Raw genomic sequence first — 104,935 nt, 5'->3', positions numbered from 1 at the left:
TCACCCGATGCCGTGCCGAGATCTCCGAGGAGTGACCATGCAGCGAAGAATCACCGTCGTCCTGCCGACCCACCCCGCGCGGGTCCGCAACGGCATGACCAAGCGGGCCGTCGGCAGCGTGCTCGGGCAGACCCTGCCTGCGGCAGCCGTTGTCGTCGAGCAGGACCTCGACCGGGCCGGCGCCGCCGCGACCCGCCATCGCGGTCTGATGAAGGTCACGACGGAGTGGGTGGCGTTCCTCGACTCCGACGACCAGATGAAGCCCAACCACCTGGCGGAGCTGATGGCCTGTGCCGAGCGCACGGGCGCGGACTACTGCTTCAGCTGGTACGAGGCCATCGGCTTCGGCCACGACCCGCTGCCGCACTTCGGGAAGGTTTTCGACCCCGAGCACCCGACCCAGACCACCATCACCACCCTGGTCCGCACGGGGCTCGCGCAGGCCGTTGGTTTCCGCGAGCCCCCGCCCGGCGCGCGCATCCACGGCGAGCGCTACGGCGAGGACTTCCAGTTCACCGTGGAGTGCATCGCCCAGGGCGGCCGCATCGTCCACCACCCGCGCAGGACCTGGATCTGGAACGCGCACGGCCAGAACACCAGCGGCCAGCCCGACCGCGGCGACGCCGCCACCTGAACCCCGCACAAGGAAGGCAGCACCATGGCAACCATCGACCCGAACAAGGCGCTCCCCGTCTACCAGGCCCGCGCCGGCAACATGCTCAACGACATCATCCTCAGGGACATTGCCATCGTCGACCTGGAAGAACGCAACCAGCAGTTGGAGGAAGAGAACGCGACCCTGCGGGGGCAGATCGCCGACCTGACGTCTCCCCCCGCGCAGCCCGCAGAGTACTGATCAGGCGACGCGGTCGGCCCTCATCCAGCTTCCGGTCAGCATCGTCAGCGCGTCGGGGTCCGACGCGTTCTGCGCCCACTGGAGTTGCAGGTTCCCCGCGTTCGCGCCGGTGATGAGAAGGCCCTTGAGGAGGACGCCGATGGCGATGCCGGACATGCCGTAGGGAATGGTGGTGGAGCCGGAGGTGGCACCGTTACGGGCAATCCACTCGCCGTTCGAGTTGCTCGACGTAGCGCCGCTCAAGTCAGCATTGTTCGGACCCGTGCCGGTGAAGTGAAGCGTTGCGGCGGACGGGAACGTGAACCCAACCTTGATGTCCCCGGCAACGTCGCTGTTCGCGGTCTGCGCCATGAGCATCAGCTCGAACTCATAGACGGCGTTGGCCGCGACGGCAACGGTCAGGTGATTGTCGTCCTGCAGGGTCGTGCTGCTCGTCACGGATTCGTCGGCGGTCTTCCTCGCGAACAGCACCTGGCCGACGCCATTGACCGTGAGGTTCCCATTGACGGTCAAGGTGTAGGTGGTAGGTGAAGCGGCGTTGCCGAAGAAGCTCGCCGGGCCGCTGTCCGCCTGGAGCAGCAGGATTGACGCCGCCCCGTTATTGACGGCCTGGATCTCGTTGTTGTCCATGCGCACGTTGAGCCCGGAGCTGGGCCCGATCTGGAACGCGTGGCCGGTCGAGCTGAGACTGACGTCGGTTGTCGAAGGCAGCCGGAACGCCCCGTCGCTGGTGATTTCGCCGGCTGCGGACCGGTACCAGCTGGTGTCGCGGGCACCCGAGCCGGGGCCGAGGTCGATGCGCCCGTCCGCGCGGATCTGGATCCGGTCCTGGCTGTCGCCGGAGACGCGGGCGCCGTAGGCGACGCCGGCGGCCGCGGCGTGCTCGGTGAGGACGGAGGCCGCGGTGTTGCCCCCGCCGAAGGTGTTGGCCACGCGCAGGGTGGTGGCGTTCGTGGCGCGGCTGGCCCACACCTGCCCGCCGTACGTCCCGCTGTTGTTCGGGTACTCGACCCAGCCGCCGGACGCCGGGGCCGTCCCGTTGTGGAAGTAGGACCGGTAGGAGGTGTCGGACTCCAGGATGTGCTTGCCCGAGAACGGGCTGGACGGCCTGGTCGAGGAGGTGACGACCTGCGAGCCCGCAGCGAGGTCGAGCGCGTCCAGGTTGTTGAGGAGGTCGGTGACGACGTTGACGAGCTCGGAGCCGTCCGAGGCGGTCTTGTACAGGCCGAGGCGCGTGGTGGTGGTCGACATCAGGCAGTCCAGTGCGGGTCGTTGTGGCGGCGGGTAGCGGAGTCGTCGATGGGCGGTTCGGTCGGCCGGATGCCGCGAAGCCGGTGCTGGATGTCCCGGACGCGGTCCGGGTGGACGACGTGCCGGCGGATGACGTCGAGCGGATCAGCCGGGCCATCGGGGCGGGTGGTGATGGTGACGCGGCGCTTTGCCTCGGCGATCCGCGCGAGGTGCGGCTCACGGGCGGGCGCTTGGGAGCCTTCGCCGACGGGTGGATCACTGGTGACAAAAGGCTCGTGGAGGACGATGTCGAGCAGCGTCTCGGTGTCAGCGGGGTCGATACCGAGCTCCGCAGACCGCCAGGCGAGGGTGTCGGCCGGGAAGAGAAGTCCGTGCAGGAGACCGTCGTCCCTGCGGAAGACCACGCGGAAGGCGTCCATGTCGCCGAGCCGGACGGCCTGGACATCCGCGATCGTGTACGTGGTCTGCATGGAGGCTCCTTAGACCCGGAAGACCCAGAAGGCGATGAAGCTGCCGGCCGATGAGGTCGCGCTGAGAGAGACGGTGAAGCCGGTGCTGTTGCTGGCGGTGACCTGCGAGGACTTGACGCTTCCGGTGTCAGTGAGTGTGACCAGTGGTGCCATGGTCGATGCCATGGTCGGGCCGTACAGGTAGCTGAAGATCGCGAAGCCGCCGACGTCCTGGTACCCGGTGAAGATGGCGTCGGTGGAGCTGGCCGCGACGTAGTTGCCCCACTTGCCGCCCATGGTGATGCGGTTGTCGCTGCCGACGGCGACGAAGGCGTCGGTGGTGCCGTCTGTGTTGCCGATGCTGGCGTTGCTTCGGTTGAGGGCGACGTAGCCGCCGAACCGGCTCTGGTCGGTCTTCACCACCGCGAGTTGGATGCTGTTCTCGGTCATGTAGAGGCGCTCAAAGAGGGTGTCCGCGCCGACGGTGAAGGTGCCGGAGTTGAGGCCGACGCTGGCGTCTGACCCGAAGCTCACGGCGTTGAGGTAACCGTAGTTGGAGCCGCTGTTGGCGTACATGCGGATCTCGGGCAGGAGCGTGGCGGTCGGGTTGATCTCGATGCGGTGGCCGGACGTGCCGGACTTCAGCTGGCCGATGATGCTGACCGAGCCATCGGCGGCCGCGACGTTGACGGTCTGGTCGCCGTTGGCGTTGTACGCCTGCAGGCCACTGGAGTTGAGTTCGACGCGGGTACCGGTGTCGGCGGTCTTGATGCGGGCGCCGACGATCCAGTCCGCCGAGATGGTGCCGGCGGTGACCTTGGTGACGGTCAGGTCAGAGATGTGCGCATCGTCGATCAGCAGCGCGGTCGCGGACGCGGCGACGGATGGGGCGGACTTGTTGCCCGCGATGTCGACGGCGACGACCCGCACGTACCGGGTGGACGTCTCTTCGACCTGCACGGTGGTGACGACGGGGATCTGCGCCTGGATCATGCCCGCCGTCGCGGAGACCTTGCCCTTCAGGGTGGTCGGCGACGGCGTGAACGTCGGCTCGTACTCGACATGGATCTCCAGATGGTGGAGGTCCGACTCCAGGTTGTAGGTGCCGCCCGTCGCCTTGCCGAGCGTATGCGTGATCTGCAGGGCGATCCGCGAGCCGGCCACGGACGGGGCCGCGGGCGTGCTGGGCGGGATGTTGTCGGCCGTCGCGATGAAGGTGGTGGTCCCGGACCACGCCCCGGCGTTGCCGGCCTTGTCGACGGCACGGATCTGCACGTCGTAGCCGACACCGGGCGCAAGGTCCTGCAGCTGCACGGTGGTGGTGCCCCAGGCGACGTACGCGATGTCCCAGTGCCCGGTCGGCGCGGCGAACGGCTGCCGCCACTCCTGCAGGTCTTCCCACCGGACTTGGGAGAGCTGCGCCCACGTCGCGGGGTAGATGAGGTCGGTGTCGACGGCGTAGCGGACCTCGTAGTGGTCGCCGTCGAGGATCGTGGAGCCGTCGGTGTTGTTGGGGGCGTTCCAGGAGACGATGACCTTGCTTCGGGTGAAGCCCCTGTTGTCGAGGTACGCGGCCCCGGAGAACGGGGTGATGAACGTCGGGACGCCTGGGATCGAGGTGTCGGCGGTCGGCCGGGACCCAACCGGCTCTGCCGAGGAGTTGGCCAGCTGCCGCTCAAAGTCCCCGACGACGACCTGAGTCGTGCCCTGCTGCTCGAACTGGACGTAGTCCGTGAGATCCGTCCACACACCGGCGGCGGACCGGTACGCCACCGTGTGCCCGTCCGTCACAGGCCACGTCGTCTCCGTGACCTGGAGCTTGATCGGGTTGAGACGGAGGCCCCGGAACACGATCTCGTTCGCCGTGTCGACGAGGCCCTTGTCCGGGTCGTACGCCCACACGTAGTCACCCGGCGCGAAGCTGCCGTCGACGTCGTAGTCCGCGGTGGTCAACGTCAGCGCGTTGTGCGCGGCGACGAACTGGGAGAGGGCGAGCTGCGCCCGGATCGTGGCGTTGACCTGGCTGGTGCCGGACTCCGACACCATGCGCGTCAGCGCGACCGTGTTGCCGTGGATGTCCTTGTACGGGTTCAGCCCGGGGCTGATGTTCGCCGAGCCGGTCGCCGTGGACGCGCCCTCGCCCTGCGCCAGCAGCACGACACGCGTCGTGAAATCCTCCACGTCCGTCGCGAGGTTCAGCTGGCCGGGCAGGGCGAGGAGGCTCATGTCCTGGCCGGCGCCGCGGCTGACGATCGCGCACGAGGGTGTGGTGACGAACAGGTTCGACTCGGGTCCGGCGTCGAGGGTGCCGTTGCCGTTCACCCGCCACGACACCGGCACCGACGTGCTGGACATGGTGTCGCAGACGTACTGGATCGCCTTGCGGGGGGACTGCCACTGGTGCGTCCCGGAGTACGTGCCCGTGACCGAGTACAGGGTGCCCTCGGTGACCGCGCCTGAGGCGGGCAGCAGCCCGCGGACTGCGGTTGCGAAGGAGGCGGACGCGAACGTGGTGGCGTTCTCGATCACCGCGCCCTTGTCGTCCTCATCGCCCAGCCAGAACGCCATGCTGGCGCCGCCGATCTGGACCTTGTCACCCGGGGTGCGGGTGCGGCCGTCGTCGGCGAGGACCTTCGTCCGGACGACCCCGACGTAGCGGGCCGCGGCGAGCAGGTTGTCGCCGTGGGTCCGTGGGTCGACGCGGCCGGCCACGATGGCGACGTGCCCGAGCTGTGCGACGGCGTCGAGGACTTCGCGGGGGGTTGTCGGCAGGAGTTCGATCTGCCAGCGGCCGAGTGCGGTGAGGACGTCGGTTACGGGCACGTCAGCGCCTCACTGTGTAGGTCTGCTCCGCCAGGGCCCCGATGTACATGTTGCGTAGGTCTGTGGCGGCGTCGCCGGACACGGCGGAGCTGCCGCCGGCGACGACGCCGAGCCAGAAGTCGAGGGTGGCGGTCGAGGTCTTGGAGACGCCGCCGTTGGCGTGCGCGGTGAACGACCTGGCGGACCCGGCGGCGAACTTGTTGCCGTCGGCGTCGTTGTTGGTGGCGACGACGTACCCGGACGCGGCCACCGAGGTGTTCGTCTCGGTGGTGCGCAGGTACACAGCGAGGGTCGCGGCCGCGCCGGACTGCAGGTAGCCCTCGACGGTGCGCGAGCCCCGCCGCAGGGTGAGGTCGAGGGTGACGCGGCCGGGCGAGCGCGGGGCGGTGAGCCGCAGCACGCACTGCTCCGGGTCGTTGCGCAGGATTGCGGCGCTGTCCCATGCCGCGACGTTGGCGCCGCCCACTGTGACGTTCCACAGCTTGGAGTGCCAGGCGCCGCCCGTGTAGGCCTGCACGTCCAGGACCCCAGCGCTGGCGCTGGGCACGATGTTGACGAGGGCGTTTCCGAGCGTCCAGGCGGCGACGGGCAGCGGCTGCTCGGTGCCCTCGATCTCGAAGCCAGTGCCGGTCGCCGCCAGCGTGTCGTTGATCCGGACCCGGCCGGCAAGGTACGCAGCCGGGTCGCAGCCCCAGCGGGGGGAGGCGTTGGTGGGGATGCTGCGGTACACGGTCATCGCACCGTCAGCACCCGTGCGGGTCATGGTGGAGGGGCTGGTCGCGCCGGTGTAGTAGGTGGTGTGGCCGATCGGCGGGGCGTGCCACGTCTCCCCGGTCAGGGAGAAGTCGTTGAGGCGGACGACGCCGGTGAGCCTGCTCTGCAGGTCGACCTCGGAGGCTGCGCCGAGGCGCTCCAGTGCGATCTTCCAGCTGGACGTCACCGTGTCGTTGACGTACTCCCGCAGCGCGGCGCCAGCGGTCTTGACGCTGTAGTAGCCGTTGCGCTCCGGCTTGTCCGTCCACGTCACAGGCAGCGGCACGCCCTGCTCCATGGCGAGGATGTTGTCGTGACGGGCCACCAGCACGCTGCGGGTGAGCGGCGGGTTGGACTCCTGCCCGTCCAGGTCCAGGGTGCGTGCGTCGCTGGACCCTTCGGCGACGGTGAACGTCTCGCGCAGGGTCGTGCGGGAGAGCTGGACGGTACCCCATGTGCCGGTCATCAGCGGCTCCTCCCGCGGTCGAAGTCACGCAGCGATTCCTTGATCTCCACCACGAGGGCGTCCGCGACCCGTCGGCGTTCGGCCGCCGACGACAGGTCGAAGCTGCCGGTGATGTTGATCGCCTGGATCGTCACACCCGCCGCTGCAGGGGCTGCAACAGGACCGGCAGCCAGACCCGCAGTACCGCCCAGCGACTGACCGGGGCCGGCGACGACCGCACCCGGCGCCAGCAGGCCAGGGACTTGCGGACCCAGTCGGGTCAGGCCGATCTGGGCAGTGACGCCCTGCAGCTGCGCGGTCAGATCAGGAATCCGGTTAGCGATGCCGGCCATGAGGCCGTCCATGAGCAGCTGGCCGGCGGGGGTGAGGAGGATGGCGTCCTTCTCGGGCGGCCCCTTGTGCTCCTTGATCCAGTCGGTGATGCCGCCGAGGGTGTTCGTCAGGGCGCTGATCTTGCTCTTGATTCCGTTGATGAGCCCGGACATCACCTGGGTCCCGGCGTCCCACAGCAGGCCGCCAAGGTCGCCCAGGGCTTCTAGAATCCGGTACGGCAGGAGCACGAACTCCCTCACGACCATGCGGAGAATTCCGCTGACGACGTCACCGAAGCTGTTGAACGCGCCCCGCATGTCGCCGTTGAGAAGCTGGCTGACCATCCGCAGCGCGGGCACCACGATCTGGGTGATCTGCCTGGCGAGCTCGCCTGCGAACACGGCGGCCAGCTTGCCGACCAGGCCGATGATCGGAACGAGGAGCTGCATCAGCGGCGGCAGCAGCGTGGCGATCATCTGGCCGATCTGCTGGAGGACGGGCGCCAGCGCGATCATGATCTGCACGAAGGACTGGCCGAGCTGCATCAGCGACGGCGCGAGGGCGGTCAGGAGCTGACCGAAGACCGGCAGAAGCGCCGTGTTCAGCTGCAGCCAGATGTTCATCAGCGGCACCATCAGCGTCGGCAGTTGAGCGAGGATGGGCGTGAGGACAGCCGATAGGACGTTCGCCAGCTGCTGGATGACGGGCGCTGCCTGCGCGAAGAGCTGGGTGAACGTTTGAAAGACCGGGGTGATCGCGGGGCCGAGCATGGCGATCAGCTGACCGGCGACCGGCAGGAGGGGGGCGATGGCGTTCAGCAGGCCACCGACCGCCTGGGCAGCGGCCAGCAGTACCGGCGCGAGCGCCGCGATGATCGGCTGGAGTGCGGCGCCGAGCTGCTGGATCAGGTTCTGCACTGGCAGGCCGAGCGCCATGAGCACCGGACCGAGCGCCATGAGGGCCTGCCCGACCAGCGGCGCCACCGTGCCCGCCAGGGTGTTCAGCGTCCTGAACAAGGCCTGCAGCGCGCCCTGGACCTCCGGGCTGGCCGTGACCCGCTTCAGCTCGGCGAAGACGCTGCCGAGGACACCGAGCGCGTCCCCGCCCGCTGCCGCGGCGGCCTTCATGATGTTCCCGACGATGCCGAGCGCGTCGCCCAGCAGCTTGGCGAACTGGACGGCCAGGTTCAGGGCGTTGTTGATCGTGTTGGTGAGGCTGCCGTTGGAGAACGCCGCGGACAGTCGCTGCGTGAAGCTCCCCATCGCTTCGCCGATGGCGCTGGTGATCCGCAGGAAGGCGGGCCCGGCCGCAGCCGTCAGCGTCCCGAACATCGTCAGAAGGTTGGCGGGCACCTGCTGCAGGGGCTTCAGCCCCTCGTTGATGCTGGCGAACGCCGCCTTCAGCGTGCCCGTCTTCGACAGCTGGTCGACCGCGTCCATCGCGGCCATGGCCATCTTGTTGAGCACCCCGGCCGTGCCGACCAGGCCGGTCTGCAGGTCCGGCAGCACCTGCCGTGCCACGCTCGTGAGCTTGCTACCCAGCCCCTCGAACAGGGCCTGCTGCACGTCCAGCTTCAGCGCGTCCCAAGCGGGCTTCAGCGCGATGACCGCATCCACGAACTCCCGTGCGCTGGGGGCGAGCTTGGCCATGGCGTTCGCGAACTTGGCCGCGCCGGCCCCTGACTGTGCCATCGCATCCGCGATCGCCTGCTGCGCCTGCGCTACCCGGATCGCGCCGTCCTCCGCCGCCCGGTCGGCAGAGATCCGGGCCTCCGCCAGGGTCTGCGTCTTGTCGAGGACGTCCTGCTGCGCGTCGGCAACATCCTGCGTCGCTTGCGCTACCTGCTCGTTGCCGTCGACACCGGCCTTCGTCGCCTCGGCGGCCTTCGCCTTGAGCCGCTCCTGCGCGAGCTCCTGCTCCTTGAGCTGCTGCACGGCCTGGTCGTAGGCGAGCTGCGCCTCCTGCTTCTGCTCCTCGGTCGCGTTCGGGTCGGCGAGCGTCTTGTCGAGCTCCTCCTTGGCCTTCTGGACATCGAGGATCGCCTGCCGGTGATCGAGCTCCCCGTCCACCAACTGGTTCTGAAGGTCTTCGAGCTGCTCCTTGGCTTCCTTGCGGGCCTTGATGAGGTCGAGCTGCGCCTGGCGTTCCTGCCGCTGGGCCGCGGTGAGGTCGCGTTCGGCGGCGGCGACCTGCTGGATCGCGTGCCGGTTCGCGTCGCCCGCATCGCGGATCGCGATCTTCAGGGCCTGCTGGGCGTCAGCGAGAGCGTGCGTGGCGGTCGTTGCGCCACCCGCACCACCGACCGCTGGGGCGAAAGCCTGCTTGAACGCGCCGCCGATCCCGCTCATGCCGAGCTTCAGGGCGCCGAACATGGCGATCAGCGAACCCAGCGCCGGAGCAGCAACGGCCGCCGCCGGGCCCATCGAGATGATGGCCTGCCCCAGCGAGGCGATGGCCGGCAGGGCGCTCAGTGCGGCGGTGACGAGCGCGCCCATGCGGCCGCCGAGCATGCCGATGCTCCCGGCCGCGCTGGCGCCGCTGGACCCGACTCGGCCGAGCATGCCGGCCAGGCCGGACAGGCCCTGCGCGTCAACGTCCACGCGGACACGGCGGTTGCGGGTCAGGGCGTCGAGGCGGGCCCGCGTGTCGCCCGTGATGAGGTTCGCGCGTACGTCGATCTGCTGGTCGCGGGTGATCCGGGTCAGCTGCGTGAGGTAGGCGTTGGCGTTGAGGTCGGCACGGATGTTGACGACCTGGTCGCGGGTGATCCTGGCGAGCTGAGTCAGGTACGTGTTCGCGTCGAGGACCGCGACGACCCGCAGGATCTGATCCCGGGTGATGCGGGTCAGCTGCGTCAGGTAGGTGCTGGTCTGCAGCTCCGGCGTGACCTTGACCTTCAGCCGGTTCCCCGCCGCTTCGAGCTGCGCCCGCAGCTGGGCGTCATCGAGCTTCGCCTTGAACGCGATCTCGACGCTGCGGCCGAGCGCCGCGAGCTGAGCCCGCGCCGTGGAGTCGTCGAGCTTGACGAGCGCCTGAATGTCGAGCTTCTGGCCCTTGAGTCGGGCCAGGTCAGCCTCATACCGCGACTTGTCCATCGTGACTTCGACGAAGCCCTCGGCGACACGGAACGACACCTACTCCACCTTCTCCTGCGGGCTCACCTTCGAGACGCTGACCAGTCCGGGGAATGCGAGCCGGAACGCCGCCAACTCCACGTGCTGCCGATCCGATTGCTGCTGTACTGCCGGCCGGGCGACCGGTGCGGCCGGCTGCTGCTCCTCGCGGGCCTCCTCGATCCGGGCCGCAATCACCCCGCCGTACACGGCGACCCGCTGCGCGTAGCTGAAGAACCGCGGGCCGCTCAGCTCCGGCTCGGCATCGAGGTCGATGCCGTAGAACACCCGGAAGTCGGCGTGCAAGTCGTCGAGGTGATCCAGGACCCAGCCGACCTGCGCCACCCGCTCACCCAGAGGCCTGGTCCACGTCAGGCTCGGCCTTTTCCCGACTCGTCCACCGGGCCCGCGACGTGCGAGATGACGGCCTGCAGGATGCTCTCCATGTCGTCCTCGTCGACCTCGTTGGACTGCTCCAGCGCCAGGTAGGCGTCAAGGCCGAGGAGCCGTTCGAGCATCCGCTGGGCCGCCGCGTTCTCGCCCATCGTCCGCGCGAGACGCAGGTACTCCAGGGAGAGGCTGGTGGGCACCTTCGACGGGATGCGGTACTCGATCTCCTCGCCGTCGTCGCCGGTGAGGTAGAAGAGCGGCACGCCCTCGTCTGCCGGCTTCTTCTTGCGGCCGACGCGGATCGGCTCGAACGATGCCGCTGGCTTGGGGGCGTCTGCGGGCTTGGGAAGGGTGCGCTTGGCGGGGCTGGTGCGGGTGTTGGCGGCCATGGGGGTGCTCCTGGAAGGTGGTGGAGGGCCGGGCCCGGCGGTCGGGTGCCGCCGGGCCGCAGGGTCAGGACGTCGCTTCGACGACGTGGAACGGTGCGATGGACGAAGTGACGTAGTGGCCGCTGAACTTGGTCTTGAAGAGGGTCTGCTTGTCCTTCGTGTAGGCCATGGCGACGGCGTCGGTGCTGAGCGTCCGGCGGAGGATGACGCGGCGCCGGAAGCTGTTCGCGCCCCAGCCGTCGAAGAGGAGGGCCGTGTAGTTCGGCTGTGTCGCGGAGCTGGCGAACAGCGGCTCGTACGACTTGTATCCGGCGCCGGTCGCGGCCGTGCCGCCGTTCAGCACCACGCTCAGGTTCTCCAGCGTGCTCTCCGCGAGGCTCGTCTCCAGAGTCAGCTCGCGCTTGGTCAGCCGGGATCCGACGCGGTCCACCACCTGGTCGACCTCCAGGGCGGTGTACGTCTGGTCCACGGAGAGGGTGACGCCGTCCTGGGTGCCGCCCATGTCTGTCCACGCGGACGCCTGCGGGGTGGAGTTGACGGCGGTGTCGGCGGGCTCGGTTGCCCCGAACGTCCCCTGGTAGAGGGTCGCCGGGCCGAGGATCAGGTTGGTGGTGGTGACGCTCACTGGTCAGTCCTCCTTGGCCGCGCTCGCGGCGGGGTTCGCCCGGGTGGGCTCGGGGGTGATGCCAGCCGAGGCGGAGGGGTCCTCGACGAGCAGGCCCTGACGCTGGAGGTCGAGGTGCTCGGCGGGCGAGACCTCCACCTCCAGGTCGGGGCGGATGGTGGTGCGGACGGCGGTCATCGGTAGTCCTCGCGTCGCAGGGGCCAGGTGTGGTGGGCGAACTGCGGGTGCGCACGCAGGGGCAGGGTCTGCTCGGGCGGGATGGAGCGAGGGCACTCGATGACGCGCGCGCCGGCGGTGAGGAACTCCAACTCCGCCCGGCTGTTGTGGACGATGACCCGCCCGTTCCACGTGAGGAGGTCACGGCTGACCTCCCCCTGGAGCGCCCACCGCTGGCTGCTCACGACGCCACCTCGACCCAGTTGACGGACAGGCCGAGGTTGATCCGGGCGTAGGAGGCGGCATCGTCGGGGACACGGCGCGCCTCGTACGTGGAGTACGCGGAGAGGACACGGGCCTGCGGGTAGTTGGCCGGCAGCGTGAGGAGGCGCGGTGTCGCGGCGTGGTCCCAGCAGGCGGCCTGCACCCGCTCGGCGAGAGAGGTCGCCTTGTTCCACGGCGGACGGTTGCTCCCTGGGTGCACCGCCCAGCAGTCCACGGACACGACCGGGGACCGCAGCGGGACATACGGGTTCGCGGAGCCGCCGACCGTGGCGACGGTCACGAACCCGGACGCCATCCACGAGGCGTTGTCCCGGGGCAGGGTGGTCGCCACGATGTCGCCCAGGACACCGCGCAGCCAGGCCTGGGCGACGAGCTCGGTGGTGGCGCGCAGCAGGGTGGTCACCGCAGCTCCCGGTGCTGGAGCAGCGCGGGCCGCAGGTAGGGGTGCGGGGCGGTGCCGGGGTGGCGGACGCGGCCGACGGGGTGGGCTGCGCCTTCCCAGAAGAGGGCCTTCTTGTGGCGGGGCCGGATGTCGTGGGCGGCGGAGCCGTATTCGACGGGGCGCCAGTAGGGGCAGTCCGTGCCGACGATGCCGGTGAGGCCGTCGGTCTGGTGGAAGATCGAGGCCTTCAGTTCGCCGGTCTTCTCGGGGGCGAACGCGCGGGCGTCGTCGGCGATGTCGGACAGGCAGCGGTCGAGGACGCGCGTGAGGATGGCGTCGAGGTGTGCGTCCGCGCTCGGGTCGAGCCTGATCGTCATCGCCGCCGTCCTCTCCGGATCTGTGGCGTCAAGGTGGGCCGCCCGGTCTTCCCGGGCTTGCGGCCGCGTTCAGTTGATGAGGGTGAGATCCAGGCGCAGTTCGGCTGTGATGCCGATGGCTGCGGGCTGGTTGATCTGGTCGATGCTGTAGATGCGTCCGGTCCGCTCGTCACGGATCTGGTCGTCGGCCTGGACGGCGGTGCCGGCCCGGATCCGGGCGGTGGTGGCGCGTACGACGCGGGGTGTTCCGGAGACGGGTGTCTGGGATGTGCGGGTCGTCTCGATGAGGCTGGCGGGGATGCGGGTCAGGGCGTCGATGCCGGTCTCGGTGAACGTGTCGATCTCATCGGTGAATGTGGTCTCTTGAGTGCCGCGCAGGACGGTGATCCAGGTCGTTGCGATCACGGCGCACCCGGCATCGGGGTCCAGGTCTGGAGGTCGTCGGTGGACTCCAGCAGCGGGTTGACGCCGATGCCGCGGCCGTCGACGAACGGGCTTCGGACGTGGATGGTGCGGGACTTGCGCCAGGAGCAGCGGTTGATGGCGCGGGCGGCCATCGGCGCGAGGATGATGGCGTCGGCGGTGAGGCTGGCGCTGACGCCATCCTGGGTCTGCGAGGTGAGGTCCATGCGGGTTTCGAGGCCGGGCTGGCCTGCTGCCCATGCGGCCTGGTAGGCGACTGCGCGGCCGAGCCAGTACAGGTCCCGGCGGCGTAGCCGTTCGGTGTCGTCCCAGATCCGGCCGGAGCACACTTCGATGGCGGCCTGCGCCTGGGCGACCTGCTGTTCCGTGGCCTCGACGCCGGTGATGTCGAGGACGGTTGCGGTGGTTGCCCAGGCGCTGACCATCAGCTGTCGCCCTTGCTCTGCTGGGTGAGGATGCTGCGGGGGGTGGTGGTGTCGGCCGAGTTGTGGTCGGTGGACGACGGGACGACCGGGACGCGGTAGGTGAGCGTCACGGAGCGGCCGTCTTGCTGGTCGGTGGCGCCGGTGAACTCGACCTCGCCGTGCGGGTGGAGGCCGCGCTGGATCGCTTCGTGGGCGGCGGCCGCCCGGTTCGCGGTGTGGGTGCTCTCGGAGATCGGGTCGTCCGCGCGGCCGAGGAGGACGAACTCCTTGACGTGCACGGGGCCTTCGGCGCCGTCGGGTGAGCGCTTGTCGACCTCGGTGTCGGGGTGCCCGGCCTTCGCTGGGAACTCCGCGGCGCGGGCCTTGTCGTCGGTGACGGTGGGCGGCGCCGGGGCCTCAGCCCCGGCCTGTGCCGTAGCCTTGGCGGCCGCCATCAGGACCCGCTGTTGTTCTCAAGGATCGCCGCGCCGGCCGGGTGGCCGTAGGCGAACGCGCGGCGGGCGCGCATCTTGAGGATCGACTCGTCGGTGAGTGCGGCGGTGCCGTCCTTCCCGTCGATGAAGATGCTCTCGGGGCCGGAGCGGACGCCGAGGAGCATCAGCGACGGGTGGACCCACAGGATCAGCGGGTTGCCGGTCGGCGAGGACTTGGCAGTGGCCGAAGTCCGCGCGCCGAGGCTCCACTTGATCTGGTGACCGAAGATCGTGTCGGGGGTTCCGGCGAGACCCTGGATGAAGATCGGTTCGCCCTGGAGGTCCTTGACGCCACGCAGCTTGGCCCGGAAGGACGGGTGCGCGACGGCGATGAGCTCGGCCGGATCGAAGTAGTCGCCGCCTTCGACCTTGCCCAGGCTCAGCGAGATGTTGTCGTAGGTGACGCCGCCGGAACCGGTCTGCGTGATGTTCGTGTTGGCGGTGTAGCCCAGGCCTGCGTCGGTCTGCGAGAGCAGGTAGTAGATGCTCTTGAACGGGATGCCGGTGCCCGGAGCTGCGGTGACCGCGAAGGACGCGTTGTCGAGCGTCTTGGCGTAGGAGGTGCTCCAGTCGCCCATCTTCACCTTGAGGATGTCGGCGAGCGAGTCGTCCATGTCCTCCTCGGCGATGCGGATGGCCTTGCCGAACTTACGCGCCGTCAGGACGACGTCGTCGTTGGTGTTGGAGTCCTCGCCGTACGCGCCGCCCTTGTCGACGACATCGACGTCCATGCCCGCCGAGCGCGGCGTGGAGCGGGAGTTGGTGGCCATCGGAATGCGGGAGCCGACAGCCTCGACCACGGAGTTCTGGACGATCCGAGTGATGACATCGGACCCGAACTCCTCCGGGATCCACGGTTCGAAAGTGTTGCGTGCCACGGGGTGCCCTCCAGGGCGGGTGATGGGGTGAGCGGAGGTGGTGGCTCGGGCCCCATCACGGGCGCCTCGGGCGGACGTTCAGCCGGTCCCGATCACCGGGTGGCTGGGTCAGACGGTACGGCGGGTGATCAGCTCTGCCTCAACGCGGAAGCGGCGTGACGCTCCCAGCTCGGCTTCGGCTTCTCGGGTGCCGGGTTCTTCGGCGCGGCAGTCGGCCGCGGCTTGAGCTTCTGGGGCTCCGGGGCAGGCTTCGCGAACAGCTCGGGATAGTCGGCCTGCATGGCCTCGATCTGGTCCTCCAGGCCGAGGACCTCCCCGGTGTCGGAGTCCACCGAGACGTCGTCCATGTCGACGAGCTTGAGGAGTCGGCGGATACGGGCCTCGCCCTTCTCCTTGTCGGAGGGGTCGATGGCTGCGAGTGCGCCGGCCTGGATGAGCGCGGCCCGGGCGGCGGTGCGCACGAGCGGTGCCTTGAACTTCTTCTCGCCCTGCTCGGCGGCTTCGCGGATGGCCTTCTCCGACTCGGTCTCGGCCTCGGCGGTCCTGGCGCGCAGTTCGTTCAGCTGCCGTTGCAGGTCGAGCTTCTCGGCCTTGCGGGCGGCCAGGGTGCGGCGCATCCGCTCGTGCTCGTCGCGGGACGGCGGGGTCCACTCCTCACCGGCGGCCGCCGCGGCGGCGGGTTGGGGTGTGGTGGTCTTGCGCGGGCCGGGCTTCGGCTTGGCGGCGGCCGGCCCGGGCTCGGTGTCGTCCGTGTCGTCCGGGTCGGTGTCCTCGTCCGGGTCGGCGTCGGGCTCCGGGTCGGGGTCGGTGTCCTCGTCGAGATCGACGTCCGTGTCGTCATCGTCGGGTGCGCCGCCCGCGATCGGGCGGATCGGGCGGCCGTCCGCGCGGTGTCCGAGGACGGCCCACGGGGGCTGGCTGATGCTGGGTCGTGCGGGTGCGGGTGCACCGATCACCGGGGCGTCCACGGCGGCCTCCATCACGGGGGTAGCGGTCATGGCCGGGACGGTAGCTGCGCTGCGCGGTACGACTGTGATCAGATCGCGGCGGCCGTGCGGTAGGGGAAGCGGCCCTCGCGCAGCGCGCGGCGGGCGGCCGACGCCACCCCGGGCGGCAGCTGCTCGCCGGAGGTGAGCAGTGCGCGGGCGGCGCGCAGGCGGGCTGCGCCTGACTCTGAGGGTAGGGACCAGCCCCTGCCGACCGCCTCGCGGGCCTGACGTGTCAGCAGGTCGGGAAGGGACTCGCCGCGTACCGGCCACCGCTCGGACCAGAGGGCGGTCCGGCAGCGGCAGCGGATGTGCAGCGGCGGCGCGTCGACCGGCGCCGCCGGGGCGTGGCGCTGGGCGGGGTCCCAGGACTGGCCGCCCTTGAATGTGCCGCGCAGGGTGACGCTCTCTCCGGCGTAGGCCTGGCACCGGACGCAGGCGTTGAACTCGGCGACCCAGACACGGCGAAGGCGCAGCGCGCGGGCGACGTACCCGATGCCGGTGTTCAGGGCGTCGTGGACGGCCCAGGCGACGGTGCCGCGGACGCGGGAGATCGCGGACCGTGCGGCGCCCATGCCAGCGGCGACAGCGGCGAACGTGCGGCCGTCGACGACCTCCGGGGTGAGGAGACGCAGGGCCCGGTCGAGCTGCTCGCGGACCATGCGCGGCAGGCCGCGGGCCGCGTCCAGGGTCCGCTCCAGTGGGCCTGCGCCGCTGCCGGTGGCGGCGTGGACGCGGTGGCCGGAGGCGCGGCGGGCGAAGTCCTGTGCCTGGCGGACGCCGAGGGCCAATGCCTCGGGGATCGCCGCGGCCAGGATGCGGCGCGAGCGGCGCCCCAGGCCCGAGAGCGCTCGCTGCACCCGCTCGGCGACCGCGCGCAGGAGATCGGCCAGGGCACTGCCCGAGCCGCGGGCGTCGAGGTCCCCGAACGTCGTCACCCACAGGGCGGCCGCAGAGGCGAGCGCCTCGGCCATGCGCTCATCGGCGCGGCCCGCCGCCTCGTCCGCGATGCGTGACTCGAACGCCGCCGCTTCGTCAGAGTGGGCGCCCTGCGCCAGCGCCGCGAGCTGCGCCGCGGTGACGCTCATGCCGCGGCGGCCGTCTCGGGCTGCCCGAGGAGGGCGACCATCAGCGGGTTGAGGAGATCCTGGGCCTGTGCCGCGTCGAGGGCGCCGAGGCTGATGGCGGTGCCGATGCGCTGGGCGATCTCGGAGAAGACGCTGATGTCCATGAGGTGGCGGCTCAGCTCGGCGGCATCATCGGTGGGGGTCTCCAGCCATGCGGTGACCTGCTCCTCGGTGTAGCCCGCCTCCAGGAGCAGCTGCCGCTGAGGCACTCCGAGCTTGCTCTTGAGACCGGCGGTGGTCCAGCCGGCCTCGTCGTCGACGGATGCGGCAGCTGCCCAGCGGACATCCACGGGCGCGGTGATCCCGAACAGGCGCAGGCAGTACCCGAAGAGGTCCTTCCATGTCGCGCCGTACGACAGCTGCCTGTTGCGGATCTTCTTCACGAACGGTGCCTCGTCGCGGCGCAGGGACTCACCGGAGGGGTTGTGAGTGCCGCCCCCGGTGGTGTCGAAGCGGCGCAGCGGGGTGTCGGTGAGGGTCGCCATCGCCCGGGTGTAGAACGCGGCGGGGTCGAAGAAGACGCCGGGGTTGGCGGCCTGGAACTGGCCGACCTCCTTGTAGCCGCGGAGCAGCCACATCTCGCCGGGCCCGGACTTAAGGTCGGAGTCGTCGCCGGAGTCGGTGGGGCCGGACGCCGGGTCGGCGGGGAAGTCGTCGTCGTCGAAGTCGGAGGCGTCCAGGTCGCCGGTGTCGGTGGTCATCGCTTCGGTGAGGCCGTAGCGCTGAGGGAAGGCCTGGTAGTCGACGGTCGAGAGGTGCGTGATGATCAGCTTGTTGATGGCGTCCTGGCAGCCGTACGCGCCCTCGTGCTCGGGGATGCCGTAGGGCTGGTCGCTCCTGAAGTGGAACACCGGGATCTCGCCGGACTTGTTCGGGATCTCCCACGAGGCGTCGTCGGCTGGCGGCGGTTCCTGCCCCTCGGCCGGGGCCACGGGGTCGGCGAGCCAGTGCATCCAGTCAGCCTCGTTGTGGCCGCTCGACCCGGGGCCGGTGGTCCAGCGCTGCGTCCGGTCGTCGTAGTACACCTCGGCGCGGACGACCTCGCCGAGGCTGGACCGCTCGCACCAGCGCTTGACCGCGAACGCCTTCTCGCGGGGGTTCTCCTCCGAGTAGAAGACCCGCACCGTCATCGGCGAGTTGTAGTGCATCTCGACGCCGGTGACCTTGCCGCTCTCGTCCTCGATGGGCACGGCGATGATGTAGGCGTCGCCGAGTTCCCCGGCGCGGCGGTGGACGTTAGGGGCCTCCAGGTCGAGGCTGTTGAACTCCCAGAGGGCGTCGAGGACTTTGGCGGCCAGCGGGTCGGTGCTGGTGACCGCTGCGAGTTCGAGGCGGTCGGTGACCGCGTTGACGGGGATCTTGCAGTAGTTCAGGTGGTGGCCCATGTGGGTCCGCTCCAGGGCGCGGCGCACCCGGGCGGAGCTGAAGACCTCGCTGACGCGGCCGGTGTAGTAGGCATGCGCCGTGTCGTACTCGGGCCGGGTGTAGTTGAGTTCGGTGATGCCCGCCCACAGGTCTGTACTCGCGGTCACCGCATCCTCCTTGATCGCCCGGCCCCGGATTCGCGATCACGGTACGGACGCCGCCTCACGCGGCTGCAACGCGCGATCAGGCGTAGCCGCGGCTTGCCGCCTTCGGGCCGGCCTTCTTCGCGCGGGTCGGCATGAACCGGTCGATCGCGGATCCGACGCAGTCCACGAGGTCGTCATTGGGGGCCTTCGGGAACGCGACCATCTGCTCCTCCAGGTCGCGCAGTGGCCCGGCGTGTTGGACTCGGCCGCGCTGGTAGTGGACGAGGACGTTGGCGGCTCGGACCTCTCTGGGGATGTCCTGGGTCACGGTCTTCACCCTGACCGGCATGTCGTGGAGGATCGCCAGCCAGGTGTCCCCGCCCTGGTTCGTCTCGATGATGATCAGCCCGATCTCCGGGAACTCGTCCAGAACGTCGAGGACCCTGGCACGCAGCTTCTCACCGGGCGGGATCTTCACGGGGATCGCGGCGCGGACGGTGCAGCGCTGTGCCTTGGCGCTCCACGAGACGACTCCGAGGCCGGTGAAGTCGGAGGTGCTCTTCGCGGTGGTCGCGGGGTCGATGCTGAGGACCGTGTGCGTGGGCGGGTCCTCCCCGTACCGGAAGTCCTCCGCCGACCAGTAGTCGCCGTCCATGCCCATCGGGTCGTTCGCCATGTTCTTCGCGAACGACCGGGTGTGCTCGATGCTCTTGAGGTAGCCCAGCGGCCACTTCGCCGGCCACATCGACCGCTCGGTGCCGTCGTCGCCACGGATGATCGGCGCCGAGTAGTGCGCCCGGAAACTCTCGTCGCGAATCCAGTCGGCTGTCTCCACACCGCGGGCGTGCTTGACCAGCTGGTGAACGATCGAGCCGGGCATGGTGACGGTCCCCACCAACACCACGCGCGCGTAGATGTTGAGAGGGAGGATCGCGTCCTTCAACGTGGTCAGGCGCTTGCCGGCCTGGTCCGCGGAGTACGAGGACTCGTCCGGCTCCACGTCGTCGAGGAGCAGCAGGTCCGGCCGGTGCGCGCCGACCTTCATGCCGAGCGAGCTGGAGTCCATGCCGCGCGCCGCGAACGCGAACCCGGACGCGGCCACGTACATGCGCTGCGTGTCCGCGACGGACGCGCCGGAGGGGCGCTTCGCGGGGGCGCACAGGTCCGGGTAGTCCTCCTGGATCCGCTCGTTGGTGGCGAGTTCCTGCTTGAACGTGGACAGGTGCGTCTCGGCCTGCGCAGCGGAGGCGGAGAACGCGGCGATGAAGCGGATGAAGCCGTGCGCGGCCGCCCACATCGGCAGGATCAGGAACCACATCGTCGACTTGCCGGTGTTGCGCGGCGCGACGTAGGCGTCCCGCTGCTCCGCCGGGGTGCGCGGCGGGCGCACCCATGCGCGTGCGGCGCGGCACCAGTCGAGGTGTGCGTCACCGAAGCTGACGTTGCCCTCGTTGTCCCGCAGGTGGTGGCGCAGGTAGACGAGGCCGAACAGCAGCGGGTCGAGGCGCGTCAGGGTGCGGCGCCCCTCTGCGGTCGCCAGCATGCGGACGTCGGGCACCCGCTCGGCGAGGTACCTGGCGAGGTCGAAGGTGTCGCCGTCGAGACCGGCCAGGTAGGTGTCGAGCGGCCGGGTGAGGGCGTCGATCACGGCTACTCCGGGGACGCGCCGTGGTCGGGCTCGGTCAACTCGCGGCCGTCGAGGGAATGGTGGATGACGACCCAGCCCGTGCTCCCGTCTCGGCACTCCTCGGGCCTGGATCGGGGCCCGCACGGGCAGTCGTCGGTCAGGTCGTGGGACACGGCGTCGTCGAGCGGAACGCAGTGCACGGTGCGCTCATCGGTCTGCTCGGCCAGCCACTGCCCCACGGGCTCCTCATCGCCCATGTCGAGGTCGAACTCCTCCACCAGGACCTCGACTCGCAGCAGCACCGTCCCGGGCGGTGGGTCGATGTCGCACGGCGCGACGCTCACGGCGGGCTCGGACACCGGCTCGTACTCCTGCAGCGCCATCAGGCCCAGCAGGTGCTGGCCCAGCGCGGCCCGGTAGCCCGGATCGGCCCCCAGCCAGGACGGCACCAGGGAGTCGAAGAAGTACCGGCTCGTGCTCACGCCCCACCTCGCAGTGCGGCTTCCTCGGCGGCGACCCGCGCCTTCGCCTCGTTGACCATCTCACGGAGCTCCACGTCCACCGGGCTGACCGTCGTGACGGTCGCCTCGATGCGCTCGGGCTCGTAGGCGCCCGTGACCTTCGCGCGCTGCGTCTCGACCTGCAGGGCGACCTCGATGGCCCGCGGCTCACCGGCATCGATCCGGTCGGAGAGCGCGGCGAGATAGTGGTCGAGGCGCTCCAGCATCAGCTGCCGGTAGGTGTCGGCGGCTTCCTTCTCCTCGGCGGCGGTCTCGCGCATGGCGCGCGTGAAGTCCTTCTTCGCGTTGCCGACGCTTCCCTTGTAGTCGAACGCCGGGTCGTCGGCGATCTCCTTGAACGGGATGCCGGCGATCCTCATGCGGATGAGGCGGGTACGGCGGTCGCGGATGTCGGCTGTCTTGGCGCGGCTGATGGGCATGGCGGGGCTCCCCTCGGATCAGGGCAGATGATCGCCTGGGGGGAGCGGGAGGCTGCGAACGTCAGCGGCGGCGGACGCCCTTGCGGCCCGGGAGCCGCCGGTACCGGACAACGGGGCCGCCGGGAGTCGCGACGGCCTTGTCGTGCGCATATCGTCGGAGCTTCTTGGAGGCCCAGAAGAGCCGCCACTGCGCGCGACTGACGAATCCGGTGTGCTGCTTCCTGGCCATCCTGGCTCCTCAGCTGATGTCGTATGGCGGAGTGGACAGCACCGGGTGCTCGGGTGGGGCGTCGATCGACACCCACGCCCGGTAGCGGCCGGGCGTGGGTGCCAGCGCCCCGCCGTCGGGGCCAACGAGAAGCTTGGCGACTGTGAGTCCAGCCGTATCGGTGTCCCACTGCGCGGTGTGCCAGTCGGTGTCGGCCGGGTCGTGGCCGAGCGGCACGACGGCCATCTGCACGGCGGAGGTGGAGGGGTCGCCACGGCTCCAGGTGACGCCCACTTCGAGGTATTCGGTGGAGAGGCTGTCCACGGCGGCGGTCCTTCCGGTGCAGGCCCAGGCGGCGGTGGCGGCGCTGGCGGTCCAGGCGGTTGCGGGGCGGTCGGTGAGGGCGAGGCCGTGGGTGAGGCCGGGGACGGGAGCGGCCAGGACGCGGGCGCTCTCCGTCTCGGCGGCGCGGCCCAGCGATCGGGTCTTGGCTGTGAGGAGGGTCTGGCTGGTGGCGGTCTGCCGGGCGGCGCCGAGCTGGGCCTGTTTGGCGCCGGCGGGGTGCTGGGCTTGCGCGGTTGCTGTGGCGGGGGAGAGGGCGCGTGTCTTGGTGGCGACGAGCCCGGCGGCGGAGGCTTGTTCCTGGGCGGGGTTGAGCTGCCGGGTCTTGGCGGCGGCCGGGTGCTGGGTGGCGGCGGTGGCGTATGCGATGCCGAGGACCGCAGTCTTGGTTCCGGCGACGTGCCGAGCGGTCTCCACGGCGGCGGCCAGGGTGGCGGTGCGCTGCTTCACCCCGGTGAGGCGCTGCGCCGTCTCGATGCCAGCGGCGATCCCGGCGGTGCGCTGCTTGGCGGCTGCCAGGTGCTGAGCAGTCTCGGTGCTGCCCGCGGCGCTGAGCGCGATGGTGGTGTTAGCGACGACGTTGACGCTGTCGATCTCGGCGAAGTCGTTGGTGCCGGACGTCCGGACGGATTCGAAGTAGAGGATTTGGTTGCCGACGCGCATCCATTGGGTGAGGGTGCTGATGGTGCGCCTAGTGGTCCAGGTGACGCCGTCGGGGCTGGTGTCCATGGTGATGGACCCGGCGGCTTCGTGGAAGCGCCACCAGGCGTGTGCGGTGGAGTCGTAGGTGATGTTGGTGGGGGAGGCGTCGGATCCGCCGACGTTGTTGCGGAACTGCAAGTTGCCCGTGTTCGGCGAGTAGACGATCTCCAAGTTGGTCGTGGACACCGTCGGCCCGGCCGACAAGTACGCGGCGACGCTGACCCCAGAGCCGCCCCCAGCCACGGGGACCGACGGGACCTGGAAGGCGGCGCTGGTGCCCTGAATCTCGTACGCCGTCGCGGTGTACAGCGACTCCAGTGTGGTCGTGGTCGGGATCCGGGCACGGCCGCCGGTCGCCGTGACGCCAGCGCTCTTCGTCCACTTGGAATCGATCGAGGAGGTGAACGCGTCGGTGAGGGTGCCGAATCCGGCGGTGAACAGTCCGTCGGTGCCGCTGAACTCCACCCAGCCCGGCTCGGTGGTGACCGCTGTGTCGCTGGCCGCAAGGTCCGTGCCACCCGTGTTGCCGTAGTTGACGGTCGCGTTGTACGTCGTTGCGAGGGCGTTCGCCCTGTATCCGATCTCTACGACGATCCGGTCGCCGACCTGGATCGCGACCGGGGTGACGGTCTGGGCGCCCGGGTCAATGCCGGTCGCGGTGGTCGTGAACTCCGTGCTGCCGATGTAGTCAGTCAGCAGGGTGCCGCGCGGGGTGTCCGTGTCGCCGCTGGTGACGTAGACGTGCAGGTGCCAGAAGCCGTTGAGGTCGACATTGGATTCCTTGACGCCGATTGTCCACTCGACCGTGCCGGAGATCGTGCCCGCCTTGACCGCGCCGGCGCTGATCGAGCGGTGGAGAAGGACGTCCCGGTCGGCGGACGTCGAGCCGACGTTGATGGACGACGTGCCGGCCGAGCCCTGCGGCTTGCGGCCGAGCAGCTGCACGTCCTCGCCGCTGGCGACGTCCCAGGCGCCGCGCCGTGTCGCGGGTGTGTAGGGGGCTGCCGCGTTGGTCAGCCAGAACCGGGTCGCCATCAGCCACCCCCTTCGGTCTGGAGGGCGGTCAGGCGGCGGAGGTGATGCGGCAGAAGTCCGAGATCGTCAGTGAGAGGTTGGTGCCGTCGGGCGTCATCGTGACGTCGTGCTTCGTGAGGGGGACGAGGTCGGCGTCGACGCCGCCGGTGCTGTCGGGGTCATAGCAGATGACCACCGCGGCGATTGCGGCTCCGGCCGTGGCGGTCCAGGAGAGGTCAGCGGCGTCGAGCTCAACGCGGTCGTTCGTGTTGTTGACGGTGACGGTGACACTGCTGAGGGTCTTGCGGCCGAGGGTGGTCTGCTCGGTGGCGCCTGCGGATGCGATCGCAGCGACGGTTGCGCAGTCCCGCAGGGTCGCGTCCGAGGGGAGGCCGGAGGCGGCATACGGGATGGCGATGAGGGCGTCGTTCGCGGCGGGAAGGGATGCATAGTAGGCGAGGCGGCCGAGGGCCACGTTGAAGCAGAGGTCGGCCATGAGTTCCTCCGGTGGGCACGGTGATGCGGTGCCGGGTGGAGGGGTACCCGGCCCAAGTAGGCAGCCCCATGGGAGCACGAGGGATCCTCGGGGCTGGAAACTGCGCTCGGACTCGACGCGTGCCACACTGCGCGGGTGGATCCACAGATAGTTGGCGCGATCATCGGTCTGGGCGGCGCGGTTGTCGGCGGCTACGCAGCGCGCTCCGGCGCAGCCACACAGGCTCGCGGTCAAGTCGAGGCAATGCGAATGCAGGTGGCGAGCGCCCGCGACGACGCGATGTGGGCTCGACGCCAGGCAGCACTGGTGACCTATGCCGGGGTTCTCGATCGCCTGAGCAAACAGGTGATGCGAGAAGGTGTCGCTCTCGCGGTAGTCGCGGCACTGCGTCCCGAGGAGAGGGCGGCAGGCCTGCGAAGCATCGAAAACCCCAGGACCGATGAGCTGTTGATGGAGGGCATGGAGGCCTGGGCAGCGGTGAGACTTGCCCTACCGGGGAACGAGAGCGAGCGAGCACGGACTGCGCTCCTGAAGGTCGTCGACGCGAGCCGCCAGTGCACAGAGTGGCGGAACTCTCTCCGGAGGATCACGCCGGGCATCGACCCTGCTCTGCACCGCGCAGCTTTCGAAGCGTCAAGCGCTGCGAGCAACACGGCGCTGAGCGCCTATCTGGATTCGGCGAGGCAGTACCTCGATTCGCGAGGTGCGGAAGTCGTCGCCACGCCAACTGTCCCCTGGTGGCAGGTGTGGAGGTGGCACCGCCCCTGGCGATAGGAGCCAAGAATGAGGCGCCTCTGGAGGCGATTCCAGAGGCGCCCCAGGGTTGGTCAGCAGATCACCGACCAGACACCCACGGCCAGGTCGCGTTGCGGCCGGCGTCGAGCAGCGGGATCAGGGCGAACGCGACGTCGCTGAGCCCGCCCAGGGTGTGCCGGTTCGCGATGCCGGACGGCATGGCGCCCGGCTTGTAGCCCGCCATGTTCCACATGTAGACCGGGACGTGCTTGGGGATCAGGTCGTCGATCGCAGTCTCGCGCATCCCGCCGTACGAGAGCATGTTGGACGGCAGGTAGCCGGGCCGGGTCTGCTCGTCGGTGACGATGACAACCCGGTCGTGGCCCGCGTAGTGCTGCTTCACGGCCTTCGGGATGTCCGTGCCGCCGTCCTGGCCGAAAGCCTCAACGAGGCGCAGCACGCTGCCGCCCTTCGGCACCGTGATCTCGCGGCTCTTGCCGCCGAACTCGACCAGCGTCGGGGCGGCGGCGCGCAGCGCGAGGGCGGACCCGAACACGGCGGCCTGCTCGGCGAGGGGGATCTCCGACTGGTTCGGCGTGGAGTAGCCGTAGCCGGGGAACATCGACGGGGACCGGTCGACGAGGATCAGGGTGCGGCCGGGCAGAGCGGGCACGTTGGCCAGGGACGCGGTGAGGGCCTTCTCTAGGGCGTGGCCCCAGCGCAGCGACGGGACGTGCTTGTACCCGGCCCAGAAGCGGAACGGGAACATGCGGGACCGGGCGACCTCTGCCGGGTCCGCGATCCGGGAGGCGACCTGCTCGGCGACCTCGTCGGAGACCCCGGCCTGGTCGAAGTTGCGGAGGTTGCGGACGAGAGCCATCAGGCCCATTGACGGGATGACGGCCTCCCACGCGACTGCGTCCATCGGGCCCTGCAGCCAGCCGGCCACGGCTTCCCAGGTCATGCCCGCGTCCTTCAGCACCGTGGGCGCGTTGGGCAGGGCGAGGAACGAGCGGCGCTCGCCGACGGGCATGGTCATCAGGAACGCGCGGGTCTGGAGGACCTGCAGGGACTCGGGGATGTCGTCGCCGCGGCCGTGCCGCCGGTCGATGGCGTGCTTGAACAGGTCGCCCTGCCAGACGGCGGAGGGCGAGGGATGGGTCAGCTCGATGACGTCGCCGAACCGGTAGCCCTTGCTGTCGGTGTCGTACTTCAGCAGGGCGCGCTCGGTGTAGAGACGGCCGAGGGCGTCCTCGATGCCGCGCTTGACGGGCTGCGGGATGTTGCGGCCGTAGTGGCTGGTCCAGTAGGCGAGGAACTCGCCGGGCTCGTCAGGGCGCTGGAGCACGGAGGCGATGACCTGGCGGGAGTAGCCGTCGAGCTTGCGCAGGCGGCGCTCGGCGGTGAACTCGGCGGCGCCGACGAGGGCGGCGGTCCGCATGTTTCCCGCGGTGCGCAGCCAGCTGAGGAAGGCGGAGGTCCATGCCGGGTCCTCGGCGGCGAGCTTGCGGACGAGCCGCTGGTACCGGTCGTCGCGGTCGCTGGCGTTCTCGTAGAAGGTGTCGGTCGTGACCTTGTGGGACACGGCGAGGAGGAAGAGCTCCGACTTGTCGTCGCGGAGGTGTCCGGTCGCGCCCTCGTGGGTGCGGGTGGTCTGCCCGGTGGTGGTCACGGGCGAGGTGCCGGATGCGCGGGCGGTGCGGGTATTGAAGCGGGACAAAGGAAAACCCCTCGCGAAGGAGGGGAGGCTCAGCAGTGGGACGCCCGAGATCGGAGTCGGCGGCGGTGTTTCGTACTGATGCTCTACCAGGCTGAGCTACCGGCCAGACGTTGCTGGCCGGACGGGATTCGAACCCGTGACCGTCAGTTTCCCATGAAGTATCCGCTGCCTGCGCACCGGGCGCCCCGATGCTGTGGCCTCCCGAGATCAGAAGCGGACTGCGGCGTGAACTTTTCCAAAGAAGTAGCCGTGGCCCTGCGCACCGGGAGGTGCAACGCATGAAGTTGTGAGTCCAGAGATCGAGGTCGGCTGAGGCAACGTACGCGCTCTGGGCCGCTGAGCTACCGCCGGACGAACCGGCGGCCGGGATTCGAACCCGGGTCACGCCTTTACAAGAGGAAGTAACCCCGGCCTGCGCACCTGGACAACTCCGAAGGTAGCGGCTGACGGTGGCGCGGTTCTACTTGATATCGCGGGAATACCACAGGTGTGGCATCCCGTCAGGTCAGCTGACTGCCTTCGTTCGGGTCACGGGGAAGCCAACCCGTCGGCTGATCTCTCGCGCGCCGGGTTATCACGCTGACTGATCAGGTGGAATGGAAGCACTGGGTACCGGCGGTTGTGTTGCGCGACCGGTGCGGCAATCTCTCTGTCCGTGAGCCGGGTCACAGAAGGCCAGCGGACTGCGGCGGGTGCGGGCCAGAGCATCGGCCATGTGGCGTGCGGCAGGACCGGTGGGGTTGGCTCCCGGCGGTCAACTGTCCATGCAAGGAGTGTCAGGTGCTCGACAGTGAAGCTCGTCATCGTGCCAGAGATCTCTTCCGTCGCTTCCGCGGACGTCACGATGTGCAGCCTGGCCGCAGCGATGTGCAGGTGAAGGTCGCCCGTGTGATGGCCGTGCCCGGCCCATACGAGGCTGAGCGGGGGTGGCGTCTGATGTTCCATGACATAGCGCCGCATCTCCGGAGTGGATGCGGGACGCGGCGTCGGGTCGTCGCCCGGTCGGCCGGCGAACTCGTTGACGAAGCTCTTCATCACCGTCCAGGTCGCAAGGTCGGTTGCTTGAAGAGGATCAAGAAGGCAAGGCTCGCTGCGCATCATGCCCAGGATGATCGGCTTCACGTGCGCGTCGAGGCGGCTCATCCACCCCGTGTTGCAGGACCTGCAGACCTCTCGAACACGCAGGTTGAGCAGTGGCTGCTTGCTGTGGCGGGTGGTCGCCGGGTCGACCGTGACCGTGCCCGGGGCTCGATGTGTGAACCCGTGCTCCTGGGTAGTTCGCAGCGGTGATCGGGCGGTCGTGTGGCCGGCTATCCATTCTGACCAGAGGTGCTCCTGGGATATGGGGCTGGCCTGGCCGCAGAAGATGCACAGCTTCTTGGGTTTGGACACGCTTGTTCCTCTGGCCTGTCGATATGCACGGTCGCTCAGTCGCTCGGGTCGGCCTTGCGATAGCTGCGGCGAGCTGCAATGGCGGTTTCGACGGTAGCGCCGGACCAGGTGTTGGCGCGGCTGCTTTTGCCCTCCGGGGGTGGCCAGGTGCCCTTGGACAGGGCGGCACGGATGTTCGCGGAGGTGAAGCCGGTGGCGGCCTCGATCTCGATGGCGGTGTACTGCCGACCGGGGAGCAGCCCGGCGGGTGGTCTGGTGTTGCGGGTGTCGTGCCAGGTGTCGACGGCGGCGGGGTCGTAGACGAGCCAGCGGCCGCGTTTGCCTGTGGGCTGGGGCCAGTCGGGGTGGCGGGTCCAGTTCTTCTGCACGGTGGTTCGGTGGACGTCGTAGCGGGCGGCGATCTCTTCGACGGTCTCGCCCTCGGCCGGTTGTTCTACCATGGTGTTCCTGCCCTTCTGGGCGGGTTGTGACCGGCGGGGTTTCGCGACACCCCTTGGGTGAGAGCTTCGGCTCGGCCCCGCCGGTCTGTTGTGTTTCTGGGGGATGGGGGAGGCCCCGGCTGGGTGCCGGGGCCTCGTTGGGTGCTACTCGGTCTCGGCGAGCCAGAACGCGAGGTCGAGGAGCGCGGTCTCCGCGTGGTGGAGGTTGATCCGCGAGGCGAGGAGCCGGATGTCACCCTCCATGTGCGCGCCGAGGGCCGCGAGGTCGACGGCGGCGATCCAGTGGAGGGCGCCGGTGCAGAGCTGCGCCTGGCGGAGCTCCGGCATCGGCTGCTCGTCGGAGATCTCGATGACCCGGGTGACGGCCATGAGGGTGGCCGTGACGTCGGTGTCGAGGTCGTCCGCGAGGGCGATGGGCACCGGGAGGTGGGCGCAGGCGGTGCGCAGGGCCTCGAAGACGACCGCGATGTGGATCATCAGGTCGTGGAGGAAGCGCTCGTTCTCGTCGGACATGGTCTCCGCCTTTCTGGAGTGGGTTGTGAGGAGTCGGGGTTCGCGGCCCCTTGTCCTCTGTGTCTCCAGCTTAGCAGTGGTGCAGTGCAAAGGCAACACTTAATGTGGATGAAAGAGCCCGAACCCACCTACGGGTCCGGGCTCCTGACGTCACGCCAGCCGCCACCCGGAGAGCCGGTCGTCCCGGCCGACCTCGGCCAGCAGCCGCCGACCCGGCAGATCGGCCACTGAGACGCCGACCGCCTCGGCGATCACCGCCGCCGGATACCGCTCGGGCGCGGCCGGGTCCTCCACGTCGGCAACGATCTCCGCCTGGTCACCGACCACCAGCAGGACACGGACACGCACGATCTCTTCGGCCATCGCCGAACCTCCTCCTCGCGGGGCGGGCATCAGGGTGGTGCGGACATGGGCGAGCAGCGCCCGGGTGGCGGCCGGCTCCTGGACAGCCGGCGCCGGTGCGGACCGCAGCTGCGACAGCCGCATCGGCTGGACGGTCGTGGTGGGAACGGTGAGCCTGGTCATGCGGATCATCCTCTCGTGGTGATGCGCCCCGCGCCGGGAAGTCGGGGCGACGGGCGTTGCCGGGCGGGTAGCTCAGTGAGGTAGTTGGAAGGTAGTCGGGAGGTGGTTTTCGCAGGTCAGAATCAGAACTACCCGGCGCGACGGGTCTCCTGGGGCTCCTCGGGGGAGAGCGCCTGCAGGTCAGTCAGGCGGATGCCGACTGACACATCTCCGCCCACCTTCTGGGAGGCCCGGATGGGGATCCTGTGGGACTCGCAGAGGGCCCGGATGTCGGCGATCGTGCAGCGCTCCAGCGGGGGCCGGGTGACGAGCTCGCGGAGGTGGATTCCGGGGCGGTCCCCGATGGCCTGGCGGAGGTGCTGGAGGAACGCTGCGTGGGGGTCCGACGGGACAGCCTCGGCGGGGGCTTCCTCCGTGGCCGGCTCCGCCTCGGCGCGGGCCGGCGTCGGTCGGCTGTGCATCAGCGCGAGCACCACCCACCCGGCCGCCAGAGCGCCCCCGATGGCCCACATGTACCGGTGCAGCACCAGCCAGCCGCCGGCACCCAGCGCCAGAGCGCAGCACACCCCGGGCACGGTGGCGATCCCCGCGGACCGCGCGAGGCGGACGGCCTTGGCGATGACCTCCTTGCGGGAGAGGCGGCGTGCGAGGGCGGCGGAGCCGGACGCGACCGCACTGAGCAGGCCGCGCGGGTGCACATACGGCTTGAGGTCGGGCCGGTCGAAGGCACGCCCGCTGCTGCCCTGCTGCTGCTCGGCCTTGTCGATGAGGCCCTCAACCTTGTCGAGGAAGGCCATCAGTGCACCCCCATCAGGTTCCCGGAGATGCTGGCCACGATGACCGCCGGTGTCGCCCAGATCCCGCCGGCCTGCTGGAAGACGGTGAACGCTGCGACGCCGAGGACTGCGGCCAGACCGGGCTTGAGCTTGGCGCCGTACGCGATGACGGCGAGGAGCAGGGCGACGCCGCCCATGCCGCCGTTGCCGAACGCGCCGCCCGGGCCGGTGAGAGCAGCCGTGACGCCGCCGGTGATGGCGGCAGCGCCGCTCCAGAACGTCGCCGCGATGGAGTAGAAGTACCCGGCGACGTAGCCGGTGATCGCGGCTCCTTCCTGATGGAACCTGATGTTGCCCTTGCCTCGGCACCCGAGGATCAGCACCGTGGTGGCGATCAGGGCGGCGAGCCCGGAGCCGATGACTCCGAAGATCTGTCCGGTCTGCATGCTGAGGTCCTCAGAGGGTGCCGGGGGCATAGAGAGCCAGGGCGAGGAGGGCAGTGCCCAGAGGGACCCGGGCCACGGTGATGTAGGCGAGGCCGAGGACGGTGGCGTCTCCGACGCTCACGCCCTGGCGGAGGTTGTCGTCGATGACCAGGCCCCCGAAAACCATCACCAGGCCGAAACCGACAGCCCACTTGGGACTGGCCTGCCCGATGGTGTGGATGATCCCCGTGTAGGCCGGCCCGAGGTAGCACTGCCAGCCGATGCCGGCCCCGAGGCTCAGGGTGGCCAGGTTCTTGAGGCGGTCGCTCCGTCGTTGCCGCCTGGTCCGGTGGTCGGGTGCGCTGAGCCGGCGGCGCCGGGGGTACAGGCTGAACCGGCGCTCTCGACCTTGGGGCTCGGAAGGCTCCTCCACTGGCGGCTCTGCGATTTCCTCGGGGCAGGCGGGCGCCTCGGGCGTGCTCTCAGCGACGCGTGCGACTCGGATGCGGCGCTGCCGACGGGCGCGCCGGGTCTTGTCGTGCGCTGCGGGCTCGGGCTTCGGCCCCTGCGGCCGGGGCTCGGGCGGAGGCTCGTCATCAGTCAGCGCCCACCGCGGCCAGCTGCGCTCGCGAACGCGCCGGTTCCTGTCGCGCTGCTCCCACTCCGGTTCTGGGGCGACGGTCAGATCGGGGACCTGGGTCAGGTCGTCGACGGTCCGAGCCGAGACCAGCAGGACCGGCTCGGCGATGGACTTGTGCGGGACGGCGGGTGGTCCGGGGATGACGGCTGACGGCTCGATCGGTTGGGCGTCAGGGACAGCGGGCAGCAGGTCGGTCACGGCGGTGCGCCTTCGGGGAGGAGGGTCGGATCAGGGCGAGTACGGGCGGCGGGCGCGTGGCACGTGGCGCAGCGCATACGCCGCACCGGCGGCGGAGACCGGGTAGAGCAGCTGGCAGAGCACCTCGACGATCCGCATCACAGGTAGCCGTTCCGGCCCTTGCCGATCAGCGGGTCCTGCACCGGCAGGGGCTCCTTCGTGGCCTGCTTCGCCGCGGCCTTGCGGTCACGGGCCTGCACCGTGCGGACGTACGAGGCGTCGGCGGCGATGCCGTGCTGTGCCATGACGGCCTCAGCGATGATGCGCGCCGTCGCCCCGTGGCCGAGCAGCGCGGCGGTCTGGCGCACCAGCTCGGCCTTGGCGAGGCCCTGGCCTGCCGCTGCGCCCTGCGGCGCGGGTGCGGCGGGTACCGGGGCGGGTGGCGCGAGAGGCATGGGCGGTGTCGCCGCAGGCGGAGGCGGGAGCTGCGGCGCGGGCGGCACAACGGAGGGCTGTACCGCTGCGGCCGGTGCCGGCCGCGGGGCAGGCACGGCGACGCGCTGCACGGTGATGCGCTCCCCGCCGAGGATGAGCGCCACATCCGTTGCGGTCATCTGCTTGCCATACTGCTGCGCGAGCTCGGCCAGCTCTGCGGGATCCAGGTGCGGGTTCGCGCCAGCCAGCAGCTGGACGGCGTCGACTGGGTCAAGGGAGGCGAACTTCTCGACCAGTACCTCGCGGGCGGTGCGGCGCGGTGCAACGGCGGGAGCCATGGATGACGCGCCGGTGACACGCTCCTCGGCGCTCTTCTTCAGCGCCTTCCCGGCGTGCTCGTGAGCGAGGAGCCAGGTCAGCACGCCGTAGGCCGGCAACCGAAGCGGGGTGTCGCCGCGGGCGGCCCTCGCCCGGTTGCGGGTGCCGGACCAGGCGAGGTGCGACAGGACCAGGAGGCCGAACGTCGGGGTCGCGAAGAAAAGCGCGGCGGGCGTGCCGCCGTGGATCAGCTGGGCGTGGAACACGTTGAGGTAGACGGAGATCCCGGCCATGACGAAAGTCGCGGCCAGCGGGCCGGCCGCGGACAGCGCGGCCCTGACCGCCTCGCTCGCAAGGTAGAGGCAGCCCAGGGCGACGCCGTCGTAGACCAGGGCGGTGGTCACGGCCAGCCACTGGGGCACGCCGAAGAACATGGCGACGTAGTACAGGGACCAGGCGGTGATGCCTGCGGCGGCGGGCGCGATGATGGCCATGGCCAGCCACCAGACGATGCGCTTCACGAGATGAGCCTTCCGAGGGCGTGGTGGGGGCGTGCGGGCACACCGGTGGAGGCCGGGGCGGTGAGGGGATGGCCGCCCCGGCCGGTCTGAGGGGGAGCGTCAGGCGGCGTACGCCAGCTGCTGGGTGAGCCGATGGTCGGCCTTCTGGTCGTCCGCTTCGGCGCAGTCGCCGCACAGCAGGCGCTCGGCGCATTCGCGCAGCTCGCTGAACGGGAAGTCGAAGTGGCAGCCGCGGCACCAGGCCCGGTCCTCTGTGGGCTCGGGCGCGGGCGGTGGGGGCGGCGGGCCCTTGCGCTGGCCTGGGAGCTTCGGCAGCCACCGCTCGTTGTCCCAGTCGCTCACTGGTCATCTCCGTCCGTGGGGTTGGACGCGATGATGTCGATGCCGAGGTCCGGCGCTCCGAACGGCCGCGTCGGCCGGGAGAGCTGGGGGCGGCGGGTGGTCGCAGCCGGGCGGCGGCACGTGGAGTTGCCCGGGTAGAGCGCGCCGGGGGCGCGCGCCGGGAGGGGGCTGGGTCCGGCCGGGATGCTGCCCCGGTCAGGGTCCTGCTGGATACGATCGGGCATGGTCTGCCCTCTCTTGCTTGCTGGCTGGAGGGTGGGCTGGCCCCGGTCGGTGTGTCAGAGCCCGACCGGGGCCGTTCTGTTGTTGAGCGCACGGGGGTCCGTTCGCGTCCGCCGTACAGCGGACGATAGACACCGTACAGCGATCGCTGTACGGTGTCTATCGGAACGCGCTCCCCTGAACGAAGGGAGCAGCCGTGACCGAAGAAGCACACGAGGAAGAGGAGGTGAAGCGCGTGGTTGAGACGGTCGACTCCCTCGAAGCCGTGGAGGACCCGACCGAGCGAGCGCGCCGGGCGGGAGCACTCCTCGCCCAGTGGCCCCTGCAGCACTCGCGCCTGCGGGAAATCAGGCAGGCGGCAGTCGTTGATCTGCGCAATCAGCAGGTCAGCTATCGGACTATCGCGAAGACCCTCGGAATCTCCGTTGCCCGAGTTCAGCAGATTGAGGCCGGTACCCGGGGCAAGGCCAAGGACAAGCCAGCCGACGAATAGTGCCGCACGCGCCCGCATCCAGGCGGGCATCAAGAAGGGCCCGGTGCGCTAACACCGAGCCCTCGAACACCAACCGCGCCCAACCCGGTCTCGACAACCAGGGCGCAGAACTGGAGCACCGCCATCATGGCACCTAACTTCGCCATGCCCAAGAGCGCCCCGGAGCCGGCCGCGCTCACGCCTGCCCTCCCCGACGATGCCGACCTGCCGCTCAAGGCTGTCCGAACCGTCGACGGTATCGTCGCCGCCTACTCGCCGGCCCAGCTCGACCGGCCCGCCGCATGGGGACTGCTGACCGAGCTCGCCGGCACTGCGCTCCGTGACATCACCCCGGCCTGGATGGTGGCGGCGTGAGCCGAATCGCACACTTCGACGGCCCCGGCGCGTCCGACCGTGTCATCCGCTGCGCCGAGAAGGCCGAGGCCGCGGGCTTCGAGCACGTTGAGACGCACTATCACCCCGATTCGAAGCAGTACAGCGTGACCGGCACCATGCCCGCAGTCACCGCGCGTCGCACGCTCGACGAGCTCCTCGGCCGCTGAGCCCCCCGGCCGCCCGGGCCCGTACCCGGGCGGCGTCTGCCACTCCCGTCTCCGCTGCTCGCGCAGCGACGAACGCTGGGGACCACCGCACGTGACCGTGAATACGTCCGCAGCCGGATCCGCCATGCCAGATCCGGCCGAGCTGGATGAACAGATCGAAGTGCAAATCGGCCGACGTGCCCCGTACTCCCAGATCGGTGACTGGGTGCTCATCTCCTGTGTCTCTGACCGGGCCGTGGCCCTGTACTGCCGCCTGGCGATGCACATCAACGTCCAGCGGGGCGACACCGAGGTCTGGCCGGCACTTGATGTGCTGGCTGAGTGGGCTGGGTTCTCCAAGTCGGAGTCGATTACCCCGTACCTCGACGAGCTGGTCGTCATTGGGGCCGTCACCGTTGAGCAGTCGCGTTACTCCAACGGCCTGCGCGCCCGCAACCGTTACGTCATCCATCAGACCCCCGAACCGTCATATGTCGGGCCGCTGGCCGCTTCGGAGTACTACGCGCTGCGTCGCGCCCGGCCGGACGACCTTGCCGCGTGGCAGGGGCAGCGGCGGGCCTGGATTGCCGAGCAGGCGAAGGAGATGGCCCGGTTGCGGAAGGAGGCAGCCAAGCGGCGCCCGCCGAGGAAGAACGGCCAGGCGGCACCCCCGGCTAGCGGGGTACGTACCCCGCTGCAGCGGGGTACGGCGCGACCTGGGCAAACGCCGGACGGAGGCTTGTTTCCGGTACCCCGTTCCAGCGGGGTACGTACCCCGCCCCGGCGGGGGCCGGTACCCCGCCCCACCGGGGTGGAACAAGACGTAGTTCAACAAGACGAAACTCCTCTCTCTCCCCGTCCGTCCCGGGCGGCTCGGAAACCCGCCGCTGTGGACCCGGACGAGAGAGAGAACACGGCACCGGGCAACGACAACAGCAGCGGCCAGGCGCAGCAGGCGGCCGATGCCTGGCAGGCCGCGCGGGGCGGTCGCAAGAACCCTGCGGCGCACCGCACGGTCGCGGCCTCGGCCGGCGAACTCCTCGCTGCGGACTGGGATCTCGCGGACGTCATCGCGCTGGCCGAAGACATGGCCCGGACGCAGCCCGCCTGGCGGGACCTTGGACGGCATGCCGATCACCGGCAACCGCCCGTGCCCGCGCGGCCAGTGGTGGTCCTGCCGGAGTGGTGCGGCGAGTGCGACGGGCCGGAGCCAGCGCGCCGCTGGACGACGCGGGCTGACGGGAGGGTGGGGCGTTGTCCGCGTTGTCACCCGCACGCGGTCCGGGCGGCGTGAGGGAAGTGCCGTGAAACCTCTACCTGGTGGCGCCCTTGCCTGGGACAATTACTGTCATAACGTCAAAAATGGATAACTTGTGACTGCTGGCGAACCCTCCCGGACGACCCCGAGCTGCTGGGTCTCCTCCACCGGCACTTCATCAGGCCCGACGACACCTGGGCCGGAGCGGTCTGCCTCACCGAGGTCACAGCCCCGAACAGCAACCGCCGCGCCGACCTCGTCCACATCGGACTCTGGAACTCCCGCGGCGCGGCGACATCGACGTCTGCGAGCTGAAGACCTCCCGCTCCGACGTCCGCCGCGAGATCGACAATCCCGCCAAGGCAGAGGTGTTTTCGACAGGTAGAGCGAGAGCCACTTGGGCAACGAGATCGAGAGCCATTTGCGAACTCGTGAATTGCTCCTGAGTTGGCGATGCACGGGATCGGCCGCCCCTGCCGCTCGTACCTCGTTCGAGCGACGCAGCGCCAGGCAGGTTCACCGGAGCGGGGACACGGGCGGGCAGTCTGCACATGAGGACAGAAACTGACCTATATGCGGTGCAGACTGGCCCACATGACGACATTCCGCGGCCTCGCAACCATCCGTTACCACGCCGACGACCTGGCCGCCGCGCGTGACTGGTACACCGAAGTCCTGGGCGTGGAGCCGTACTTCGAACGGCCCGAGTACATCGAGTTCCGGCTCGGTGACTACCTGCAGGAGTTCGGCATCTCGCGCACTCCCTCCGCCCCGGCCGGCGTGGTCGCGTACTGGCACGTTGACGACGTCGACGCGGTGATGGCGCGGCTGCTGGAACTCGGCGCGAAGGAGCACGAGCCGCTGCGGAACTACGGCGACTTCCGGGCCGGAGCCGCGCTCGACCCGTTCGGCAACATCCTCGGCGTCATGCACAACCCTCACTACCTGGAGCTGCACACCGAACGCGAATGAGCCGCCCCTGCAGGTTGAGGATGTCCTCGTACCGGTTCCGGCACCTGACGCTCGGCCGACTGGAGTAGTCGGTCTTCGATCACGCCACCCTGCTCAGCGCACGGCCACATCCGGTAGTGCGCTGAGCGGAGTGGCTCCCGATTCACCTGCCCAAGACAGCCTGCCCGCGACGACTGTGGAGGGCTGACCCCATGAGGCCGGAGGCGGCGTCGTAGCCCTTCCGGCACAGCCCTGACTGCCAAGCTGGGGCCCGTCACGGCCAGCGGACCAGATGCGACTGGAGACCCCCATCGCCGATTCACCCGAAAGGGTGAATCGGCGATGGGGGTCTCGGCGATCGGCGCGCCGGCGGAGTGATCACCGAGGGATAGCGCCCGTCAGTAGGTGATGATCATTCGGGCCCCGGGCTTGTCGATGACGTACCCGCCGCCGATCTTGTCGTCCGGCGTCCCGGCCGGGTGGAGCGTGATGGTGGGCCGGACATCCCGCGCCCGGTCCCAGTGGCGGATCTGCTCGCACAGGCGGAAGGCGAGGTGCTGGCCGGCCGGGCCGTGGCCGGTCGCGCCGAGCTCGAAGCGGACGGAGCCTTCGATCTCACGGCGGGTCAGGGTGAGGTAGGCGAGGGAGTCACCCTCGGCCAGGGCGGGGCTGCGGCCGGGGATGGCGGGCTTGCACATGCCGCTGTCGGCGGCGGCCCGGTCGGCGGCGATGCGGCAGGTGGCCGGGTCGGTGGCGCTCAGCCGCAGCCAGACCCCGTCGAAGGACTCGTCGCCTGGGACCGTGACCCCGGAGGCGACGGCGGTCTTCGGCTGGTCGAGGACGCCTCGCAGGACGGCGGGGTCGATCGGCTGGTCGGCGTCGAAGTGCAGCGCGACCAGGCCGTCGGTGTCGATGGTGGCGGTGCGTTCGCCGTCCTGGCCGAGCATGGGGACGAAGCCGCACAGCTCGACCACGTCGGACACCATCCGGTCGCCCTGGCGGTCGAGGCCGAGGCAGCGGGCCTGGCCGCGCCAGCTGAGCGGGACGACGAGGCGGGCGCCGGGTTCCAGCTGGTCCCACCAGGCGGCGGGGACGTCCCAGGCGCCGACGGTGACGATCATCCGGGCGGGGTGTCCGTGCTCGGGGGCGCCGAGGGCGCCGTCGCGGGTGAGCACGGTGATGGCGGTGTTGCCGGTGGCCTCCAGCGCCTTGCGGGCGTGCGCGGTCACGTCCTCGTCGATGTCGAGGGTGACGACCCTGCCGGTGGGGCCGACCAGATGGGCCAGCAGGGCGGCGTTGTAGCCGGTGCCGGCGCCGATCTCCACGACGGTGTCGCCCTTCTCGGGCCGCAGCCACACCAGCATGTCGGCGACCAGCGACGGCACCGAGGCACAGCTGAGCGGCAGGCCGCCGGCCGGATTGGGCTTGATAGTCACGCTCTGGTCGGCGTACGCCTGCTCGGCGGTGGCATCGGGCACGAACTCGTGCCGGGGAACCGCCCGCAGGGCGTCCTCGACCTCTGCGGTGAGCGGGTGGGTGGCCGCGATGCTGTCGACCATCTGGTCCCGCAGCGTGTTCGGCGAGGCGGGGGTGGCGGTGCTCATCAGGGTGGGTGTCCTTCCGTAGCAGGGCGGGCCGCGGTCAGCCGGCCAGAAGCAGGCAGGCGTCCCAACGAGAGGCGGGCGGGGTGGTCACTGTGGTGGTGTGCTGGGCGAGCCGGAGCCCGGCTGTGCCTTCGAGCAGTCCGGCGGCCTCCGGCTGGCCGCCGCCGTGCAGGTAACGGTCCATCAGGGCCCGCAGCCTCGGCAGCTGGCGGGCGAGCCGGTCATCGCGGGCATCCGCGGCAGCCCGCCAGGTGGTCAGCAGGAGCCCGGCCCAGCCGTGGCAGAGGGTGGCGTCGGTGAGGTCGAACAGCTGGGCCGGGTCGCTGACGCACCCGGCGAGGGCATCTTCCGCGAGCTGCTGCCGGTCGGTGTCGTCGAGGGCGAGGCCGGCGAGTTGCTGGGCTCGGGCCTGGCCGGGGGTGCCGTAGCACCAGGACGGCCGCTGCGGGCCGCGCTGGCTGACCGCCCCGGCCTGCCACTCGGCCCGGGAGAGCATGCCCGGCCACCAGGCCCGTGCCCCGGCGCCCTGCCGGTGCCGGTCCAGCCAGGTGCAGATCCAAGCGATCGTGTCGGCCTGGCCGGGCATTCTGATGCCGTGTCTCATCACGGTCGACAGTAGCGCCAAGGGACCGGAAATGCCGTGGGCCAGACCGAGGTTGGCGTGCCCGCCGGGCCAGTGCCGGGACGGCAGGTCGACCGGGCCGTTCGCGCACCACCAGCCGGGCAGCACCTCGCCGTCGACGGTGACCGGGTCGGTGAGGCGAACCAGGTAGGCCAGGACATCCCGCAGCAGGTCGGTGTCGCCGTGACGGGCCAGCTGGTAGGCGCCGAGGCCGGTCAGTCCGCTGACCAGATCCCACTCCCGCAGCTCGGGCAACAGCCCGGCGTCGATGCGGGCGTGGGCGCCTTCCAGGCGGGTGCGGGTGACCTGGTCGACGTGCGGGTCCAGGGCCGCCAGCGCCCGCGCGTAGGAGGGGTTCTGGGCCGTGTTGAGGACGAACGCGACCGCCGGGGCACCGCGGAACAGGCCGTCGTCGGGCAGCGCGGTGACCGGCCGGCGGGTCATCGCCGCCGCCCACCGGTGAGCGTCCGCCCAGGGGATGGTGCCGGAGCGGGCGTACTCGATGTGCTCCAGCGCGGTCCCGGGGGCGCCGTCGGCCAGGGCCTGGCTCCAGCCCGGCTCCGGGTCGACTGCAGGCGGCTGCTGTGCCGCCTTCACCGCTCGCCTCCGATCGCGGCCTGGCGGGCGCGGGCGGCCTGCCGGGCCAGGTGGCGGCAGACCTTCTCACCGCCCGGGTCGAGGCCGACGGCCCGGTTGTGGTGCATGTGCAGCAGGGACTCCAGGACGGCGTCCGCGTCAGCGTCGTCGGGCAGGCTCTGCCGGTAGGCGGCCAGGGCCTTCGCGCGTTCCTCAAAGGCGGCGGCGATCTCAGCCGTCCAGCCCGGCGAGTCCGTGTGCGAGCCGAACCGGACCAGCGGGACGACCTGATCGGTGACGGCCCGGTCCGCTACCGCCGGTGCGACGGGCCGGGCGGCCAGCCAGCCCGTGGCGATGCCAGGTCCGAGGAAGCCTTCGGCGATGTGCACCATGTTCAGCGCGACCAGCGCGCTCGGGTGGACGGTGGCCGGCGGCAGGTGCCGAAGCTGGGCGATCACCAGGCGGGAGTCCGCGGTGAACACCCGCTCGGCGGCCTCCAGCGCCGGGCCGTTGCCGTAGCGGCCGATCTCCGGGGTGTACGTGTCGAGGGACAGGCCACCGGCCAGACCACCGTCTCGCAGCCGCTGACCCCACCGGCCGACCGCTTCCGCGACCTCGCCCTGCCCGCCGTCCGGGACGCGCAGTCGCAGGCGGAGGTGGTCGCTCTCGTTCGGGCTGCGGTAGCGGACGAACCAGCAGGGCGGCTGGTCGAGGGAGGCGAGGAGCTGGGGCAGGTGGGCGGTGATGATCTCGGTGAAGTACTCCGGGTGGGAGGGGATCTTCGCGTTCACCCAGCGGCCGGCCGGGATGCCGGGCAGGGTGCCGTGGGTGCGGGTGTCGATCCTCGGCAGCGACCCGGCCAGCGGCGACGGGGCCCCGGGCCCCGAGCGCGCGAGGGGGACGGCGATCTCGTGCGCGTGCCCGCCGAGCCAGCCGGAGTCCTCGGCGGTGGCGGTCTCGGTGAGGAACGCCTGCCCGGCCTGTTCCAGGTGGGCGGTGAGGATGGCGACGTGCAGCGGCTCGTCCAGGGCCAGCCGCAGGGTGCGGTCGTCGTCGCGCAGTTCCACCACGTCGGGGCACTGCCAGCGGCTCCGCCACCCGGTCAGGTCGGTCAGATCGGCCGGGGTGAGGAGCCAGCGGGCCGGGGCCAGGACGGTCCGGCCGTACCGGACCCGGGGCAGGTACGGCAGGGTGCGGGTGTGCGGGCCCCAGTCGAAGCCGGTCCAGGATGGGGAGAACGCGCGGGTGAGGTGGGCGAGGAACCGGGCGATCGGCGGTGTCTGCTTGTCCAGCGCCAGCGCGTGGAACACCTGCGGCTCGACGATGCGGCGCCGGGAGATGCTGACCAGGTACAGGCGGTCGCGGGTCGCGGTGACCGCGAGGTCGTCCACCGCGATGACCTCCGCCCCGTCGTCCACGGGGCGGTGCTCGCCGAGCGCCATGACGTGCGGCAGGTAGGCGGGGACGCGGGTGACGTTCTCCGAGTGCGGGAACAGCGCTGGGAAGGACAACTGCGCGGGCAGGGCCCCCTCCACCAGGGTCGGCATGCCCCGGTAGACCTCGGCGAGGCCGGCCCCGGTGGCGGTGACGGAGAACCGCGAGGTGAGCGTCCCTGCCGCGCGGGCCGGGGCGACCGTGAGCCGGTAGTCGCCGGAGCGGAGCGCGTCGAGGTCAGCGGCGTGGACGCGGGCGGAGATCTCGACGTGCGGTGCGATGAGCCGGGCGTCGAAGCGCAGGTCACCGGCCAGGGTGTCAATCGTCTCGTCGGTGAGGATGATCTCCCGGCTGCCGTCGGCGAGCGCCCGCCAGGCCAGTGCGAGCAGCCGCTCGTCGCGCTCGTTCGGGCCCCGGGTGGGAGGGGTCATCGTGCTGCCGGGGTACTCGGCTGGGTAGCCGAGTCCGGTGGCGGGGTCGAGGAGTTCGGTTAGCGGGACCAGGCTGCCGGTGCTGTAGCGCTCCCAGAACGCGGAGTGGTAGTTCCGCCAGACCGCGTCGCCGGTCGGCTGGCGGGTCAGCCGCAGCAGGGCACTGGCGGCCCGCTCCAGCTCCCTGACCAGGGCGGTGGGCAGCCGGGCGTCGCAGTCGAGGACCAGGTCCAGGGCCAGCGGCGTCCGCCCGTCCGTCGCCAGGCGGCGCATCCGCTGCCGGATCGCCTCGCGCTCACCGGCCAGATCGCTGCCGGGGTCCGCGTGGTTGTGTCGGTGCAGGTCTTCTTGGATCGCGGCCAGGTCGACCAGGACCGGCGCGGTGGCAGGGAGCATTGCCGCGCCGGCCTGGTGGAGCCGGTCGACGGCGTACGCGAGCGGATCGGTGACGGTCAGCGGAGCGCGGAGACTGGTGATCAGGAAGCCCTGCCGGACGAGCTCGGTCAGCAGCCCGGCGGCCTTGCTCTGCTCCACGCTGGCGGTCTGGGCGAGCTTGTCGGCCAGGGCGGCGAAGCGCGCGGGGGTGGCTGCGGCGTCCTGCACGAAGCGGATCACGCTGGTGCGGCGGATGCTCACCCGGTTCGGGCCGCCCTGGGTGATTTGGAGGCGACCGCCGCGCTGGGTGGCGAGGTTGTTGAACACCACGTCGAGGCGGTCCAGCAGCGCGGGGTCAGCCTCCAACTTGTCGATGACGGCGGACAGCCACTCGGTGTCGGCGCGGGCGACGGGCCGGTGCCCGGTGCCCCAGCGCACGTCCGGGGTGGGCCCGGTGGTGGCGTGGGCGACTCCGGCGAACAGGCCGAACGGGGTGGGGCGTCCGGTGGCTCGCAGGAGGTAGCGGGCGGCGGCGACGGCCGCCCGGCGGACCTGCTTGGGCTTCACCGGCTGGCCGGCCACTATGCCATCAATGCGCTCGGCCAGGCTGGTGCTGGCCTCGCGGATCGCGGCGGCGAAGCCGGCGTCGGACCAGACCTCCTCCATCCAGGTACGGCAGGAGGCCGGATCGGCCGGGTCCGGCCACCAGTCGGGAAGGCTGGTCAGCGGGGCGGCGGCAGCCCGCAGGAGGGCCGTCCCGGAGTGCTGGTAGAGCGAGCGGGCGTTCATCCATTCCTCCGCTGTCGGGGACCGGAAGGTGGGTGCTGGGGCCGGGGACTTCGCGTCCCCGGCCCCGGCGCGGTGCTGTGGATCAGACGGCACTGGCGCAGGAAGACGCGCAGGTCGGGGCGCATCCGTCCGAGGTGCCGCACGCCTTCGGCATGCGGTCGCCGCCGAACTCGGTGGTGACCGTCACGTCGAGGTCGAACGGGTCGGCCTCCAGCGCGTCCTGCGTGAGCACGGTGTTCGCCATGTCGGTACTCCTTCTGGGTCGGTACGGGTTCGGTGCCACCTCCCCGCTGTCGGGGAGGAGTCGGGGGGCCGGCCTCTGGCCTGGCCAGCACGACACACGGGGTCCTGCGACTGGCCGGTGTCTGCTGAGACGCAAAGCCCCGAGACAACCTGACAGGACACATGACGCCGAGCTTTCGCCGACGGACTGTCGGTGCGTCTTCAGGGAACCGCCGGCGGGCGGCAGCCGGTAGGGAGTCGGCGTGAGCTCGCACAGGACGTGCGCTCCTGGCATGCGCTGTGCGCGCTCTGTCGGCCAGTCACGTCCAGCAGTAGCGTGACCGGTCCGTCGAGTTGAGGGGTGTCCTTTGGCTGCGCCGACCGTGCACGCGCGTGAGGTGGGCTCTGTGATCCGTGGGGCCCGGGCTGCGGCCCGGATGACGCAGGCGCAGCTGGGCGAGCTGTGCGGGTACTCCTCGTCGGCGATCAGCCGCGTCGAGGGGGGCCGGTTGCGGCTGGCGCCGGAGACGCTGTTACGTGTCGCTGAGGTGCTGCGCATCGCACCGGAGGAGTTGGGTGTGGCGTCTCACCCGGTGGGGCGACCTGTACTGCGCGGGGCTGCCGGGGCGCAAGGGCCGGCGGCTAGGGTGGCGGGCACGGTGATGGTCGGTCAGGAGGATGCGGTGCGACGCAGGGAACTACTCGCCGGCGTGGTGGGTGTCGGCGCGGCGTTGGTCGCCTCTCCGGCCTCTGCTGTGCCTGTGCAGGCCGCGGTCCCGGCTGATCCAGTTGCGCCGCTGGAGCGGGCGCTGTTCCAGCCGCTGAGCGCGGAGCCTGTTCCGCCGGGCCAGCTGTCGGGGACGCTCGCTGCCGCCCGCGCAGACTTCTCCGCCGCGCGTTACAGAGCGCTGGGTGAGGCGCTGCCGGGGCTCTTGGCCGCCGCTGAGGCGTCGCGTGACGCCGCATCGGGGCTGGCCCGGGAACAGGCTCAGATGGCGGTTGCACGCGGCTACGTGCTGGCTACGGAGCTCGCGGTGAAGCAGCACTCCGATGTGGCGTGGGCTACCGCTGACCGGGCGTTGACCGCGGCGCGGGCGTCCGGTGACCCGGTGGTGATCGGGGAGGCAGCCCGCGTGCTGGCGATCACGATGCGCCGTGCAGGCCGCGCCGGTGCGGCGGTCGACCTGCTGCGCGACACCGCATCGGCACTCGGGGAGCAACGCGGCAGGGCGCCTCGCGCAGTGGAGGCCACGTTGCTGATGACGGCCGCGTACACCGCGGCGTGCAACGGCCGCCGCGGTGACGCGCTGGACCTGATGCGCGGGGCGCAGGACGCCGTGGAGCAGGTGCCGGCCGACGGCCCGGGAAGTGTCCTGTTCACGGTGGACGCAACGGCGGCGCAAGCCGACCTGTACTGGATCGGCGTGCACAACGCACTCGGCACGCCGGACGAGGCCGTGCGCTACGCCGCCCGAATTGACCCGGCGCTGCTGCCGACCGCTGAACGCCGGGCCCGGCTGGGTACGGACGCGGCAAGGATGTGGCACCAGCTGGGGGATCACCGCAGGACGTTCGCCGCCTTGAGGCTGGTGGAGCACGCGGCACCGGAGGAGGTGCGCAGGCCGGCGCTCCGGGCGATGACGGCTGGCCTGCTGTACGGACCGGTGGCGTTGCCCGGGTTGAAGGAGTTCGCACAGCGCACCGGTGTCGCGTAGGCAGGCTAGACACTGCGCCCGCGACGCGCCGCCGACGAGCAGGTCAGCAGGCGCCCCACTGCATCGCGGTGGGGCGCCTCAGCAGTTTCCGGGCCCGGCGCTGGAGGGTCCTTGGGCTCTCTGTTTTCAATCGGCGAGCGGATCGCGGGACGTGCGCGCCTTGACGCTGCAAGTCGATGTAGCTACGTTAATTGCTGTCAGAGCGCAGCAATTAACATGGGAGCTCGATGGACACCGCCACAACATGGCTGCGCCCGGAATTCAAGGGACGCGAGTCCGAACTGATCCAACTAGCTGCAGCCGCAGACCTCGTCGGGGTAACCCGCTCGACGGTATCCAACTGGGCGGCACGCCACGCCAACTTCCCGCGGATCGTCCTGCTCACCGGATCACTGCGCAAGCGCAGCAAGTTCGTCGTCCGCGAGGAGTTCCTCGCCTTCGCCCAGCAGCAGCTGAACAAGCCGCGACGCGGCGGGGGCCGACAGTCGGCCCCGCACAGGCCCAAGGCGGTCATCCGCGCCTCACAGGTCGAGAACCTGGAGCGCCAGGTCGCCCGCCTCACAGAACTGGCCGACCGCCGCGCCCAGGCCGCCGTGCATTCGCGCGCCGCCCTGCACACCGCCCGGCAGAAGCTCCAGGACGCCCGGGCCGCGCTCGCCGCAGAGGTCGAAGCCGTCCAGAAGATCATCCGCCCCGCCGACTGAAGGAGAACCGGCCATCAACGCCCAGCGGCAAGCAGCGCGGGCGTGTTCGTCTCGCCGTCGCGATTCCTGCGGGCGGCGGCCCGATGAACGTTCGCCTCGAACCCCGGCCGCGACCGTTGAGCGCGCCCGCACCGTTTGCGAGCACTGCCTTGAGGAGTACGAGGCAGACGAGCTGACCCGGATCACAACGGCGACCGGACCTGCAAGGACTGCCTGAGCTCGTAGAGGGCCAGCCCGACACCGCCGGCGGCTTCACCTTCGCCTACGCCCGCTGACCCGCCCTCAGCCCACCAACCTTCGCACCACCACCGATCGGAGACGGAAGTGGCCCAGAACATCGCCGAGTGCGGCACCTGCGGAGAGACGAACTTCTGCAACTGGTACGGCAAGGACGCCCCGAAGGACAGCTACGGGCGCATCGACCGCGACTACATGGACAGCAACCCCGTGGCGTACTGCTCCGAGGAGTGCCGCGACAAGGCCGATGCTGGCCCCACCACCCCGGAGGACACCGTGGCCACCAATCAGATCCCTACCGACCTCTCCGATCTGATCGCCTTGCTCAACGCCACCCCCGCCAACGAGCGCCAGCAGATCAGCGACCGCCTCGCCGCACAGCTCGGAGACCAGGAGCGCTCCTACAAGCTGTTCGACGAGGCCGAGACCGTGGTCCGGAACGACGAGCAGATCGAGGTGCTGCGCGGCGAACTCGGCGGCGCCATCGGCGAGGCCCTGATGAGCATCCGTGAGGCCGAGGGCCTGATCGACCGCCTGGCCAGCAACGGGGTCTACGACATCGAGTACGCCGAGAGCGTGGCGGCCGCCGACCTGCGCCACGTGGTGGCCGAAGCCTCGCGTGCCATGAGGATCGCCCAGGCCCTTCAGTCGCACATCGAGCGCTGACCCCACCCCCAGAACGGCCCGGCTGTTCGTGACCTGCCCGCACTGCCGGGCCGCACCACCCGAAGGAGCCACACCATGACCTACCGCCGCCTCAAGGGTCAGACGAAACCCCTCGGCATTGCGTGGGACGACACCACCCGCCTGTGGTTCTGGGACTGCCGGATCTGCCCCGGCATTCCCACCGTCGGCCACGCCAGCACCCAGGCCGCCGCGCTCACTGCCGCATTGGGCCACGCCAAAGCCAGCGCCCGCCACCAGAGCCCGGTGTGCCGCTGCGACGAGCCCGACGCCGACCCGTACGAGTGCGAGGCCGGCGACTGCACCGGTTACTTCTCCGAGCTCAACCCGCACGGTTCTTCGCGCCCCGTCGATGTGCCCAGTGCGAAGGTCTCCCGCACCTGCCCCGTGTGCGGCTGGCGGACCTCCGTCTGGCACGTCGACGACGGGTCGGCCGAAGCCGAGCTGCATGGCCACGTGACCCGCGCCCACCACGGCAGTTACGAGAAGGCGAGCACCAGCGCATGAGCCAGTCCCAACCGACCGGTTTCTGCCCCGTCTGCAAGCGCCCCTTCCGTCTCCGCGTGAACGGCACCGTCTGGAACCACACCGGGTACGGGGCTGCCCAGGTCGGGTACCGGACGCCGAGCTGCCCCGGCTCTGGCAAGGCCCCCGACATCCAGCACCTCACCCCGGAGCGCGAGCAGGAGATCGACGAGCTCCTCACCGAGACCGACGAGTTGCTCAATGGGCTGGAACAGGCCTTCGCCATCCGCCAGCACATCGCCGGGATGAAGGCGCACTGGTCGCTGACCGGCCCGGACGGCACCAGCCCGACGTGAACGACCTGGATGACCTGGTCAACGCCTGACCGGCCGCAACGCCAAGCCAGCCCAACTACAAGGAGCACCCAATGACCCAGCCCCTCGACCTCGACGCGATCGAGGCCCGGCACGAGTACTACCTGGCGCGCCGCAGCAGCCGGTCGTGCCCGGCCCACCCCAGTGCGGACGACGTGCTCGCGCTGGCCGCTGAGATCCGCCGGCTCCGCGCACAGCTCGCCGGTCGCCGCGACCAGGTCCTCACCGAAGCCGCTGTGCATCTGGAGCGCATCGCGGATGAGACCGAGGCCCAGGTTGCTGCGCACTATGGCCGGGCCTCGGGAATCGGGCCCGGCTCCGCCGACATGGTCCGCGAGGCTGCCCGATCGGTACGCAGCCTCGCCGCCCTCGCCACCTCCCCGTCTGTCTGAGAGGCCGCCATGACCACCACCCCGCAGCCAGAGACCGGCATGGACCCGCGCCTGGCCGAGGACCTCAACGAGCTCTTCGAAATCCACGAGCTCAGCCCCGGTGACCGCCTCGACCGCAATGCCATTGAGCAGCTCGCCGAGCACCTCCGCGACCACGCCGCCCGCACCCACCCCCACCACTACTACTACGAGCAGGACGAGTACCCCGTCGTCATCGAGGTGACCGAGCGGCGCATCATCTGGGTCGAGGCCGACTCCGCCGACGAGGCTGTCAAGGCTGTGCGGAATGACGGCTCCTGGTACGAGCGGATCCCCTCCGGCGAACCGGCCATTGACGGCTGGCACGAGGTGCGCCCGCCTCACCCGCACGAGCTGCAGCACGACATCCACGGCAACCAGGGCCCGGCCGGCCCGGCACCGCAGTGCCAGGAATGCAAGGAACGCCCCTACGGGCCAGGGCTCCTACTGACCGCCCATACCGAGAACTGCACTGCGGCTGAAGCCCTGAAGAGTGCCCGATGACCATCACCCTGCCGGAGCCCCATCGCATCCAGCGCCGCCGAGTCAAGGGTTGGCGTGCCCCTGAAGGAGTGGTGTACGTCGGCCGTGGCACGAAGTGGGGCAACCCCTGGGCCTACCGCACCCCCAGCGCGCTCGCCCGCGTTCCCGCCCTTGACGGAGCGCCCTGGGAGCACGAGGGCCGCATCAAGGCTCCGAAGATGCACCACGCCTACTGCCACCCGGACGGGCGCACTACCCATCACTTCGTCCGCCACATGACCCGCGCCGAGTGCGTCGAGATGTACCGGCAGGCACTCACCGCCCCGACCGACAAGGTCCACGTCTGGCATGGGACCGGGCTTCCGTGGCTCACCGCGGAGGACGTGTCCCGCGAGCTCGCCGGGCGGGACCTCATGTGCTGGTGTCCGCCAACAGCTGCCTGTCACGCGGACGTCCTGCTCGAACTCGCGAACCCCGCCCCGACCGCGTTGGAGGACTGACCCATGGCCTATGACTACGAGCGCATCGCCAACGAGTTCGCCGGCCCCAACGCGCAGGACATGGTCCGCGCTGTTGCCGAGAACCTGCACTACAACGAGTCGATGCACATGCATGAGCAGATCGAGGCCACCGAACCCTGCTCATACTGCTGGCTCCGCGCCGGCCGTTCCGTCCGAGTCATGCGGCAGTTCGAAAGCCAGCCCACCCCCGCCTCCTCCCCGTCTGTCTGAGAGGCCGCCATGAAGATCATCCTCGACGTTCCCGAATACGACTGGTCCGGAAACGGACACCCCGAGGACACCGACACCGAGTGCGGTATCTGCCACGACCCGATCGAAGGCGCCTCTGTCAAGCTCCCCTGGATCCGTGGCGGCCACGTCTGCGCCGACGAAGGCAGCACCTGCCTGCCAGCGGCGGTCAAGTACCTGGAGTCCCAGGGGGCCGGCGCATGGCTGTACATCGCCGAGGGCGTGGCGAAGGCCCCGCATCGGCACACGGCGGCCACGATCCGCGCCGTCATCCAGAACCTCGCCAAGGCCGCCGCTTCGTCTCCCCTGGGGGCTGAGATGACCACCACCCCGCTGCACCTGGAGCCGAACGCCTGCGGGACCTGTCGCCAGCACGCCGACAACGGCCGGCCCGCCAGCCACCCCGAGTGTGTCCAGCGCGCCACGCTGCTCCCCGCGCCGGACGCCCCGGGCCACGAGGAACTGGGCGAGCTCACCGACGAGCAGAAGGCCGCCCTGCCCGCCCGCTTCCACACCCCGGTCTGGGAGGGCAACGCCACCCCGAACGCGTGGCTGTGCGCGGTCTGCTGGGGCGACGGCTGGGTCACCCAGTGGCCTTGCGAGACCGCCGCCAGGCACGGCGCCGAGGTATTCACCCCCGAGCACCACGCCGAGCAGGCCCGCGATCGATTGGCCGCCGAGTTGGGCCGGGTCCGTGCCGAACTCGCCACCGTCGCCGGATCTTCGAAGGCTTCGGCCGCATCCTCGCCACCAGCTCCCGGGACTGGGCCGCCTACTCCGCCGACGCCTGGCTGTGGGCCGTGATTTGCAGCTGGGACTGCGAGCAGACCGAGCACGACGATATCTGCACCCACAGCGCGATGGAGGAGACGGCCCAACTGCACGGCTGGGACGAGCCGACCGTCGCCAAGGCCCGCCGTTACCGCGCGGTCGTCCGATCCATCCTCGCCGCTTCCCCGTCTGCCTGACACCCGGAAGGGACCCGCCGGTGCTCACTACCGCTGACGCCGCCTGGATCCGCCAGCACTCGTGGACCCAGGGCATGCGCGAGACCTACGCCGAGGTCCCCGAGGTCTACACCGCCTGCGCCTGCCGGTGGGGCGCCTCCGGCCACTGCGAGCACGGCCGACACAACAGGTGCCACACCACCGGCCGGCCCGTTCCCGCAGCTGTCGTCTGCCGGACCGACGGCGAGACCCCCGTTCCCGGCCGGCCCGCGCTGTGGTTGACCGGCCGGGACTGCCGGTGGCAGTGCCCGTGCGGCTGCCATGTCCCCGGCGGGCTGTGAGATCGCCCCGGTCGAGCTGGGAGGCGCCCAGCAGTTTGACCTCTTCGCCGCCACCATGTCCACCGGAGAGCCCGATGCCGATTCGCCCCGAGAACCGTAGCCGCTACCCGGCTGACTGGCCGGCCATCAGCCACCGCATCCGGTTCGAACGTGCGGCGGGCCGCTGCGAGTGCCTCGGAGAATGCGGACGCGGTACGCACACCGGCCGCTGCCCGAACCTCAACGGCGGCGACGCGTACGGCACCGGCTCCCGGGTGGTGCTCACCGTCGCGCACCTCGACCACACCCCCGAGAACTGCGACCCCGCCAACCTCCGCGCCATGTGCCAGGGCTGCCACCTGCACTACGACCGCGACCACCACCGCGAAACGGCAGCCCGGACCCGCGCCGCAGCGCTCGCAGCAGCCGGCCAACTCGCCTTCCCCGTCGACTGAACAGGGACACGCGTGAGCGTTCGGACCGCCCGCGAGCGCTTCGAAGTGGACCGAGCACAGGCGCTGGGAAACCGTCCCCCGACTGACCCCCACCCTGGAAGGATCGACTGCATGACGACCCGCGTGTTCCCCCTCGCCGACATCCTGTCCGTCACCACCGAGAAGCTCCTCTCCCGGCGCCGCATGGACGGAGTCGCGGACCTGCTGAACTGGATGACCGGCGACCGCCTGGAGATCTGGCAGATGCTCCGCGCCAGTGACGAGTGCGAGGCGGCGCTCGTCCAGCAGCATCCGTTCCTCGCCGGTCTGAAGCCGCCGCAGGCTCCGGATCGGGCTGAGCTGTACGCCTGGCTGGTCGAGGCCGAGCGTGTGCACGGGGAGCAGCTGGAGGTGGCCGCGCTGACCAACTGGGTGAGTCAGGACCCGGCCGTCGAGCTGTTGGACCGGATCCACCTGGCGAAGCTGGCCGTGCAGGAGTGCCCGTGAGCATCCGCCCCCAAGACCTGCCCGAACTCCGAGCCGCACTGCTCGACTGGACCAGAAGGCACGGCTCCGACTACTTCAAGTCCTGCGTCCAGGACGGAGCACAGCGGCTCTTCTTCCCTGCCGATCCTCAGACTGCAGGGCACTGGTTCGCCAACACCGACGCTGATCGTCTTGCGAAGGCAGACCTGTACTGGGTGTCTGCCGAGATGACGGAGCTGTGCGTAGCTGCTGCAAAGAGCATGCCCGAGTGGGAGCTTGCGCCGGAGGATGTTCCCTCCCAGCAGGGCTTCATCCTCTTCGAGGGGCTGGCCTCACTCAGGCCGGACTATCCGTCGACGGCCTTCTCGTGGGGCCCATGCCCGCGGCTTGCCGCTCAGGCGACGCTGAAGGGCGGTGCTGGCCTCTGGCTGAGCGCCTACACGGATGTGGCTGCGGCGTACGAGCTTGCTGGCGTCGCATTGGACTCGATGCGGGTTCCGATGGCGCCGTTGATGTACGCAGGGGAGTCCCTTGCGGCATATGGCCATCGCGAGGCCGGTGACGTCAGCATCAACACTGTCGACGGCGACGAGGTCGTCTCCGATGACGACGAGCTCCTGACGAGCAGGGTGGGCTCGCTCGCACTCATCAAGACCGCGTGGCTCCTCTTGCAACAGGGCCTCGTTGATGTGTCTGAGCTTCAGCCTGACCGGGCCACTGTGAAGCGGCTGCGCCGGGCCGGCCATGCTGAGGACCTGACAGCCACTCGGGTGATCGACCTTCGTCACCGCACGACTGGGACGGGAGCGTCAGCCGATCGAGAGTTCCGTCACCAGTGGATCGTGAAGGGGCACTGGCGTCAGCAGTGGTACCCGTCCCGCGAGGTGCACCGTCCGGTGTGGACCGCCCCGCACGTGAAGGGCCCCGAGGGTGCTCCGCTTATCGGCGGCGAGAAGGTCTACGCCTGGAAGCGCTGACAGAACGCAGCTGCGCCCCGCGGTTGTTCACGGCGGGGCGCTGTTGTGTCACTGCTGGGGCCACTGTCCGGTGCCGCTCCACGTCGGGCCGGCGGGTGGCTGCCCGGGGTGCTGCGGCGGGGGCGGGTATGCGCCCTGTGGCGGCCCGTAGCCCGGGGGTGGCCCTCCGGGTCCAGGCGGGCCCTGATAGCCCGCGTACGGTGGCGCCACATGGCCGCTTGAGGTCGTCACGGTCTTGCGGCCCATCGCCGCAGCGATCGGCCAGCCAGTGATCGCCCAGATCCCGCACGTGATGATGCTGAGGAAGACGTGCAGGCCGTGGTTCGCGCCGCGCTTGACGACCTGACGCTGCGGCGGCGGTGGAGGGTAGGACACTCGTGGTTCCCCTGCTCGTGCGAAACGGATGGGGAGCAGCGTGACAGGGGCATGTGATGGTGTGTGGGGGAGTTGCCGAGCCGTTACGTCGCGTTGCCGATGTTCATCAGTTGCCGCGGAGCCTCCGGTTCGCGCGCTCTGCAGCTTCGGACGCGGCATTGGCCTTCGCCACGTAGTCCTCCACCTCAGTCCTGAGTGCCTCGTTGTGCTCGGCCGTCAGGGCATTGATGGCCGCGACCGCCGCGCTGATCGCCTCTAGATCTGCGGCGAACCAAGCTTGAACGTCTGGGTCGCCTCCCTGCTCGGCCGGGTCGATGCCCTCAGCTGTGACGCGGATCCTGAACTGCTCGACGTCTCCCTTCGGAAGGTTCGACAGCTCAGGGGCGCTTGCCTGGAAGCCATCTGCGAGGCGGTGCTCAAGCAGGTCTCCGGTGCCCGTGAACGGGATGGTCATTGAGAACTCCAGGCTGTCGCCTTTGGCGGCCGCACGATACTGCGCATCGCCGAGCGTGATGGGTGTGAGCGTGTACGCGGTGACGGCGTTGCCGGCGGGTCTCTGGTGGCGGCGGACTTCGTCGACCGCCTTCTTCCTGAGGCTGGCAAGTTCGGTCTTCAGGTTGCTGCTGCTGAAGAGGCGTCCGGTCATCGTGGCGCTCCTGACGCTCGGGTCTTCAGGATCTCGCCAGGCTGGCCAGCGCGCATGTTCTCGAAGGCTGTGAGCAGGCTCGGCGGCGGTCAGCAGTCAGCCCCCGCGTTGTGGCGGGGCTCGGGTTACGGGCCGTCGGGTTCGGCGGGTGGCGTCGCGGCGGCCCGCTAAGGCTCGACCCAGACGCAGGCGCCATCTCCTCGGCAGGTTTCACAGCGGTAGCGGGCAACCACGACCTTGCCTCGGCGGAGCTCTTCCTTGGCCCCTCCAGGGCCGATCATGAAGTCGGGAAACTGAACGTCCCGCCAGGCGACCTTGAATCTTTCGGACTCCTCGCACGCCGGACAGGGCCACCACCGCTCCGAAGACCCGGGCATCGCATTGCGCCTCCGTCTCGTTGCGTCGTGCCGACTATCAGCGTGCACTGGGTCGAGCCGTCCCGCACGTCGCGCGCCGGCCACTACCCCTTGGGCCCCTTGCCGTCGCGGATCTTGGCGATGTACTCGCGGGTGAAGCCGGAGTGTCGTGCGATGCGGGACGGGCCGCCGCTGGCGACGAGACCGTGCCGCTCGACCACCGTGCGGTGCTGCGCATGTTCGCCGACCAGCTCGGCCGGGCGTACGACTGGCGCCGCATCGAAGAGCTGGAGCAGGAGAACCCGGACGCTGTCGCCCGCCACATGGAGGCCGCCGAGGAACTATGGCCATGGCTACGAAGGGCAACGACCGGGACCGGCACGCCGCGTTCCAGCGCGGCTACGACCGCGGGAAGACCAACGGCGAGGAGCGGGCCCGCAAGGACAACGCGGTGGCCAGCGCGCACATCGCGCTGGCCACCGAACTTCGCATCCCCTGCCCGGAACCCGCCGAGCCTGGCCGGCCGAAGGGCGCCTCGCAGCTGCGACCGGAGCCGTGGATCGTGCGGAAGAACGCCTCCGGCCAGCCCAAGGGCTGGGAAGACGGCTGGCTGATCCTCAACCCGAACCTTCAGCCCGGCGACCACGTGTGGACCGACAGGGCGTGGGTGTACCGCGGGGAGCTGTCGCGGAACGCCGTCTACCGGTGGGACCGTGGCGAGCCCGTCACCGAGGCGCAGCGCCTCGCCGTCGAGGAGACCGCACGCTTCGAAGCGTGGCTCGCGGAAATGCGCGAGAAGGCAGAGCAGCGGTGACCTACCGGCGCCAGGGACGATCCTCCGCTCGCTCGGCCGGCTGCTCACCGCGCAGATTGCGGGCGATCCGGAGAGCCGCAATTCCGAGGAGCACGGTCAGCGCCAGGTCAAGCCAGTCCACACCCTTCGTGAGTGCATTGACGACGCCGCCCACACTCAGACAGGCAAGGAACAGGGCGCAGATCCACAGCAGGGTTCGCTTCATGCGGACGGATGATAGTCAGGTCCGATGCGTTGAGGAGCAGTTGTGACCGAGCAGCCTGCATTGACCCGGCACCGTGCCAATGCTCCTACCATCGATGAGCGACCAGCCCGAGGCGCTTCCTCTGCCGAGACTCAGGAGCAGCTGGCAGTGCATGTCAGGTGTCGTCGCTGCCGTCGGCCGCTTCATGACCCGGAGAGCCGACTGCTGCGCCTTGGCAGGTACTGCGAGCACCGAGACGCACAGACGCGGCGCTATGACGTCGAGCAGGACGTGCTACCAGGACTCTGAGACATGGTGAATACGGCCTGGAGACGGGTCCTCGGGCCGAAGGCCGGCGCAGTGGACGTCAGGCCTTCGCGGCGAGTTCCCGAAGCCTCGCTGCCGCCTCGTGCCTGATGCCGCGCGCGGAAACGGCGCCCACGATCTCGTCGATGTCCAGGATGCCCTGCTGCTTCAAACCCGCCAGGATTCTCTTGGCGTCCCGCTTGCCGTAGTTGTCGACGTAGCCGTTGTTTCCGCACATGTGCAGATCCTCGACCGCTTCGGCCAACCGGGCGTCGAGCGGTGCTATCGCCCCGTCCGGATCCAGAAGGTTGATTGCGCCCACTCCGCGGGCCCACGCGCTCAACGGATACAAGTTTCGGCTCTCCACTACGGCGAGTGAGGAGTTGCGAGCGAGGTGGACGGCGAGATCCATGGCCTTCGGGACCGGCACGAACGCCAAGGTCGGTCGCTCGCCTGCGATCTGAGCAGAACTCCGTGGCGTCACGTGGTCATACCCTCCGAGGCGTGCCAGGACGGCGGGGTAGCTGGGGGAGTTGAAGGCGTTCGTGACGAGCACTGCCAAGGCGTTCTCTGCCTCGCATCGATCCGCTACCCACTCGGCTGCGAGCGCCAGGGCCTCTTCCCATGGCCGGTGGGGGTCATCGTCCGGTACCCAGGCTGCCTGATAGGTCACTTCCATGTGGGTCGCCTCACCGTTGTGCGGCCATCAGTGGTGGAACCCGGCCCGGTCGGCGCCAGCGGGGCCACCCTTGGTGAGTCGCTCGATGGAGTTACGCATGTCGCGGGCGAGTAGGTCGATCTCGTCGCGTGTGATGCCGTGTCGGATCAGAACCCGCTGGATCACAGTCTCCTGCTGGTCAGGTGGAAGCGGGTACGACGGGACCTGCCAGCCGCGCATGCGGAGCTGGTCGGAGAGGTCGTACAGCGTGAACCCGCAGTTGTCCGGGTCGGCGAGTTTGTACGAGACCGCTGGGAGCCCGCCCACCCCGTTGTAGAGGAGGGTGAACGGCCCCATCGCGGCGATCTCGCCCGCCAGGTACTGCGCCGTGTCCGCGCAGGCCTGCTGGACGCGTCGGTATCCGCCGCGTCCAAGGCGCAGGAACGTGTAGTACTGCGCGACGATGGCGCCGCCCGGGCGAGAGAAGTTCAGCGCGAAAGTCGGGATGTCACCGCCCAGGTAGTCAACCCGGAAGACCAGTTCCTCGGGGAGCAGGTCTGCGGTGCGCCAGATCGCCCAGCCCACGCCGAGTGGCGCCAGGCCGTACTTGTGGCCCGACACGTTGATGGACGCCACCCGTTCCAGGCGGAAGTCCCAGACCACGTCGGGGTGCAGGAATGGGGCGATGAACCCGCCGCTCGCGGCGTCCACGTGAATGGGGATGTCGAGCCCTGTCTCCGCCTGGAGGCGGTCCAGCTCGGCGGCGATCTCTGCGACGGGTTCGTAGTCACAGGTGAAGGTCACCCCCAGGATGGCCACCACACCGATGGTGTTCTCGTCGACGTACTCCTTCAGCTGGTGAGCTCGCAAGCCGGTCGCGCCCGGTTCCAGTGGCACTTGCCGCACCTCAACGTCGAAGTAGCGGCCGAACTTCTCCCAGCAGATCTGCACCGGCCCCATGACGATGTTCGGCCGTTCGGTCGACTTGCCCTCCTTGCGGCGCCGCTCACGCCACCGCCACTTGAGGGCCAGCCCGCCGAGCATGGCGGCTTCGCTGGACCCGGTGGTCGAGCACCCCACTGCCCGGGTGTCGCCGCTGCTACCGGCCGGCGCGTGCCACAGATCGGCCAGGATGTTCACGCACCGCGATTCGATCTCGGCGGACTGCGGATACTCATCCTTGTCGATCATGTTCTTGTCGAGGCACTCGTCCATCAGCCGGCGGACCTCGTCGTCCGTCCAGGTCGTGCAGAACGTCGCAAGGTTCTGCGCCGCATTGCCGTCCAGCAGCAGCTCGTTGTGGATCAGCGCGTAGACAACCTCGGGCAGCGAGTGCTCGTCGGGCAGTCGGTGCTTGGGAAGCACCTGCTCGCTCAACGGTGTCGCGAAGACGTCTGTCGTCCAGTCAGCCGCCTGCTGGTCCTTCGCCGCGTGCAGAGCCACCAGCGTTCCCTTCGTCGAGAGATCGGTCCGAATCGGACGATACGTGGACAAGGTGGTGCGCGAAACCGGACAGTTCCGCCGCCCGTCGCAGCGTCAGTACGCGACAGCTGCCAGATCGACGAAGGCGCCCGCGTCCGGCTGCCGTGCCTCGGCGCCGTCGAGCGCCGTCACGGTGCCGTGTTCGTCCGGGAGCAGCAGCTCAGCGGACCGGCCGAGGCCACCGCCCCTCCCGGCCGTGCGCACCGCGACCCTGCGGGACTGAAGCTGGCCGAATCCGTCGCCGAGGCCCGTCCATCCGTGTGATTCGACCTCCAGGCGCAGCTGCGCACCGGGCCAGTGCGCCGGGGTGAGGACGGCGCACCGGTGCTGGCGAAGCCTCGCGGAGAGGCGGCGCGCGAGGGTGGGGGTCAGTGGAGTAGTCGGGGTGAGGAGGATCAGGTCCACCACTGGGGCGAGGGCCGAGAACACCTCCGCCCAGTGCTCGCCCGGATCGTCGACGAGCATCAGATGCTGAAGATCCATGCCGTAGCCGGCCAGGGCACCCAGCCCGAGCTCTGGCATGCCGATCACTGCGGCCCAGCCGCGGCACTCGGCCGTCAGCGCGGCCAGCAGCCCGAGATCGCTGACCTCCGTGACTGTGCCGGGGCGAAGGCCGCCGTCGGGGAGCAGCCCGGCGAGTTCCGGCAGGACGGGGATCGTCTGCACCGCTCCCTCGCGGGCCCGCGCCGCGGGGCTGGTCAGTTCGAGAAGACCGGCGAGGCGCTCCTCCGGGCCGGCGCTCATCGCCGCTCCTCGGTGAGCGGGCCGGGCGGGTTGTTCACCTGTGGCATGACGGGCTGCAGTGCTGCGCCCTTGTGGCTGACCCAGATCTCCTCGTCGAGGCTGGGCTGCAGGCGTGCGGCCCAGTAGCCGGGCTTGAGCTGGAGCCAGCCGGTGAGCACGGTGCCGTACCAGACCCCGCCCCTGCGTACCCATACGGCGATGAGGTCGGGGATGACCTCGCCGGCTGCGGCCGCGAGGTCCTTGTCCGGCACCGTGGTGATGTCGCGCCAGTCGGCCCGGGCGGGCGTGGCGGCGAACGGTGACGGAGGGCGGCGCATACTTCCTATTATTCGAACGGTTAATCGAATTGCAAGGCGTTGGCACAGGTCACGGACACCACCGGCTGCGACTTTTCGAGATGCATGGCACTTGGTCGAGATGGTTGTCACCCTCGGTGAGACGGAGGCAGTACGGTCATCGGGTGAACCCCCTGCACCGACTACTCGCTCTCCGGGCTGTGCATCCGGGTGGCCGTGACGGACGCTGTGGCGGTTCAGCGTGCTGCCAACGCGCTGTCCCTTCCTCCGCGTATCGCCTGGGCTGGGCACTCGGTGGTGACTGGTGACATGTGGGAGGTGCCGCGCGAAGGGCGTTTGACCATCACCATCGAGAGTTTCAAGCCGGGCCTACGGCAGGGCATCGAGTCAGATCCCGCAGGGCGGGCTCTCTCTCCTGGATGGGACTCTCCTCGCCCGGATGCACATGTGGGGCGACGAAGAGCTGTCCGACTCGATGACCTACCCCTACGTCTCGCCCGGGCAAGATCCTCACCTGCAACGTCTACCAGCAGACCCGCGGCGGCCGATACGCACCCCGAACGGAACGCTGGGGTGACTGGGCTGGGATGTGGATCGAGGAACCGTCTGCCAGCGAGCGGGCCTACCACTGCAACCATGGCGATACAAACCCCCCCACGATTCGAGGACCTGGTCTACCGCCTCACGGTGGACTGACGTTCTTCGTTGGCGCTTGGGCCTGATGGCGGCCCTGCGAAGCGGATCGTGACCATCACCGCCTCAACGCCCGGACGGAGTGGGACCAGCCACCGTTGCGTGTGTGACCGTCAGGTCGTTGAGTGCCTTGGTGTGCGGCCCGGGTGGGAGCTCGGAAATCGCCTCTTGGGCCTGCGCGGCGTGCCGGTCCGCGATCGCACGGGCCCGGGAGATCGCGCCAGTGCGTTCCAGCAGGGCGCGCAGCTGCCGGTGAGCCTTGTGATGATCGGCCTCGGTCAGCAGCACCCGGCGCAGGGTGCGACACGTGCTGCTGTCCGTGGCTTCCAGCGCGAGGAGGATGGGGAGGGTGGGGCGCCGGTTGCGGATGTCGCTGTCGCCAGGCTTGTTGCCGAGGTCGTGATCGTTGCTGTAGGGCAGGAGGTCGTCGCGGATCTGGAAGGCCAGGCCCAGGTGCTCGCCGAAGACGCTCAGCAGCGCTGCCTGTTCGGTGGTTGCGTCCGCAAGGATGGCACCTACCCGGCACGCAGCTGACAGGAGGACGGCGGTCTTGCGGCGGGCCATCTCCATGTAGGCGGCGATACCCCCGTCGAGGTCACCGGCCATCGCAAGCTCGTCGGCAGCCCCACGGCAGGTCTCGACGCCGGCGCGGGCCTGGATGTCGAGTGCTGCAGCTATTTGGCGATCGCTTGCCCCGCGTTTTTGGCAATCGGCAAGGGCGGTGAACCAGCTGAAGTACAGGGCGTTTCCGGCGATGATCGCTTGTTCGAGGCCAAAGGCCGCGTGGACGGCAGGCTGACCGCGGCGGGTGGCGTCGCGGTCGATGATGTCATCGTGGAGCAGACTTCCCACGTGGGCGCACTCGAAGCCGATCGCTGCGGGCAGAACCTGGCGCAAGTCGCCGCCGAGCGCCAGCGCGGAGTGCGCAACCAACAGGGGCCGCAGCAGCTTTCCGGAGGGGATGAGCGCGTACCGGTGCACGGCATCAAGGCCGGTGGCATCGGCTGGCCACCGAGAGGCGAACTCGGCGGCCAGCGCGACGCGAACCGCGTCCGCGGCAGGTGGGTCGGCAGCTGGCGCGCTGTCGGCGCGCTGACAAGATATCTGGTCGAATCCGGTCACGTTCGGGCCCCTCTCTCGGCCCGCCTCCAGCCCTGAAAGGGGAAGCGGAGGGAAAGCGTCACAATGAGCGGTCGTCCCACATCCAGGCGATCGCCGGGGTCGCGGAAGCCGCCGTGGTGGAGGCGGCCGGCGTGCCGGTCCACAGGCACGAGCGGTCGATCGGGGCCGCGACACCTTCAGCGGCGTACCGCGCACCGAGCATGTCAACGCTCCAGTCCAGATTGGCTCGGACGACGTGCTGCAAGGTGTCGAGGAAGCGGTGCAGGTCCCGACTCAGCGCCGAGTCGATCTGCTCGCGAAGACGCAGGTAACGCGCCAGAGCTTGGTCGCGTAGGGCGATGGCCTCGGCCAGTGCCTGCTGAGGTGTCAGGGAGTACTCAGCTGCCAGGACGTCGAGAATTCCGGGGTCACGTCCGTTGTGAGCGACGGCTTCGGCGGCCCAAGAGAAGAGATCGTTGTCGGTAGCGGTGACCAGAGCGATGAGGTCGACCAGCGCACGCACCGCGATCGAGTCGCGTTCCCGGCCAGGCAACTCCGGGCCGAGGACCAACTCGACGGCGGTGAAGGACACCGCTGCGCCGACGGAGTTCAGCCGGGTGATGAGGAAGTCGTCCAGAGAGGGCGTGTGGGAGCGGGAGCGGTATGCAATCTGCTCAGCGGTGGCGGTCATCCAGCGTCGGTGGCCCTGCGCCCAACGTGCGAGCTGTGTCGGGGTGGCATGTGTGGCGAAGCGGCGGGTGATGTCCTGGAGTGCACCGATCAGAGGGTGCCCCTGCGCGATCCGGTCATCCAGTGACTCGGTGGCGTGCACCAGTCGGGCGGCCAGCGGAAGGAAGGCGGTCGGGTCTGTGCTGGTCGGGCCGCGGTCCGCGTAAGTGTCGTCCAAGGCGAAGCCCCAGTAGACCCAGCGGGCAAGGGTTTCCAGCCGGTCAGGGTCAGCCGCCGGCATGCACCGGGAAACGAAGATCCCCGACCGGGAGGCCAGGGTGCGCGCGAGAAGATGCTGGTCCTCCACGTACTGACCTTCGACCAACCAGGCGGCTGCCCGTCGGTCGACATCCTTGGCATCGGGGTGGACTGCCGGCTCGAACGGGCAGAACACCCTGGGCAAAATGAACGGTGCTGGTGAGCTACCCACAGGGGGATCCTCTCCGCCGTGCGGCGACCACCTGCCCACACGGCACACGAACGACGTCATGTACGCGACATCAGTTGAGCAGGGTGCCAGCCAGCGGCGCACCTGGCTTGCAGAAGCACGCCACCGGCGCACGGGTGCGAGTCGCTCACACGGTGCGCCCCCACAACCGCCCCTGGAACGGTTTGATCTCCGCCCCGCCAGAGAAGCCGGGCCAACTGGTCGACCGCAAACGAACTCCGGAGTTGGTGACAACCGGACCGAAAATCTGGACCAGATGACAACAAACCTGACTATCTGGTGCCAACCAAAGCGATCAAACCGGCCGTAGGACCCAGCTCAGACCACCAGCCCCGTGCCATGTAGCTCGCAAAGTCGCACCGGCTCTGGAAGGCGCGTGCGCGCGCAGTTGACGTGCCCGTGACCCAGCCCGCCCGGCCGCGTTGCCCAGCCGTGAACATCGACCTCCACGCCGCAGCCGACCGGGCCGCCACGCTCTGCACGTGCGGCGCCGCAGCCAGCCGCTGCGCCGACTGCCACGGAACGGGCTGGCACCCCGGCTCCGCGCTGCCCCGCACCGAATGCCCGGCCTGCCGCGGGATCGGAGGCGAGCGCCCGCACGACTGGGAATGCGAGGGCCTTCACGTGCCACTGATCGCCGACAACTCCGCCGCGCTGCAACCGGGCGGCTCGCTGCACGGTCATGGCCACTGACGCAGACAGGCGCGGCACCCCCGCACCCATGCACTGGGCATTCGTGGTGCGCGAGTCCGCCACCGAGGTGCCCTTCGCCGAAGCGATTGCCGAAGTCGACCCGTCCCTTCATACCCAGCTGCGCGACGATGCCCGGGACAGCGGCTTCACCCGGGCGGCCGGCGAGCCACCGCCGGCCAGCGCGGCCTTGCACGTGCACGCTGGTCACTTGCTCAAGCTTGTCCTGGTCGGCGGCCTCCAGGTGTGGGAGCTGGACCCGCCTGCCCCGCTCTCACCCGGCTGGCTGGCCGCCGCCCGGGTACGCGACAGCGCAGTCGTCGTGATCGTGCCACCCGGGACCTGGCCACCGGACCTACCGGACATGGCACCTGCTGCCCGTGTGGAAGCGTTCACCGACAGGCTGGAGAAGGCCCGCGAGGCCGGCCATGTACTGCACGCCACGGCGCGCCTCCTCTCTGGCTGACGGCCGCCGAGGTAGCGGGCCCACGGCTGGTCACGACCCCCGGGGCTTCCTGGCCGGCGCCTTCCTCGCGGTGGTCTTCCTGCCCCGCGCCGATCCGGTCTTCGGATGCTCCTGTTCGGCGCGCTTGACCGCCGCCTCCAGCACGGCCATCAGGTCAGGCACACCCCCGGCGGGCGGCAGCACCCTGGCCTCCGGCAGGTGCGGGGCCGGCAGTCCGGCCAGTTTCGCCTCCACGACCTCTTTCAGCGCCACGGTGTACTCGTCCCTCTCCAGGGACGGGTCGAAATCGGAGCTGATCGTGTCCATGAGCTGCCTGGCAAGCGCGACCTCCTCCGGACGGAGCTCAGGTGTCGCCGGGGCGATGCCCTCGGTGGGGCGCACCTCGTCTGGCCAGAGGAGCGTGACCATCGAGATGACGTCATCGCGGACCCGCAGCACCACCAGGTTGTCGCGTGTGCGCAGCGCCGTCCGGGCGATCGCGACCTGCCCGGACTGGGTCAGGGCCTCGCGGAGCAGCGCGTACGGCCGCGCGGCGGCCTGGTCCGCGCCGAGGTAGTACGCCTTGTCGTAGTGCAGGACGTCGACGCGTTCCTCCGGCAGGAAGCCGAGCACCCTGATCTCGCGGGTGTCCGGTGTCGGGAGGGACTCCAGGTCCTCGCGGGTGAGGATCAGGGTGTCCCCGGACGGCAGCTCGTAGCCGCGGACGATGTCACCGTCGGGGACCTCGACTTCCTCGGCCGAGCAGACTTTCTTCTGCCGGATCCGGGCGCCGTCCTTCACGTGGACCATGTGCAGGGGCACCTGGTGCCGGGACGTGGCGGCGTACACCGAGACCGGTATCGACACCAGCGAGAATGTGATCATTTTGCGGGCGATCGCAGAAGACGGCACGGGACCCTCCGGGCAGGTCATCCCCCTGGTCACAGCACATCCCACCCCGGCAGGCGGCGCCACCCGTACGCCGCCCGTCCATACCGGCGGCATGACACCGCCCGCGGCCACGCCGGCCCCGCGCCCCGCCCTCGCCGAGCCCGCCCAGCAGGACCCGCGGCAGCTCACCGACCAGCTCAAGCGTGCCCTCCCCGGCACAGACTCCGGACAGGTGGCAGTCGCCGCCTTCAACTCCTCGACCTAGTCCACGCGTTCACCACAGACCTGTCACCCCCTGGGCGTAGCGTGCACGCCACGCGCACGCACCCTGGGGGACGGCATGACCACTACGCCCGCGAGCCCGGCCCTCCCGAGACCGCGGTGGGCCAGACCCCCGGGCGCCCCCGCCCAGCAGCTCTGGCGGCCGGCCACAGCCCCGCACCTGGCGCTCGCCGCCCTGTTCCTCGCGGCGTACACCCTGATCGCCGTGCTCCGCTACCAGCGGTTCGGCTCCCCGTCGTACGACCTCGGGATCTTCACCGAAGCGGTCAAGGCCTACGCCCACCTCCGGGCGCCGATCGTCCCCATCAAGGGCGAGGGTTTCAACCTCCTCGGCGACCACTTCAGCCCGATCCTCGCTCTCCTCGCGCCCGCGTTCCGGCTCTTCCCCACACCCGTCACGTTGCTCTTCGCCCAGGCCTGCCTGTTCGCCTGGTCCACCGGCATCGTCTCCGACACCGCGGCACGCCTCCTCGGCCGCAACCGCGGCCTGTGCATCGGCGCAGCGTACGGACTGTCCTTCGGCCTCCAGCGGGCGGCCGACGCCGAGTTCCACGAGATCGCCTTCGCCGTCCCCCTTCTCGCCATCAGCTGCCGGCAACTCCTCCTCCGACGCTGGCACCGCGCCGCCTGGTGGGCGCTGCCGCTGCTCCTCGTCAAAGAGGACCTCGGGCTGACCGTCGCCACCGTTGGCGTGCTCCTCCTCTGGCAGGGGCGTCGCTGGTGGACAGGAACGATCCTCCTCGCGGCGGGCCTGGCCGGCACCGCCGCCGCCGTCTGGTGGCTCATCCCGCACTTCAACCCACAGCACCACTTCGACTACTGGTCCAAGGCGCCGCACCACGGCTGGTGGCAGGCGATCTGGCAGCCCCTCAGCCGACTGGAAGCGTGGAAGACCGTCGCCTGGACCACAGGCATCACCGGCCTTCTCGCCCTGCGCTCACCCCTTGCGGTCCTCGCCGCCCCGACGCTGGTCTGGCGGCTCACCTCCACCAACGAGGCATTCTGGGGCACCGGCTGGCACTACTCCGCGCCCCTCATGCCCATCGCGTTCCTCGCCGCCGCGGACGCCGCCGACCGCCTCGGACAGACCAGCCGGCCATGGCTACGGCAACTCGCCGACCGCACCGTCACCGCCCTGCCCGCCGTAGCGCTCGCCTGCTCCGCCGGCATGACGTACGGCGTCGGCGACCTCGCCCGCGCCGACGCCTGGTCCAGCGGCCCCCGTGCAGCCACCATGCGCGACGCGCTGCACCTCGTCCCGGACGGCGTACGCGTCGAGTCCGTCAACTCCACCCTCGCCTCTCTCGCAGCCCGCACCGACACCTACTGGGTCGGCGGCAGCAAGACCCGCCCACCGGACTACCTCCTCCTCGACCTGCAGGGCTGGGGCGACGGCATCAAAGACCCGGCAGCGTACGGGGCGCAACTCCACCCCGGCGCCACCTACGAACTGCTCCTGAACCGTGACCACGTCGCGGTGCTGCGCCTGCAGCCCTGACGTGCAGGCGTTCCGGGAGCCATGCCACGGAGCCAGCAGGTCCGCGCACGGCGGGGCTTTGCGGAGACCTGCCGGCCGGGAGTTCAGGACTCGGTTGGCTTCTCCGGGTCGGTCAGCGCCTGGGTAAAAGACTGCTCGACGCCGAGACCCCGGAGCAGTCGGCCGACGAGGCGGTTCGCGACGGCGGCGGGGGACTCGTTGATCTCGGCCCACGCTGCGCTCGTGGGCTGTGCGTACGAGTCCTGGGTGTACCGAGTGGTCTCGCCCCAACTGCTCCAACGGTTACTCACCCACGGGCGTCGCCCTCCAAGTCTGGTGGCACCCACGGCCAGGGACCAGCCGCCCCGGTAAGCCGCCTCGTCGGCTGCGGCGAGCGTCAACTGGAGGAGACGACGGGTGAGGCTGACTGCGACCGCAGGGAACAGCATCTGCTCCCCCTCGCTGTCGTCGGAGAACCGGGTGAAGTACAGTCGCAGACCACCGTCTTCGAGGACCTGAAGCTCGACGACGTGCTCATCCGTGCTACTGCCCGTAGGCGTGTGAATCCGGCCTTCGCCGAGGTTCGATGTCGCCCGTGCGGCACCGCCGGCCCGGCGAAAGCCGTTGCCGGCGTCGGTCAGATCCGGCGCGATCTGCGCTCCGGCGAGCGCGTCGTTGAGTTCGGTGGTGTACGCGCGGTCGATGAACTCCGCCAGCCGCATGTTCCAGCCCGGCCCGCTGGTGAGCTTGAGCAGCATGTCGTGTTGACCTGAGAGTGGCTGCGCGACGATGAATAGGTGGGACTGCGAGCCATAAGTGGCGAGCGGGTCCTGGTCGATCTCGCGCTGGAGCAGAGCGAGAACATCGTCCTCAGCGACCCGGCGGCGGGCGTGGAGTCGGGCGACCTCAGCGTCGGTAAGCACATGCTTCTGCTTGTCGTGCCGTCCGTGGTAGCGCCCATCCACCATGTGCGGTGCCTGCGGATTCGCTGGTACCTGCACCACGAGGTAGCCGACGGCCTTATCCGTGTCGGTCGGGATCTCTGCGGTCACGACGTTGAGTGGGGGGTCGGGGATCGTCCGGGCAACCGAGTTGACCTTCTCAGCAAGGCCGTCGAGCGATTGCGGGGCGAGGCTGAAAGTGCGCGCGGCCTTGTCCTCCGCGATGCCAATGATCAGCGTGCCACCCTCGTTGGCGAACGACGCGAGATCCCGCGCCAGCTCCTTGTTGTCGCCCTTGGTGACGAGCTCCTTCTTCGCGTCGAAGTAGTTCGACTCCTCGATCAGGCCGCCGTCGATCGCCGCCTGAAGGTCGGCTTCGGTCCGGGGCATCCAGCGGGGAGTGTCTGACGAGAGGTAGATCGGTGGCGTCACGCGCATCCTCACTCTTCGATCGACAGGCGCTGCTTACTGACAGCAGCAAGGGAAGTATCGTCCTACTTCCCTCGCGTGGCGTGTCAGTTTTCGCCGAGCCCGCAATGCTGCCGAGGGTCGTGACTGTCTGCTGCGGCCACGCGGGCGCCTCGAATGGGTCGTCCTCCACGCTGGTGCACGATCTGCGTGAGGTACTCGCTGGTCATCGCGGGGCCCCCATCACGATTCCGTCGAGGGCTCGGATGGTCGGACACCGCCACCGCACGCTGTTGCTGTCCGCGTCCCTGCATTCCTCGCAGCATGTTCCGGCCACGTCCGGCCGGTGCAGCGCGCGTACGGCGTCGATGCGCCGTCGAGCCTTGCGAAGCGCATTCTCCGCGCCACGGAGATGACGGGTCGCATAGTCCCGCTCCTCGACCAGGATCCGGACGGCGGCGCGCAGCAGGCCTGCCTCATCCGGGGTGAGACGCCGGCTGTCGACCTGACCGAGGAGCTCACCGAGTCGGCCCTCGGTCACCTTGTGGGCTCCTCTGCGATCTCGGACTGCGGGGCTTCGGTGACGGTGAACAGGAGCGGCCAGCCGAGGCGGTGGAATGCCTCCTTGAGCTGGGAGACCGTGGCGTTCTCGATGGTGCGGACGATGCGGACGATGCGGTCGACGGGGTCGGTGGCGGGCTGGGGCCTGCCGTTCACGCCGCGGGCTCCTCGAACTGGTGGGTGATGGCGGCGAATTGGGTGGCTTCGTCGTCGGTGAGTGGAGTCTCGGGCGCGGGCCCGTCGTCGTCGGCGGTGCGGCAGAGTGCCGCAACGAGGAGGCAGATCGGCAGCAAGGCGGCGCAGGCGAGCAGGACCCACGCGGAGGCACTCACTGGCCACCTCGCACGGCGTGCAGGCCGAGCGCGTGCCGGACCCCGTCGTACTTCGCGTTGGCGTTGCTCATCCGCTGGATCTGGAAGTCCACGGGCAGTCCGGTCCGCAGACGGCCGAGTTCGGAGATTGCCGCGCACAGCAGCGACCAGCGGCCGTCCATGCGTGCGGGCGCGTCGTGGTCGGGGAACAGGTGGTCGAACTCGTCGTCGGGGAGGATGAGCCGCACGTCGACGTCACGCCACTGCTTGCCGGTCGCGGACGAGCCGACCAGCATCGGGAGGTGACCGAATGCGTCCTCGATCTCCCGGCCGAACGCTTCGAGGTGGAGGTGGGCGGGCATGCCGACGCCGATGATGCCGATCCCGGGGCGTGCGCTCACTCCGTCACCTCGCCGAGGATCTGCCGGGCCACCGCGAGGGCACTGTCGATGAACTGGTTCGGCCAGGTGAGCGCTGCGGCGTTGGCGGCCGCCACGTCCAGCCAGTCAGCGAGGGCGAGCCCGACACCGGGGTTCATCAGGGCGATCCACTGGGCGAACTCCGGCGTTTCGGCGTCGGCGACGTACCGCGTGGTTACGCCGAAGCCCGAGCTGTCGTCGTGCTGTTGGTAGGCGACGATGCAGGGGCATCCGCCGGTCTCGTTGTCGGCGCACTCTTCAACGTGCCAGGGCTGGTCGAGGCCCGGGTCAGGAGCAGTGATGGCGGTTGCTCGCTCCCTGAGGAGCTTCGCGGCGGTGGTGAGGGTCTCGGCGGGGCTTAGGTCGGGCATCGTGCTCCTTCGGGTGGTGGCCCGCCGCGCGGGTACGGCAGCCGGACGGGCGTCAGAGGTTGTCTTGAGGTTGCGAGGGCCTGCACGTGCCAGGCTGGCTCGACGGCTACTACTTGGGGGTGTGGGATGGACGGCGGCGGACACGATGGCGGTCACCACGGAGGTCACCACCACGGCGGGTTCGGTGGTCACCACCACCACAGCGACGACAGCGCCGGCGGGATCCTCAGCCGCAGCCACCACCATGGCGGCCAGTGGCCGAGCAAGCGCGGATGGCTAGTCGTGGCGATCTTCGTGCTGCTGGCCTTTGCCCTCGTGTTCCTCGCGGCTTAGCTGGCGAGCCTCATTGGCGGCGAACAGGTCGAGCTGGAGGTCCGCGCCGCGCTCCGGCTGGGGCTCGCTCAGCTGCGACTCGGTGGCCGGGGGAACCTCGTCCTCGTCCTGGGCATGGCGGGCTCTCTCCTGCGCCAGCCGGGCGCGGCCCGCGTCGGTCAGCAGAAGCTCGCCGTGGCCGTCGGCGAGCAGCCCGCCCCAGATCATCTGGACGGTGGTGTTGCTGACGCCGTGGACCGGGTACTGGACGGGGTCGTAGTGCAGGCGGCCTTCCTCGGCGGCGAGCAGCTGGCCGTACGCCCACCCGCTGACGGGCCGGGTGTCGGGCCACGGGTCGTCCCAGAGGCTCATCGTTCGTTCCTTCCGAGGGGGTGTCTGAGTGCCTGGCGCCGGACGGGGCGTCAGACGGGTACGAAGAGGGAGAGCTGCACCGGAGGCCCGGCCGGCCCGGGAGCCGAGGCGGCCGGTGCCAGACCGGCCTCACCCGCCACATGCCAGGCCGCCATGGCCTCGGCGTCCTCCTGGGTCGGACACCACGAGTCGTCCGTGAGCGGGACGCGCGTGATGATCCGGTTGCAGCAGCTGACCCACCACTCGCCGACGTGGGTGTAGGTGCTCTGCTGGACCAGCGGGGCGTGCTCCACGGCGGGTCCTTCCGGGGTGTCAGGCAGACGGGGAAGCGGCGGGGGCGGCGAGCTTGAGCGGCTCAGCCTTCTGGCCAGAGCCAGGGCATCGGCGCTCGTAGTCGTCGCGGTGCACGGGCAGCCGGCCGCGCTTCGTCAGCTCGAAGATCCCGACCTCGCCAGCGGGGCACTTCCTGCCCTCGTGGCAGATGGCCATGCCGACTGCCCAGGCGCCTGCCTCGGGCACGAACCCGGATTCCATGAGTGCACGATCGGCGCTCCGCTTTGCGGCGTAGGGGCTCTCGGGCGGGAGCGGAGGGAAGCTCAGGACGGGTGTGCCGTAGCTCGCCAGGCGCTCGCGGGCGGCATCGCGCTCGGCCTGGACGGTGGCGAGTTCGGCGCGGACCCGGCCCAACTCGGCCTCGGAGCGCTGCCGCGCCTCGTGCGGGGTGAGCGCGCCGGGGGCGTGCCGCTGGACGACGAGGGTGTATGTCTCCGGGGATTCGGCGATCTTGACGTCGAATTCCAGCTTCGTCTCGGTGTAGTTCGGGGCGTCACCGAGCAGGGTCTTGGCCATCGCGACGTAGGCGGCGGCCATCTCGCGGCCCATGGCGAGGTCCATCTCCCAGCGGCCAGCGCGGAAGTCGGCGTACTTGATGCCGAGCTGCTTCTCCTGGTTCTTGATCCACCGCTTGCGGGCCTTCTCGTCGCGGCCGTCCAGCTCGGCGAGAAGCTCATCGCGTTCGGCGGCGAGGCGGTCCAACTCGGGATGCACCACGGCAAGGACGGCGTTCACGGTCTCGGGCAGCACGGAGTCCGGGTCGGCCTCGGCGTACCGGAGGCCGTGGCCGACAGCGGCCACGATCCGGTCGGCGAGCTGCCCGCCGGTGAGCGGGGTGGTGGTCATCGCTTCTTCTCCTGGTGTGCGGTGCAGTGGTGTCGGCAGCCCTCGCAGGGGCAGCAGCAGCCGCTTCCTTCGCCAGGGCAGATGTTGTAGCTCGGGCCGGAGTGCGTGAGCGCCGCGAGGAAGCGACGCCACCAGGAGGGCGGGGTGGTGGTCATCTCAGCCCTCCAGGGCAGACGAGGCGGGGGTGCTCATCTCGGAGCGCAGGACAGCGGTATCGGTCAGGGCGTTCAGTGCGGTGACCGGCGGGCACGGCCACAGGACGCTGTACGGCGCCCACTCCGGGCCGTCGCCCTCCTCGTCCTTGCAGTACCCACACACCCGGCCGAGGAAGGAGCGGGAGCACAGGTAGCCGTCCTCGCCGTCCATGGAGTGGTCGTTGTCGTACTCGTTCGACCCGTCGCTCTCGGTGCCGTCGTCCACGCAGTCGCAGTCGTCGGCGTACTTGAACACCTCAACGGGCTGGTGGTTGTAGCGGACGATCAGGTCGGGGTAGGTGGCCTCGATGTGCAGCCGGAAGCGCTTCGCCATCTCGGCGGCCGTCTCGTTGTTGTACGTGAGGGGGCTCATCCACAGGGCGTGGCGCATCGCTCCCTCGGCACGGAGCGCGCGGCGCTTCCACTGCTCGGCAGTCAGTTCGGCGGGCGTAGGGGTGGTGGTCATCTCAGCCCTCCCGGGCAGACGGGTCAAGGCGGCGGCGCAGCGTCCACTGGTGGCGGCAGGAGCGGTTGCTGCACACTGCGCGCGTCCGGGTGATCCCGACGTCGTTGGTGACGGTCTGGTATTCGTCCTCTGGGTCCGGGTACTGCGGCCGAACGACACCGTCGGCGTCAACCACGGCCGGGCCCCAGTCGATGAGCCCGACGGTGTCCTCGGCGACGGCGCACGGGCTGCCGCAGCGAGTGCACGCGACCGGCCGAGCGGCGGGCTGCGGGGTGGTGGTCATGGCGTCTCTCCGGCAGTCAGGAAGGTGGCGGGGGCACAGCTGGGGCGGAAGCCGCCGGGCGCCGTGAACGACCAGCCGTCCGAAGGCGGGGAAGGGGGCAGGAGGATGAGCAGCCGTCTCATGAAGGCGTCACCTCGAAGGCCAGCACCAGGTCGTCGCCGTCCTGCGCCATCGTGATGGAGCTCAGGCTGACCCCGTTGGCCTTGGCGGTTCGCTCGGCGATCACATGGAGGGCGGGCAGGTCCCGGACGGAGACGGGCAGTTTCGTGCGGATCTGGACCGTGACCGGGCCCAGGGAACCGCTCACAGTGCGGTCTCGGCGGTGGGAACGGGCTCGTAGGTGACCGCGAAGACGTCCTCCGCGCATGGATAGAACTCGCCCCGGATGCCCTTGATGATCCAGTGCCCGGTGTAGACGCCGACCCACGTGGAGTGCAGCTCGTCGTACACCTGGGCTGTCTGCTCGGGGTCTTCGATCCGGTCGGTGGGCTCGATGACGTCGAAGACCGCCGGTCCGGTGAAGGCGATCACCTCGGCGAGGTTTCCCCCGGTCCACTGGATGGCGTCGATCACGACGGGCCGCTTCCGGAACCGCCCCGGCCCCCAGGGCAACTCGGGGAGGGGCGCAGCGGGGGCCGGGTACTGGTCGGGCATGCGGGGTCTCCACGGGTTCGGGTTGCCTGCCGGCGGCAGGTCAGGGGTCAGGCAGTGGCGTGCAGGCCACACGCGGCGAGGAGTTCGTCCACCTCGTCATCGGACAGGCGGGCGGGGCGGGGCAGAGCGTCGAGTCCGTCACCGATCCCGTCGGCGAGGCCCCGGAGGCGGGCGGCGCGCTCGGGTGAGCGGCGCTCCGCCCGGTCCGCGGCGGCGAGGAGGGCCTCGACCAGGTCGGCGGCCTCGGCCGCGGTGTCGAGTTCGATGGCGAGGCAGATCACGTGCTGCTCCTCGGCTCGGGCTGGTTCGGCGCGGTCAGCCCGCGCTGGTTCGGCGGGGCGGGCGGTGGAACACGGCCCGGACACGGCGCAGCGTGCGGCGTGCGAGGCCGGGCCGCACGCCGTATCCGCGGCGGCCGGCGATGCGGTGTTCCGCCTCGACGAGCTCGGGGTGCTGCATCTCGTCCAGGTCGTGGAGCTGGGCGGGGCCGGCGAGCGGGGAGGCGGCGAGTTCTTCGGCTGTCATGACGGGTCCTCTCGGAGGGAGTGAGGATGGTGCGTCGGTGAAGGCCAGGCGCCGGGGGCTTGGCCCATGGTGGCGCGATCGGCGCCTGTTCTGTCAGCGGAGGTGCGGTCGGTAACACCATCGGGCGCCCGGCCGCGAAGTGATCACGCTTGGCTGCGGGGCTTGTTGGCTCGCGCGGCGCGCAGCCGGCGCCGGTGTCGGCGCCAGGCGCGGGCGTCCGGATGGATCCACCACCCGACGCCCGCGAACACCAGCGGAGCGAGAAGAGCGAGGACTTGGACGGTGGTCACCTCGGCGAGCCGCAGCTGCTGCAGTCGGCCCGGGCCGAGACGTTCAGCTGCCCGCAGGGGCACGTCCACGCGGTGCGGTTCTTCGCCCGGGCCCGCTGGGCGTCGGCGCTGGCAGCCCTGCAGGCCTCGCACGCCGTCTCCTTGCGGTACAGGTGTCGGCGGTAGCCCGCCAGCGTTCCGTGCGGGATCTCGGTGCGGCGGCTCGGCATCGGTTTTGACGTCTGCTTCTTGGTGCGCTTGTCCTCGGCGTTGGCTGCCTTGCACGCTTCGCACGGCGGGTCGTTGTGCCGAAGGTGCCGCAGATAGGCAGCCGGGGTGCCGTGCGTAGCGAGCTTCCGGTTGCCGATGCCACGTCGCAGCCCGACGGCGTACAGCAGCTGCTCAGCTTCCATTTCGGACAGCTCCGGGGACTCGCTCATGACTCACCGTCCGAGTCGTACTCGTCCTGGACCGGCACCGGCACCACGAGGTAGCCGGTCTGCTCCTCGGTGCCGTCGGGACGGCGCAGCCACAGTTCGTGCGGGGCGTCGTCGGCGACATGCACCCACTCCAGGGTCGTCAACAGCCCTGCCTGGAGGGAGGAGTCGCGAAGGTCCGTCTCGCAGTGCTCGCGGCCGGGGCCCGCCGTGGTGTAGGTACCGAGGGGGACGCCGTCCAGCTCGGCCCGCCACACCGTCAACTCGGCGGGCTGGTCCATGGTGCCGTCGGGGTCGATCAGGGACAGGGCAAGCGCCTCGCGGAGGTCGTCGTCGAGGAGCAGGTCGACGGGGCTGCTTCCGTCGAGGGTGGCGCAGCTGACGACGGTGTCCTGACCGGGCTCGGTGGTGACCAGGCGGTCCCAGCGGACACGCAGCCGCTCAGCCGTGCCAGGGCCGGCCGGGATGCTGGTAGCCGGGAGTTCGATGATGCCGGCCGTGGTGAGCTGCGCTCGGAGCCGCTCGATCTCGTGGAGGGCGGTGCCGAGAGCAGCTGAGGCGATCTCGTCGGCGACGCTCGCCGGGATCTGACCGGAGTACAGGCGCTGGAGACACGCCCGGGCATCGCGGCGGGCGAGGTCGGTGATGTCGCCGGTGGACGCCGCGACCTGGCCGGCTCGTTCCTCACGCTCCTGGCGCAGCCGATCGACCAGCTCGCGCTCCATGCTGACGCTCAGCCGGGCATCGTGGCGACCGTGCGCGAGGTACCCGACGAGGGTGTCCTTCGCCTGGTGGAAGTAGAAGCGGCGGCCTTCGCGTTCGGCGATCCGGTCCCACACCTCGCGCTGCTCGTCGGGCAGGTCCCCGAACCAGAACTGGTCGCGGTGGTTGTGCTCGCTGCGTCCGACCCCGCCGATCGCCTCGCACGAGGCCATCCAGAAAGCCTCGGCGGCGGAGCTGGCCACGCCGGACTCCTCCAGGGCCAGCGCGCGGTCATCGAGGCCGGTGGGCATCGGCAGGTACTCGGGCTCTTGGATCTTCATGAGGTCTCTCCTCGGAGGGGAAGGGGTCGTCCGGCGGTGGGTGCCGGGCGTCCGGGGCGGGTCAGACGCCGCCCGGGACTGGGCCGGTGTACCCGGTGTTGTTGTCCAGGACGGCGGCCGTCAGCGACTTCGACAAGCACTCGGCCAAGTGGCCACGGGCCTGGGCGTGCTGGAGCGTGGGCCACTTGGCGGTTCGCTGGAAGTCGGCCAAGGCGTCGAGGAGTAGCTCCATCAGGTCTTCGCCGGCCGGCAGGCCGCGCGGGATGGTGGCGAGGGTGGCGTGCACCTGGGCTTCAGCCAGGTTGCGCATGGCCTCCGGGCTGGTGCCGTCGTTGTGCTCGGGGAAGCCCAGTGATTCGGCCACCAGGCGCTCGGCCTCGCGGTGGTGCCAGATGCTGGCGGACATCAGTCGTTCTCCTTCTCGGAGTCGGCCGGGCAGCCGGTGGCCGGGCGCAGCTGCGCCCATGCGGCGAGGATGGCGGGCAGCGCGGAGTACCAGACGCCGGTGTCCCACAGGCCCGGCCAGTAGGTGCCGCCGCTCGCGCAGGCCTGCGGCCAGGTGTCGCAGCCGCACTGGCCCGCGTGCTGGTAGGCATTGAGGGCCTCGTCCGCGACGTCCCCGAGCAGCTGCTGCTCGGCATCCGTCAGAGCGACCGGCTCCGGAGGGGTGGGCCGGGCGCCGACCACGTTAGTCCCGTCGGGGTGTTGGATGTCGACGCCCCGGTGAGACCAGCGGACCCGGTACGTCCCATCGGGCAGGTCGGCGGTGAGTGCCTTCAGGCCACCCGGGCCGGAGAGGCTGAAGAGCCGGCCGACACGGCAGCGGGCGGGGCAGCCGTCGGGGTGGGCGAGGGCCGCCCTGGTGATGTCGATCGCCAGGCCATGCCAGGGCCCGGCGGTGAGGTGGTCGAGGTCGGTCAACGGGACTCCAGGGTCAGTTATAGGCGTACGCGCGCCACTCGGCGTCGTCGTCAAGGTCGGCGAAGGTGAGGCGGCAGTCATCGCAGTACGGGTCGCCGTTGAGCCCGGGGAGTAGCTCGTCCTCGTCGTCCCAACCGCAGGCCGTGCAAACGGGCTTGCCCTCGGGGTCCGGCTTGGCCACCAGGGCGGCGACGACGGCGAGGCCGACCACCGTGATCTCGACCGCGAGCCACACCAGGTACTGGCTGAGGGTGATGGTCACGGCGTCTCCTGCGAGAGGTGCGGGTGGTGTGGTCAGGGGGTGGACGGCCCGTCGGGGGCCAGGCCGCCCGTTAGGGGGTCAGGCGCGCAGCACGTAGTAGAGGTTTGAGTGGACGCGCACGATGTAGCGTTCGCCGCGTCTCTTGACCAGGCGGGCGCTGCGGTGGCTGGTGAGCGCGTTCCAGGCTTCGGCCGGATCGGCGTGGACGAGCGTGCCGGTGGACCGGTCGTACCGCTCGCAACTGGTGAGCTCCTCCCGGAGCTTGGCGATGATCCCGGTGCTGGTGCGGGCGATGGTCGTCTCCACAGTGGGTCCTCCGGTGTGCTGAGTGGGTGTGGGCGGGGCCGAGGGTGCAGCCCCGCCCGGTTGGTGGTTCAGCGGCCGCCGGTGGCGCGGGTTATGGACTTGCGGCGGACGCAGCGGGGCGTGTGCCTGAGGTCGCCCCAGGGGTCGAGGAGCCGGAACCGGAAGTCGGAGACGCCGTACGCGTCGCGGAGCTTGCAGTTGTGGCAGTCGCACGGCGTGGCGATGTACAGGCCGTGGAAGTCGGTGAGGCTGCCGTGGTAGCTGACGAGGTCACCGGGCTCGATGAGGTCGAGGGCACGGAACAGGCTGTCGGCGGTGCTCATGGCGGGGGCTCCTCTCGGGTGGGGTGGCGGCGCGGAAGCGAGTCGGTGGGCCAGGGAAGGGGGTTGGCCCGGGTCGCGTGTCCGCGCCGCCGGTTTGTGGGCCGCTCAGGCGGTCTCCGAGAAGAGAGCGGCGGCGACGGGCCGGGTGGCCTTGTACGACCAGAGACCGGCGATCAGGGCCTTGTCGTCGGGGGCGTACACGTACACGTGGATCCAGCGGCCGGTGGTGCGGTGCTGGACCCAGGCCTTGAGCGGGTCGCGGCCGTGTGTGGCGCGGTAGGCCTTGACGACGTGGCGGCCGTACCAGGACTGCTGGCCGTCGGGGAGGTCGATGAAGAGGCGGTCGAGCATCTCGCTGGTGCGGATGAGCCAGCCGATGGCGAGGGCGTCGTTGATGGTCCGGCCGTTGAGTGCGGCGTACCAGGCGGCGCGGGTGTTCTGGACGGCCGTGCGGACGGCGGCGGTCATGCGGCGGATGGCGTTTCGGGCGGTGGCGTTCACGGCGTCTCCCTGGAGGTTCGGGGGGCTTCGTCCGCCGCCCTTGTGACTCCAGTATGTAGCCCTACATGTAGGCATGGCAATAGCCCTACGCGTAGTGTTCCAAGATTCTTTGTGGCCCCCGGACTGCGACTGGACCGCCCTACGGCGCAGCCCTACCCGTAGCGCTCCGAGTGTGCGACCATCGCCCTCATGACCTCGCCATCCACCGAGACGCCGCCGACGGACCCGGCAGAACGGGCCAAGATCTTTGCCCGCTACCGACAGGCACTCAAGACCGAGCGCGAACTCAAGCCACTCGTCCGCGTCATGGCCGCCCAGGACCTCAAGGCCGGCACCGCCACCGTGGCTGAACTCGCCCGCAGCACCGGCATGACCGCGGAAGTGTTCCGCCGAATGGCTCGCGACCTCGAAGTACCAGTCGACCCGCGCTACGAGGAGCGCGCGGCCGCCAGCCGCAAGAAGCCGGCAGCCGAAGACTGAACCGTCGGGCCATGCACGCCGCCCGGTCACGCCGCGCGGCGTTTTCGCATGCCCGCGCCCAGTCACCCCTCGGCCCCGCACGCCCGGCACGCGAACCCCTCGGGGGGAAGGTCGGAGCACTGCCAGCAGGCGGGCTCGGCCAACAGCACCTCCGGGCCGACCTGCAGCACTGCCGCGAACGCGATCAGCAGATCGACGCTCATCGCCGGATGTCCGCCGCTGCCCGACACGCCGGTCTCCAGGCGTGTGACGTTCTGCGTGGAGATCGGCATACCGAGGGCCGTCATCTCCTGAGCGAGCTGCGCCGCGGTCATCCCGGCGCGGCGCCGCAGCCGCCGCACGTTGGCCCCGGCGCGGCGCGACACTGCGGTACCTTCCGGGGTCTTCTGGTGCCCCGTCACTGCTGCGCTCCGGTGGGCAGGGCGCGGAGCAGCGCGTCGATCCCGTTGCGGGCCTCGGTGAGGCGGGTACGGAGCTGCGTGGTTGGAGCGGGGAGGACGGGTGCGAGGGCGGGCAGTTCACCGTCGCCCAGGAGGTCGAACAGGCTGAGGCCGAGGGCCTGTGCGATGGCGATCAGGATGTGCAGTTGCGGGCGCTGGTGGCCGGCCTCGATGTTGCCCACGGAGGCGCGCGTCAGGCCGATCGCGCGGGCGAGCTGCTGCTGGGTGAAGCCGCGTGCCTCCCGGCTCTCCTTGGTGCGCTGCCCGATCCGCTCGTACAGGTTGACGATGATGGTGTTCGCCGCGGCCACGCCGAGGTCGGTCATGCCGTCACCGGCCCGGTCGCCTCGATGAGGCTCTGCAGGGGTTCGGCGGCGCCGAGCCACACGAGCAGCGACAGGAACGCGTGAGCGTCCGGGGAGCCGCCGTTCTTCAGCCGGTTGAACGTCGATGGGGAAAGGCCGGTCTCCCGGCCGACCCGGTTCCACGAGAGGCCTCGCTCCTTGCGGTGTTCGTCGAGACGGCGGTGCAGTTCGGTGCAGTTCACCTGGTGGGTGCTCATGACTTTTCCTCAGGGTCGTGGATGCGAGTCGGCCCGGCCGGGCCATCCATGTGAAGGCCGCACACCGGCAGCCAGTGGCGCCAGCCGCGGTACAGGCGCCAGCCGACCGACGGCGAGTTGCAGCCGCCGCCGTCGCAGGAGCGCCCGCCTGCCGGCTCAGCGGGTGGTTCGGGGCGGATGACTGTCCCGGCGGGCCTCGTACTGTCCGCGCCGCGGACCTCGCCGGTCGGCCGCTGGCCGGAGCCCGGGCACACAGCGGTGCCCCTGTTGTGGCGGCGGATCGTCCCGGCGGCGGTGACGTGCCGGGTCCGCCCGCAGCCGGGACAGCTCGTCGCTCTCACCGGCCGGCCGCCGAGTCCCGCACGATGAGGTGGGCGACATGCGTCGGAACGCCGACGCGTTCGAACTCCTCCGCCAGGAGCCGCCCGAGCTCATCCTCATGTGCTTCGAGGAGCCGCCGAAGCGCGCCGCCAATCGCGGCTCTGACGTCACGCACGGGCATGCCGCCGAAGCCTGCCGGGCGGGCCTGGCCGGCGCCCGCACCGGTGCGCAGCGAGGCGAGCAGGGCATCGGCCTCCTCGCGGCGCTCCAGGACGGTTGCCCTCACGACAAGCGCGCGACGGCGCCAGTCCAGGGCCCGCGGTGACACCTCGCCCTTGTGCCTGGCGAGTTGCAGCTTCAGGTCGGTCTCCATGTCCTGCAGGGCTGCCACCCACCGCAGAAGGTTGACCGGGGCGCGCAGCGCCGCTGCCTGCGGGCCCGTCGCCCTCGCGTGGACGTCGTCCCCGACCAGCGCCTGGAACTCCACGGCGTCCAGTCCCGCGACCAGCGCGGTCACCTCGGGCACCTCCACCGGAACAGGCCGAACCGGGCGGCCCGGGCGGCTCGTCAGGTGCGCCCAGCCGCACGGGCAGGTGTAGGCGCGCAGCTCGACCTCCGGCTTGTAGGCCCGGTTGGCGAGCGAGGCCAGCGCTACCGCCTCGGTGGCGAACTGCGTCTTCCACGCGGTCGGGCACTCCGGCTCGCTCACGACGCCTCCCGTCGCCGCTGCGCCGCTGACCGTGCCGCGCGCCGCGCACACCAGGCGCACCGGTCCCGCCCCGGCGCGCGCCTCGCTCCGCAGGAGGAGCAGCCGCCGACTGCGGGCCCGGCCTCCAGCCTCGCCGCGAGGTGCCGCGCGTCCTCCGGCGTCGCGCCGGTCTTCGGCGTCAGCTCCGGCCGTGAGCGCGCGCGGGCCGCAGACGGGAGCATCGCCGCGACCTCCCGCGCCAGCTGGTCGACCGCCTGCACCGGAACATCCCGTGCGAACTGCTCGGCCCAGTCCAGGACGAGGTCACGCACAGCGCTCTGCCGCGCCGTCAGCAGCACCGCCGGCGCGCTCACGCGGCAGCCGCCCGACGCCGGCAGTCCGCGGCGAGCCGCGCGGGAAGACCGCGGCCGGCCAGCGCGTCCGTCTCGCACCGGACGCACCCGCAGATGACCGGCTCGGGCACCGCGTAGCGCGAGACGCGCAGCTGCCCGCTGCGGATCGCCGCGCCGACCATGCCGGCCTGGGTGCGCACGCCGAGCCGGGCGCCGATCCGCGCCAGAGCCTCCTTCACCGCGGTCTCCGTCGTCCCCAGGGCGGCGGCTGCGCCTCGGCGGCCGCCGCCCTGGGCAATCACCGTGAGAACGCGGCGCTCGACCGGTGTGAGCGGGGTCCCAGCGGGCGGAAGTTGCTGACGGGTCATGCGGGGGTCCTTCCAGGGGCGGGTGAGCGGGCGGGACGGGAGTGGCTCTGTGCGGCGAGCTACGGGGCCTGTGCCGGGCGTGTCGGCCCTGCTGGTTCTCCCGGGTCCGGTGGCTGCGGCGGGGGCCGTGTACGGCCCGAGCGGCTGTTCTCGTGAGGAGGCGGTCACGGGCCGGTGTCCGTGGTGAGCCGGGTGGGCAGTCCGGCGGCTTCGTAGCGGGTGGCGTGGGCCTGGTGGAGGAGTCGGCCGGAGGCTGCGCGGCAGGGTTGGCCGGGTGGTGTGTGGCAGTGGGGGCAGGTGACTTGCAGGGCGGGGGGTTTGTTGCGGCGGATCGTTTCGCGGAGGGAGGGCGGGCATGGTTCTCCCTGTGAGGCGGGTGTCATGAGGCGTCCTGGTCGAGTCCTGCTGCGCGGGTCCGGGCGAGGTCGGTGCGGCTGGGGTGTGGGTCGGCGTGTCTGCGGGGTTTGTCGGAGCGTCCGCTGGTGCAGGGCCGGCCGGGGTGTGCTTTGCATTTGGGGCAGGGGACGGCGAGGGCGTTGGCGACGCCGGGGATGGCGCGGGGTGGTGTGGTGCCGATGGCGGCGAGGGCCATCTGGAGTCGTCCGAGGGGTCCGGCTTCGAGTTCGAGGGGGCGTCGGTCGGTGGGGAGTGCTTGTTGGGTGGTGCGGGTGCCGAGGCGGCCGTCGCCTGCTGCGCGGAGGAGTTCGCGTCGGTTGGTGACGGAGTCGATGGGGCTTTCGGTGGGGTCGCCGTCGTAGAGGACGTTGGCGGCTTCGATGCGTGCGGCGCGGATCCGCCGGATCTCGGTGATGATTTCGGAGGGTGCGACGAAGGCTTGGCGGCTGGCGACTGCGGCGGCGGCTTGGCGGGCGTCGGTGAGCTGGTAGCGGCCGAGGAGGTCGTGCCAGGCGTTGGGGGTGTATTCGTCGAAGCGTTGCTGGGGGCAGAGTGCTTTGACGTAGCGGGCGAGTTGGACGGTCTCCTGGGGGGTCACGGGCGGGTCACCTCCTGGGTGGCGGCGTTGGCGCGTTGCATGGCGCGGTGGAACAGGTCGTCGTCGTCGGTGCCGGTGCGGGCGTACGGCTGCTGGGCGGGGGCCGGGTCGGGTTCGTCGTCGTAGGCGCCCTTGTTGAGCCACGTCGCGGGGAGCTTCGTGAACTGCGGGTCGCATCCGGCGCGGTAGGCGGCGTACTGGGTCGCGGCTTCGATGAGCTGCTCGGCGGTGGCGCCGCGCTTCAGGGCGGCCTTCCATGCCTTGGTGGCGTCGAGCTTTGCCTTGCGGCGCGGGTACGCGGCCCAGAACCGGTCGAAGTCGAGGTCGGCTGTTCCCTTCGTGCGCGTTGCAGGTGGCTTCAACGGGTCGTGTTGCACAAGAGAGGTACCTGTTTCTCTTCTCTTCTCTTCTCTTCTCTTTAGGGGTGTGACATTGGTGTGAGTCACACGTGAGTCACGCGTGACATCGGCGTGACGGCCGTCCGCTGGGGGCGGCTTGTCACTGCTGCTGCTGTCGTCACCGGAGGGGTTGTCACTGTCGGTGTTGTCGGCGGGTGGTGTGCGGGCGCGGCGTTCGCGGCTGCGGCGCTGGCGGTCCGCTGCGCGCTGCCGCTTGTCTGCGGCTTCCTTCTGTGTCTCGTTCCACCGCTGCCAGCTGCGGATCTGCCAGCCGCCTTCGACGGGGGTCCACAGTTCCCACTCGACGAGGGAGGCAATGGATTCGCGGACCTGCGGCAGGCCGACGCTGATCACGGGCATGTCGTAGTCGGGGAGGAGGCCCTCACTCTGTGTGCGCTTGGAGTAGGCGAGTGCCCGGATGTAGAGGAGTTCGGCGGCGGGGCCGGCCCGCCGGATGCCTTCGTCCGTGACGTAGTTGACGTCCAGGGGGACGTACAGGCCGGGGGGCTTCATGCAGTGTCCTCGGGGTTGCCGCAGGGGGTGTCACGCGTGACGTGACGGGGTCTGTCACGCGTGACACGGGTTCTGTTGGAGGGCCGTTTTGTGACGTCACATCGCTGTCACAGGGCATGTCACGCGTCTGTCACGCGTGACACCGGTTCAGTGCGGGAGGGCGTGCGCCCGGTCTGGGTGGTGACCCGGGTGGTCGCCGGTCACTGCTTGGCCATCGCGTCGGCGGCAGTGGCAACGGTGGACAGCAGCCAGATCCCCAGCCAGAGGCCGAACCAGATGCGGATCCAGGCGGGGGCGTGGCCGGTGATGAGGACGTAGGCGGCGGGCGGGATCTCGGTGGCGAACGCGAGGAGACGCGCGCCCGCGGACAGGGACTTGGCCATGAAGGCCTTTCGGGGTTGGGGCTCGGCCGTGTCGCGGCCGGGCGGCAGGGCTCAGGGGGCTGAGGGGGCGAGGACCCGCCCCGGTCGGGCCGGTCGCGTGGCCAGCCAGTGCGCGATCTCACGGCACACGGTGAACGCGATGGCGACGATGGCGGTCTGCAGGGCGTCGGGCATGATCTGCAGTTCGAGGCTGTTCGCGGGCGCGACCAGGAGGGCGAGCACAGCGAGAGGGCCCATCACGACGACCGGCAGGTCCAGGGCAACGGACAGGTTCGCCCAGAGCGGCCGCACGTGCAGCGGGATGACGGGCCGCAGGTCGTCGGCCGCCGTGTCCGCGAGAGAGCGGCGGGTGATGATGCCGACCACCGCGATGGCCACGAGGGCCGTCGCGATAAAGAACAGCAGGGTGGACAGCTGGTGGAAGGCGAGCACCAGGAACATGACGGCGCCGAGCGTGGTGATGACGGCGTGGAGCGGCCGGCACCAGCGGTGGGGGCACTGCCGGGTTGCCGTGTGCTGCTGCAGGGAGCGCTTCACTGGACGATCCCGGCGGTCCGGGCAGCGGCGAGCCACTGCGGGTACTCGTCGAGGAGCCGGTCGTACAGGTCGGCGTCTGTGAGTTGGCGCGGGTCGGGGCCGGCCGCGCAGAACCCGGCGTTGTCGACGACCCGCCCCCTGAGCTGGTTGAGGGTGCGCAGGAACGTGAACTCGATGGAGTCCTGGCTGCCGAACCCGACGAACTGCCAGAAGATCGGCATGGCGGCGGATTCGTGGAGCAGCTCGGCGGTCTCGTCCTGGTCGGAGCAGGCGCCGTCGGTCTGGAAGATCACGAACGCGGGGGTGGCCTGTCCGCGGTGCGCGTCGATGACGCGTCGCATGGCCGGCGCGTACCTGGTGCCGCCCCACTTGACGTTGCCGGACCTGCGCAGCGCGTCGATGATGCCGTGGTGCGCGCCGATGCGGGCGTCCTGCGGCTTGTAGGCGGTGTCGTTGAAGAACACGACGGGGACGGTGCCGTCGTCGTCGAGGTTGACGGCCAGGCCGAGGGCCTGCTCGGCGAGGTTCTGGACGGTGCCCTGGTCGTAGTACCACTGCATCGACCCGGAGTGGTCGAGGACCAGGTACACGGCGGCGCGTTCGCTGCCCAGCCCGCGCTTGGTGAGGCTGACCCCGGCGGTCTTGACGAGGCTGACGAGGTCGGGTGCGTGCTCGGCGACGGTGTCGGCGGTGACCGGCGTGGTGCTGGAGGGGGTGCTGGTGTTGCGACGGGCGAAGATGCCCATGGGCTGTTCCTCTGTTTCGGAGGGTCAGCCGGCGGCGCGGGCGCGCCGCCGGAGCTTTCGGTCCGTGGCGGCGGCCCGCACCGCGTCACGGCACGGCTGGCAGGTCGGTGTGCCGAGCTGCGTGTGGTCGTAGTAGCCGCCGGCGCTGCCACATCTGCCCGTCCAGTCGGGCAGCGCCTCCGGGTCACCGATGCGGTCCTCGTCCCAGGCAAGCGGCGGCGCCCAGCGGTTCGCCCGGGCGATGCGCTGGATGCGGCGGGAGTCGACCGCGCGCACCGCCAGATCGGCCGGGCGGGCATCCCACAGCCGGTCGTAGGCTTCGGCGATCCGCTCGGCCGTCGACGCCGCAACCTGCCGCTCCGGGTTGCGGAGCAGCAGGTAGAGGCCGCTCACGGAGAGGCCCGCTGCGTGGGCGATGACCGAGATGGGGAAGCCGAGGCTCGCGAGGGCCTGCACCTTGCGGCGGCTCGCCGTGGCCGGGACCGACTTGCGGCTCGCGGGCGGCCCGGCGGCGGGGAGCCGGACCGCGAGCAGCGCCTCGGCGGTTGCAGGCCGCACGCGCCGCGTCGGAGCGCCGCGGCCGTTGCCGACGGTCAGGTTCCGCACCACCTGCCCCGGCACGGCGGACTGGCGGCTGATCCAGGCCCGGGTCAGACCAGAGGCCAGCAGCTGCCGCAGGTGCTCCCGGACGGGCTGGGCGTCGACGAGCGGCTGCCAGCGCCCGTATGCGACCTGCCGCCGCTTGTTGGCCTTCCAGCGGGCGGCCGCGGTGGTGCACTCGCGGCAGCGGCAGCGGCGCACGGTGTACGTCGAGAGACGGCCGTGCACCAGGGCGGGGCCCGGGTGTGGTGTTTCAGTGGTCACGGCGGTGCCTCTCGGACGTACGGGGGCGGTTCAGGCGGACGGGATGACGGCGGCTGGGGAGGCCGCGCTGGCCGCGCGTTTGACGCGCTTGCACGCGCGGCACCAACGGATGCCGTCCTCCCGGTAGCTGGCGTGGACCGCCAGGTCGTGTCCGCGCCGGCAGTGCGTCACGCGCGGGTTCCTGCCGAGGACGGCCGCGAGGGCCTTGCGGTCGCGGTTGCGGGTCGCGGTGTCGTCGACGTGGCTCGGTTCGACGCACAGCCGCACACCGCATTCGGCTTTCGCGGTGCCGTCCGGCCAGTGCCCGGTGCGGACCTTGAACGCGATCCGGTGAGCGGTGTAGGTGTCGCGCCGGTACCGCATGACCGGGCTGCCCTGCTTGGTCGTCGCGCCGTCCCACATCAGGTGCCCGCCGGCGCCCGGCACGGTCCTTACGCGCCAGCTCTCCACGAGTGAGAGCCCGGCGGGGAAACGCCCCCGTGTCGACGGCAGGCCCATGCCGGCCCGGACCGTGGCCACCCGCTTGGCGTTGATGCCGAGCTCGCGGGCGATGGCCCGGTTCGAACGGCCCGCCGCGAGGAGCGCCCGCACGTGCTCCAGGGACTGTGAGTTCACGATCACGCCGCTGCCCGCCACTTCTTCTTCCAGCGGAGAACCGTGCGCTCGGAGACCCCGACCTTCTCGGCGGCCGCCCCGACAGTGAGGCGGTGCTCCTCGACGAGGATCCGCGCGAGGTCGAAGCGGAAACCGTCGACCGCCGCCGGCTTGTCCTGCACGAGGCGAAGGGCGACGACCGGGTCGACGCCCTGGGTACCGGTGGCAGGCGGGGCGTCGAGGTCGTCGTCGAGCAGCTGCGACGGGTGCGGCCAGCCCTCCCGCTCGGCGCGCCGCAGCGACCGCACCGACGTGCCGGGCACCGCGGACAGGGCCGTGTAGGCGGCCGCGACGCGGTCCGCCGTGCGGCGGGAGAGCGTCACCATGTTCCCGGTGACGATCTGCCGCATCAGCGACGGATCACAGGGTGCCGTCGCGGCGATGAGCTTCAGCGTGTGCCCGGCGGCCACCAGAGCCCGCGCGCGGCGGATCGTGCCGAGCGCGGGCACGGACTGCTGGGGTGCGACGACGTCGACAATGCGCACGGCCGCGATCCGCTCGGCGGTCTTGCGGTGGACACGCCGGTAATGGCCGTTGCGCAGGCGTGAGAGCGTGGCGTGGCTGCACCCAGTCACCTCCTGCAGACGCGCCCAGCTAGCGCCACTGTCGAAGAGAACCAGGAGGCGCTCCTGCACCGGGCCGGCGGGCACGGTGTAGGAGCGGCCCGACGCCTGGGCGTAGTACCGCCGCGCGTTGTAGCGGCGGCGCGCCACGTTGCACGCGTCGCAGTGGCAGCCGGGGACGTTCCCGGAGGGGCGGCCCACCGCGCGGGCATACGTACCGCACGGCGGCAGAGGGCTGCTGCTCACGCCGCCTCCCCGTGAGCGTGCAGCTCGGTGACGATGTCGTCGATACCGATCAGCCCGAGCTTGAATCCGATGGCCACGGCGCTCGCCCGGTCCGACGCCCCGATGCGCTCATTCAGGAGCCGGATATGCACCTTGAGGGTGTTCTCGGTGACATTCAGCCGCTCGGCGAGCTGCTTGGTGGAGAGCCCGTTCGCGACCCCGATCAGGATCCGCCGCTGCTGGTCACTCACCCCGTAGGCGCATGCCCGGCGAGGCCGGTCCGGGCCGAGCTCGACCCGCGCCGCCTTCACGGCGGCGGACGCGAGGATCTCCACCTGGCGCACCGTCAACGGCATGTCCTGCTCCTCGGCGGCCCGCAGCAGCGCACCCGTCACCCGGTGCTGCATCAGCGAGTAGCCGCGCGGCGGAGTCGTCTTCATCGCGCACCCCCGGCCAGCGCCAGCTGCGGAGCGTCGGCCGCACCCCAGCCACCGGGGTGGCTCTCGGCGGGCACGTGGATCACCTTGATGAACGGGATCTCGATGGTGTCCGCAAGCGCCGCGTCCAGGCGGCCCTGCAGCTCGGCGACCTCGTCGGCGAGGCGACGGCGTTCCACCCGCAACTGCGCGTTGTCCAGACGGACGTCCATCAGATTCCGGTACTGATCGGTGATCAGGTCATCGGCCGCCGCGAGCCGGATCCGCAGCACAGCGCAGGCCTGCCGGGCGGCGTCCCGCTCGACGGTCAGGGCGGGGATCCGGTCGGCGGCACGTCTGCGGCCACGGCCACGCAGGAAGATGTTGAGGTTCACACCGGGCTCCAGAGGCTGGTGGTCGAGCACTGCTGGCAGGTCACGGACCCGTCGCGGTGCTGGTGGTGGGGCTGCTCCCCGCCGCAGGGACCCGCGCAGGGCGCGAACCGCTGGGCGTACAGCCATTGGCCGGCCGGGACCGGGCGCATCCGCTTCGCCCGCCGCACCGCACGCACCGCCGGCAGGACGATGCACACGGCGGCCAGGACAAGCGCGAGGCCCGTCAGCGCCGGGGCGTTCACGCGGCCACCGCCGGGGACTGCTGTGCGAGCTTCTCGTTCGCGAGGTCCAGGGCCGCCCGCGCCTCGGCGAGCATCAGGTCGGTGGCCTCCGAGGCGCTCTGGTACCGCAGGATCTGCTCCTGCTGCGACTCCACGAGGGCGTTCGCCTGCCGCAGCTCCCGCCGCAGGCGCTCCGTTTCCGGAGTGGGCACCGCCGGGCGGATCGCCCGGTCGGCGGCAAACCGCGGGTCCGACAGCACCTCGTCCTGCTCGGCAACGAGGCGCCGCAGCCGGCCGATCTCACCGAGGTAGCGGGCCGCACCCCGGGCGAGCCTGCCGATCCGGACGGCGTGATCAACGGCCTCCGCCGACCAGGCGTCCGCCATGCTCGCGCTCATCGCCCGGTGCGTGACGAGCCACCGGGCACTGTCACGCTCCTCGACGGCCTTACTGAGCTGGCCTTCGAGCCGGGCGCAGCGCGCCTGCAGGCGCTTGATGCGGTTCTGCTTGGTGAACAACACGGAGGGCTCCGATCAGGCGGCGTGGAGGGTGGCGGGTCGGTCGTCCAGAAGGCCCCGCCGTACGGCGATGGCGACGGCCTGGACGGTGGTGCGCGCGCCGAGCCGCCTGCGGGCGGACAGCGCATGGTCGTTGACGGTCTCCCGCGCGAGGTGCTGCTCCCCGGCGACCTCGGCGGGCGTCAGCCCGTCGGCGAGAGCGGCCAGTACGCGGCGCTCGGCGGGGGAGAGCTGGCCGGGCGGAGTCGGGTGGCGTCCCATCACGCAGCCTCCGATCCGGCCGCGACCGGCACGCTCCGGTCACCGGCATCGAGCAGGCCGAGCTCGTAGCCCCGGGCGACGGCGTGCGGGCTGGTGCGGGCGTTCAGTCGCCGCCGCATGGTCACGGCCTGGGTCCGGACGGTCTCCGGGGACACGCAGTGGCGTCGCGCGATCTGTGCCAGGGTCAGGCCCTCGGCGAGGCCCTGCAGAACGCGCAGCTCGGCCCCGAAGATCCGCACCCCGGGGGCGGTGACGGTGACGGCCCTCATCGCGGGTCCCCCGTCCCGTGCTCGCTGGCGCGTCGCCGCGCCTCGGCCTGCAGGGCGGCGGCGCGCTCCGCCAGGCGGTTGATCGGGCCGACGGCAGAGACTGCCTGCTGCGGGAGGACCAGCTCGATGTCGAGGCCGGACCCGCAGAGGATCAGCGCCAGCGGCATACCGTCGACCGACCGCGCGCGGATCTGCGCATCCGCGTCGAGCTGCAGCCGCAGGCGCGAGTTGGGGGCGCTCACGAGGCGACCTCCACAGGGAGGGCCTTCAGCGGCCAGGCGCCGTCGATGACCGCGCCAGGATCCTTCTCGGACTCCCGCAGGTGGGTCTGGAAGTCGGCCGCCCAGCGCCGGTGCCACAGCTGCTGGGCGTCGATCAGCTCGGCCGCGCTCATGGCGCCGAGCTGCGGGTACCGGGCGAACAGCGCCTCTGCGACATGCACGGCGGCCGTGGCGTCGGCCTCGGCTGTGTGCCACTCCTGCGGCGCCACCCCGTAGTGCTCGGCGACGTCCTTCAGCTTCCGCGAACCGCGCCGGTACCGGTCCAGCTGCCGGTCGATGACCAGCGGATCGATCAGGCGCAGCGCTGCCCCGTCCACCCTGGACATGACGGTCGGCAGGCCGTGGCGGATCAGCTCGCGGTCAAGAATCGTGAAGTCGAACGGCAGATTGAAGGCGATGACCGGCATGTCCCAGGCGACGGCGGCGACCAGCTTGTCCGCGATGTCGGACAGTGCGGCCGCCGGGTCCTGGCCGGCCAGCGCCATCTCCGTGGTGACGCCGTGGACGTTGCTCGCCTCCACCGGGATCGGCACGCCCGGGTTGATGAGGTAGGTGACGGTGGCGTCCTCGACACCGCCACCGGTGAACACGAGAGCGGCGGTGACGATGCGGTCGCGCTCCACGTCCGTGCCGGTGGTCTCCGTGTCGAAGCCGACCTTGCGGATCGTCCAGAAGGCGGTCACAGCTCCCCCTCGGTGACCTCGATACGGGTGACGCCGTCCCGCTCAGTGAGCTCCACCCGCCCGGTGACGGCGTCGAGCCCCCGGCTCGGCAGGGTCAGCTCGGGCGTGGCGAGCATGCCGGTCAGGAGATAGACGATGACGGCGCACAGCCGGGCGTTCTCCTGCTCCAGAGCGACGGCCGCCGTCCGGGCCCGCTCCAGCGCCTCGGCCTGTTCGTCGACGGGCACGCCCATGAACCGCGCCCAGACGTTGCGGCCGCCACGGATCTCCGCCTCGAACGAGCCACGCGGCAGGTAGGCGGGCAGCTTCCCGGTGCGGATGTTCGAGGCGACGGTCTTCGCCGTGGCCAGCGTCGGGTAGGTCCGCACCGGGTGCCAGACCTCGGGCTCTGCGCGGCAGGCCGCCGCGTGGGGCCTGTGCTTCTGGTAGGGGCGGGGGGATTCGATGGTGCTCATCTCGGGTCCTTGTCCGGGAGGGGCGGAACAGCAGGAGCGGCCATGTCAGGGGTGGTACTCATCCGGTCGCATCGGGGTCGTCGGGCCAGCCCGGGTCGTCGATCTCCTCGATGACCTCGGCGTCGATCGCACCGTCCTCATCCGGGACCGGCTGCGGCTCGGCAGTGCGCCGAGCGGGCCGCACGGACTCCGCCTCGACCTCTTCGCATCGGGCCTTCAGCAGCGCTGCCAGGGCATCGGTCAGCTCGCCCGCCCGGAACGCCCTGCGCCAGGTGTCCTGCAGATCGTCGATCGTCAGCGCGCACGCCGCCTCGGCCACCCAGTCAGTGCGAGCCGCCTCAAGGGCCAGGCGAGGAGCAGCCGACGGGTCCAGGGCGACAGCTGTCGGCAGCGGCCCGGTCAGGGCCTGACGCGGGGTCACACCCCGCAGCTCCACCGCAACGACGGGGAAGTTCTTCGTCTGCCCGTTCGCGACCCGCTTGCGCTGCTCGATCCGCAGCGTCACCGGAATCAGACCCCGGCCGCCCGTGCCCGACAGCACCATGTCGACAGTGCCGCCCCACTCACTGGCGGCGTAGAAACTGTGGGTCTCAGCACGCCACGTACCCATGTCCGGCATGTCCGGGAGGACCACCCGCAGCCGCGAAGTCACCGAACACACAACGCCCTTGGGCTGCAGGTGCCAGTCGGGACCGAACTGCCGCGCGCACAGGCACGACTTGCGGGTCAGCTGCTCCGTCTCACCGTCACAGCGGCGCAGACAACCGCCCGCGTTCCACATCTCGTTGTACTGCGACAGCGGATCGCCCGGAGGCAGCAGCGCATCAATGGACCGCCGCTCGGTGACGACCCTGTACTGCTCTGGGCCGCTGCCCTGCGGCTGCCACGGCTCGACCGTCCCGCCCCACACCTCTGCGGCCTCGTCGAGGTAGTGCCGGGCATGGGAGGTGAGCACCCACGTCTCGGACTTCACCGGCACCGGCCTCTTGCCCGGGTCCTTGTGCGGGACACTCCAGCCGGTGCGGAGCCTGCCCAGCTCACGGGCCTCCCGCTGGACATTGGAGATACGCGCACCCATCTCAGGCCGCCTTCGCGAGTTCAGGCTCACCCGTCACGGGCGGCGTAACGACGGGGTACGAGTACGGCGCAGCGTGATGCCAATGCGCGTTGATCAGAGCGCCCCGGAAAGCACGGTGCGCTTCGCGGTCGCCCGGCATCTCGACCAGGGCACGGGAACGGCGCCGCAGGTTCAGCACCCCTGTCCGCTCGATCGGCGGCACCGGCGCGTCCGTGTCGTCCGGGAGGAGCACGTGCTCGCAGAACCGAAGCGCGGCGAGTTGCTGCGCGAACTCCGGGTACACCGACTTCGCGGGCCGCGTCGCCGACGTCTTGTAGTCGATGAGCCACAGCTCGCGGCGGCCGCCCGGCCCGGTCGGCAGCCAGATCATCAGGTCGGCGGTGCCCGCGTACCCGAGCCTGCGGTGCACGCACGTGATCTCCGTGGCGACGACATCGCGTTCGAAGTCGACACCCCACTCGGCGAACCACTTGTCGAGCTGACGCCCGTACGGCTCGACCTCCAGATCGGCAGCGAACGGCGCACCCAGGACACGGGCCTGCGCCCGGGCATGGACCCGCGTGCCGAGATCCGCAGCGTGCTCGCGGACATCACGGTGCACACGCTTCAGGTCAGCAGTCAGCCCCTCCCGGTCGACCACCGCGCGGCGCACGATCTCCACGCGGTTCTCCAGCATCCAGTTGACCGTCAGCTTTACCGCCCAGGGCATCAGCGCGGCCTTGGCGACCGAGGTGCCGAGCACGTTTGTCACGCTCACCAGGTCCGGGCCACCGGCCGGGTCGGTGTAGTACCGCCCCCGGTCGGTGTCGTGTGCGTGCTTGGGGTCCGTCACCGGCTGCTCCCGTTCTTCTGGCGGGGAAGGGAGTAGCCGTGCCGCTTCCAGAGCGCCGCCTCGGCGCGCTGCTTCGCGGCGGCGCGCCGCTCACGGATCTCCAGGACCACGGCGGCGACAGCGCACAGGCCCAGGAGCAGCGCGGCGGAGATCCACCACAGCTCGGCGTTGTGGCTCATGCGGCGACCGCCTCACGGACCGGGCTGTGGCCGGCGACGTCTGCGGCCGCGTCCATCAGCTCCGGGTACGCGCTGAGGTCGGAAGTCGCGATCAGGTTGACCTGCACGCCACGCCACGCGACGACCAGACACTGGGCCACGCGCTGCTTGCCGTCGGCGGCCGTGAACAGGTCCGGGGACAGCGGCCTGCCGTTCAGGGCTGCGGCGTACGCGGCGAGCGTGGGGCGCGCATTGTCCGTCGCGATGGCGCCGGTGAGCGCGGCCGAGGTGCTCGCCAGGGTCCAACTCACGGGCGGCAGCTCGTAGTCGCGGAGCAGTTCCACCAGCGCGAGGGCCTGTTCGAGTTGCGCACTGCCATGGGTAGGCTGGGGCTTCAAGGCCCGCCTCCTTCTGACTGGATGATCGGTGGGTCGGGGCCGTCCCTCGGGTCGCAAGCCAGGGGCGGCCCACCGGGCTCTACGCCGCGAGTGGTGTCGCTTCGCGACTGGTGGCCATCGCGCGTTCCATGGCCGGGGCCAGCACGGGGCGCAGGACGTCGATGAGTTCGGGGGGCGGCGGCGGCACGGCTGCTACCTGCCGGTGAATTTCGGCCACTGTCGCGGCTCCGAGGATGCGCAGCCGCTCCTCGCGGGTCATGCGGCCTGCCGCTCGCAGACGAAGTCGTCCAGGGGGAGGCCGTAGGCGTCGGCGATGCGCTTGACTGTCTTCAGCGTCGGCTCGGTGTCACCCTTAAGCAGGCGGCTGACGTGGCCTCTGTCGAGGCCGGTACGAGCGGCGATGAGGCTCGTGCTCGAATCGCCGGCCTCCTTCGCGGTCTTGTCGAAGAAGGCGTTGTCGAAGTTGGGCATAGTTCACCTCCCGGGCTTTGCCACTGGGGTTGCTGCTGCCTGACAGCAACCATAGCCCAGAGTGCTGCGCTTTGACAGCAGATTTGCTGCGCGAGTTTCCGCAGGTGAACGGGTAGACCACTGGGACATCAGAACCAGCTGGATGTGTACACGCGGATCACTGGCCTGAGCAGTACTGTTGTCAGCTGACAGCAGCGTTCCCCGGCGCTACCCTTCCGAGCTATGGATGGTGCCCAGCACATGGACACAGGACCCCAAGCCCTCGCCGCCTACGTGCGCCGACATGCCCCCGCGGCCGGCTACCGACTCGACGAGTGGGGCGAGCCCGCGCGCCTCGCGCGCGACTCCCAGATGGACACCGGAACGCTCACCCGCCTCCTCAAGGGCGAGCGCATCCCCCGCCCCGCCCTGCTCTGGCCGCTCTCCACCGCCCTCCAGCGCCCATACCTGGAGATGCTCGTTGAATCCGGCACCATTCCACCGGAAGCAGTCGCGCATATGCCAGAAAGCCCAGTAGCATCACAGCCCATCACTGCTGATGCACTCGCAAACCAATGGGGCGTCACAACCGCAGCCGGACGCGAGTACATTCGAGAAACCCTCGACCGCGTACGCCTGCTCGCCCAGCAAAACCCCGGCGAGCCGGAAGAGGGGGGCAGCACCGCACACGGATGAGGAGAGCGCACGTGAACTACCGCGCAGGACTGGCCGTAGCAGCAACTGCACTGCTCGCCGCCGCACTCCTCTATCCCGCCCCTGTCGCCGCCGGAGCCATCCTGGGCGCCGCCGTCCTTCACCTGCGCCACCGCGCCATGGCCACTGCCGACGACGCCCAACTCCAGGACGCCCGGAACGCCCTCGACAACTCGCGACGCCAGTACGAAGCCGCCTTCCTCACGCTCACCAGCCAACGCGAGCGCATGCGCGTCAACATGGAGGAGAAGCTCGTCAGCCAGATCGCCGCCCTCAACGGCCAGCACCAGCACGAGCTGGCCATCGCCAAAGCCGACGCCTTCGAGGACGGCGTGAAGGCCGTCCTCCTCAACCAGCTGGGCACACCCACGGACGAGCGACCCGACGCCGACGCCGACGTGATCTCCATCGCCACCCGGCGCCGCTGACGCCCTACTCGGTCGCCGCTTCAACCAGCTCCAGGGCGGGAGCCTTCGGCCACTCCTCAAACCCCGGCTGCCCCTTGAAGATCAGCCCCACTCTCCCGGTGAGACCCAGCTGATAACGGCCCGCCTTCTGCGCCTTACGTAGCTCAACCCTCACGCAACGCTGGATGACGTGCCGCCGCTGCTCCGTGTCCAGCTCGGCATTCCACATCAGATCAAGGACTTCCATCGGGTGCCCGATCAAGCCGTCGATCAGAGGATCACCGACCGACAGCTGGGCGTTGAGCCGGTTCTCGGCCGCCACGATCAGCGGGTGAAGGTTCTGCTCCAATGTCGCCAGCGACGCGACCGAGAGCAGCGGCATTCCCGTGGCCGGGCTGAACTGCGTTGCCTGCGCCCGGGCCTCTTCCAGCTGAGTGCGCATCGCCGCGATCTTGGTGCGCTCCGCCGCGATGGTCGCCTGTACCACTGTCCTTCGAAACACCAGCGCCGCGTCCGGGGACGACAGCCAGTTCAGCACCGCCTCCTCGACGTAGGCATCCAGGGCCTCCTGGCTGATGGAGACATCCCCCCGGTACTCGCAGGTGTAGGTCGGCTTGAGCAGAGTCCCCTTCACCGTGCGGCCGTTCACCACGCGATCTCGCTGCTGTCGACCGTTCACGTAACGAAGCTTGTTGATCTTCGCACTGGGATCGGCCCGGCACAGTGCGCACAGAGCGATGCCCGAGAGCATGTGAGAGGTCCCGCCATCTCGGTTCGTGTTCCGATCCGGATCCCCGAGGAGCAGCTGAACCCGGTGAAACACGGTCTCGTCGACGATCCGGGGCCAGACAGCCTTGTACTCCGAGCCGCGGTTCGTCCGGATGCCGAGGTAGGACCGGTTCGTCAGGATCACGCGCAGGCCAGCGCGCGTCATCGTGGGCCGGAACGTCTGCACGTACCGCAGCGTCGCTCTGAGACTCTTGCCCTGGTCGATCATGTCGAAGGCGGTCCTCACGACGTCCGCGTGGTCCGGGTGCTCCTCCTGCCCCACGAGGTGGCCGTCATCGGGGTCGTAGCGGCGCTTGTACCCGAATGGCACGATTCCGTGAGGGCGCCCGCGCTTCGCATTGAGCCGCGCAGTCCGGTCGGCGCGGGCGATGATCGCCTCGGCTTCCTCCTCGGACTGGAGGGCGTCGCGGGTGAACTCCTTGCGGTCGGACGGCACCCGCATGTCGTAGATGCGCCCGTCGTAGCACAGCAGCACGCCCGTGCGCTCGCAGACGTCACGCAGCTTGACCGAGACCTCCAGCGTGCGGGACACCCGCGAGCGCTCGGCATACACGACCACGTCGATCAGGCCGGCCTCCATGTCGGCGACCAGCCGTTCGAAGTTTTTCCGGACCTTTCGGGCCTTCCGGGAGGCCGAGAGGTCGCGGTCCTCGTAGTAGTCGTGGATCGTCCAGCCGCGGTCCTCGCACTCCAGCTCCCCGACGGTGAACTGGTCCCTGATGGACCTTCCCTGCTTCTTCGGATCGTGTGAGGCGCGGCCGTACAGAGCTGCGCGCAGCTGCGAGAGCGCCTCGGACCGGGGGAGGGGGATCACGTTTCCCATGGTCAGTCACGATAGGGGCCGACGGACGTTCATGGCCCCCGTTTACGTAACAAGAGACCGAACTTGTGGCCGGAGGTGTTGATCGAGGAGACCCGGGGCAGCCGGAAGTCCCAGAGCAGGTCGGGGTCGATGAAGGGCGCAACCATCGCCCCTGACGCCCCGTCGACGTGCACCGGCACGTCGAGGCCCGTGCGCTGCTGCAGCTCGTCCAGGGCCGCACAGATCTCCGCGATCGGCTCGTAGGAGCCGTCGAAGGTCGAGCCGAGGATCCCGACCACGCCGATGGTGTTCTCGTCGCAGAGGGCCACCGCCTGCTCGGCGCCCAGGTGGAAGCGCTCGCCCTCCATCGGCGCCAGCCTCGGCTCGACCTCCCAGAAGTTGCAGAACTTGTCCCAGCAGACCTGCACGTTCACGCCCATCACCAGGTTGGGGCGGGCGCCCGCCGCGTACCGCTCGGGGTTGCGCCGCATCCAGCGCCGCTTGAGCGCGAGCCCGGCCAGCATGCACGCCTCGCTGGACCCGGTGGTCGAGCAGCCCACCGCCGATTCCGGATCGGGGACGTGCCAGAGGTCGGCGAGCATCGACACGCAGCGCCGCTCCAGTTCGGCCGTCTGCGGGTACTCGTCCTTGTCGATCATGTTCTTGTCGAAGCACTCGGCCATCAGCCGGTCGGCCTCCTCCTCCATCGAGGTGGTGACGAAGGTGGCCAGGTTGAGCTTGGCGTTGCCGTCCAGCATGAGCTCGTCGTGGATCAGCCGGTACGCGGTGGTGGCCAGGATCGGGCCGTCCGCGAGCCGGTGCACCGGCGGGGCCAGGGCCATCGCCTCCGCAGCTGCCAGCAGCGGATTGAGAGCCAGCCGGCGGTCCCCGCCCGTTCCCTGATGCAGCGCCATGTCCGGACATCCCTTCGCTCACCTCACGGATGTCCCACGCTGCCACCGGTCGCCCGGTGACGCATTCCCAGAGCGCCGTTCAGGCCTTGGTCTCCGGGTGCACCTGCTCCCGTACGGTGGCGAACTGCTGGCGCACCGCCTTGCCGACGGCGAGGTCGTGCTCCTGGTCGGGGGTGATGGTCACGGCCTCGGGCAGCTCCCACTGCGGCGGCTCGGCGGTGCCGGCCAGCGCCCAGGCGGCCTGCCGGGCCGCACCACGCGAGGCGTAGTCGCCGGCCGGCGGTATCACCACGGGGAGGCCGAACAGCAGCGGCGCGATCTCCCGTACGGCGGGCAGCCGCCCGGCCGCGCCCAGCAGGAAGACCCGGCGCACCGTGACGCCCTTGGTGCGCAGCACGTCCAGGGCGTCCGCGACATTGCAGAGCATGCCCTCGACGGCGGCCCTCGCGAGGTGCTGAGGGGCCATCGACTCGGCCCGCAGGCCCGTCAGGGTGCCCGCCGCGTGCGGCAGCTTGGGCGTCCGCTCGCCGTCCAGGTACGGGAGCAGCACCAGCCCGTACGCGCCGGGGGAGGACTGGAGGGCCAGCTCGCTCAGCCCGGCCAGGTCGCAGCCCAGCAGGCCGGCCATCGAGCGCAGCACCTGGGCGGCGTTGAGGGTGCCGACCATCGGGAGGTGGTGGCCGGTCGCGTCGGCGAACGAGGAGATGGCGCCGGAGGTGTCGACCACGGCCTGGTCGTGCACCGCGAAGATGGTGCCGTTGCCGCCGATCGAGACCACCGCGTCGCCGGGGCCGAGCCCGAGGCCCAGCGCGGCCGCCATGTTGTCACCGGTACCGGCGGAGATCAGCAGGCCCTCGGGGGTGTGCCCGGCGGGCTCGGAGGGGCCGAGCACGTCCGGAAGCCGCAGCTCGTGGCCGAGCGCGAGCTTCACCAGGTCCTGGCGGTACTCGCCGGTGACCGGCGACCAGTAGCCCGTGCCGGAGGCGTCGCCGCGGTCGGTGGTCCGGCGCTTGGGGTGGCCGAGCAGCTGCCAGACCAGCCAGTCGTGCGGCAGCAGCACCTCGGCGATCCGCTTCGCCGAGGCGGGCTCGTACTCGGCCAGCCAGCGCAGCTTGGCGATGGTGTACGTCGGGGCGGGGACGGAGCCGATCGCCTGGACCCACGGCTCCGGGCCGCCGAGCGCGTCGATCAGGGCGGCGGCGGCGCCCGCCGAGCGCGGGTCGTTCCACAGCAGCGCCGGGCGGACCAGGACCCCGCCCGCGTCCAGCCCGATCAGACCGTGCTGCTGGGCGGAGACGCCGATCGCCCGGACGCCCTCCAGCAGGCCGCCGGTGGCCGCGTCGCCGAGCGAGTGCAGCCAGGCCTGCGGGTCGACCTCGGTGGTCCGGCCGTCGGCGCCCTCGGGCAGCGGATGGGGTGCCTTGCCGTCGCGCAGCACGGCGCCGGTGTCGGCGTCGCACGCGACGATCCTGGTGCGAGTGGTCGAGCTGTCGATGCCCGCGACGATGGCCATATCGAGATCATGCCTCAGCGGGTGGCCGGGATGGAGCCGGGCGACACAAGTGTTGCCCACTCGGTACTGGTGAGTACTCCCCGCGTCCCGGCCGGCCCGCCGGGGTCACGGACGGACCGTGCCCCAACTGTCGTCCTCGGCGTGCTGGCGGTTGAAGTACGAGACCCGGTCGGTCAGCGCGTTCGGCAGCTTGTCGCCGACCTTGTCGGCCACCGCGCCCGCGGCCTTTCCGGCCACCGCGCCCGCCTGGTGCTTGGCCTTGCCGGCGGCGTCCTGCACCCGGGGGTTCTCGGCGATCTGGCGGGCGGTCTTGGCGATCTGCTCGTAGCGCTGCCGGCCGGCCCGGGCGCCCAGGACGTACCCGATCCCGACTCCCACGATCAAGGTCAGCTTCCACATGCTCGGCTTCCACCCTTCCTTGCGGTCTCCACCGCGTTGCCCTACCCGTCCTGCCCGGCGGTGAACCGCCCGGGCGGTGGCGGGTCCGGGCCGGCCGTGCCCCGCCGTGCCACCAGCATCCCCGCCCGCCCCGGCCGTCGCGCGCCGGGCGCGCCGAGAGGGTCGGGGGTCGGGCCGGAGGGACGGGGAAGGGGAAAGCGATTGGCGGACCACCCCCCTGAGTGCGCTAATGTATGTCCCGCAGCGAGCGCCGAAGGCCCGGGAGGATCCGGGGCCCAGGCGGAAGCTCAATCCCGCATAGCTCAATTGGCAGAGCAGCCGGCTGTTAACCGGCAGGTTTTTGGTTCGAGTCCAAATGCGGGAGCGCGGACAGGCTGGTAAGGCCCGTCCTGCACCGCGTGAGCGATCCCCCATAGCTCAATTGGCAGAGCAGCCGACTGTTAATCGGCAGGTTATTGGTTCGAGTCCAATTGGGGGAGCTTCACCGGCAGTTCAGGTGAGTAGCGCAGAGCGAAGGCCCTCCGGTCGCCGGAGGGCCTTCGTGTTTTCCGGGCCCGCCGGCCCTAGGCGGTGGCCTTCCGGTACAGCTCGGTGACCCGGCCGTCGAAGGTGATGCTGTACGAGGTCCGGTCGGTGTCCCCGCCCTGCTGGTAGCCGCCGATCACGCCCACCACCTTGCCCGTCCCGGTGAGCCAGGGGCTGCCGCTGGTGCCGTTGGTGTAGCCGAGGCAGTCGAAGCGCTCCTGGGTGGCGCTGAACTGGCTGGTCCGGCCGGCACAGGTGATCGGTACCTGACTCTCGTTCGGGTAGCCGGTGACGGAGACCGGCAGGCCGAAGCCCTGGTCGGTGCCGAGCGGGTTGCCGCCGAGCACGTCCTCGATCTGCCGGCCCTCCACCGCGTCGACGGTGAGGAAGGCGACGTCGTACTCGGGGTCCTCGCTCTCCGTCCAGCGGGGGTCGACGGTGATCGAGGTGAGCGGCCAACTGCCGTACGGGGCCCGGCCGTCGCGGAAGCCCGGGGCGAACACCAGGTTGTCCAGCCGGCCGAGGGTGGAGGTGTAGACGCAGTGGGCGGCGGTCACCAGCAGATTGCGGCGCGGGCTGTCGACGATGCTGGCGGTGCAGGCCCGGGGGCCGTCGAGGGCGCCCACGAAGAGCGCGCCGATCCGGTCGCTCCTGCCGTCGGGCGGAGCGGGGCGGGAGGACGGCGTGTTGTCCGCCTGCCCGGAGCCGGGTGCGCAGGCCGTGACGGCGAGCGGTGAGACGGCCAGCAGCGCAGCGGCCAGAGCGCCGAGGTGCCGTACGCGTGCCATCCGGTGGTCTCTCTTCTCCCGCAGTGCCGCCTCCGCAGGGCGGGCCCGGAACCAAGATCTACCAGGCGGGACGCCGGGTGCGCCAGGCCCTGCCCGGCCGATCTTGTCGGACGGGGCTCAACCTGTGGCCCGGTCGTAGAGCGCCTGGACCTGGTCACCGAAGTAGCTGCTGTACGAGGTGTCCGCGGTGTCCCCGCCCTGCTGGTAGCCGCCGATCACGCCGACCACGGTGCCCGTGCGGGTGCTCGGGTCGAAGTCGGTGATCCACGGGCTGCCGCTGGTGCCGCCGGTGTAGTCGGGGCAGTCGATGCGCAGCTGGGTGGGGCTCTGCTCGGTGGTCCGGTTGCTGCAGGTGATCGGGACCTCGCCGCTGCTCGGGTAGCCCGTCACCTTCACCGGCAGCTGGTACCCCTTGCCGGTGCCGAGCTTGTTCGCGCCGAGCACCTGCTGGACCTGCCGGCCGTTCTGCCGCTGGACGATCGCGAAGGCGACGTCCATGTCCTGGTTGCCGTGGTCCTTCCAGCTCTGGTCGACGGTGATCGAGACGAGCGGCCAGACGCCGCTCGGCGTCTCGCCGTTGCGGTAGCCGGGGACGAACACCAGATCGCCGTGCTGGCCCGTCAACGGGTCGTAGACGCAGTGCGCGGCGGTGATGATCAGATTCTGCCCGGCGCTGTCGACGACGCTGGCGGTGCAGAAGTGGTCGCCGTCCGAGTTGTGGGTGAAGACCGCGCCGACCAGGCCGTTGAGGACGGTGGGCTTGGCGGTACGGGTGGTGCCGACGTGCTTGGCGACCGCGGCGAGGATGCGGTCCTTGGTCCAGCCGTGGGCGGGGGAGCTCCGGCTGGTGGTGGGGCTGCCGGTCGACGTACCCGAAGAGGATCCGCAGCCGGTCGCCGCCGTCAGGGCGAGGGCCGCCGCCGTGATCACCCACCTGCTCCGTCCGCGCACCGTCACCGCCCTGGAACTCGACCGCCGGGTCCATCGGGCTTCCAGCCTCACCCGGAGGTGTCGGGCACCGCCACAGCGGCTGGCCCGGACGGGGAGAGGGGCTCGCCGGCCTCCTCGGATGCGCCCCCGGCGCGCACCGGAGCTGATCGACCGGCTATGCTGCCGGGGACGGCCCTGAGGGGCCGTCTGCTGCTGCACCGGCCGGGTCGGCCCGGCTGCGCGGCGAACCGGGGCGGTAGCTCAGCCGGTTAGAGCAGGGGACTCATAATCCCTTGGTCGTGGGTTCGAGTCCCACCCGCCCCACCTCGGCAAGTCTCAGCAGATCATCAGATATATCGCCTCTGACCTGCGGAAACGCCTGCATTACTGACGAGAACAGTAGCCCACAAGGCGACGCGGAGCCTCTTCGCCACGCCGGGTTTCACCCGTCTGGGAACATGCTGGGAACATCGTTTTGACGAAGGCCTCTGTGGCCCAGTGTGCTAGGCGTGCTGGGAACGATGAGGGCCCGCAGGTAGCTACCTGCGGGCCCTTCGGCGTGTCTGCGCAAAGTACTACGCCGCGACGAGTTCGTTCCCAGCGGCTTCGGTGATCCGCGTGGTGCGCGGGACGGTTGCGAGGGTGGCCTCTGCTGCGGCTTGTTCCAGCTGGGGCAGGACGCTGGTGTAAGTGTCGGCCGTGATCTGGAAGGACGAGTGGCCGAGCTGTACCTGGATGCCCTTCATGTCGACGCCAGCAAGCCGTGCCAGGGATGCCGCGAGGTGACGAAGGTCATGCAGGCGGGTCGGCGGCAGGTCAGCCTTCTCCACCAGCCGCTTGAACCGCGCGGTCAGGTAGTCCGGGTGGTAGCCCTCGCCGTCCTCTTTCGTGAAGACGAGGCCACTGTCGATCCACGCCTTCCCGGCGGCGAGGCAGCGAGCCTTGTCGGCCGCTTGGCGAAGCTTGCGGAGCCGGAACAGAGCTGCGTTCTCCTGGTCGATGGAGATGGTCCGCTCGCTGTCGGCCTTCGGGTCTTCGCCGTAGACCTTGTAAGCGACGGAGACGACCTGCTGGCTAATCGTCACGGACAGGTTGTCGAGGTCGACTTCGCTCCAGGGTAGGGCGCAGCACTCTCCGCGGCGAGGTCCCCTGAACGCCTTGAAGTGCCAGAGATCGAAGAGGGCGTCATCTACGTACCTGTCGAGGAACTGGCCGGCGAGCTGGGGAGTCCAGATCATTACCGGGCTGGGGACTTCTCCGGTCTCGCGCCAGCGCGCGACGCGCTGCGGCGTCCACACGATGGGTCGGGGCGGCTTGATGCTCGGGAGGGTGACAAGAGCGGCCCAGTTGCGAGTCATTTCGAGCGCGGCGACCGCGTCGTTCATCGCGGACGACAGGGTGGCCTTGATCTTGTGCTGGGTGGGGATGTCGGTGATCCGCTTGAGCTGTCGCCGTTCTGTCTTCAACTGGTCCCTGGCTTCGTGCCACACCTGTCGGACCTCGGCACGTTCGTGTTTCGGTGCTGCGTGCCAGGCACGGCGCTTGGCTTCGCAGTCCTCTGCGAGGGCCTCGACGAGGGCTCGGTGCACGGCTCGCTGCTCGTTCTCGTCGTTGATCCAGCCGAACATGGCGTCGAGGTGATGCTTGCGTATGTCCTTCCGCAGCACGTGTCCCATCGAGGGCTTGATGTAGAGGCGAATGTGCCGTGTGTACGGGTCGACAGTGCTCCGCGCGAGGTCTGACTTGCCGTCGATCCAGCGGTCCATGTACTCGCCGAAGGTCTCCTTGGACAGCACGTCGACGCCGACCTGGGCCTGTGCCCAGACTTCGGCGCACTTGTCGGCGGCCTCTTTCTGGGTGGCGAAGCCGCCCTCCTTCGCGCGCTGCCGCTTTTCCCCCGGTTTCGCAGGTAGCTCGATGGCATAGGTCCAGCTGCCGTGCGTCCGCTTCTTGAGCTGTGGGCAGCTGGTCTCCAGATACCCGATCTTCTGTGTCCCGTCTGGGAGGAGGACCGGCTTGCCCTTGTTGGGCCCGCTCTTGTGCACCATCGGCCCCCGGCAGGCGCATCGCTTGTAGGTCTTCTCCTCGAACACCCGCAGTGTCCCCTTACGTCACCCGTTCGCCCGCCAGCCCTTGAGATGGCCCGCGTTGCGTCTCTTGATCACTGACCCTCACAATGCTGTGCGGGCTGTAAGACACGTCTGTATGCTGCGAGGACGCTGGCGTGGGGGAGACAACGGCGGTATGTGATGGCTGACATCAGCGCGACGAACGCTGGACAGTCGAGGGCCACATCGCAGGGCATGAGCGAGGAAGAACTGCTCGCTTTGCCCACGGCGGTAAGCGTGCCGACGGCGGCGCGCGCACTAGGTATCGGCGTCAACAAGGCGTACGAGTTGATCAAGTTGGGGCAGTTCCCGGTGAGGCTGCTCACCCTCGGAGAGACCTACAAGGTGCCGACAGCTTCGCTGCGGCGGGTGCTCGGTGTTGAGGTGCACACGCAAGATTCACCGGCCTGAACGTCGTGAACCGTCACGGTTTGTCCTCTTCCTTCGTTTGCCCCATTGCAATAGTGTCACCTAACTTTGTCTAGCAAGGGTTGTCCTGCCGGGGTCGGCAACGGGGCGTGGAAGGGCAGACATGCCGAGGATGTACGGATTCGCCGACGCGGCGCGGACGCGCCTGGTCGAGCAGGAGGCGGCTGTGCTGCGCGTTGCAGCCAGTCGCCGCCTCGCAGAACAGCCCTACCCGGCCATCACGGACTGGATGGCCGCCGAAGGGCACCTGACGACGATGGGGAAGCTCTGGCGGCCAGCACGTCTTGCGGAGATCTTGGCCAACCCGGCCGTCGCAGGACTGGTGCGGGAGGATGACGGCACGCTGGTTGAGACCGGCGGTCTGGGCGCAATCACGCGCGAGGTGTTCGAGGATCTGGAGCGGCTGAACGCTTCGAAGCGGCCAGCCGAAGGACGCTCCGACGACAGGGACTACCTCCTTACCGGCGAACTGTCCGCCGATTCCGTCTGCGGACTGTGCGGAATGCCGATTGGCGCCTCACCGTCCAACAGTGGGGCGCGCGGGTATCGCTGCATGCCCAGCACTCGGCAGCACCCAGGAGGTTGCGGCAAGGTGCGGCTCAACGCGGACCTCGGTGAGGCGTACGTGGCTGAGCACGTTCTCGCGGAGCTCATGAAGCCGGAGGTGCGGGCCGTAGTTGAGTCGGCCCGAGAAAGCATCGAGGCGGAGGCCAAGCCCTTGCGGAGGCGGCTCGCCGAGAACAAGAAGGCCCGTCGACTGCTCTCGACGCGCTACGGGCAGTCGGAGCAGGTCGCACGCAGAACCGCTCCCGATGCCGAGGGGCCGGTCGCCCAGGTCGAGGCGGCCAACAATGAGCTTCTGCGCCAGTTGAGGGCTGCTGAACAGGAGCTGGATGCACAGATCCGGCGGGACTCCAGCCGCCTGACCTTCATCGAGCAGCTCGCCTTGCTGCCCCGGGCCGAGGTGCCCGACCTGATTCGCTGGTGGGGTCACGCGCCCTTGCGGTCGCAGAAGGCCCTGGTTGGCGCGATGTTGGAGAGGGTGGCGCTCTACCCCGCCGGTAGGGGGTCGCGGACCGTGGACGGCGACAGGGTCGCCCTGAGGTGGCGGCAATGGGACCAGGAAGCCGCCCGGCGCGCAGAGTGAGCGCCGGGCAGTTCCGGTGTCAGCGGCGTACGACGGCTCGGCGGCTGCCCGCGATGGTGACGCAGAGTCCGATCACGACGAAGAGGACACCGACGCCGGCCAGGGGCGACGAGACAGCCTGCTCAGTCCCCAGTGCCCAAGGGTGAGATACCTGAACGGCGATCAGGTATCCGCCCTTGCTGATGCTGTAGGCGACGCAGGACGCTCCGCCGAGTGCGACCAGGGTCAGTCCGACTGCCGCCATCTGGCGGTCACGCCACGAGTGGACGGCCATCCCCGCTGACAGTACGGAGATCTCCAGGCCCGCGATGGCAAGGAAGCCAAGGTAGGTCAGCAGGTACGCCACGATGGGCAGGTTGTGAGCACTGTCCGTGGTGAACGGGAGGCCAGGATCGTTCGCTGTCCTGAACTGGAACGTCAGCGCGGTGACGACGCTGGCCACGAGCACGACGCGAGCCCACACCCCGCTGGAGACGTACGGCTTCTCGTACATCCAGTCGACGATCATGATTTGAAGGCATGCGCAGAACAGGACGGCGCACAGGTGCGCCACCAACTTTGCCCCGTTTCCCACCCCCGTGGCCCTGTTGAAGACGTCGGCAACCACAGGGACGGCGGTCAGCGATCCGATGAAGCACACGACGACCGCCAAGGCTCGCGACCACCGAGCCACCCGGTAGGTGGGCTGGTCACGCAGTCGGTAGGCATAGCGAAAGCAGATCGCCGCCCCGATCGCTGTCGCCAGGGAGCAGACGCCGAAGATGAGCCCGTCCACGGGGGTTCACAATCCTTCCAGGTCCTCGGCCGCCCTCTGTGCGGCCTCAGCGAAGCTAAGCCGGCGCCGAGGCCGGCCTTGGCGTGGTTGATCGACACCGGCAGGCGGTACCGGGATCTCGGCTACGGAGTCGGCCAGGCCGCGCCTGCGCCGGATCGCCTTCACCGTTTCTATGACTTCAGTGATGTCCTCTACTTCGAGGTCCTGCATCAACCGGACCGCGGTCCGTGCCAAGGGCTGGCTCTCGAAGACCTCGAGCGCCGGCAGGTCTTTGCAGCCGGGCAGCAGGTAGGCAGCCGGAGCCTCGAACGCCCTGGCAAGTGCGGTGAGCGTAGCCGACGTGGGGTTGGTGTTCTTGCCGTTTATCAGGTCGTTGACCTGCGTGTGTGAGATCGCGGGGCGCAGGTAGCCGGGAGCGGTCGACCGGTTCGAGATGTCCCGTGCGCTCGGGATGTGGCCGTCGGGTTCCCGGCGAAGCCTCAGCAGCAGTTGGAGCTTGCCGGCGAGTGTCGGCCCATCCCCCTCCGGCGTTTGAGCACCTGTCATGATCCGTCCCCCACACTGGCCCCATTGCCCATGAGCGGCGCGCCTCTGTCCCCCTTTGGCGCCCGATCGTCCCTGTACGACAACCTTATGGGATCTACTTGACACTTAAATCACGCGGGGCGCAAGATCCTTACTTCCGGGAGGGACGTGTGGCGGGATCGTGAGGTCCGCGCCGCGCTGAATGCTGCCGGTGTCCGTGCGGGGGCGCCGGCGATCAGGGGGAGGTTGTCTCGTGGTCGAGTTGGACGCCGGGCGCATCACTGCGCTCGCAGCCGAGCCGCCGAACGTGCTTCGGCGTGGGGGGTGTGGCGGCGTGGGAGTCCGCAAACAGGCGGAGCAGGTCCTGGCGGCGCTCGCGATCGCAGTCGTGGGCGAAGTCGACAGTGAGGAGCGCGTCGAGGCGCCGTAGGCGCTTTCCGCGCCAACAAAGATAGGTGACACGGTTGATCCCGTTGTGTTAGCTTCATTGGGCTGATCGGGCACTGCAGCCGCAGGAGTCCCGCACCCAGCACGTGCAGCGCCAAGCATCACCAAGCTCTCCTCGCGGGCGGTCGACCCCCCGCGCCCCGCCCGCGAGGAGTCACCGCGAAATCGCGGGTCGGCTTGAGATCTGCCGCTGTGTCCGAACCAGGCCCGCCCCCGACTCGTTCGCGGGGCGGGCCTTCGTCTAGGTAGACGCGCGAGGGGCGCCGTGGTTGCTTCACCGGCTGAAACTGCCGACTTTGACTTGTACTCCCGTCTGATCGCCGAGCGATACGGCCCCCTGTCCCGGCTGCTCGCCGAGGCGCACCCTGCTGGCCCCCCGCCGGCATCCCGTCCCCAAGTGACGGACCTCCCGGGTCCGGACCCTGACGCTGAGGCTCACCGGGCTGCGCTGGATGCCGCACTCTGCCGCCGAAGGAGGTCGACTGGTGGTCGCTGACTACCCCCGCCCGGCCTTTCCTCGGCCGCCCGAGCCCTGGAGCCGGGTGTGCCCGGCCTGCTGCTGTGTCGTCGTCGGCGCAGCTGAGGCGTATCGCCGGCACGCCGAGGTTGGCGAATGTCGAAAGCCGCCGGAATTTACGGCAATTGAATTCCCGAATTAATTCGAGGCAATTATTTGCATTAGAGGTGAATGCGATTAAGATATAAGTATCAAGAAATTGAAAGCCACCGGAAAGTCCGGGGCTGGCGGAAAGGGCAGAAAATGTTCAAGCAGATCGAGCTCGACCAGATCACTGCGAACCCCGAGCAGCCGCGCAAGTTCTTCGACGCGGAGAAGCACCAGGAGCTGGTCCAGTCGATCAAGCAGGTCGGCGTTCTGCAGGCCGTCGCCGTCCGCCCGGTCGAGGGGCAGGGGGCTCCCTACATGCTCGTCATGGGCGAGCGCCGCTGGCGCGCCGCCCAGGATGCGGGCCTGACCTCCGTTCCTGCGCGGGTCATCGAGAACATGGACGACCAGGAGGCGTACATCCTCGCCATCACCGAGAACGTGGTGCGCGCGGACATGACCATCCTGGAGGAGGCCGGTGCGTACGCCGACCTGGCTGCCCTCGGCTGGGACGCCAAGAAGATCGCGGACAAGTTCGGGAAGAGCGAGACCCACATCAAGTGGCGGCTCGGCCTGCTCACCCTGCGCCCCGAGGTCGCCACGATGGTGGACGAGAAGAAGATCAAGCCCAACCTGGCGTGGCACATCGCCCAGTGCAGCCCGCAGCACCAGATCATCGTCGCCAACCGTTACGTGCGCGGCGACTTCGACAGCGAGGC

148 protein-coding genes, 3 tRNA genes and 1 pseudogene (2 of these 152 only partly in view) are annotated in these 104,935 nt (G+C 70.1%); 40 read left to right on the top strand and 112 right to left on the bottom strand.

Annotated elements, in window-relative coordinates; genetic code table 11:
- The 3 genes in view from FB465_RS10525 to FB465_RS10515 are tightly spaced (at most 24 nt apart) and all read left to right on the top strand, a layout consistent with a single transcriptional unit that may run on beyond the window.
- On the top strand, nt 1-35 hold the 3' end of the coding sequence (locus tag FB465_RS10525; RefSeq protein ID WP_145789751.1) for a DUF7213 family protein. The gene continues 229 nt to the left of window position 1, outside the view; the window shows 35 of its 264 coding nt (coding positions 230-264); its start codon lies off the left edge, out of view; its stop codon occupies nt 33-35.
- A 2-nt stretch (nt 36-37) separates the two neighbouring features.
- On the top strand, nt 38-634 hold the full coding sequence (locus tag FB465_RS10520) for a glycosyltransferase family 2 protein (protein WP_145789749.1): 597 nt from the start codon (nt 38-40) through the stop codon (nt 632-634).
- A gap of 24 nt (nt 635-658) precedes the next feature.
- Nucleotides 659-856, top strand: a complete 198-nt coding sequence (locus tag FB465_RS10515) for a coiled-coil domain-containing protein (RefSeq protein ID WP_145789748.1) — start codon at nt 659-661, stop codon at nt 854-856.
- On the opposite strand, the gene FB465_RS10510 is transcribed toward FB465_RS10515, so the two are convergent.
- The 25 genes from FB465_RS10510 to FB465_RS10405 all read right to left on the bottom strand — a co-directional run bounded on the left by FB465_RS10510 (nt 857) and on the right by FB465_RS10405 (nt 23,779).
- Complete coding sequence (locus FB465_RS10510) at nt 857-2,107, bottom strand: hypothetical protein (protein ID WP_145789746.1); 1,251 nt, start codon at nt 2,105-2,107, stop codon at nt 857-859. It lies immediately after the preceding gene.
- On the bottom strand, nt 2,107-2,577 hold the full coding sequence (locus FB465_RS10505) for a hypothetical protein (RefSeq protein WP_145789744.1): 471 nt from the start codon (nt 2,575-2,577) through the stop codon (nt 2,107-2,109). The genes FB465_RS10510 and FB465_RS10505 overlap by 1 nt, the downstream gene beginning before the upstream one ends.
- 9 nt (nt 2,578-2,586) lie before the next feature.
- Nucleotides 2,587-5,379 (bottom strand): fibronectin type III domain-containing protein, encoded by a 2,793-nt coding sequence (locus FB465_RS10500; RefSeq protein WP_145789742.1) that lies wholly within the window; start codon nt 5,377-5,379, stop codon nt 2,587-2,589.
- Between the two features lies 1 nt (nt 5,380).
- Entirely contained in the window at nt 5,381-6,598 is a 1,218-nt protein-coding gene (locus FB465_RS10495; protein WP_145789740.1) for a hypothetical protein, read from the bottom strand.
- A complete protein-coding gene (locus tag FB465_RS10490) occupies nt 6,598-10,044 on the bottom strand; it encodes a hypothetical protein (RefSeq protein WP_145789738.1) in 3,447 nt (1,148 codons plus the stop codon). The genes FB465_RS10495 and FB465_RS10490 overlap by 1 nt, the downstream gene beginning before the upstream one ends.
- The gene (locus tag FB465_RS10485; protein WP_145789736.1) at nt 10,045-10,368 is read right to left on the bottom strand and encodes a hypothetical protein; all 324 of its coding nucleotides are present in this window, start codon (nt 10,366-10,368) and stop codon (nt 10,045-10,047) included.
- A 26-nt stretch (nt 10,369-10,394) separates the two neighbouring features.
- Nucleotides 10,395-10,802: a hypothetical protein gene (locus FB465_RS10480; RefSeq protein ID WP_145789734.1), complete on the bottom strand. Its 408-nt coding sequence runs from the start codon at nt 10,800-10,802 to the stop codon at nt 10,395-10,397.
- Between the two features lie 64 nt (nt 10,803-10,866).
- Entirely contained in the window at nt 10,867-11,427 is a 561-nt protein-coding gene (locus FB465_RS10475; protein WP_145789732.1) for a hypothetical protein, read from the bottom strand.
- Between the two features lie 3 nt (nt 11,428-11,430).
- The gene (locus tag FB465_RS35745) at nt 11,431-11,604 is read right to left on the bottom strand and encodes a hypothetical protein (protein ID WP_170290555.1); all 174 of its coding nucleotides are present in this window, start codon (nt 11,602-11,604) and stop codon (nt 11,431-11,433) included.
- The gene (locus tag FB465_RS10470; RefSeq protein WP_145789731.1) at nt 11,601-11,828 is read right to left on the bottom strand and encodes a hypothetical protein; all 228 of its coding nucleotides are present in this window, start codon (nt 11,826-11,828) and stop codon (nt 11,601-11,603) included. Before FB465_RS10470 ends, FB465_RS35745 begins: the two co-directional genes overlap by 4 nt.
- The gene (locus tag FB465_RS10465) at nt 11,825-12,271 is read right to left on the bottom strand and encodes a hypothetical protein (protein ID WP_145789729.1); all 447 of its coding nucleotides are present in this window, start codon (nt 12,269-12,271) and stop codon (nt 11,825-11,827) included. The genes FB465_RS10470 and FB465_RS10465 overlap by 4 nt, the downstream gene beginning before the upstream one ends.
- Nucleotides 12,268-12,627, bottom strand: coding sequence for an HK97 gp10 family phage protein (locus tag FB465_RS10460; protein ID WP_145789727.1), 360 nt, complete (start codon nt 12,625-12,627; stop codon nt 12,268-12,270). The genes FB465_RS10465 and FB465_RS10460 overlap by 4 nt, the downstream gene beginning before the upstream one ends.
- A gap of 69 nt (nt 12,628-12,696) precedes the next feature.
- A complete protein-coding gene (locus tag FB465_RS35740; RefSeq protein WP_170290554.1) occupies nt 12,697-13,032 on the bottom strand; it encodes a hypothetical protein in 336 nt (111 codons plus the stop codon).
- Nucleotides 13,029-13,475, bottom strand: coding sequence for a hypothetical protein (locus tag FB465_RS35735; RefSeq protein ID WP_170290553.1), 447 nt, complete (start codon nt 13,473-13,475; stop codon nt 13,029-13,031). Before FB465_RS35735 ends, FB465_RS35740 begins: the two co-directional genes overlap by 4 nt.
- Nucleotides 13,475-13,909 carry a hypothetical protein gene (locus tag FB465_RS10450; RefSeq protein ID WP_145789723.1) on the bottom strand — a complete coding sequence of 145 codons (435 nt, stop codon included), beginning with the start codon at nt 13,907-13,909 and terminating at the stop codon, nt 13,475-13,477. Before FB465_RS10450 ends, FB465_RS35735 begins: the two co-directional genes overlap by 1 nt.
- Complete coding sequence (locus tag FB465_RS10445; RefSeq protein ID WP_145789721.1) at nt 13,909-14,826, bottom strand: phage major capsid protein; 918 nt, start codon at nt 14,824-14,826, stop codon at nt 13,909-13,911. The genes FB465_RS10450 and FB465_RS10445 overlap by 1 nt, the downstream gene beginning before the upstream one ends.
- Before the next feature lie 128 nt (nt 14,827-14,954).
- The gene (locus tag FB465_RS37475; protein ID WP_170290552.1) at nt 14,955-15,824 is read right to left on the bottom strand and encodes a phage scaffolding protein; all 870 of its coding nucleotides are present in this window, start codon (nt 15,822-15,824) and stop codon (nt 14,955-14,957) included.
- A gap of 38 nt (nt 15,825-15,862) precedes the next feature.
- Entirely contained in the window at nt 15,863-16,900 is a 1,038-nt protein-coding gene (locus FB465_RS37470) for a hypothetical protein (RefSeq protein WP_145789719.1), read from the bottom strand.
- Nucleotides 16,897-18,471 (bottom strand): phage portal protein, encoded by a 1,575-nt coding sequence (locus tag FB465_RS10430; protein ID WP_145789717.1) that lies wholly within the window; start codon nt 18,469-18,471, stop codon nt 16,897-16,899. Before FB465_RS10430 ends, FB465_RS37470 begins: the two co-directional genes overlap by 4 nt.
- 76 nt (nt 18,472-18,547) lie before the next feature.
- The gene (locus tag FB465_RS10425) at nt 18,548-20,098 is read right to left on the bottom strand and encodes a hypothetical protein (RefSeq protein WP_145789715.1); all 1,551 of its coding nucleotides are present in this window, start codon (nt 20,096-20,098) and stop codon (nt 18,548-18,550) included.
- Between the two features lie 2 nt (nt 20,099-20,100).
- Nucleotides 20,101-20,559 carry a hypothetical protein gene (locus FB465_RS36260; protein ID WP_211785748.1) on the bottom strand — a complete coding sequence of 153 codons (459 nt, stop codon included), beginning with the start codon at nt 20,557-20,559 and terminating at the stop codon, nt 20,101-20,103.
- Nucleotides 20,556-21,017, bottom strand: coding sequence for a hypothetical protein (locus FB465_RS10415; protein ID WP_145789713.1), 462 nt, complete (start codon nt 21,015-21,017; stop codon nt 20,556-20,558). The genes FB465_RS36260 and FB465_RS10415 overlap by 4 nt, the downstream gene beginning before the upstream one ends.
- Before the next feature lie 61 nt (nt 21,018-21,078).
- Nucleotides 21,079-21,246 (bottom strand): hypothetical protein, encoded by a 168-nt coding sequence (locus FB465_RS35725; RefSeq protein ID WP_170290551.1) that lies wholly within the window; start codon nt 21,244-21,246, stop codon nt 21,079-21,081.
- Nucleotides 21,247-21,255: 9 nt separating this feature from the next.
- Complete coding sequence (locus FB465_RS10410; RefSeq protein WP_145789711.1) at nt 21,256-23,304, bottom strand: hypothetical protein; 2,049 nt, start codon at nt 23,302-23,304, stop codon at nt 21,256-21,258.
- 28 nt (nt 23,305-23,332) lie between these two features.
- Nucleotides 23,333-23,779 (bottom strand): hypothetical protein, encoded by a 447-nt coding sequence (locus FB465_RS10405; RefSeq protein ID WP_145789709.1) that lies wholly within the window; start codon nt 23,777-23,779, stop codon nt 23,333-23,335.
- Nucleotides 23,780-23,914: 135 nt separating this feature from the next.
- On the opposite strand from FB465_RS10405, the gene FB465_RS10400 reads away from it, so the two are divergent.
- Nucleotides 23,915-24,553, top strand: coding sequence for a hypothetical protein (locus FB465_RS10400; protein WP_145789707.1), 639 nt, complete (start codon nt 23,915-23,917; stop codon nt 24,551-24,553).
- Between the two features lie 61 nt (nt 24,554-24,614).
- Here FB465_RS10400 and FB465_RS10395 read toward each other — a convergent pair whose 3' ends face one another.
- The 11 genes from FB465_RS10395 to FB465_RS10345 form a co-directional block, all read right to left on the bottom strand.
- Entirely contained in the window at nt 24,615-26,234 is a 1,620-nt protein-coding gene (locus FB465_RS10395; protein WP_145789705.1) for a TROVE domain-containing protein, read from the bottom strand.
- A gap of 528 nt (nt 26,235-26,762) precedes the next feature.
- A complete protein-coding gene (locus tag FB465_RS10390) occupies nt 26,763-27,626 on the bottom strand; it encodes a hypothetical protein (protein ID WP_145789704.1) in 864 nt (287 codons plus the stop codon).
- A gap of 35 nt (nt 27,627-27,661) precedes the next feature.
- The gene (locus FB465_RS10385; RefSeq protein ID WP_145789703.1) at nt 27,662-28,066 is read right to left on the bottom strand and encodes a hypothetical protein; all 405 of its coding nucleotides are present in this window, start codon (nt 28,064-28,066) and stop codon (nt 27,662-27,664) included.
- Nucleotides 28,067-28,210: 144 nt separating this feature from the next.
- Nucleotides 28,211-28,579, bottom strand: a complete 369-nt coding sequence (locus FB465_RS10380; RefSeq protein WP_145789702.1) for a hypothetical protein — start codon at nt 28,577-28,579, stop codon at nt 28,211-28,213.
- Between the two features lie 150 nt (nt 28,580-28,729).
- On the bottom strand, nt 28,730-29,104 hold the full coding sequence (locus FB465_RS36825) for a hypothetical protein (RefSeq protein ID WP_246192604.1): 375 nt from the start codon (nt 29,102-29,104) through the stop codon (nt 28,730-28,732).
- 128 nt (nt 29,105-29,232) lie between these two features.
- Complete coding sequence (locus FB465_RS10370; RefSeq protein ID WP_145789700.1) at nt 29,233-29,901, bottom strand: hypothetical protein; 669 nt, start codon at nt 29,899-29,901, stop codon at nt 29,233-29,235.
- On the bottom strand, nt 29,901-30,326 hold the full coding sequence (locus tag FB465_RS10365; protein WP_145789698.1) for a hypothetical protein: 426 nt from the start codon (nt 30,324-30,326) through the stop codon (nt 29,901-29,903). Before FB465_RS10365 ends, FB465_RS10370 begins: the two co-directional genes overlap by 1 nt.
- 10 nt (nt 30,327-30,336) lie before the next feature.
- Nucleotides 30,337-31,143 carry a hypothetical protein gene (locus FB465_RS10360; RefSeq protein WP_145789696.1) on the bottom strand — a complete coding sequence of 269 codons (807 nt, stop codon included), beginning with the start codon at nt 31,141-31,143 and terminating at the stop codon, nt 30,337-30,339.
- A 137-nt stretch (nt 31,144-31,280) separates the two neighbouring features.
- On the bottom strand, nt 31,281-32,396 hold the full coding sequence (locus tag FB465_RS10355; protein WP_145789695.1) for a hypothetical protein: 1,116 nt from the start codon (nt 32,394-32,396) through the stop codon (nt 31,281-31,283).
- Nucleotides 32,397-32,495: 99 nt separating this feature from the next.
- Nucleotides 32,496-32,738, bottom strand: coding sequence for a hypothetical protein (locus tag FB465_RS10350; protein WP_145789693.1), 243 nt, complete (start codon nt 32,736-32,738; stop codon nt 32,496-32,498).
- Nucleotides 32,735-32,962: a hypothetical protein gene (locus FB465_RS10345; protein ID WP_145789691.1), complete on the bottom strand. Its 228-nt coding sequence runs from the start codon at nt 32,960-32,962 to the stop codon at nt 32,735-32,737. Before FB465_RS10345 ends, FB465_RS10350 begins: the two co-directional genes overlap by 4 nt.
- A gap of 194 nt (nt 32,963-33,156) precedes the next feature.
- Here FB465_RS10345 and FB465_RS10340 point away from each other — a divergent pair, with 194 nt between their 5' ends.
- The 5 genes from FB465_RS10340 (at nt 33,157) to FB465_RS10320 (ending at nt 36,204) form a co-directional block, all read left to right on the top strand.
- Nucleotides 33,157-33,453, top strand: a complete 297-nt coding sequence (locus FB465_RS10340; protein ID WP_145789689.1) for a hypothetical protein — start codon at nt 33,157-33,159, stop codon at nt 33,451-33,453.
- A 126-nt stretch (nt 33,454-33,579) separates the two neighbouring features.
- A complete protein-coding gene (locus FB465_RS10335; RefSeq protein ID WP_145789688.1) occupies nt 33,580-33,807 on the top strand; it encodes a hypothetical protein in 228 nt (75 codons plus the stop codon).
- Nucleotides 33,804-33,995: a hypothetical protein gene (locus FB465_RS10330; protein WP_145789686.1), complete on the top strand. Its 192-nt coding sequence runs from the start codon at nt 33,804-33,806 to the stop codon at nt 33,993-33,995. The genes FB465_RS10335 and FB465_RS10330 overlap by 4 nt, the downstream gene beginning before the upstream one ends.
- 91 nt (nt 33,996-34,086) lie before the next feature.
- On the top strand, nt 34,087-35,268 hold the full coding sequence (locus tag FB465_RS10325) for a hypothetical protein (protein ID WP_145789684.1): 1,182 nt from the start codon (nt 34,087-34,089) through the stop codon (nt 35,266-35,268).
- 558 nt (nt 35,269-35,826) lie between these two features.
- The gene (locus FB465_RS10320) at nt 35,827-36,204 is read left to right on the top strand and encodes a VOC family protein (protein ID WP_246192603.1); all 378 of its coding nucleotides are present in this window, start codon (nt 35,827-35,829) and stop codon (nt 36,202-36,204) included.
- Between the two features lie 377 nt (nt 36,205-36,581).
- Here FB465_RS10320 and fxlM read toward each other — a convergent pair whose 3' ends face one another.
- The 4 genes from fxlM to FB465_RS10300 all read right to left on the bottom strand — a co-directional run bounded on the left by fxlM (nt 36,582) and on the right by FB465_RS10300 (nt 42,258).
- Nucleotides 36,582-37,787, bottom strand: coding sequence for a methyltransferase, FxLD system (gene fxlM, locus FB465_RS10315; RefSeq protein WP_145789681.1), 1,206 nt, complete (start codon nt 37,785-37,787; stop codon nt 36,582-36,584).
- 37 nt (nt 37,788-37,824) lie between these two features.
- Nucleotides 37,825-39,006: a lanthionine synthetase C family protein gene (locus FB465_RS10310; protein ID WP_145789679.1), complete on the bottom strand. Its 1,182-nt coding sequence runs from the start codon at nt 39,004-39,006 to the stop codon at nt 37,825-37,827.
- A complete protein-coding gene (locus FB465_RS10305) occupies nt 39,003-42,014 on the bottom strand; it encodes a lantibiotic dehydratase (RefSeq protein ID WP_145789677.1) in 3,012 nt (1,003 codons plus the stop codon). The genes FB465_RS10310 and FB465_RS10305 overlap by 4 nt, the downstream gene beginning before the upstream one ends.
- A gap of 82 nt (nt 42,015-42,096) precedes the next feature.
- The gene (locus FB465_RS10300; protein WP_145789675.1) at nt 42,097-42,258 is read right to left on the bottom strand and encodes an FxLD family lanthipeptide; all 162 of its coding nucleotides are present in this window, start codon (nt 42,256-42,258) and stop codon (nt 42,097-42,099) included.
- Nucleotides 42,259-42,619: 361 nt separating this feature from the next.
- Here FB465_RS10300 and FB465_RS10295 point away from each other — a divergent pair, with 361 nt between their 5' ends.
- The 15 genes from FB465_RS10295 to FB465_RS10230 all read left to right on the top strand — a co-directional run bounded on the left by FB465_RS10295 (nt 42,620) and on the right by FB465_RS10230 (nt 51,221).
- Nucleotides 42,620-43,951, top strand: coding sequence for a helix-turn-helix domain-containing protein (locus FB465_RS10295; protein ID WP_281292381.1), 1,332 nt, complete (start codon nt 42,620-42,622; stop codon nt 43,949-43,951).
- A gap of 227 nt (nt 43,952-44,178) precedes the next feature.
- Nucleotides 44,179-44,655: a hypothetical protein gene (locus FB465_RS10290; RefSeq protein WP_145789671.1), complete on the top strand. Its 477-nt coding sequence runs from the start codon at nt 44,179-44,181 to the stop codon at nt 44,653-44,655.
- Nucleotides 44,656-44,979: 324 nt separating this feature from the next.
- Complete coding sequence (locus FB465_RS10285; RefSeq protein ID WP_145789669.1) at nt 44,980-45,558, top strand: hypothetical protein; 579 nt, start codon at nt 44,980-44,982, stop codon at nt 45,556-45,558.
- Between the two features lie 75 nt (nt 45,559-45,633).
- Complete coding sequence (locus FB465_RS10280) at nt 45,634-46,083, top strand: hypothetical protein (protein ID WP_145789667.1); 450 nt, start codon at nt 45,634-45,636, stop codon at nt 46,081-46,083.
- Nucleotides 46,080-46,397, top strand: a complete 318-nt coding sequence (locus tag FB465_RS10275) for a hypothetical protein (protein WP_145789665.1) — start codon at nt 46,080-46,082, stop codon at nt 46,395-46,397. Before FB465_RS10280 ends, FB465_RS10275 begins: the two co-directional genes overlap by 4 nt.
- A gap of 71 nt (nt 46,398-46,468) precedes the next feature.
- On the top strand, nt 46,469-46,807 hold the full coding sequence (locus FB465_RS10270) for a hypothetical protein (RefSeq protein WP_145789663.1): 339 nt from the start codon (nt 46,469-46,471) through the stop codon (nt 46,805-46,807).
- A gap of 9 nt (nt 46,808-46,816) precedes the next feature.
- Nucleotides 46,817-47,329 carry a hypothetical protein gene (locus FB465_RS10265; protein WP_145789661.1) on the top strand — a complete coding sequence of 171 codons (513 nt, stop codon included), beginning with the start codon at nt 46,817-46,819 and terminating at the stop codon, nt 47,327-47,329.
- The gene (locus tag FB465_RS10260; RefSeq protein ID WP_145789659.1) at nt 47,326-47,808 is read left to right on the top strand and encodes a DUF4326 domain-containing protein; all 483 of its coding nucleotides are present in this window, start codon (nt 47,326-47,328) and stop codon (nt 47,806-47,808) included. The genes FB465_RS10265 and FB465_RS10260 overlap by 4 nt, the downstream gene beginning before the upstream one ends.
- 3 nt (nt 47,809-47,811) lie before the next feature.
- Entirely contained in the window at nt 47,812-48,039 is a 228-nt protein-coding gene (locus FB465_RS10255; protein WP_145789657.1) for a hypothetical protein, read from the top strand.
- A gap of 9 nt (nt 48,040-48,048) precedes the next feature.
- Nucleotides 48,049-48,861, top strand: coding sequence for a hypothetical protein (locus FB465_RS35720; protein ID WP_170290550.1), 813 nt, complete (start codon nt 48,049-48,051; stop codon nt 48,859-48,861).
- Nucleotides 48,858-49,025, top strand: a complete 168-nt coding sequence (locus FB465_RS35715) for a hypothetical protein (RefSeq protein ID WP_170290549.1) — start codon at nt 48,858-48,860, stop codon at nt 49,023-49,025. The genes FB465_RS35720 and FB465_RS35715 overlap by 4 nt, the downstream gene beginning before the upstream one ends.
- A 20-nt stretch (nt 49,026-49,045) precedes the next feature.
- Nucleotides 49,046-49,345, top strand: coding sequence for a DUF6248 family natural product biosynthesis protein (locus FB465_RS10245; RefSeq protein WP_145789655.1), 300 nt, complete (start codon nt 49,046-49,048; stop codon nt 49,343-49,345).
- A 74-nt stretch (nt 49,346-49,419) separates the two neighbouring features.
- Nucleotides 49,420-49,779 carry a hypothetical protein gene (locus tag FB465_RS10240; protein ID WP_145789653.1) on the top strand — a complete coding sequence of 120 codons (360 nt, stop codon included), beginning with the start codon at nt 49,420-49,422 and terminating at the stop codon, nt 49,777-49,779.
- Between the two features lie 111 nt (nt 49,780-49,890).
- Nucleotides 49,891-50,265 carry a DUF7736 domain-containing protein gene (locus FB465_RS10235; RefSeq protein WP_145789652.1) on the top strand — a complete coding sequence of 125 codons (375 nt, stop codon included), beginning with the start codon at nt 49,891-49,893 and terminating at the stop codon, nt 50,263-50,265.
- Nucleotides 50,262-51,221 carry a hypothetical protein gene (locus tag FB465_RS10230; protein WP_145789650.1) on the top strand — a complete coding sequence of 320 codons (960 nt, stop codon included), beginning with the start codon at nt 50,262-50,264 and terminating at the stop codon, nt 51,219-51,221. The genes FB465_RS10235 and FB465_RS10230 overlap by 4 nt, the downstream gene beginning before the upstream one ends.
- A gap of 481 nt (nt 51,222-51,702) precedes the next feature.
- On the opposite strand, the gene FB465_RS10220 is transcribed toward FB465_RS10230, so the two are convergent.
- Both FB465_RS10220 and FB465_RS10215 read right to left on the bottom strand, forming a co-directional pair.
- Nucleotides 51,703-52,242 (bottom strand): hypothetical protein, encoded by a 540-nt coding sequence (locus FB465_RS10220; protein ID WP_145789646.1) that lies wholly within the window; start codon nt 52,240-52,242, stop codon nt 51,703-51,705.
- Nucleotides 52,243-52,702: 460 nt separating this feature from the next.
- The gene (locus FB465_RS10215; protein WP_145789644.1) at nt 52,703-52,921 is read right to left on the bottom strand and encodes a hypothetical protein; all 219 of its coding nucleotides are present in this window, start codon (nt 52,919-52,921) and stop codon (nt 52,703-52,705) included.
- Nucleotides 52,922-52,947: 26 nt separating this feature from the next.
- On the opposite strand from FB465_RS10215, the gene FB465_RS10210 reads away from it, so the two are divergent.
- Nucleotides 52,948-53,412 carry a hypothetical protein gene (locus FB465_RS10210; RefSeq protein ID WP_145789642.1) on the top strand — a complete coding sequence of 155 codons (465 nt, stop codon included), beginning with the start codon at nt 52,948-52,950 and terminating at the stop codon, nt 53,410-53,412.
- A gap of 1 nt (nt 53,413) precedes the next feature.
- Here FB465_RS10210 and FB465_RS10205 read toward each other — a convergent pair whose 3' ends face one another.
- A complete protein-coding gene (locus FB465_RS10205; RefSeq protein ID WP_145789640.1) occupies nt 53,414-53,617 on the bottom strand; it encodes a hypothetical protein in 204 nt (67 codons plus the stop codon).
- A gap of 42 nt (nt 53,618-53,659) precedes the next feature.
- Here FB465_RS10205 and FB465_RS37905 point away from each other — a divergent pair, with 42 nt between their 5' ends.
- Entirely contained in the window at nt 53,660-53,905 is a 246-nt protein-coding gene (locus FB465_RS37905; protein WP_425461160.1) for a DUF6011 domain-containing protein, read from the top strand.
- Between the two features lie 58 nt (nt 53,906-53,963).
- Here the strand turns inward: FB465_RS37905 and FB465_RS10200 are convergent, their stop codons facing one another.
- From FB465_RS10200 to FB465_RS10175, 6 genes are all read right to left on the bottom strand, one after another.
- The gene (locus tag FB465_RS10200) at nt 53,964-54,581 is read right to left on the bottom strand and encodes a hypothetical protein (protein ID WP_145789638.1); all 618 of its coding nucleotides are present in this window, start codon (nt 54,579-54,581) and stop codon (nt 53,964-53,966) included.
- 27 nt (nt 54,582-54,608) lie between these two features.
- Nucleotides 54,609-56,003: a glutamate decarboxylase gene (gad, locus tag FB465_RS10195; RefSeq protein WP_425461159.1), complete on the bottom strand. Its 1,395-nt coding sequence runs from the start codon at nt 56,001-56,003 to the stop codon at nt 54,609-54,611.
- Nucleotides 56,004-56,096: 93 nt separating this feature from the next.
- Nucleotides 56,097-56,786: a hypothetical protein gene (locus tag FB465_RS10190; protein WP_145789637.1), complete on the bottom strand. Its 690-nt coding sequence runs from the start codon at nt 56,784-56,786 to the stop codon at nt 56,097-56,099.
- A complete protein-coding gene (locus FB465_RS10185) occupies nt 56,783-57,103 on the bottom strand; it encodes a hypothetical protein (protein ID WP_145789635.1) in 321 nt (106 codons plus the stop codon). The genes FB465_RS10190 and FB465_RS10185 overlap by 4 nt, the downstream gene beginning before the upstream one ends.
- Nucleotides 57,104-57,841: 738 nt before the next feature.
- The gene (locus FB465_RS10180) at nt 57,842-58,897 is read right to left on the bottom strand and encodes a polyprenyl synthetase family protein (protein ID WP_246192602.1); all 1,056 of its coding nucleotides are present in this window, start codon (nt 58,895-58,897) and stop codon (nt 57,842-57,844) included.
- 58 nt (nt 58,898-58,955) lie between these two features.
- Nucleotides 58,956-59,999, bottom strand: a complete 1,044-nt coding sequence (locus FB465_RS10175; protein WP_145789633.1) for a terpene synthase family protein — start codon at nt 59,997-59,999, stop codon at nt 58,956-58,958.
- Nucleotides 60,000-60,485: 486 nt separating this feature from the next.
- On the opposite strand from FB465_RS10175, the gene FB465_RS10170 reads away from it, so the two are divergent.
- Both FB465_RS10170 and FB465_RS10165 read left to right on the top strand, forming a co-directional pair.
- On the top strand, nt 60,486-60,746 hold the full coding sequence (locus tag FB465_RS10170; RefSeq protein WP_145789631.1) for a hypothetical protein: 261 nt from the start codon (nt 60,486-60,488) through the stop codon (nt 60,744-60,746).
- 28 nt (nt 60,747-60,774) lie between these two features.
- Nucleotides 60,775-61,209, top strand: a complete 435-nt coding sequence (locus tag FB465_RS10165) for a hypothetical protein (RefSeq protein WP_145789630.1) — start codon at nt 60,775-60,777, stop codon at nt 61,207-61,209.
- 30 nt (nt 61,210-61,239) lie between these two features.
- Here FB465_RS10165 and ku read toward each other — a convergent pair whose 3' ends face one another.
- Nucleotides 61,240-62,073, bottom strand: coding sequence for a non-homologous end joining protein Ku (ku, locus tag FB465_RS10160; RefSeq protein WP_246192601.1), 834 nt, complete (start codon nt 62,071-62,073; stop codon nt 61,240-61,242).
- 118 nt (nt 62,074-62,191) lie between these two features.
- Here ku and FB465_RS35710 point away from each other — a divergent pair, with 118 nt between their 5' ends.
- Entirely contained in the window at nt 62,192-62,344 is a 153-nt protein-coding gene (locus tag FB465_RS35710) for a hypothetical protein (RefSeq protein WP_170290548.1), read from the top strand.
- A 75-nt stretch (nt 62,345-62,419) separates the two neighbouring features.
- Nucleotides 62,420-63,859 carry a DUF2079 domain-containing protein gene (locus tag FB465_RS10155; protein ID WP_145789628.1) on the top strand — a complete coding sequence of 480 codons (1,440 nt, stop codon included), beginning with the start codon at nt 62,420-62,422 and terminating at the stop codon, nt 63,857-63,859.
- Between the two features lie 83 nt (nt 63,860-63,942).
- Here FB465_RS10155 and FB465_RS10150 read toward each other — a convergent pair whose 3' ends face one another.
- From FB465_RS10150 to FB465_RS10035, 23 genes are all read right to left on the bottom strand, one after another.
- Nucleotides 63,943-65,211, bottom strand: coding sequence for an AlbA family DNA-binding domain-containing protein (locus FB465_RS10150; protein WP_170290547.1), 1,269 nt, complete (start codon nt 65,209-65,211; stop codon nt 63,943-63,945).
- 202 nt (nt 65,212-65,413) lie between these two features.
- Nucleotides 65,414-65,728, bottom strand: a complete 315-nt coding sequence (locus FB465_RS10145; protein ID WP_145789624.1) for a hypothetical protein — start codon at nt 65,726-65,728, stop codon at nt 65,414-65,416.
- Nucleotides 65,725-65,904, bottom strand: a complete 180-nt coding sequence (locus FB465_RS10140) for a hypothetical protein (protein ID WP_145789622.1) — start codon at nt 65,902-65,904, stop codon at nt 65,725-65,727. Before FB465_RS10140 ends, FB465_RS10145 begins: the two co-directional genes overlap by 4 nt.
- Nucleotides 65,901-66,080, bottom strand: coding sequence for a hypothetical protein (locus FB465_RS10135; RefSeq protein WP_145789620.1), 180 nt, complete (start codon nt 66,078-66,080; stop codon nt 65,901-65,903). The genes FB465_RS10140 and FB465_RS10135 overlap by 4 nt, the downstream gene beginning before the upstream one ends.
- The gene (locus FB465_RS10130; RefSeq protein WP_145789618.1) at nt 66,077-66,460 is read right to left on the bottom strand and encodes a hypothetical protein; all 384 of its coding nucleotides are present in this window, start codon (nt 66,458-66,460) and stop codon (nt 66,077-66,079) included. Before FB465_RS10130 ends, FB465_RS10135 begins: the two co-directional genes overlap by 4 nt.
- The gene (locus FB465_RS10125; protein WP_145789616.1) at nt 66,457-66,849 is read right to left on the bottom strand and encodes a hypothetical protein; all 393 of its coding nucleotides are present in this window, start codon (nt 66,847-66,849) and stop codon (nt 66,457-66,459) included. Before FB465_RS10125 ends, FB465_RS10130 begins: the two co-directional genes overlap by 4 nt.
- A gap of 276 nt (nt 66,850-67,125) precedes the next feature.
- Complete coding sequence (locus FB465_RS10115; protein WP_145789612.1) at nt 67,126-67,533, bottom strand: hypothetical protein; 408 nt, start codon at nt 67,531-67,533, stop codon at nt 67,126-67,128.
- Nucleotides 67,534-67,583: 50 nt separating this feature from the next.
- Complete coding sequence (locus tag FB465_RS10110; protein WP_145789611.1) at nt 67,584-67,826, bottom strand: hypothetical protein; 243 nt, start codon at nt 67,824-67,826, stop codon at nt 67,584-67,586.
- A 19-nt stretch (nt 67,827-67,845) separates the two neighbouring features.
- On the bottom strand, nt 67,846-68,712 hold the full coding sequence (locus tag FB465_RS10105; RefSeq protein WP_145789609.1) for a hypothetical protein: 867 nt from the start codon (nt 68,710-68,712) through the stop codon (nt 67,846-67,848).
- Between the two features lie 156 nt (nt 68,713-68,868).
- The gene (locus FB465_RS10100; RefSeq protein ID WP_145789607.1) at nt 68,869-69,372 is read right to left on the bottom strand and encodes a hypothetical protein; all 504 of its coding nucleotides are present in this window, start codon (nt 69,370-69,372) and stop codon (nt 68,869-68,871) included.
- A gap of 1 nt (nt 69,373) precedes the next feature.
- Nucleotides 69,374-69,655 carry a hypothetical protein gene (locus tag FB465_RS10095; protein WP_145789605.1) on the bottom strand — a complete coding sequence of 94 codons (282 nt, stop codon included), beginning with the start codon at nt 69,653-69,655 and terminating at the stop codon, nt 69,374-69,376.
- Nucleotides 69,656-69,773: 118 nt separating this feature from the next.
- Entirely contained in the window at nt 69,774-69,962 is a 189-nt protein-coding gene (locus FB465_RS10090) for a hypothetical protein (RefSeq protein ID WP_145789603.1), read from the bottom strand.
- Nucleotides 69,959-70,309 carry a hypothetical protein gene (locus tag FB465_RS10085; protein ID WP_145789601.1) on the bottom strand — a complete coding sequence of 117 codons (351 nt, stop codon included), beginning with the start codon at nt 70,307-70,309 and terminating at the stop codon, nt 69,959-69,961. Before FB465_RS10085 ends, FB465_RS10090 begins: the two co-directional genes overlap by 4 nt.
- Nucleotides 70,310-70,356: 47 nt before the next feature.
- Nucleotides 70,357-70,590, bottom strand: a complete 234-nt coding sequence (locus FB465_RS10080; RefSeq protein ID WP_246192600.1) for a hypothetical protein — start codon at nt 70,588-70,590, stop codon at nt 70,357-70,359.
- 34 nt (nt 70,591-70,624) lie between these two features.
- A complete protein-coding gene (locus FB465_RS10075) occupies nt 70,625-70,834 on the bottom strand; it encodes a hypothetical protein (protein WP_145789599.1) in 210 nt (69 codons plus the stop codon).
- A 286-nt stretch (nt 70,835-71,120) separates the two neighbouring features.
- Nucleotides 71,121-71,516, bottom strand: a complete 396-nt coding sequence (locus FB465_RS10070) for a hypothetical protein (RefSeq protein ID WP_145789597.1) — start codon at nt 71,514-71,516, stop codon at nt 71,121-71,123.
- A 23-nt stretch (nt 71,517-71,539) separates the two neighbouring features.
- The gene (locus FB465_RS10065) at nt 71,540-72,583 is read right to left on the bottom strand and encodes a hypothetical protein (RefSeq protein ID WP_145789595.1); all 1,044 of its coding nucleotides are present in this window, start codon (nt 72,581-72,583) and stop codon (nt 71,540-71,542) included.
- 61 nt (nt 72,584-72,644) lie between these two features.
- Nucleotides 72,645-72,989: a hypothetical protein gene (locus FB465_RS10060; RefSeq protein WP_145789593.1), complete on the bottom strand. Its 345-nt coding sequence runs from the start codon at nt 72,987-72,989 to the stop codon at nt 72,645-72,647.
- Entirely contained in the window at nt 72,989-73,504 is a 516-nt protein-coding gene (locus FB465_RS10055) for a hypothetical protein (RefSeq protein WP_145789591.1), read from the bottom strand. The genes FB465_RS10060 and FB465_RS10055 overlap by 1 nt, the downstream gene beginning before the upstream one ends.
- A gap of 13 nt (nt 73,505-73,517) precedes the next feature.
- A complete protein-coding gene (locus tag FB465_RS10050) occupies nt 73,518-73,766 on the bottom strand; it encodes a hypothetical protein (protein WP_145789589.1) in 249 nt (82 codons plus the stop codon).
- 78 nt (nt 73,767-73,844) lie between these two features.
- Nucleotides 73,845-74,072, bottom strand: a complete 228-nt coding sequence (locus FB465_RS10045) for a hypothetical protein (protein ID WP_145789587.1) — start codon at nt 74,070-74,072, stop codon at nt 73,845-73,847.
- A gap of 68 nt (nt 74,073-74,140) precedes the next feature.
- Nucleotides 74,141-74,395, bottom strand: a complete 255-nt coding sequence (locus FB465_RS10040; protein WP_145789585.1) for a hypothetical protein — start codon at nt 74,393-74,395, stop codon at nt 74,141-74,143.
- Between the two features lie 105 nt (nt 74,396-74,500).
- Nucleotides 74,501-74,896, bottom strand: a complete 396-nt coding sequence (locus FB465_RS10035) for a hypothetical protein (RefSeq protein ID WP_145789583.1) — start codon at nt 74,894-74,896, stop codon at nt 74,501-74,503.
- A 189-nt stretch (nt 74,897-75,085) separates the two neighbouring features.
- Here FB465_RS10035 and FB465_RS10030 point away from each other — a divergent pair, with 189 nt between their 5' ends.
- Nucleotides 75,086-75,376 carry a hypothetical protein gene (locus FB465_RS10030; RefSeq protein ID WP_145789581.1) on the top strand — a complete coding sequence of 97 codons (291 nt, stop codon included), beginning with the start codon at nt 75,086-75,088 and terminating at the stop codon, nt 75,374-75,376.
- 62 nt (nt 75,377-75,438) lie between these two features.
- On the opposite strand, the gene FB465_RS10025 is transcribed toward FB465_RS10030, so the two are convergent.
- The 30 genes from FB465_RS10025 to FB465_RS09890 all read right to left on the bottom strand — a co-directional run bounded on the left by FB465_RS10025 (nt 75,439) and on the right by FB465_RS09890 (nt 90,421).
- Complete coding sequence (locus FB465_RS10025) at nt 75,439-75,777, bottom strand: helix-turn-helix domain-containing protein (RefSeq protein WP_145789579.1); 339 nt, start codon at nt 75,775-75,777, stop codon at nt 75,439-75,441.
- Nucleotides 75,774-76,142, bottom strand: coding sequence for a helix-turn-helix domain-containing protein (locus tag FB465_RS35705; RefSeq protein WP_170290546.1), 369 nt, complete (start codon nt 76,140-76,142; stop codon nt 75,774-75,776). The genes FB465_RS10025 and FB465_RS35705 overlap by 4 nt, the downstream gene beginning before the upstream one ends.
- On the bottom strand, nt 76,139-76,378 hold the full coding sequence (locus FB465_RS35700) for a helix-turn-helix domain-containing protein (protein ID WP_170290545.1): 240 nt from the start codon (nt 76,376-76,378) through the stop codon (nt 76,139-76,141). Before FB465_RS35700 ends, FB465_RS35705 begins: the two co-directional genes overlap by 4 nt.
- Before the next feature lie 337 nt (nt 76,379-76,715).
- Nucleotides 76,716-77,408 (bottom strand): hypothetical protein, encoded by a 693-nt coding sequence (locus FB465_RS10015; RefSeq protein WP_145789575.1) that lies wholly within the window; start codon nt 77,406-77,408, stop codon nt 76,716-76,718.
- The gene (locus FB465_RS10010; protein WP_145789573.1) at nt 77,405-77,761 is read right to left on the bottom strand and encodes a hypothetical protein; all 357 of its coding nucleotides are present in this window, start codon (nt 77,759-77,761) and stop codon (nt 77,405-77,407) included. Before FB465_RS10010 ends, FB465_RS10015 begins: the two co-directional genes overlap by 4 nt.
- The gene (locus FB465_RS10005) at nt 77,758-78,108 is read right to left on the bottom strand and encodes a hypothetical protein (RefSeq protein WP_145789572.1); all 351 of its coding nucleotides are present in this window, start codon (nt 78,106-78,108) and stop codon (nt 77,758-77,760) included. The genes FB465_RS10010 and FB465_RS10005 overlap by 4 nt, the downstream gene beginning before the upstream one ends.
- A gap of 164 nt (nt 78,109-78,272) precedes the next feature.
- Nucleotides 78,273-78,491 carry a zinc finger domain-containing protein gene (locus FB465_RS37900; RefSeq protein WP_425461157.1) on the bottom strand — a complete coding sequence of 73 codons (219 nt, stop codon included), beginning with the start codon at nt 78,489-78,491 and terminating at the stop codon, nt 78,273-78,275.
- Nucleotides 78,488-79,102: a zinc finger domain-containing protein gene (locus FB465_RS10000; protein WP_145789570.1), complete on the bottom strand. Its 615-nt coding sequence runs from the start codon at nt 79,100-79,102 to the stop codon at nt 78,488-78,490. The genes FB465_RS37900 and FB465_RS10000 overlap by 4 nt, the downstream gene beginning before the upstream one ends.
- Nucleotides 79,099-80,013, bottom strand: coding sequence for a hypothetical protein (locus FB465_RS09995; RefSeq protein ID WP_145789568.1), 915 nt, complete (start codon nt 80,011-80,013; stop codon nt 79,099-79,101). Before FB465_RS09995 ends, FB465_RS10000 begins: the two co-directional genes overlap by 4 nt.
- 200 nt (nt 80,014-80,213) lie before the next feature.
- The gene (locus FB465_RS09990; protein WP_145789566.1) at nt 80,214-80,396 is read right to left on the bottom strand and encodes a hypothetical protein; all 183 of its coding nucleotides are present in this window, start codon (nt 80,394-80,396) and stop codon (nt 80,214-80,216) included.
- A 51-nt stretch (nt 80,397-80,447) separates the two neighbouring features.
- Nucleotides 80,448-80,933, bottom strand: a complete 486-nt coding sequence (locus tag FB465_RS09985) for a hypothetical protein (protein WP_145789564.1) — start codon at nt 80,931-80,933, stop codon at nt 80,448-80,450.
- Nucleotides 80,930-81,679, bottom strand: a complete 750-nt coding sequence (locus FB465_RS09980; RefSeq protein ID WP_145789563.1) for a VWA domain-containing protein — start codon at nt 81,677-81,679, stop codon at nt 80,930-80,932. The genes FB465_RS09985 and FB465_RS09980 overlap by 4 nt, the downstream gene beginning before the upstream one ends.
- A gap of 24 nt (nt 81,680-81,703) precedes the next feature.
- Nucleotides 81,704-82,543: a hypothetical protein gene (locus FB465_RS09975; protein WP_145789561.1), complete on the bottom strand. Its 840-nt coding sequence runs from the start codon at nt 82,541-82,543 to the stop codon at nt 81,704-81,706.
- Nucleotides 82,544-82,573: 30 nt separating this feature from the next.
- The gene (locus FB465_RS09970; protein WP_145789559.1) at nt 82,574-83,164 is read right to left on the bottom strand and encodes a hypothetical protein; all 591 of its coding nucleotides are present in this window, start codon (nt 83,162-83,164) and stop codon (nt 82,574-82,576) included.
- Nucleotides 83,161-84,006, bottom strand: coding sequence for a helix-turn-helix domain-containing protein (locus tag FB465_RS09965; RefSeq protein WP_145789557.1), 846 nt, complete (start codon nt 84,004-84,006; stop codon nt 83,161-83,163). The genes FB465_RS09970 and FB465_RS09965 overlap by 4 nt, the downstream gene beginning before the upstream one ends.
- Complete coding sequence (locus FB465_RS09960) at nt 84,003-84,425, bottom strand: response regulator transcription factor (RefSeq protein WP_145789556.1); 423 nt, start codon at nt 84,423-84,425, stop codon at nt 84,003-84,005. Before FB465_RS09960 ends, FB465_RS09965 begins: the two co-directional genes overlap by 4 nt.
- A complete protein-coding gene (locus FB465_RS09955) occupies nt 84,422-84,796 on the bottom strand; it encodes a hypothetical protein (protein ID WP_145789554.1) in 375 nt (124 codons plus the stop codon). The genes FB465_RS09960 and FB465_RS09955 overlap by 4 nt, the downstream gene beginning before the upstream one ends.
- Nucleotides 84,793-85,038 (bottom strand): hypothetical protein, encoded by a 246-nt coding sequence (locus FB465_RS09950; RefSeq protein WP_145789552.1) that lies wholly within the window; start codon nt 85,036-85,038, stop codon nt 84,793-84,795. Before FB465_RS09950 ends, FB465_RS09955 begins: the two co-directional genes overlap by 4 nt.
- Complete coding sequence (locus tag FB465_RS09945) at nt 85,035-85,538, bottom strand: hypothetical protein (RefSeq protein ID WP_145789550.1); 504 nt, start codon at nt 85,536-85,538, stop codon at nt 85,035-85,037. The genes FB465_RS09950 and FB465_RS09945 overlap by 4 nt, the downstream gene beginning before the upstream one ends.
- A 12-nt stretch (nt 85,539-85,550) precedes the next feature.
- Complete coding sequence (locus FB465_RS09940) at nt 85,551-85,796, bottom strand: helix-turn-helix domain-containing protein (protein ID WP_145789548.1); 246 nt, start codon at nt 85,794-85,796, stop codon at nt 85,551-85,553.
- Nucleotides 85,796-86,065 (bottom strand): response regulator transcription factor, encoded by a 270-nt coding sequence (locus tag FB465_RS09935; RefSeq protein WP_145789546.1) that lies wholly within the window; start codon nt 86,063-86,065, stop codon nt 85,796-85,798. The genes FB465_RS09940 and FB465_RS09935 overlap by 1 nt, the downstream gene beginning before the upstream one ends.
- Nucleotides 86,062-86,307 carry a hypothetical protein gene (locus FB465_RS09930; RefSeq protein WP_145789545.1) on the bottom strand — a complete coding sequence of 82 codons (246 nt, stop codon included), beginning with the start codon at nt 86,305-86,307 and terminating at the stop codon, nt 86,062-86,064. The genes FB465_RS09935 and FB465_RS09930 overlap by 4 nt, the downstream gene beginning before the upstream one ends.
- Complete coding sequence (locus FB465_RS09925) at nt 86,304-87,029, bottom strand: exonuclease domain-containing protein (protein ID WP_246192599.1); 726 nt, start codon at nt 87,027-87,029, stop codon at nt 86,304-86,306. The genes FB465_RS09930 and FB465_RS09925 overlap by 4 nt, the downstream gene beginning before the upstream one ends.
- Nucleotides 87,026-87,484 (bottom strand): hypothetical protein, encoded by a 459-nt coding sequence (locus FB465_RS09920; RefSeq protein ID WP_145789543.1) that lies wholly within the window; start codon nt 87,482-87,484, stop codon nt 87,026-87,028. The genes FB465_RS09925 and FB465_RS09920 overlap by 4 nt, the downstream gene beginning before the upstream one ends.
- A 58-nt stretch (nt 87,485-87,542) precedes the next feature.
- A complete protein-coding gene (locus FB465_RS09915; RefSeq protein WP_246192598.1) occupies nt 87,543-88,562 on the bottom strand; it encodes a recombination directionality factor in 1,020 nt (339 codons plus the stop codon).
- A gap of 1 nt (nt 88,563) precedes the next feature.
- A complete protein-coding gene (locus FB465_RS09910; protein ID WP_246192597.1) occupies nt 88,564-89,304 on the bottom strand; it encodes a hypothetical protein in 741 nt (246 codons plus the stop codon).
- 86 nt (nt 89,305-89,390) lie between these two features.
- Nucleotides 89,391-89,573: a hypothetical protein gene (locus FB465_RS09905; RefSeq protein ID WP_145789538.1), complete on the bottom strand. Its 183-nt coding sequence runs from the start codon at nt 89,571-89,573 to the stop codon at nt 89,391-89,393.
- A complete protein-coding gene (locus FB465_RS09900; protein ID WP_145789536.1) occupies nt 89,570-89,950 on the bottom strand; it encodes a hypothetical protein in 381 nt (126 codons plus the stop codon). The genes FB465_RS09905 and FB465_RS09900 overlap by 4 nt, the downstream gene beginning before the upstream one ends.
- A 79-nt stretch (nt 89,951-90,029) precedes the next feature.
- Entirely contained in the window at nt 90,030-90,209 is a 180-nt protein-coding gene (locus tag FB465_RS09895) for a hypothetical protein (protein WP_145789535.1), read from the bottom strand.
- Nucleotides 90,206-90,421: a helix-turn-helix domain-containing protein gene (locus tag FB465_RS09890; protein ID WP_145789533.1), complete on the bottom strand. Its 216-nt coding sequence runs from the start codon at nt 90,419-90,421 to the stop codon at nt 90,206-90,208. The genes FB465_RS09895 and FB465_RS09890 overlap by 4 nt, the downstream gene beginning before the upstream one ends.
- A 240-nt stretch (nt 90,422-90,661) precedes the next feature.
- Here FB465_RS09890 and FB465_RS09885 point away from each other — a divergent pair, with 240 nt between their 5' ends.
- Together FB465_RS09885 and FB465_RS09880 are read left to right on the top strand one after the other, a co-directional pair.
- Complete coding sequence (locus FB465_RS09885) at nt 90,662-91,096, top strand: hypothetical protein (protein WP_170290544.1); 435 nt, start codon at nt 90,662-90,664, stop codon at nt 91,094-91,096.
- 11 nt (nt 91,097-91,107) lie between these two features.
- Nucleotides 91,108-91,542 carry a hypothetical protein gene (locus FB465_RS09880; RefSeq protein WP_145789531.1) on the top strand — a complete coding sequence of 145 codons (435 nt, stop codon included), beginning with the start codon at nt 91,108-91,110 and terminating at the stop codon, nt 91,540-91,542.
- A 4-nt stretch (nt 91,543-91,546) separates the two neighbouring features.
- On the opposite strand, the gene FB465_RS09875 is transcribed toward FB465_RS09880, so the two are convergent.
- The 4 genes and pseudogenes from FB465_RS09875 to FB465_RS09860 form a co-directional block, all read right to left on the bottom strand.
- Entirely contained in the window at nt 91,547-93,133 is a 1,587-nt protein-coding gene (locus FB465_RS09875; protein ID WP_145789529.1) for a recombinase family protein, read from the bottom strand.
- 50 nt (nt 93,134-93,183) lie between these two features.
- Nucleotides 93,184-94,026, bottom strand: a pseudogene (locus FB465_RS09870) (pyridoxal-dependent decarboxylase); the annotation flags it as partial.
- Nucleotides 94,027-94,105: 79 nt separating this feature from the next.
- Nucleotides 94,106-95,539 carry an FGGY family carbohydrate kinase gene (locus FB465_RS09865; RefSeq protein ID WP_145789527.1) on the bottom strand — a complete coding sequence of 478 codons (1,434 nt, stop codon included), beginning with the start codon at nt 95,537-95,539 and terminating at the stop codon, nt 94,106-94,108.
- Nucleotides 95,540-95,644: 105 nt separating this feature from the next.
- Nucleotides 95,645-95,938: a hypothetical protein gene (locus FB465_RS09860; protein ID WP_145789525.1), complete on the bottom strand. Its 294-nt coding sequence runs from the start codon at nt 95,936-95,938 to the stop codon at nt 95,645-95,647.
- 291 nt (nt 95,939-96,229) lie between these two features.
- On the opposite strand from FB465_RS09860, the gene FB465_RS09855 reads away from it, so the two are divergent.
- Both FB465_RS09855 and FB465_RS09850 read left to right on the top strand, forming a co-directional pair.
- Nucleotides 96,230-96,302: transfer RNA gene (locus tag FB465_RS09855), tRNA-Asn, on the top strand.
- Nucleotides 96,303-96,344: 42 nt separating this feature from the next.
- Nucleotides 96,345-96,417 (top strand) — tRNA-Asn (locus FB465_RS09850).
- Nucleotides 96,418-96,501: 84 nt separating this feature from the next.
- Here FB465_RS09850 and FB465_RS09845 read toward each other — a convergent pair.
- Nucleotides 96,502-97,251: a trypsin-like serine peptidase gene (locus FB465_RS09845; RefSeq protein WP_145789524.1), complete on the bottom strand. Its 750-nt coding sequence runs from the start codon at nt 97,249-97,251 to the stop codon at nt 96,502-96,504.
- A 117-nt stretch (nt 97,252-97,368) separates the two neighbouring features.
- The gene (locus FB465_RS09840; RefSeq protein ID WP_246192596.1) at nt 97,369-98,181 is read right to left on the bottom strand and encodes a trypsin-like serine peptidase; all 813 of its coding nucleotides are present in this window, start codon (nt 98,179-98,181) and stop codon (nt 97,369-97,371) included.
- A gap of 250 nt (nt 98,182-98,431) precedes the next feature.
- Between FB465_RS09840 and FB465_RS09835 the strand changes: the two genes are divergently transcribed.
- A tRNA-Ile gene (locus FB465_RS09835) sits at nt 98,432-98,505 on the top strand.
- A 251-nt stretch (nt 98,506-98,756) separates the two neighbouring features.
- On the opposite strand, the gene FB465_RS09830 is transcribed toward FB465_RS09835, so the two are convergent.
- Nucleotides 98,757-100,274 carry a site-specific integrase gene (locus FB465_RS09830; RefSeq protein ID WP_145789522.1) on the bottom strand — a complete coding sequence of 506 codons (1,518 nt, stop codon included), beginning with the start codon at nt 100,272-100,274 and terminating at the stop codon, nt 98,757-98,759.
- A 210-nt stretch (nt 100,275-100,484) separates the two neighbouring features.
- Between FB465_RS09830 and FB465_RS09825 the strand changes: the two genes are divergently transcribed.
- On the top strand, nt 100,485-100,700 hold the full coding sequence (locus FB465_RS09825; protein ID WP_246192595.1) for a DNA-binding protein: 216 nt from the start codon (nt 100,485-100,487) through the stop codon (nt 100,698-100,700).
- Between the two features lie 130 nt (nt 100,701-100,830).
- Complete coding sequence (locus tag FB465_RS09820) at nt 100,831-101,865, top strand: recombinase family protein (protein ID WP_145789519.1); 1,035 nt, start codon at nt 100,831-100,833, stop codon at nt 101,863-101,865.
- A 19-nt stretch (nt 101,866-101,884) separates the two neighbouring features.
- Here the strand turns inward: FB465_RS09820 and FB465_RS09815 are convergent, their stop codons facing one another.
- Together FB465_RS09815 and FB465_RS09810 are read right to left on the bottom strand one after the other, a co-directional pair.
- Nucleotides 101,885-102,640: a hypothetical protein gene (locus FB465_RS09815; RefSeq protein WP_145789517.1), complete on the bottom strand. Its 756-nt coding sequence runs from the start codon at nt 102,638-102,640 to the stop codon at nt 101,885-101,887.
- 6 nt (nt 102,641-102,646) lie between these two features.
- Nucleotides 102,647-103,186, bottom strand: a complete 540-nt coding sequence (locus tag FB465_RS09810) for a hypothetical protein (RefSeq protein ID WP_145789516.1) — start codon at nt 103,184-103,186, stop codon at nt 102,647-102,649.
- Nucleotides 103,187-103,418: 232 nt separating this feature from the next.
- On the opposite strand from FB465_RS09810, the gene FB465_RS35695 reads away from it, so the two are divergent.
- Complete coding sequence (locus tag FB465_RS35695) at nt 103,419-103,595, top strand: hypothetical protein (protein ID WP_170290543.1); 177 nt, start codon at nt 103,419-103,421, stop codon at nt 103,593-103,595.
- Nucleotides 103,596-104,372: 777 nt separating this feature from the next.
- Nucleotides 104,373-104,935, top strand: the 5' portion of a protein-coding gene (locus FB465_RS09805; protein WP_170290542.1) for a ParB/RepB/Spo0J family partition protein. Its footprint extends 514 nt past the window's final position; only the first 563 of its 1,077 coding nucleotides appear in the window; it begins with the start codon at nt 104,373-104,375; its stop codon lies off the right edge, out of view.

This window comes from Kitasatospora atroaurantiaca, assembly GCF_007828955.1.
GTDB lineage: Bacteria > Actinomycetota > Actinomycetes > Streptomycetales > Streptomycetaceae > Kitasatospora > Kitasatospora atroaurantiaca.
This window is presented reverse-complemented; position numbering and strand designations above follow the sequence as displayed.

Coding starts and splice junctions, on each gene's coding strand:
- FB465_RS10520 (WP_145789749.1), top strand. CDS start 38: ATGCAGCGAAGAATCACCGTCGTCCTGCCGACCCACCCCGCGCGGGTC.
- FB465_RS10515 (WP_145789748.1), top strand. CDS start 659: ATGGCAACCATCGACCCGAACAAGGCGCTCCCCGTCTACCAGGCCCGC.
- FB465_RS10510 (WP_145789746.1), bottom strand. CDS start 2,107: ATGTCGACCACCACCACGCGCCTCGGCCTGTACAAGACCGCCTCGGAC.
- FB465_RS10505 (WP_145789744.1), bottom strand. CDS start 2,577: ATGCAGACCACGTACACGATCGCGGATGTCCAGGCCGTCCGGCTCGGC.
- FB465_RS10495 (WP_145789740.1), bottom strand. CDS start 6,598: ATGACCGGCACATGGGGTACCGTCCAGCTCTCCCGCACGACCCTGCGC.
- FB465_RS10480 (WP_145789734.1), bottom strand. CDS start 10,802: ATGGCCGCCAACACCCGCACCAGCCCCGCCAAGCGCACCCTTCCCAAG.
- FB465_RS35745 (WP_170290555.1), bottom strand. CDS start 11,604: ATGACCGCCGTCCGCACCACCATCCGCCCCGACCTGGAGGTGGAGGTC.
- FB465_RS10460 (WP_145789727.1), bottom strand. CDS start 12,627: ATGACGATCAGGCTCGACCCGAGCGCGGACGCACACCTCGACGCCATC.
- FB465_RS35735 (WP_170290553.1), bottom strand. CDS start 13,475: ATGGTCAGCGCCTGGGCAACCACCGCAACCGTCCTCGACATCACCGGC.
- FB465_RS10450 (WP_145789723.1), bottom strand. CDS start 13,909: ATGGCGGCCGCCAAGGCTACGGCACAGGCCGGGGCTGAGGCCCCGGCG.
- FB465_RS37475 (WP_170290552.1), bottom strand. CDS start 15,824: ATGACCGCTACCCCCGTGATGGAGGCCGCCGTGGACGCCCCGGTGATC.
- FB465_RS37470 (WP_145789719.1), bottom strand. CDS start 16,900: ATGAGCGTCACCGCGGCGCAGCTCGCGGCGCTGGCGCAGGGCGCCCAC.
- FB465_RS10415 (WP_145789713.1), bottom strand. CDS start 21,017: ATGCCCATCAGCCGCGCCAAGACAGCCGACATCCGCGACCGCCGTACC.
- FB465_RS35725 (WP_170290551.1), bottom strand. CDS start 21,246: ATGGCCAGGAAGCAGCACACCGGATTCGTCAGTCGCGCGCAGTGGCGG.
- FB465_RS10410 (WP_145789711.1), bottom strand. CDS start 23,304: ATGGCGACCCGGTTCTGGCTGACCAACGCGGCAGCCCCCTACACACCC.
- FB465_RS10405 (WP_145789709.1), bottom strand. CDS start 23,779: ATGGCCGACCTCTGCTTCAACGTGGCCCTCGGCCGCCTCGCCTACTAT.
- FB465_RS10385 (WP_145789703.1), bottom strand. CDS start 28,066: ATGGTAGAACAACCGGCCGAGGGCGAGACCGTCGAAGAGATCGCCGCC.
- FB465_RS10380 (WP_145789702.1), bottom strand. CDS start 28,579: ATGTCCGACGAGAACGAGCGCTTCCTCCACGACCTGATGATCCACATC.
- FB465_RS36825 (WP_246192604.1), bottom strand. CDS start 29,104: ATGACCAGGCTCACCGTTCCCACCACGACCGTCCAGCCGATGCGGCTG.
- FB465_RS10370 (WP_145789700.1), bottom strand. CDS start 29,901: ATGGCCTTCCTCGACAAGGTTGAGGGCCTCATCGACAAGGCCGAGCAG.
- FB465_RS10365 (WP_145789698.1), bottom strand. CDS start 30,326: ATGCAGACCGGACAGATCTTCGGAGTCATCGGCTCCGGGCTCGCCGCC.
- FB465_RS10345 (WP_145789691.1), bottom strand. CDS start 32,962: ATGCCCGATCGTATCCAGCAGGACCCTGACCGGGGCAGCATCCCGGCC.
- FB465_RS10335 (WP_145789688.1), top strand. CDS start 33,580: ATGGCACCTAACTTCGCCATGCCCAAGAGCGCCCCGGAGCCGGCCGCG.
- FB465_RS10320 (WP_246192603.1), top strand. CDS start 35,827: ATGACGACATTCCGCGGCCTCGCAACCATCCGTTACCACGCCGACGAC.
- fxlM (WP_145789681.1), bottom strand. CDS start 37,787: ATGAGCACCGCCACCCCCGCCTCGCCGAACACGCTGCGGGACCAGATG.
- FB465_RS10305 (WP_145789677.1), bottom strand. CDS start 42,014: ATGAACGCCCGCTCGCTCTACCAGCACTCCGGGACGGCCCTCCTGCGG.
- FB465_RS10300 (WP_145789675.1), bottom strand. CDS start 42,258: ATGGCGAACACCGTGCTCACGCAGGACGCGCTGGAGGCCGACCCGTTC.
- FB465_RS10290 (WP_145789671.1), top strand. CDS start 44,179: ATGGACACCGCCACAACATGGCTGCGCCCGGAATTCAAGGGACGCGAG.
- FB465_RS10280 (WP_145789667.1), top strand. CDS start 45,634: ATGACCTACCGCCGCCTCAAGGGTCAGACGAAACCCCTCGGCATTGCG.
- FB465_RS10275 (WP_145789665.1), top strand. CDS start 46,080: ATGAGCCAGTCCCAACCGACCGGTTTCTGCCCCGTCTGCAAGCGCCCC.
- FB465_RS10270 (WP_145789663.1), top strand. CDS start 46,469: ATGACCCAGCCCCTCGACCTCGACGCGATCGAGGCCCGGCACGAGTAC.
- FB465_RS10265 (WP_145789661.1), top strand. CDS start 46,817: ATGACCACCACCCCGCAGCCAGAGACCGGCATGGACCCGCGCCTGGCC.
- FB465_RS10260 (WP_145789659.1), top strand. CDS start 47,326: ATGACCATCACCCTGCCGGAGCCCCATCGCATCCAGCGCCGCCGAGTC.
- FB465_RS10255 (WP_145789657.1), top strand. CDS start 47,812: ATGGCCTATGACTACGAGCGCATCGCCAACGAGTTCGCCGGCCCCAAC.
- FB465_RS35720 (WP_170290550.1), top strand. CDS start 48,049: ATGAAGATCATCCTCGACGTTCCCGAATACGACTGGTCCGGAAACGGA.
- FB465_RS10240 (WP_145789653.1), top strand. CDS start 49,420: ATGCCGATTCGCCCCGAGAACCGTAGCCGCTACCCGGCTGACTGGCCG.
- FB465_RS10235 (WP_145789652.1), top strand. CDS start 49,891: ATGACGACCCGCGTGTTCCCCCTCGCCGACATCCTGTCCGTCACCACC.
- FB465_RS10220 (WP_145789646.1), bottom strand. CDS start 52,242: ATGACCGGACGCCTCTTCAGCAGCAGCAACCTGAAGACCGAACTTGCC.
- FB465_RS10210 (WP_145789642.1), top strand. CDS start 52,948: ATGGCTACGAAGGGCAACGACCGGGACCGGCACGCCGCGTTCCAGCGC.
- FB465_RS10205 (WP_145789640.1), bottom strand. CDS start 53,617: ATGAAGCGAACCCTGCTGTGGATCTGCGCCCTGTTCCTTGCCTGTCTG.
- FB465_RS10200 (WP_145789638.1), bottom strand. CDS start 54,581: ATGGAAGTGACCTATCAGGCAGCCTGGGTACCGGACGATGACCCCCAC.
- FB465_RS10190 (WP_145789637.1), bottom strand. CDS start 56,786: ATGAGCGCCGGCCCGGAGGAGCGCCTCGCCGGTCTTCTCGAACTGACC.
- FB465_RS10185 (WP_145789635.1), bottom strand. CDS start 57,103: ATGCGCCGCCCTCCGTCACCGTTCGCCGCCACGCCCGCCCGGGCCGAC.
- FB465_RS10165 (WP_145789630.1), top strand. CDS start 60,775: ATGCACTGGGCATTCGTGGTGCGCGAGTCCGCCACCGAGGTGCCCTTC.
- ku (WP_246192601.1), bottom strand. CDS start 62,073: ATGATCACATTCTCGCTGGTGTCGATACCGGTCTCGGTGTACGCCGCC.
- FB465_RS35710 (WP_170290548.1), top strand. CDS start 62,192: ATGACACCGCCCGCGGCCACGCCGGCCCCGCGCCCCGCCCTCGCCGAG.
- FB465_RS10155 (WP_145789628.1), top strand. CDS start 62,420: ATGACCACTACGCCCGCGAGCCCGGCCCTCCCGAGACCGCGGTGGGCC.
- FB465_RS10125 (WP_145789616.1), bottom strand. CDS start 66,849: ATGCCCGACCTAAGCCCCGCCGAGACCCTCACCACCGCCGCGAAGCTC.
- FB465_RS10115 (WP_145789612.1), bottom strand. CDS start 67,533: ATGAGCCTCTGGGACGACCCGTGGCCCGACACCCGGCCCGTCAGCGGG.
- FB465_RS10105 (WP_145789609.1), bottom strand. CDS start 68,712: ATGACCACCACCCCGCTCACCGGCGGGCAGCTCGCCGACCGGATCGTG.
- FB465_RS10100 (WP_145789607.1), bottom strand. CDS start 69,372: ATGACCACCACCCCTACGCCCGCCGAACTGACTGCCGAGCAGTGGAAG.
- FB465_RS10095 (WP_145789605.1), bottom strand. CDS start 69,655: ATGACCACCACCCCGCAGCCCGCCGCTCGGCCGGTCGCGTGCACTCGC.
- FB465_RS10085 (WP_145789601.1), bottom strand. CDS start 70,309: ATGCCCGACCAGTACCCGGCCCCCGCTGCGCCCCTCCCCGAGTTGCCC.
- FB465_RS10075 (WP_145789599.1), bottom strand. CDS start 70,834: ATGACAGCCGAAGAACTCGCCGCCTCCCCGCTCGCCGGCCCCGCCCAG.
- FB465_RS10070 (WP_145789597.1), bottom strand. CDS start 71,516: ATGGAAGCTGAGCAGCTGCTGTACGCCGTCGGGCTGCGACGTGGCATC.
- FB465_RS10065 (WP_145789595.1), bottom strand. CDS start 72,583: ATGAAGATCCAAGAGCCCGAGTACCTGCCGATGCCCACCGGCCTCGAT.
- FB465_RS10060 (WP_145789593.1), bottom strand. CDS start 72,989: ATGTCCGCCAGCATCTGGCACCACCGCGAGGCCGAGCGCCTGGTGGCC.
- FB465_RS10040 (WP_145789585.1), bottom strand. CDS start 74,395: ATGAGCACCGCCGACAGCCTGTTCCGTGCCCTCGACCTCATCGAGCCC.
- FB465_RS10030 (WP_145789581.1), top strand. CDS start 75,086: ATGACCTCGCCATCCACCGAGACGCCGCCGACGGACCCGGCAGAACGG.
- FB465_RS35705 (WP_170290546.1), bottom strand. CDS start 76,142: ATGACCGACCTCGGCGTGGCCGCGGCGAACACCATCATCGTCAACCTG.
- FB465_RS35700 (WP_170290545.1), bottom strand. CDS start 76,378: ATGAGCACCCACCAGGTGAACTGCACCGAACTGCACCGCCGTCTCGAC.
- FB465_RS10005 (WP_145789572.1), bottom strand. CDS start 78,108: ATGACCCGTCAGCAACTTCCGCCCGCTGGGACCCCGCTCACACCGGTC.
- FB465_RS37900 (WP_425461157.1), bottom strand. CDS start 78,491: ATGACACCCGCCTCACAGGGAGAACCATGCCCGCCCTCCCTCCGCGAA.
- FB465_RS09995 (WP_145789568.1), bottom strand. CDS start 80,013: ATGAAGCCCCCCGGCCTGTACGTCCCCCTGGACGTCAACTACGTCACG.
- FB465_RS09990 (WP_145789566.1), bottom strand. CDS start 80,396: ATGGCCAAGTCCCTGTCCGCGGGCGCGCGTCTCCTCGCGTTCGCCACC.
- FB465_RS09980 (WP_145789563.1), bottom strand. CDS start 81,679: ATGGGCATCTTCGCCCGTCGCAACACCAGCACCCCCTCCAGCACCACG.
- FB465_RS09960 (WP_145789556.1), bottom strand. CDS start 84,425: ATGAAGACGACTCCGCCGCGCGGCTACTCGCTGATGCAGCACCGGGTG.
- FB465_RS09940 (WP_145789548.1), bottom strand. CDS start 85,796: ATGGGACGCCACCCGACTCCGCCCGGCCAGCTCTCCCCCGCCGAGCGC.
- FB465_RS09935 (WP_145789546.1), bottom strand. CDS start 86,065: ATGAGGGCCGTCACCGTCACCGCCCCCGGGGTGCGGATCTTCGGGGCC.
- FB465_RS09920 (WP_145789543.1), bottom strand. CDS start 87,484: ATGAGCACCATCGAATCCCCCCGCCCCTACCAGAAGCACAGGCCCCAC.
- FB465_RS09915 (WP_246192598.1), bottom strand. CDS start 88,562: ATGGGTGCGCGTATCTCCAATGTCCAGCGGGAGGCCCGTGAGCTGGGC.
- FB465_RS09905 (WP_145789538.1), bottom strand. CDS start 89,573: ATGAGCCACAACGCCGAGCTGTGGTGGATCTCCGCCGCGCTGCTCCTG.
- FB465_RS09895 (WP_145789535.1), bottom strand. CDS start 90,209: ATGACCCGCGAGGAGCGGCTGCGCATCCTCGGAGCCGCGACAGTGGCC.
- FB465_RS09890 (WP_145789533.1), bottom strand. CDS start 90,421: ATGCCCAACTTCGACAACGCCTTCTTCGACAAGACCGCGAAGGAGGCC.
- FB465_RS09885 (WP_170290544.1), top strand. CDS start 90,662: ATGGACACAGGACCCCAAGCCCTCGCCGCCTACGTGCGCCGACATGCC.
- FB465_RS09875 (WP_145789529.1), bottom strand. CDS start 93,133: ATGGGAAACGTGATCCCCCTCCCCCGGTCCGAGGCGCTCTCGCAGCTG.
- FB465_RS09865 (WP_145789527.1), bottom strand. CDS start 95,539: ATGGCCATCGTCGCGGGCATCGACAGCTCGACCACTCGCACCAGGATC.
- FB465_RS09860 (WP_145789525.1), bottom strand. CDS start 95,938: ATGTGGAAGCTGACCTTGATCGTGGGAGTCGGGATCGGGTACGTCCTG.
- FB465_RS09845 (WP_145789524.1), bottom strand. CDS start 97,251: ATGGCACGCGTACGGCACCTCGGCGCTCTGGCCGCTGCGCTGCTGGCC.
- FB465_RS09825 (WP_246192595.1), top strand. CDS start 100,485: ATGAGCGAGGAAGAACTGCTCGCTTTGCCCACGGCGGTAAGCGTGCCG.
- FB465_RS09820 (WP_145789519.1), top strand. CDS start 100,831: ATGTACGGATTCGCCGACGCGGCGCGGACGCGCCTGGTCGAGCAGGAG.
- FB465_RS09810 (WP_145789516.1), bottom strand. CDS start 103,186: ATGACAGGTGCTCAAACGCCGGAGGGGGATGGGCCGACACTCGCCGGC.